The following is a 110,650-nucleotide window of genomic DNA, read 5'->3' as shown; positions in this document are numbered from 1 at the left end:
TTCTTCTGCGCGACGGCGAGCCCCTGCTCGTGCGCGTACCGGACGAACGCCTTCATGAACTCCTTGGTGGCGTTGAGGTCGAACGCCCCCTCGGACCGCGTGTAGGAGTCGAGGTTGTCGGGCTCGACGCCCTTGTAGAACGCCGTCTTGCAGTCCTTGATCCACTTCTTCTGGATCTCCAGGATGCGGGTGCGCTTGTCGTCCGTGGAGATGTCCAGGATTCCCTCGGCCCACTCCGGGTCGATCGCGACCTCGCCGTTGGGCTTCTTGACGAGCAGGTCCTCGTGGTTCGCGCGCCACCAGTCGAGCCCGCCGTCCATCTTGCCCGGCTGCGTCTGCAACGCGTTGAGGTAGCAGATGTTGTAGCGCCGCCCGTCAATGATCTTGCTGCGGTCGCGCACGACGATCTTGACCGGCACGTCTGGCTGGTAGGCGCCGCCGAGCTGGTAGTCGAGCTGCCCGCCGGCGGGCGGTAACTCGCGCGGCGGCATCTCGGGCTCGCTCGAGCACCCCGCGAGCAGGAGCACGGCGACAGCCGCGATGGACTTCATCATGGTGCGCAGATCCACGTGTCGACGACCTCTTCGAGTAGGGCGGGTGTCACCCCCAGGTGACCGTCGAGCAGCGGCACAGCTTGCCGCACCCCGTGTCGTACCGGCGTGAGGCCGTCCGCGAACCCGTTGCGGGGCCGCGTGATCATCGTGCCGAAGCACCTGCGGAGCCCGTTGAGGCGTTCAAGATAGTCCTGTCGGCGTGACGGCGGGAGAGGCGAATTACGCCGTTGGGCCGCCATCACGGCCTGTGCAGCGGGTATCTCCCACTCATGCGCTGGTTGCTGCTGATCGTCCTGCTGACCGGCTGTTCCGCGATACCCCTCACCACCACCCCCGCGGCACAGGTGGACCGGGTACCGACGGGCACCCTCGACGCCGCGGCCGCACGTACCTCTCTCGCGGCGCTACCCGTTGCCACACCAGGCCGTCTGAGCGGCTACGAGCGCGACTGCTCAGACGGCAAGGCCTGCGTCTTCGGCCAGCCCTGGTACGACACCGACGGCGACGGCTGCGACCAGCGGAGCCAGGTCCTGGCCAGGGACCTGACGGCCGTGGAACGCAAACCGGGCCGCTGCGGCGTCCAGTCGGGAACCCTGGACGACCCCTACACCGCCACGCAGGTGACCAGCGTGTCGAAGATCCAGATCGACCACGTGGTCCCGCTCGCCGAGATGTGGCGCAGCGGCGCGGCTTCGTGGGCACCCGAACAGCGCCTCGCCGCGGCCAACGACCTGCGCAACCTCGTGGCGGTGTCGGGGAAGGTCAACCAGTCGAAGAGCGACAAGACGCCCGACGAGTGGATGCCGCCCAACGCCGGGTACGCGTGTTCGTACGGGCGGATCTACGTGACGGTGAAGACGGCCTACAAGCTGTCGGTGGCGCCGGCGGAACGTTCGGCGTTGGAGAAGGCACTCACGACGTGCGGTTGAGCTCCGCCTCCGCAGCGGCCCGGCGCTCTCCCCACTTCCGGTCGATCTCCGGGGGACGCTTGTGCCCGCACTCGACGTGGTTGCCCTCTTCATCGGTGACGTCGATGTCGTACGAACAGTTCTCGACGTAGATGGTCACGTTCTCGATCCCGTCGGCACGCTCTTCGTCATTCGCGTGGTACTCGACGTCGAATGCGAGCTTCTCGCCGTTGTTGTCCGTGCGGATGCACAACCTCTCGCCGCGCTCCAGCCAGCGGTCCTCACCCCACGGTTCGAGCCAGACGACGAGCCATCTGGAAGAGCCGTTCCTCATGTGCATCACAGCCATGGCACCAGCGTAAGCACGCACAGGACCGCGCACCGAAGGTAACGACGAGCGTCACTGTCGCGACTACGTGACGCGTGCGGCCGGGACGCGAACCGGCTCGGTGACAAGAAGGTGAGCAGGAGTGGGCGAGGGCGAGAGCAGCATCAAGGCGAAGGTCAGCATCGGAATCGTCAGCGTCGAGGGCACCAGAACGTTCCGCAGCTTCTCAAGACGCAAACTCGGACCATTCGTCATCATCAACCGCAGCAACGGACTCGCGTTGGACACCGGCCTGCACGAGCACAACGGGGCAGAGCCGATCATGTGGCATCCCCACGGGTACCCGCACCAGCAATGGCACTTCCTGCGCACACAGCACTGGGGCGAGTACGTCATCGTCTCCGCGGCCAACAAGCTCGCTCTCGACGCGCGCACGTACGACGATTTGTCCCGCACGCCATGCATGTGGGGACGCCACGCCGAACGTCACCAGCGATGGCGGTTCGGGCGGAGCGATGACGGACTGGGTTACGTGATCCAGTCGGTGGCGACCGGGCACGCGCTCGACTTTCCGGACGGGACGACGGTGCACGACATCCCGCACCTCTACACCCGCCACGGCGATCCTCGCCAGCAGTTCCTCATCGCCAGTCTGACGAGCGGCGGGTTCGCGGAAACCGGATGACTCGACCGCGACAAAGCAGAAGGGCCAGGTCACGAGTGACCTGGCCCTTCCGTCTCACCGAGCCGCCTATCGGAATCGAACCGATGACCTGCTCATTACGAGTGAGCCGCTCTGGCCGACTGAGCTAAGGCGGCGAGACGCGATAACTATAACCGACCCGCAACCGCGTTACTCACGGGGGTCGGCATCGTTGTACGGACCGTGACCGACGTCACCACCTCCTAACCGCCGGGGAGAGGTTCATGCGCCGCTCGTTGTCCGTGCCGCTGGCCGGGTTGCTGCTCGCGCTCGTCGCGACGCCCGCGCTCGCGCAGCCCCCGACCACTCCGGTGCCGGGGCCGCGTGACCCGAACCAGCCGCCGGCGTCGGCGCCGAACGGGCCCCAGCCGCTCGCGCACGCCGTGGGTGACGCCGGGACCGGGTTGAGCGTCGTGCGGCTCGGGCCGCAGGGGGTGCCCACGAGCACGATCCTGCCGGGGCTCGGTGAGCAGTTGCCGAAGCAGTCGGTGACGGAGTTCGGGCTCGGGCTCGCCAGCGCTCAGGTCAACACCGAGGCGTTCCTCAGCACCGAGCGGGTCGTGACGCAGGCCAACCCGTTCGGGTTCGCGGTGGCGGGGCGGTCTCCGCAGTCGCCGGGAACGCTGGTGCAGACGGCGATTCCGGACAACCCGCAGCCCGCGAACGGTGGGCTGCCGATCCCGGAGACGCCGCTCGCGAAGCTCAAGCTGCTCAACGGCAGCGTGCACGCACGGTGGGACGAGAAGGTCGGGCCGTGTGTGAGTCCGCTGGCCTCGGCGAAGACGTCGCTGGCGGGGCTCGAGGTGCTCAGCGCGTTGCCGGCCGAGGTGCCGTTGCCGGTGAAGACCAGCCTGATCAGCGTCCCGGACGCGTTCGAGGCGAGCTCGGTCGTGAAGCTCGTCGACCTGCCGGGCAGCAAGAACAAGGCGGTCGAGTCGACGTCGACGATGCGCGCGGTCAGCGTCGAGCTGGCGGGTGGCATCAAGATCGACGTCGCGACGCCTCCGACGCTCACGGCTACCGCGACCGGTGACGAGAAGACCTCGAAGATCACGTACACCGCGCCGGTGCTGAAGGTCAGCCAGAACGGCAAGGACCTCGGCACGCTCGACGCCGCGCACCCGACGCTCGACATCCCGCTGCTGCTGGACCTGGTCGTGGTCAAGCTGCAGATCGCGGGACTCAACGAGAAGAAGGCGGCCTTCACGGGCAACGGGTTCAGCGGGTTCCAGCTCGGCGCCACGGCCCGGATGCTCGACGTGCAGGTGCTGCCGACGGACAAGCTGAAGCTGCCGAGCCTGCCCTCGGCGCTCGCGCAGATCTCGCTGGGCGAGCAGATCGTGCGGGCCGCGGCACCGCAGGGTGGCGTGATCTGCGGGACGTCGCAGCCGCCCACGACCGTGCCCGCGCAGCCCGGCGCGCCGGCGGCGCCACCCAAGGGCGCACCGCCGCTGGCCTACACGAACGCCGCGTACAACTCGATCCCGCTGTTCTGGACCGGCACGGCTCTGCTGCTCGCGGGCGTGGTGATCTTCGCGGCGCTGCCGGCCAGGCGCAGGGCGCGCGGCTAGCGAACCTTCCGGTCAGGGCTTGTTCCGTCTCGCGGAACGTAGTTCCATGGGCGGCGGACACGGTGTCCTCCGCCGCCAGACCGGAAGGCATCCACCGATGCAGATCAGGCACTCGACCCATCCGGCCCAGCTGCCGGGCTTCGACACGGACGGGTTGCGGCAGCACTACCTCGTGGACGACCTCTTCGCACCGGGTGAGGTCCGGACCGTCTACACGCACGAGGACCGCATCGTGCTGGGTGGTGCGACGCCGTCACCGGGCAAGTCGCTGAAACTCGAGAGCGCTCCCCCGTTGCGGTCGACGTTCTTCTGCGAACGGCGCGAGCTCGCCGTGCTCGCGGTCCGCGGGACCGGGACGATCACCGTGGACGGAACCGAACACGAACTCGGTACTCGCGACTGCCTCTACATCGGCCGGGGAGCGGTCGACGTCGAGTTCCACGCGTCCGGCGAGGACACCCGCTTCTACCTCTTCTCCACGCCCGCGCACGCCTCGTTCCCCACGGCCGTGGCCCGCTACGACGAGGTCGACGTGATGAACGCGGGCGACCAGAGCACCTCGAACCGCCGTGAGATCCGCAAGTTCGTGCACGCCGACGGCATCCGCTCGTCGCAGCTGGTGCTCGGCGTGACGTCACTGGCGCCCGGCAGCGTCTGGAACACCATGCCGCCGCACACCCACGACCGCCGCACCGAGTGCTACCTCTACTTCGACCTGCCCGAGGAGCACCGCGTGATCCACCTGTGCGGCGAACCGCAGAACACGCGGAACATCGTGGTGCGCAACGAGGAAGCCGTCATCTCCCCGTCATGGTCTGTCCACAGTGGAGCGGGAACGCACTCGTACACGTTCGTCTGGGCCATGGGCGGCGAGAACCAGGCCTACGACGACATGGACCAGGTCGCCGTGACGGAGCTGCGATGAGCTTCTCCCTGGAAGGCAAGACGGCTCTGGTGACGGGCGCCCGCACTGGCATCGGCAGGGCCATCGCCCGCGGTCTGCACGACGTGGGCGCCTCGCTGGTCCTCGTGGGCCGCGGTGACCTGTCGGACGTGGCACCCGCCGTCGCCACGGTCTCGGTGGACCTCTCGGACCCGGCGTCCGTCGAGCCCGCGCTGGCACCGGTCCTGGCCGAGCACCGCGTCGACGTCCTGGTCAACAACGCCGGCACCATCCACCGGGGCGCCGCCGTCGACGTCTCGCTGTCCGACTGGCAGCGGATCATGGCGGTCAACCTCGACTCGGCGTTCGAGATCTCGAAGCTCTGCGGCCGTCAGATGATCGCCAACGGCGGCGGCAAGGTCGTGAACATCGCGTCCCTGCTGTCGTTCCAGGGCGGCATCCTCGTCTCGGCCTACACCGCCTCGAAGCACGCCCTGGTCGGTATGACCAAGCTGCTCGCGAACGAGTGGGCGGAGTCGAACGTGCAGGTCAACGCCATCGCTCCGGGCTACATCGAAACGAACAACACCGCTCCCCTGCGCGCCGACGCGGACCGCGAGCCCGCGATCCGCGGGCGGATCCCGGCGGGCCGCTGGGGCACGCCGGAGGACCTGGTGGGCCCAGCGGTGTTCCTCTCGTCCGCCGCGTCCGATTATGTGACCGGACACGTTCTGGTCGTGGACGGAGGCTGGCTGGCGAGATGACCGATACCGCCGTCGAAAAAACGCTCGCCGTGCTGGAGGCGCTCGCCGACCACACGCGCATCACGGACATCGCGCGGGTGACCGGCCTGCCGAAGTCGACGGTCCACCGCCTGCTGCAGACGATGGTGGACCGCGGCTTCGCGACCCCGGGATCGGACGGGTACCTGACGGGCCCGCGCGTCCTCGCCCTCGCGGGCAAGGTCCTGCGGCCCCTGGACACGGTGGAGCGGGCGCGGCCGTCCCTGCGCGCACTGCAGGAGTCGACGGACTGCACAGTGCACCTGGCCGTGCTCTTCGGCGACGAGCTGGTCTACGTCGACAAGTTCGAGGCCGACCGGCCGTACCGGATGGCGTCGCGCATGGGCATGTCCCTGCCGGCCCACGGCACCGCCATCGGCAAGGCCGTGCTGGCCTCGCTCAGCGCGTCCGAGCTGGAGGCCTACGTCACCCGCACCGGCCTGCCGGGCCGGACCCCGCGCACCATCACCTCGCCCGCCCGGCTGATGTCGCAGCTGACGAGGGTACGGCGCTCGCGGTTCGCCCTCGACGACGAGGAGAACGAGGTGGGCGTGCGCTGCGTGGGGTCCGCGATCCGGGACCACTCCGGCGCGGTGATCGGCGGGCTGTCGGCGTCCTCACTGGCCCTGGAGCACTCGCTGTCCGAGCTGATCGCGCTCGGGCCGCGGGTGCTGCGAGCGGCGGACGAGGTGTCAGCCGCGCTCGGGTGGCCCTGAACGCGCGGCGACCGCGTCGAACAGGTCCCAGCCGTCGAGGTCGGCCACTCGCCACCCCGCCTCGTCGAGCAACGCGCGGATCACCCCGGGACGGTTGAGGTTCAGGCTCCGGCCACCGCGCCGCACCTCGCCCGCGTGCATGAAGCCGTCCGCGACGAGGCGGCCGTCGCCGGCGCGGAACACGATCACGAGGTGGCCAGGTCCCCCCTCCCGGCGCACCCTCACGACCTCACGGCAGCCGTCGTCGCAGGAGTGGCGCACCGTCCAGACGAACCGGTCCGCGCCGATGACCAGCGAACGCGCGCCACGCCTCGCCAAGGCTCAGCCCCGGTGCAGCGTCGTCACCATCGCCTCGATGGCGATCCGCGGCTTCACGTTGACCTCGATCGCCTCCCGGCAGGCCAGCACGGCCTCGATCCGCCGCAGGATCGACTCGGCGGACCACTGCGCCGCGGCCGTGCGGGAGTCCTGGGCCCGGTCCGGGTGCATCAGCGCGGCCTCCGACCCGGTCTTGGTCACCAGCGCGTCCCGGTAGAAACCGGCGAGGTCGACCAGCGCCATGTCCAGCGAGTCGCGCTGCGTGCGGGTGGCGCGGGACTTCTGCCGCTTCTCCAGGTCCTTCAACGCGCCCTTGGCCCCCCGCGTGGCGGCGGCGGTGCCCTTGCCGGTGCCACCGGCGCCCATCGCGGTCTCCAGGGCCTCGCGCTCGGCCTCGTTGCGCGACTCGTTGGCGGTGGAGGCGTCGTCCTCGGCGGCCTTGATCAGCTCGTCCGCGCAGGTGAAGACATCGGCGGGCTTGCGCAGCGCCAGCGGGACCCTCAGCACGGCCTCGCGCCGGGAACGCGACTGCTCGTCCGCGGCCAGCCGGCGAGCGCGGCCGACGTGCCCGCCGCACACCGAGGCCGCCCACTGCGCCATCTCGGGTGACACCCCGTCGACGGCCTCCAGCGCCGAGGCGATGGCGGCGGGCCGGGGCGAGCCCAGCGACACCAGGCGGCAGCGGGAGCGGATGGTCACCGACACGTCGTCCGGGTGGTCGGAGGGTGCGCAGAGCAGGAAGACCGTGCGCTCCGGCGGTTCCTCGACGGCCTTGAGCAGCGCGTTGGCCGCGCCCTCGGTGAGGCGGTCCGCGTCCTCGATGATCACGACCTGCCAGCGGCCCGAGGTGGGGCGGCGGGCGGAGATCTGGACCAGCGACCGCATCTCGGCTACGGAGATCGACAGGCCCTCGGGCGCCACCACGCGCACGTCGGCGTGCGTGCCGTGCAACGTCGTGCGGCAGCCGCTGCACTCACCGCAGCCGGGGCGGTCGTCCGTCACGACGCACTGCAGCGCGCCGGCGAAGGCGCGGGCGGTCGACGAACGGCCGGAGCCGGGCGGGCCGGTGAAGAGCCAGGCGTGGGTCATCACGCCGGGCGCGGGGGTGCCGCCCGCGACGATCGTGGCCGCGGCCTCCGCGGACGCCGACAGGGTCGCCACCGCGTCGGGCTGGCCGACCACCTCGTCCCACACGCTCATGGGTCCAGTCTTCCAGCGGGGTGTCAGACCGCGGCTTCGGGGACCCGGCGGGGGCGGGCGGCGAGCAGGGGGATCACGGCGGAACGGACCCGGTCAGCCACCACGTCGACGTCGCCCTCCGCCTCGACCACGACGTACCGGTCGGGGTCCGCGGCGGCCATCTCGCTGAGCAGCCTCTGCACGCGCCAGTGGTGTTCGGGGCCGATGCTCTTGCCGTCCGGTGTCGGGCGGTCCAGCAGGATCGTCAGGTCCGGGCGCAACCGGCCGGTGGCCCAGTCGACCAGGCCTTCGAGCTCCTGGTGTTCCAGCGAACTGGTGGCGCTGAAGTGCGCGAGCGGCGAGTCGACGTAGCGCTCCATCACCACGATGTTGCCGCTGTCCAGAGCGGGGCGCACCTGCCGTTCGACGACATCGGCACGGACGGCGGCGGCTACGAGAGCTTGCGCGCGCACGCCTGCCAGCTCGACGGACGACAACATCGTGCGCAGGCGGCGTTCGTCGTGTTCCGGGTCGGCGGCCAGCAGCACCTCGAGGCCCTCGGCTCGCAACGCGGCGGCCAGGCGGCGGGCCTGCACCGACGTGTCCTCACGGGTGTCGCCCTCGACCGCGATCAGCATGCCCTTGGTGTGCCTGCGGCCGCGGATCGCCGCGAACAGCGACGACAGCACCGGCTCCTCGCGGCGGTCGTCCATCTGCCGGTACGCGACGAGGCCCAGCACGATCGCGATCACGGCGCCACCGACCATCACCGGACGGCTCGCGTCGACCTCCATCGGGTGGCCGAACACACTGATCTGCCGCTTCTGCAGCAACGTGAGCAGCAGCGGCGCGCCGGCCGAGGCACCGAACAGCACGACCTTCAGCAACGTCTGGATCAGCGCGACCGTGCGGCCGCGCATGTCGTCCTCGACCTGCGAACCCACGATCGTGAGGCCCGTCAGGAACGCCACGCCCGCGCACGCGCCGACCAGCGCCACCGTCAGCAGCGCGATCCACAGGTGCGGAGCGAACGCGACGAGCGCGAGCGAGATGCCGGCGAGCACGATCGTGACGCCGAACAGGCGGTTGTAGGCGAGGCGCTGGGCCAGCCGCGGTGCCGTCGCCATGCCGACCGCGAGCCCGATGAACACGGCGACGAACAGCAGGCCGAACGTCGAGGCGCCGCCCAGCAGCGACAACGCGTAGAGCTTGGCCGTGCCGATCACGACACCGGCCGCGGCGAACGCGCCGATCATGCCGATGAGCAGGCCGCGGACCAGCGGCGTCTTGCCGGCGAACCTCAGTCCGTCGCGGAACATCGCGATGAACCCGAGCTTGTCCTCGTCGTCCTTCTTGCGGGTCGAGGAGACGCGGCCGGAGAGCTCCGGCAGGCGGGTCGCGACCAGGATCGCCGAGGTGAAGTACAGCAGGCCGTTGATCACCACCGCGATCGTCGCGATGCTGAACTCCAGGTTCCCGCCCTGCAGGTTCAGGTACGCGGGGATGCCCGAGATCAGCGAGTAGAGGCCGAAGCCGCTGATGGTGGAGATGCCGTAGGTCATCACCAGGCCGAGCTGGTTCGCCGACTCCACCTGGTCCGGGCGGCGCAGCAGGTTCGGGACCGCCGACTCCTTGGCCGGGATCCACAGCATCGCGCAGCAGCCGACCAGGAAGTTCGCGACGAAGAGCCAGATCGGCGAGCCGACCAGCGCGATCGAGATGAACAGCGAGCCGCGCAGGACGTCGCAGATCACCATGACCTTGCGGCGGTCGAACTTGTCCGCGAGCACGCCGCCGATGGGCGCGAAGAGGATGCCGGGCAGCAGCTGGGTGAGCACGACGAGCGGCAGCGCGAACGACTGCCACTCGTAGCTCTTCATCATCGTGGAGACCAGACCGGTCAACGCGAGAAGTGACAGCCAGTCACCAACGCTGCACAGGTAGGTGACGAGCCAGAGCCGCCGGAACGGGCGGATGGCGAGTACCGATCGAAGCCGGTGAACCGTGGACACGCTGGACTGGGCCTGCCCTGCCTGGCCTGCCTCGGTCGCCGGTGTGTCCGCGTCCTGAATTTCAGTCACCCCTAAGTCGCCACTCCCGTGCGGTCAGCGTAACCGGATGTGGTGAGTCAGGTTGGCGGACTCAGAGCACAGCTAGCTGAAGATCGCTCCGAGGATGCCGACGAGGACCAGCACGAAGAACCCGATGACGAGCAGGCAGCCGATGAACGCGGCCACGCCACTCGTCTGCTGGGCGGGTTGCTGGGGTTGCTGTTGTTGTTGCGGCGCAGACATTTGGTACGTCGGAGCGAACTGCTGCGGAGCGTACTGGTGGGGTGCGCGCGGCGCCCGTCCACGCGGCCGCCGCTGTTCCTGCTGCATCTGGGCGTAGATCGCCTGGCGCATCTCCTCGGTGGGCGCGGGCGGTGTCGGCACCGCCACACGTGAGCTGGAAGACGTCCACTGAGGAGCGACGAAGCTGTCGGCGGTCACCAGACCCGACAGGGGGTCCGGGTACAGCCTGGGAGGCGGCGGGGCCTGGGTCCCGTCGGGTCCGAACTCGTTGATCGGCACCGCCACCTCCTCGGCGTCAGCTCTTGGACTTGGCCGGAGCCTTCTTGGCCGCGGGCTTCTTCGCCGCCGCCGGCTTCTTGGCCGGAGCCTTCTTCTTGACCGGCCCCTTGGCGCGCTTCTCGGCCAGCAGCTCGGCCGCGCGCTCGTCGGTGATCGACTCGACGCTGTCGGTCTTGCGCAGCGACGCGTTCGCCTCACCGTCGGTGACGTACGGGCCGAAGCGGCCCTCCTTGATCACCATCGGCTTGCCGGACACCGGGTCGTTGCCCATCTCGCGCAACGGCGGTGCGGCGGCGGCACGGCCGCGCTTCTTCGGCTCGGAGTAGATCTTGAGCGCCTCTTCGAGCGTGACCGTGAAGATCTGGCTCTCGTCGACCAGCGACCGCGAGTCCGTGCCCTTCTTCAGGTACGGGCCGTAGCGGCCGTTCTGCGCGGTGATCTCGGCGCCGGTCTCCGGGTCCTTGCCGACCACGCGCGGCAGCGAGAGCAGCTTCAGCGCGTCCTCCAGCGTGACCGAGGCCAGGTCCATCGACTTGAACAGCGAGCCGGTGCGCGGCTTCGGGGCCTTCGCCTTCGACGTCGACCCGTTCTCGGCGGGCTCGGGCAGGATCTCGGTCACGTACGGGCCGAAGCGGCCCTCCTTGGCCACGATCTCGTTGCCCGAGACCGGGTCGGTGCCGAGCGACCGGCCCTCCTGCGGCGTCGAGAAGAGCTTCTCGGCGATCTCGGCGGACAGCTCGTCCGGCGCCAGGTCGTCCTGCACGTTCGCGCGCTGCGCGGCGCCGTCGACCTCGCGCTCGAGGTACGGGCCGAAGCGGCCGACGCGCACGACGACCGTGCGGCCCTCGGCATCGCTGAACAGCGGGATCGAGTTGATCTCACGCGGGTCGATGTCCTCGACACCCGTGCCGACCAGCTTCTTCAGGCCTCCGGAGCGGCCGATCGAGCCGTCCGGGCCGATGCTGCCGCCGAAGTAGAACCCGGACAGCCAGTTCGTGCGGCCCTGACGACCTGCGGCGATGCCGTCCAGCTCGTCTTCCAGCGCCGCGGTGAAGTCGTAGTCGACCAGCCGGCCGAAGTGCTGCTCCAGCAGCCCGACGACGGCGAACGCGACCCACGACGGCACAAGGGCCGCGCCCTTCTTCCACACGTAGCCGCGGTCCTGGATGGTGCTGATGATCGACGAGTAGGTGGAGGGACGGCCGATGCCGAGCTCCTCCATCGTCTTGATCAGCGACGGCTCGGTGTAGCGCGAGGGCGGCGAGGTGGTGTGGCCGTCCGCGGACAGCTCCGCGATCGTCAGGTCCTGGTCCTTGACCAGCAGCGGCAGGCGCGACTCCGCGTCGTCCGACTCGCCACCGGCCTCGGCGTCGACGGTCTCGACGTAGGCCTTGAGGAAGCCGGCGAACGTGATCGTGCGGCCGGACGCGGCGAACGTGACCTCCTGGCCCGTGCCCGCACGGCCCTGGATGCGGATGCTGGTCGTGTTGCCCCGTGCGTCGGCCATCTGGGACGCGATGGTGCGCTGCCAGATCATCTCGTAGAGCTTGAACTCGTCCGAGTCGAGCTCGGCGGCCACCTGGCCGGGCGTGCGGAAGACCTCTCCGGCCGGCCTGATCGCCTCGTGGGCCTCCTGCGCGTTCTTGACCTTGCGCGTGTACTGGCGGGGCTTGTCCGCGACGTACTGCGCGCCGTAGAGGTCCGTGGCCTGCGTGCGGGCCGCGTTGATCGCCGTCTCCGACAGCGTCGTGCTGTCGGTGCGCATGTAGGTGATGTAGCCGTTCTCGTACAGCTTCTGCGCCGTGCGCATCGTGCGGTCGGCGGAGAACCGCAGCTTGCGGCCCGCCTCCTGCTGCAGCGTCGAGGTCATGAACGGCGCGTACGGCTTGCGCGTGTACGGCTTCTCCTCGACCGAGGAGACCTTGACCGGCGCGTTCTGCAGGCCGGCCGCGATGGCGCGGGCCTGCTGCTCGTCGAGCACGGTGACGTCGGCCTTGCCGGTCAGCTTGCCGTCCGAGCCGAAGTCACGGCCCGTGGCGAGCCTCGTGCCGTCGACGGCCACGAGACGCGCGCCGAACTGACGCGGCGTGGCCTGCTCACCGGCGTCCATCTGCGCGGAGATGTCCCAGTAGCTCGCGGAGACGAACTTCATCCGCTCGCGTTCGCGCTCCACGACCAGGCGGGTCGCCACGGACTGCACGCGGCCGGCCGAGAGCTTCGGCATGACCTTCTTCCACAGGACCGGGCTGACCTCGTAGCCGTAGAGGCGGTCGAGGATGCGGCGGGTCTCCTGCGCGTCGACCAGGTCCTGGTCGAGGTCGCGGGGGTTGGCCGCGGCGGCCTGGATCGCGGACTCGGTGATCTCGTGGAACACCATCCGGCGGACCGGGACCTTGGGCTTGAGCGTCTCGAGGAGGTGCCACGCGATGGCCTCACCCTCGCGGTCACCGTCTGTCGCGAGGTAGAGCTCGTCGACGTCCTTCAGGGCTTCCTTGAGCTCCGTGACCAGCGACTTCTTGTCCGCGGAGATCACGTAGAGGGGCTCGAAGTCGTGGTCGACGTCCACGCCGAGCCTGGCCCAGGCCTGGCCCTTGAACTTCGCGGGAACGTCGGCGGCACCGCGCGGCAGGTCCCGGATGTGTCCCCTGGAGGACTCGACGACGAAGTTGGCGCCGAGGTATGAGGCGATCTTGCGCGCCTTCGTGGGCGACTCGACGATCACCAGTCGTCGGGTGCTGCCCCCGCCTCCGCTGCTCTTCTTCGCCCGTGTCGATCCAGCCACTCGCCGTCCCGCTCTCTTCCAAACCCGGTTCCCAGGCCCGCCAGTGTTGCCCAGCGTCGGCCGAAAAGCACACCATCCGTCGTGTGTCTGCGACGCCTGTACGACGAGACAGAGTGACACAACCTTGCCGGACCGCCCGCTCAGGCCGCCGGCCAGGTGCTCATCGCCACTCCCTGCGGAGGGCTTCCGACCAGCTCAGCGAGCCGCGCCAGCCGTCGCCGGCCGGTCACCCGCAACGCCGGTGCCCCTACCAGGGTGCACGGAAGTCCGGATGCGAGCAGGGCATTTTGCAACGGCAGGTGTGTCTGCGGTGCGTTGGGGTCCAAACCGAGCAGGTAGGCGGACTCCATCCAGCTGCCCGCGGCGAGCGCCCAGACGCGCAGCACTGCTCCGTTCAGCTCGAAGTCCGCGGGCACCTTCTTGACGGATCCGTCCAGCCAGCGGGCGGCCAGAGGGGTGAGATCCGTGCGGAACGGCGTGCGGACGAAGTGCGTGCCCGCCTCGTTGACGCACAGCTCGGTGGTGACGCCGCGCTCGGCGCAGGCCTGCTTGAGGGGACGCAGCCGCCAGTCGTCGCGCAGCTCGGTGTACACGCGGGCGGCCGTGCCGCGCGCGAAGCTGACGGCCTGACCCGGCCCGCAGAGGAAGCCGGCGAGGTCCGCCTTGGCCGGGCTGCGCGCCTCGGCCGAGAAGAAGGACAGCTGCCCAACCACGGCCAACAGGGTAGAACACACGTTCGACTGTGACCAGTGGTGCGTGTGTGACCACGCCGGTCGAACTACTGGGGCTGGCCGAGCTCCTGGCCCTTGGACCTGATCTCCAGGCAGGGCTTCGACCGGCCCAGCGCGTCGGAGTACTTCGGCCGCTTCTGCAGCTCCTGGAACGTGGCGCGGAGGTCTTCCGGGCTGGTCACGACGTTCGTGTCGGTCAACGCCTTCTCGGCGCCTTCCAGGAACCGGGCATCAGGTTCCAGCTTCTGGACGGGGGCCTGCGCGTTCCCGTACGACCTCGCGGACTCGTCGACGAACTTCAGCAGCCGCTCGTGGACGGCCTTCAGGTCGTCCTCGGGTGCGCCGAGCTCCTTCAGCTTCTTCCCGGCCGCGGTGAACGCGGTGGTGTTGGCCTCGACGAGCCTCAGGTACGCCGCCTTGACCTCGGGGACGTTCGCCGGGTCCAGTGCGCGCAGCTCCAGGCCCGCTTCCAGGCCCGGCAGGACACCGCCGCAGAAGGCGTCGACCCACTGGCTCTGCGCGTCGGTGATCGGCTTGTCGGCGTCCGTTCCGCAGGCGGTGAGCACAGCGGCGGCGGTCAGCACGGCGGCGAGCAGGGGTGGCCTCACGAGGACCAGTCTCCAACAGCGGACCGGGCCGCCCGAACAGTACCCGTTCGAGCGACCCGGTCGGCCTATAGCAGCTGGTCAGGAGCTGGGCGGTGACGCCTGCAGGCCCTTGCAGTTCGACGCCTTCTGCGCCGCTCCCGCGAGGCCCGTCTCGTCGAACTTCTTCTGCACGTCGGCGCCCGCCTTCTCCAGTTCGCTCGCCTTTCCGACCATCTCGGTGAAGGCGGTGACGACCTGGGTCGAGTCGGTCGACGAGTCCAGCTTCGACCTGGTGTCCGCGAGCAGGGTCCTGATCTGGCCCATGCCGTCCTGCGCGGCGGTGGCGAGCTCCTTCGACTTCGGGTGGGGACCGTCCTCGAGCCCCTTGAGGTCCGCGATCGACTTGTCGACCGCGGAGACCTTCGAACCGAGCCAGTCCGACAGGCCCGTCTTGAGCTTCGACGGGTCCGTCATGTCGATCGGCGGCTCGTCCGACATGGCCTTCACGGTGCCGTCGACGGCGCCGCAGACCTTGTCCATCCACGCCACCACGTCCGCCTCGCTGGCGGCGGGTGCGGGTGAACCTCCGCTGCTGCACGCGGTGACCGCGAGCAGGCAGCTCGTCATGACTGCGATGAGAGTGCGGCGCATGGGCCGGAAGTTACTCCGGACGGCCTCGGTCAGCTCGTCGGCGTGACGTTGAGGCGCTGCATCTCCTGGCACTTCTGCGCGGACTGCGTGGCCTTCTGCAGCTCCGGGACGTCCTTGAGGTCGCGCAACGGGTCCGCGAGCTCGGAGAGCTTGGCGATGGCCTCTCCGGCGGCCTGGAGGCCCCCGGTGGCGTTGTTCGCGTCCGCCTGCTCGACCTTGACCTTGGCGTCGGCGAAGACGGTGCTGAGCGAGGTGAACGTCTCGCCCATCTTGGTGACGGCCTGCTCACCACCCGCGACGGGCGACGGGCCGACGTTCTTCAGGCCCTCGGCCGACTTCGCGAAGGCGTCGGCGAGCTGGCCCATGTACGCGGCCATCTCGGCCTTGAGCTTGCCGGGGTCGCCGGGGTCGACCTTGGGAGCGGTCTTCTCGATCTTGGCGAACTCGGAGGCGGCGCCGCACACCTTGTCCATGTAGGCGACGGCGGCGGCGTCGGCCGCGCCGCTGGTGGGCGTCGGTGAAGTGCCGGAGTTGCCGCCGTTGGTGCACCCGGCCAGCGCGAGGGCGGCTACAGCGGCGGTGGCGACGAGGCTGCGCCTCATGTCGGAACTCCTCGGTCGGGGTACGTCGGGGGAAGACCCGAACGTACCCCGACCAGAGGTGCCGGAACTACGCGGCGCCGTTGCTCACGACCTCCGCGGGGGTGTCCGTGATCGACGTTCCGCGACGCTTCGACACGACCACCGCGGCGACGATGATCAGTGCCGCGACGACCGCGATCGCGATGCGGATCGGGTCGGACGCGCTGTCACCGATGGAGAAGGTGACGATGGCGGGCGCGATCAGCACCGAGACCAGGTTCATGACCTTGATCAGCGGGTTGATGGCCGGACCGGCGGTGTCCTTGAACGGGTCGCCGACGGTGTCACCGATGACCGTGGCGGCGTGGGCGTCGGAGCCCTTGCCACCGTGGTTGCCGTCCTCGACCAGCTTCTTGGCGTTGTCCCAGGCACCACCGGAGTTGGCCAGGAAGACCGCCATGAGCGTGCCGGTCGCGATCGCACCCGCGAGGTAACCGGCCAGCGGGCCGACGCCGAGACCGAAGCCGACGGCGACCGGGGCGAGCACGGCCATCAGGCCGGGGGTCGCGAGCTCGCGCAGCGAGTCCCTGGTGCAGATGTCGACGACACGGCCGTACTCCGGCTTCACCGAGTAGTCCATGATGCCCGGGTTCTCGCGGAACTGACGGCGCACCTCGAACACGATGGCACCGGCGGCGCGCGTCACGGCGTTGACCGCGAGGCCCGAGAACATGAACACGACGGCCGCGCCGATGGCGACACCGACGAGCACGTTCGGGCTGAACACGACGTTCGTGAACGAGATCGGCAGGTCGCCGGCGAGGTTGCCGACCTTGGCCACGGCCTGGTCGATCGCGTCCTTGTAGGACCCGAACAGCGCCGTCGCGGCGAGCACTGCCGTCGCGATCGCGATGCCCTTGGTGATGGCCTTGGTGGTGTTGCCGACCGCGTCGAGCTCGGTGAGGATCTGCGCGCCCTCGCCGTGCACGTCACCGGACATCTCGGCGATGCCCTGCGCGTTGTCCGAGACCGGGCCGAAGGTGTCCATCGCGACGATGACGCCGACGGTCGTGAGCAGACCACAACCGGCGAGCGCGATCGCGAACAGAGCGATGACGACCGAACCGGAGAGCAGGAACGCGCCGTACACGGCGGCACCGATCACGAGCGCGGTGTAGACGGCCGACTCGAAACCGACCGAGATGCCGGACAGGATCACCGTGGCCGCACCGGTCAGCGAGGTCTGGCCGACCTCCTGGACCGGCTTGTGCTCGGTGCCGGTGTAGTAGCCGGTCAGCCAGAGGATGACGCCGGCCAGCACGATGCCGATGATCACCGCGACGGACGCGATCAGCGCCGGGTTGCCGCTGGTGGCCTTCACCGCGTCACTGATGCCCCTGAGGTCGGAGAAGGAGCTCGGCAGGTAGGCGAACGCCGCGATGGTGCACAGCACCGCGGAGATGACCGCGGAGATGTAGAAGGAGCGGTTGATGGCCGCGAGGCCGTTCTCGCCCGCCTTCGCCTTCGTCGTGTACACGCCGATGATCGCGGTCAGCACACCGATCGCGGGAACGATCAGCGGGAACAGCAGGCCCTGCACACCGAACGCGACGGTGCCGAGGATCAGCGACGCCACCAGGGTGACGGCGTAGGACTCGAAGAGGTCCGCGGCCATGCCGGCGCAGTCACCGACGTTGTCACCCACGTTGTCCGCGATCGTGGCGGCGTTGCGGGGGTCGTCCTCGGGGATGCCCTGCTCGACCTTGCCGACCAGGTCGGCGCCGACGTCCGCGGCCTTGGTGAAGATGCCGCCACCGACACGCATGAACATCGCGAGCAGCGCCGCACCGAAACCGAAGCCCTCCAGGACCTTCGGGGCCTGACCCGTGTAGACGAACACGACGAGCGCCGCACCGAAGAGGCCGAGACCGACCGTGGTCATGCCGACCACACCACCAGTGCGGAACGCGATGCGCGTCGCCTTTTCACGACCGCCTTCTTCGTTCGCGGCGGCCGCGACACGCACGTTGGCGCGTGTGGACAACCACATGCCCAGGTAGCCGATGGTCGCCGAGAACGCCGCACCGACGATGAAGAACAAAGATCGACCGATTCGCTCGGCCAAATCATCTGCCGGGAGCGCGAACAGCAGTACGAACACGATCACGACAAAAATGCCGAGCGTGCGGAACTGCCGGTTGAGGTAGGCCGCTGCGCCCTCCTGAACCGCCTTGGCGATGTCCTGCATCTTGTCGGTGCCCTGGCCGGCGGCCAGCACCTCCTTGAGCAGCACGTACCCGACGGCGAGAGCAGCCAGGGCGACCACGGCGACCACGGCTACGACGCCGCGATCACCCCCGGAGAGCTCGAGGCCCTCCGCGAGGAATTGCCGGGACATCCGTCCTCCTGGTGAGTTGCCATGTGCAGCGCCAAGGCAGACCAGCCGCCCAGCGCGACGTGACGCATCCCTCATTGGATGCGATGAGCGGGGAGTCTAGGGGTTGGTTGCAACGAGGCAACGAAACGTCCCGATCCGTGCACACACCGTTATCTGCGCAGGAAGTCGAGCATGGCCCGGCCGGGACTGTCGGTGGTGTATGCGAAGCTCGGCCTCGTGGTGGATCAGGGACGGCGGCTGCTGGACCGCGTGCTGGCGGGAGTGCCCGCCGGGGAGTCACCCCTCACGCACGCACGTGATCTGCCGTTGCGGCAGGCAGATCACGTGGAGTGGCCTGCGTGGACGGCTCCCGCGGTCGTCGAGGCGTTCGTCGAGACGGGGGTGCGCGAGCCGTGGCGGCACCAGGTCGAGGCGGCGTCGCTGGCGTTCTCCGGGCAGCACGTGGTCCTCGCGACGGGCACGGCGTCGGGCAAGTCACTTGCCTACCAGTTGCCGGTGCTTTCCACTCTTTTGGCGGACACGAAGGCCACCGCGCTCTACCTGTCCCCGACCAAAGCCCTTGGGGCGGACCAGCTCCGGTCGCTCGAGGAACTGGGGATCAAGGGCGTGCGCGCGTCGGCCTACGACGGTGACACCCCGATGGCCGAACGCGACTGGGTCAAGGCCCACGCGAACTGGGTCTTCACCAACCCGGACATGCTGCACCGCGGAATCCTTCCGCAGCACCCGAAATGGCTGCGGTTCTTCCGGCGGCTGAAGTACGTGGTGATCGACGAGTGCCATTCCTACCGCGGCGTTTTCGGTTCGCACGTGGCGTTGTTGATGCGCAGGCTGCGAAGGGTCGCGCGGAAATACGGCGCGGATCCGATCTTCGTTTTGGCATCGGCCACAGTGGCTGATCCTTCTGGGTCCGCCGAACGATTGCTCGGCGTCCCCGTTTCCGCTGTCGTGGACGACTTTTCGCCGCGTGCGTCGCGCACGGTCGCGTTGTGGGAACCCCCGCTGACCTCTCTGGAGGGTGAGAACGGCGCGCCGGTCCGGCGGTCGGCGGGCGCGGAGACGTCGCGGATCCTCGCCGACCTGGTCATCGAGGGCGCGCGCTCGCTGGCCTTCGTGCGGTCACGCCGGGGTGCCGAGCTCACGGCGCTGGGCACCCAGCGCATTCTGTCCGAAGTAGACGGTGAGCTGCCGCCCCGCGTGGCCGCGTACCGGGGCGGGTTCCTGCCGGAGGAGCGGCGCGCGCTCGAGAAGGCGCTGTCCACGGGCGACCTGCTCGGGGTGGCGACCACGAACGCGCTGGAGCTCGGTGTCGACATCGCCGGCCTGGATGCGGTGGTGGTGGCCGGTTTCCCCGGGACTCTGGCGTCGTTCTGGCAGCAGGCGGGCCGTGCGGGCCGGTCGGGCGACAGCGCGCTGGTCGTCTTCGTGGCGCGCGACGACCCGTTGGACACGTACCTGGTGCACAACCCGGCCGCGGTGCTGGACCGCCCGGTCGAGGCGACGGTGCTCGACCCGCTGAACCCGTACGTGCTGGGCCCGCAGCTGGCGTGCGCGGCGTCCGAGATGCCGCTGACCCCGGCCTGCCTCCCCGACTTCGGCGGCCCGCTGGCGGAGGCCGTCCTGGCCGAGCTGGTGGCGGAGAAACTGCTGCGCAAGCGCCCTGCCGGCTGGTACTGGGCGTCGCACGACAGGCCGCACGCCGGTGTGGACATCCGCGGTTCCGGCGGCGACCAGGTGGCCGTCGTGGAGGCGGACTCGGGCCGCATGCTCGGCACGGTCGACCCCGGCTCGGCGTGCTGGCAGGTGCACCCCGGTGCCGTGTACCTGCACCAGGGCCGCGCGTACGTCGTCGACGAGCTCGACCTGGACAGCGGCCTCGCGATGGTGCACCGCGAAGACCCGGAGTGGACGACACAGCCGCGCGACTGCGTCGACATCACCGTGGTGCGCGAGGTGGAACGCACCGACTTCGGCGGCGTGTCCGTGTCGCTCGGTGAGGTGGAGGTGACGACCCAGGTCGTCGGCTACCTGCGCCGCCTGCCGTCCGGCGTGGTGCTCGACCAGATCCCGCTCGACCTGCCCGAGCAGACGCTGCGGACCCGAGCCGTCTGGTACACGGTCGACGAGTCACTGCTGCTCGCCGCGGGTGTCGAGGCCCAACGCGTCCCCGGCGCCCTGCACGCCGCCGAACACGCGGCGATCGGTCTGCTGCCGCTGTTCGCGACGTGTGACAGGTGGGACATCGGCGGGGTGTCGACGGCCGCGCACCCGGACACGGGGATGCCGACGGTGTTCGTGCACGACGGCCACCCCGGCGGGGCGGGCTTCGCCGACCGGGGCCACTCGGCGTTGAGGGCGTGGCTCTCGGCGACGCGGGCGGCGATCAGCGCCTGTTCGTGCCCGATGGGCTGCCCGTCGTGCGTGCAGTCGCCCAAGTGCGGCAACGGCAACGACCCGCTGGACAAGGCCGGTGCGGTGCTGGTGCTGGACGTGGTGCTCGGCAAAATCGCCTGACCGGGTGGCCCGCGCCCGGCTACTTTGGTGGTGTGACCGCAAGCAGCTGCTACGCCGCTGACCGGACCCGTCGCTCCTAGGCGCGACGAGCCGGATGCCCGTCGTGCCCTTGCGCACGGCGAGCTGGATGCCGTCGTGCCCGTGTGCACGGCGGGCCGGATCTCCGTCGCGCCTTCGTGCGCGACGAGCCCGATGCCCGTCGTGCGTTCCGCGCGGCCTGCCCCTCGACCTGACGCGCGCTCGCGCGGTCGAGGCTCCGCCGCGCCCTCGTCCACCTCGGCCACGGGTTCTTCAGGAGTTGCCTTGTTCACGCCCTTTTCCGACCTGAACGCACTGCTCGCCGACCTCGTCGCGTCCCAGCGCGAGATCCTCGGCCCCACCTACGTCGGCACGTACCTCCAGGGTTCGTTCGCCCTGGGCGCCGGCGACGTCCACAGCGACTGCGACTTCATCGTCGCCTGCACCGAACTCCCGTCCGGCGATCGCGAAGCCGGGTTGCGCGCCCTGCACGACGAGCTCCCGACCCGTCCCGGCCGCTGGTCGACCGAGATCGAGGGCTCCTACGCGGACGTGGAGTCGCTGCGTTCGGTGGCGGGCCTCGGGGTTCCGTGGCTGTTCAACGACCACGGCACGCGCACCCTGGTGTGGGACCTGCACTGCAACAGCCCGCACGCCCGCTGGATCCTGCGCCACCACGGCATCGTGCTGGACGGTCCGCCGATCACGTCGCTCGTCGACGAGGTGCCCGCGTCCGTGCTGCGCTCGTCGATGCGGGCCGAGCTGCCGCACGTGCTCGACGGCATCCGCGAGTGGGCGCCGATGGGCAACGCCTGGTCGCAGCGCTACATCGTCTCGGCCTACTGCCGCACGCTCTACACCATCCACACGGGAGAAGTGGAGTCCAAGCGCGGCGCCCTGGTGTGGGCGAAGAAAATGCTCGATCAGCGGTGGCACCCGCTGATCGAGCAGGTCTTGCAGGACCGGGACCTCGGCTGGGACGCCGATGCGGTACCGCGGCCCGGATCCATGGAGGAGACCCTGGCTTTCTCCGTCTACGCGGAGGGACTCCGGTTCTAGCTTTCGTGGGCGCGGCGGGGGCTCACGGGTACCCCCGCCGCGCTCTCCACGTGCCGAACACTGTGTTCCCGCCTGCTACCGCTTCGTGACCGGATCCCTTGGAACATCGGTGGAATCTGGTTCGTTCGTCTCGACAGGACACGCGGGAGGCGACGGTGTCGACTGTCTTCTGACGAACTCCGGGGAGGAGCCGGCTTCACCGACCGCGGCAGAGCTGGTGCTCTGCCACTAACGTCCTCGGTCCGGTCACTGGTGCGGGAGGCTGTCCTTCGGGGTGCGTGTTCGGCTTTTCGCCCGATCCTCTGCCGGCCCCCGACGTGCGGGGTGCGGAGGCCGGTCATCGGACCGGGCTTGGTGGAACGGCCGTGCAGGGCATCGCCTTCGGGGTTGTCGGGGAGAGTCCACGACGACACCCAACACGGCCGGGCTTTTAGTTGTGTGTCAGACGGTTTCGAGCTGGTAGCTCGCCGGGGCGTGCACGGCCGCGACGAGTGCGTCCTGCACGACGTGCGCGTCCGGCAGGTTCCAGCCGCAGACCTGCGGCTTGACCCGCCAGTGCACGACACCGTGCGTCATGGTGGTGGGAGGCAGCGGGATGTACTCGCCCTTGCCGTAGAGGTGCACGTCCGCGTTGTTGGCCAGCTCGGTGTTGAGGGTCGAGCCGGACTTGACGAGGAACATCCAGCGGCCGGACGGGGTCGCGGCGATCGGCACGGGAACACCGATCTGCCGCAGTGCGACGGCCGCGCGACGGCCGAGGTCGGTGCCGACCTCGATCGCGTCCACCACGTGGCCGGTGGCGACGAGAAGGCTGTACGAACGGCCCGCCCACCACGTGGCGACCTGGTCGGGGCTGGTCCCGATGCGGTCCACCCAGTCGCGGTGCACGGGGATGGGGCCGTGGAGCTCGAGGCCGCTGCGGCCCGCCCACTTCGTGACGCCGTTCTCAGAACCGGCCGGGTAGGTGCCGGGCAGGACAGGCCAACCGCGGTACGCGAGGCTCACGGCCTCGGCACGCAGTTCGATGCGGAAGGCCCCGCGCCAGCTGTCCGACCAATCCATCTTCCGTCGCCTTCTTCCCAGGCTCTGACTCGACATCAACGTGGTGCCGGTGTTCGTAGGGACACCGCGTCGGTGCCGCCACTACAACTAACGACACCGGCACCAGCCTCCGTAACCCCCGCTCGACAACTGGTAGCTACGGAACGGCGAACGTCCTTTGCGTGACCGAGCAACTGAACTCCGCGCGTTTGGTTCGATCACCGTTCAGCATGTCCAGGCAGGAGTGTGAGTCCGCTCACCGCTGTGAGCCGACCGCTCGTCGTGCTCCAAACGGCCCGATCTTCAGCCGGACCTGCCCTGGCACGGGCGTTCGCCGGGCCGAACGGCGTAACCGCCGACACCTCCACAACCACCTCCCATCCGTTCACCGCGCAGCCCGTCAGCTCGGCCCGGTTTTCCGATGCGACGAGTTTTGCCTGCTCACAAGCACTTTCTTCGCCGTCGACGAGACGAGCGGCCGCGGCCAGCGCCGCCAAATCGGCCGCACCGGTCACCCGATGCCTCGCGACGACCGCGGAACCGACCCGCGCACCGGCCACCACGACGATGATCAGCGACAACATCACCACCACGCCGCTCACCGCAGCCGAACCCCGGTCGCAACCGGACCGTTCGCCGTTCATCGCGGCTCCGGCACGGCGAACGCCCGCGCGGTGAGCGGTAAGCCCAGCGGCCCGCGTTTGCTGACCACGACCTCGACCGCATCGCCTTGTTCGTCGATCACAACGTTGGCAGCACCCACGATTCGGCTGACGGCCTCTTCTCCGCGCTGCCGTTCACCGCGTGCCGTGAGCCGCGCTGCCTCTCTCGCGGCGTCGGTGCACCGCATCTGCTCGGTGACCGCCGTCAGCCCGTTCGCCCCCAACCACATGACCACCAACAACGCGGACACGGCGATCGCCGCCTCGACCGTGACCATGCCCCGGTCGTCAGACCGAAGAGAGCGCACGCTGTATCAGCTCTTCCATCTGTTTCACCATGAAGTCGCTGGTGACGAGCACGTACAGCAGGCCGGCAAGCGCGGCCGCCGCCAACGTCCCGATCGCGTACTCCACGGTGCTCATACCGCTGTCGTCCTGCAGCAGTTCCATTTGCTTCTCCTATCGAAGGAATTGGTCGGCCAGCCCCAGCACCACCGGCGCGACGCCGAGGCACAGGAAGGCGGGCAGGAAACACAGTGCGAGCGGCGCGGCCACCGCGACCGCGGCCCTCTGCGCCCTGGCCTCGGCGTCGTCACCCGCCGCGGCCCTGGTCCGCTCGGCGAGCTCGGCGGTCTGCCGGGCCAGCGCCGCCCCTGACCGCGCCGTCCGCCGAGCGGCCCTGGCGAGCAGTGCCGTCTCCGGGCGATCGAGCGCGGAGGCCCACGCCGTGACCGGGTCGGCGCCGAGCCTGAGCAGCTCCGCGACCTGGGCGAGTTCTCTCATCCCGACGGCCTGGATCGCCGTGGGCACCGGCAACCCTGCTTTCAGGCAGGCGGCCAGCAGGTCCCAGGCCGCGGCCCGTTCGAACGGACCGTCCGGCTCTTCTTCGTGGCGCGGCGAGTCGTGGGCCCTGGGCTTGAAGCGATCAATCGATCGTCGTGGCGGCGGCGCCACCAGCACCGCCAACGCGAGCAGCAGGAACGTCACGGCTCGACCTCCGTTATCCGCTGCGTCCACCACACCCCTGCCGCGACGAGCACCGCGCCCAGTGCCAGCAGGAACTGTCCGGCTCCGGTGCCGGTGAGGACGTGGAACGGCCTGGCACCGCTCAACTCCCCCAGCAACACGCCGAGAACCGGCATCACCGCCAGCACCATCGCGCTGGCCCTCGGCCCGGCCATCCGCGCGTGCACCTGCCGCTCGAACGCCGCCCGTTGGTCGAGATCGCGCTTGGTGGCGTCCAGAACGTCCGCCAACGCCACCCCGTGCTTCGCCGACACGTGCCACGCTTTGGCCAACTGGTCGGTCGCCTTGCCGAGCAACGGCGGCTTCATCTCCCGCAACGTCCGCTCCACGTCACCACCCAGCCTCGACGCGGCCGCCGCGGCTCTCAGCATCTCCTTGGCCGGCGCCGGGGTGTCCGCCGCGGCTCCTTCCGCCGCCTGGGCCGGGTGCGCACCCGCTCGGAGCTCGTCGATCACGCCGCCCAGCCCGCTGCTCAACGCTTCGGTCGCCTGGCTGATCGCCTTGCTTCGCCGGTGCCGCTCGAGGATCCTCCGGACGGTCACCGTCAGCACCGCTCCGGCGATCAGTCCGCCGATCCCCGCCACGAGGTAGGTCAGCGTCGCCGCCGCTGCCAGCCAGAGGTACTGCGGTACAACGATTTCTCTCCTGGCCTGCGGCCTGAGCCTTCGGATCGACCTGAGTTGTGGCCAGACGAGCAGGGCCGTCGCCAGCAGCAGAAGGCTCAGCACAGCAACTCCTTCGCCAGCCATCCGGCCTCTCTCGTCCAGACAGGACGAACCTTGAGCTCCTGCTCGAACACCCCGATTTCGGTGAGATACCTGCGGTTCTCGTGCCGGCGCATGTGCAATACGACCCGCAGGGCCGCCGAAACCTGACTGCTCAAGGCTTGCGGCGAAAGCCCGCCCAACGCGCCCAACGCCTCAAGCCGTGCGGGCACCTCCGCCGGCGAGTTGGCGTGCAACGTCCCGGCGCCACCTTCGTGCCCGGTGTTCAACGAGGTGAGCAACTCCCGCACCTCGGCTCCGCGCACCTCGCCGACCACGATCCGGTCGGGCCGCATCCGCAACGCCTCCCGCACCAACTGCCGGGTGGTGACCTCGCCGGCCCCCTCGACGTTCGCCGGCCGCGCGGTGAGCCGCACGAACTGCGGATGGTCGGGGTTCAGCTCACTCGCGTCCTCGACGCACACGATGCGTTCCGCCGGCGAGACACACCCCAGCAAGGCCGACAACAACGACGTCTTGCCCGACCCCGTCCCGCCGGTCACCAAGAACGCCAAGCGCTTCCCGACGATCTGCCGCAACGTCTCCGCGATCTCGGCGTCGAACGTGCCGAGTTCCTGCAGCGCCCGCAGATCGTGGGTCGCGGGCCTCAGGACGCGCAGCGACAGACACGTGCTGTCCGCTACGGGCCGCAACACCGCGTGCAACCGCACTCCGCTCCCCGGAAGCCACCCGTCGACGCAGGGCGAGGCGTCGTCGAGCCGCCGGCCCGCCGCCACCGCCAGGCGTTGCGCGAGGCGCCGGACCGCGTCCTCGTCGGGAAAGGTGATGCCGGTGCGGTGCAGGCCCGTCGTGCCGTCGACCCACACCTGGTCGGGCGCGGTGACGAGGACGTCGGTGGTGCCCGGGTCGTCCAGCAGCGGGTCCAGCGGACCGGCGCCGCTGAACTCCTGGCGGAGCACCTGGAGGGCTTCGAGGACGTCGGAGTCGGCCAGGACGCCGCCTGCTTCGGAGCGGACCGCGTGGGCCACCACGGCTGCGGTCATCTCCATGTCGGTGCCGGCCAGGCGATGGCGTACTCGGTCGATCAGGGCGGAGGTCATGTCACGCACCTCGCGGACTGGGTGCGGGGAGATGCGGGAGGTCGGGTGATCACGGCGGATTCCTCCTGGGACAGGGCATCGGTGTGGGCGGCGGTCACTTCGAGAGCACGGGAAGGGCCGCGGGACGATCACGCGACCCGTCGACGGGGTCAGGTCGCTGCCTCCGGGCGGCGGGCGTGGCGGGCGTGCGTGACCTCGCGGACCGGGTGCGGGGAGACGCGGGAGGTCGAGTGGCCACGGCGGATTCCTCCTGGAACAAGGCATCGGTGGGGCGGCTGTCACCCCGGGAGCACGGGAAGGGCCGCGAGGCGATCACGTGAACGCACCGACGGAGTCAGGTCGCTGTCTCAGGGCGGAGGTCATGTCACGCACCTCGCGGACTGGGTGCGGGGAGATGCGGGAGGTCGGATGGTCACGGCGGGTTCCTCCTAGGACAAGGCATCGGTGGGGCGGCTGTCACCCCGGGGAGCACGGAAAGGGCCGCGAGGCGATCACGCGACCCCGCCGGCGAGGTCAGGTCGCTGCCTCCGGGCGGCGGGCGTGGCGGCCGTAAGTGACCTCGCGGCCCATGAAGCGAAGCCAGGTTTCCTGGCACCAGATGAGGAAGCGGTTCACTTCGGTTCCTTCTTGAAGACGTAGCGGGGTGGGTAGAGGCGGCCGTAGACGACGAGGTTGCGCAGCATCCGGCCGAGGATGCGAAGGAGGATCACGACTGGCTCTCCTTCCGTGCGAACGGATCTCGTGGCGCGCGGGCTGGGACCGGAAGCCCTTCAGCGCAACGAGGTTCGGACGCCGGGCGGGGAGGAGGGACCGGGTCATCGCGGAACACCGGCACGCAGCCGCAGCCGACTTCGTCTGCCGGCTCGGGTTCGGGGTCTGTCGGGCAGTGCGCCAGGTACTCGGCCTCGTCGAGAACAACGGGCGCGGCCGTCATGGGCGGAGCTCCTTCAGCACCACCCTGGCCGCGGTGGCCAGGGGGCCCTTCGGGTTGCGCGGGAAGCGGCCCCGTTCCAGGACCTCGGCCAGGCCCGGTTCCGGGCGCATCGAGGTGAGCAGGGGGACGCCGATCACCTCGGCCATCTCGGACGGCTGGAGGTTGCCCGGAGACGGGCCTCGGACCAGCAGGCGGAGGTTGCGGCCGTTCGTCAGGAGGTGGGTGGCCACCCTGCTGGCTGCCGCTGTGGCCCTCACCTCTGCGGGGACCACCAGGACCGTCAGGTCTGTGCGGTCCAGGGCCGCCGAGGCCGAGGGTGTGGGGAAGCGGGGGAGGTCGCAGATCACCGTGCAGCCCGCCCGGCGGCCTGCGTCCAGGACTGCCGCCACCGCCGCCGGTTCTGGGTCCGGGGCTGCTCGGTCGCAGGCCAGGACGCTCAGGTTGCCCGAGGTCGGGAGGGCTGCTCGGAGGGCCGACATCGGGACTCTGCCGCCGGTGGCGTGCACGCCCGGCCAGCGGGCTCCCTGGTCCGACTCGGTGCCCAGGGCCAGGTCTATGCCTCCGCCCAGCGGGTCGCAGTCGACCAGCATCGCCTCGCCGCCCAGGGCCACCGCTTCCCGGCCGCAGGCGATGGCCAGGGTCGAGGCTCCCGCGCCTCCCCTGCCTCCGATGAACGACACGACCCTGCCCCGGTCCGATGGTGGGCCCTCGCCCAGGTCGGTCAGTGCCGTCACCAGGGAGCGGCCCTCCACCGGGAGTTCCAGGACGCCGTCCGCTCCCAGGGCCACGGCCGGGGCCCAGGGCGGATCGCCTCCGTGCACCACCAGGACGCCTGTGCGGCGGGGGAAGCCCGCGTCCAGGCAGGCGGAGACCGCTGCCGGGTCCAGGAGGACCAACGGGGCCGTGTGCCACTGCGAGCGCAGGGAGGTGACGTCGGGGGCGCAGGAGAGCGGGCAGTCGGCCGCGGCGGCCACTCGGAGGACCTCGTCGAGGAGGTCCTGGTCCGTGAGCAGGGCGATGGGGTGGGTCATGGATCGACCGTGGCCGCTCGTGATGAACGACACAACGGGGTGAAGATCCACATGTGGACAAACCAGCGGCTGTGGACAAGTCGCGATCTTGGAAGCCTTGGGAGACCGGAACTATCGGGCCCTCGTGCGACTCTGGAGGGTTGGGCGCACGCCGCGGAGACGAGGCCGCGAAGAGAGGCAGAGGTCCAGTCACACCCACGAGGAAACGGGGTCTGGATATGGGACGACCCCCGCCAGGGGGGAGGGACGGGGGTCGTCAATGGTTCAGTCCCGGGGGGTCGGACTGAACCCGTCCGTCGAACCGGACTCTCCTACTGTATCCCCATGCGCCAGTGCCGCGCGCAACTTCCGCAACAGCCGAGGGCCAAGTTTCGGTAACCGTGGCGCACAAGGGTTTCGTACACGAACGAAATGCCGCCCGAACGGCCTACTGACGAGTACACCTAAGCTGATGTACATGAGCCGGATCGCCGCCTTCTTCGACCTCGACAAGACCGTGATCGCGAAGTCGAGCACGCTGGCGTTCAGCCGACCCTTCTTCCAGGAGGGGCTGATCAACCGCCGCGCGGTCCTGAAGAGCGCGTATGCGCAGTTCGTGTTCATGCTCGCCGGCGCGGACGCGGACCAGATGGACCGCATGCGCGCGCACATCACGGCGCTGGCGGCCGGCTGGGACGTCGAGCAGATCCGCAGCATCGTCAGCGAGACGCTGCACGACATCGTCGACCCGCTCGTCTACAAAGAGGCGACGCAGTTGATCGCCGACCACAAGGCCGAGGGCCACGACGTCGTCATCATCAGCGCTTCCGGCGCGGAGCTGGTCGCCCCCATCGCCCAGATGATCGGGGCGGACTACAGCGTCGGCACGAAGATGGTGATCCTGGACGGCCGCTACACCGGCGACGTCGACTTCTACTGCGCCGCCGACAACAAGGCGGTCATGATCAAGCAGCTCGCCGCCGAGCACGGCTACGACCTCGCGAAGAGCTATGCCTACTCGGACAGCGTCACGGACCTGCCGATGCTCGAGGTCGTCGGACACCCGACGGTCGTGAACCCGGACCGGGGCCTGCGCCGCATCGCGGTCGAGAAGGACTGGCCGATCCAGCAGTTCGTCGACCCGGTGAGCCTGCGCGGCCGCATCCCCACCCCGTCGGGCAAGGCGGTCGCGGTCACGGCGATCAGCCTCGGTGCCGTCGCGGCGGCCGGAGCGGCCTGGTACGGCCTGCGCCGCAAGCGCGGCAACGGCTGAAGTCAAGCCCCCGCGGGCACAGAGCACCGAGAAGTGATGGGTACCGGCGAGTAGCGGCAACACCCCGCGCACGTGGTGCCCCGGTGAGTGCACGGCACCGCCCGCCCGGCGGTACCCGAACGCGAACACGAGCTCACAAATCCAGAAACGCCAGTACTTTCACTACTGAACGTGGCTTGAACGGTGCACCCGTCCGAGCCCTTGCTGTGACCGGGCCCACCCACTTAAATGGGTGGTGCGGACCTCGGGTCGGCCAGGGACCAGACGAAGAGAAGTCAGGATCCACCCCGGCCAAGCTCCGTGCGCGGACTTCGAGTACCCACGCGCAGCACGCCGCGGGAGGCTTGTCGTCTAGGGCCTGCGTACCGGGACGCCGGACGCCGAGGCCAGGGTTGTACGACTGGAGTTGCACGCTTGGTAACTCGCAAGCCCGCGCTGAAGACGGGGCACCCTCTCGAGGGTGCCCCGTCTGCTTGTTTCGAGGAAAACCCTCCGAACGGCACAATGGCCACCCGTTGACCCACCTCGCAGCCGTGAGTAACTTGCGAAATACGCCAGTTATCTGTGGGAACATCACCGGGAGGCACTTCCAAGTGCGGAAAATCGCCGCGTTGACGCTGGTCACAGCCATGGTCGCCCTCACGCCGGTGGCGAGAGCGGACGCCTCGGTGACCACGCTCCGCGGGATGTCGCTGGAACAGAAGGTCGGCCAGCTCTTCGTCACGTACGTCAACGGCCAGGCCGCCGACGTCCCGCACCCCAAGAACCAGCCCGACTTCGGAGTGGCGACGGCCGCGGACATGGTGCGCAAGTACCAGCCCGGCGGCGTCATCTACTTCAACAACTCGAGCCGCGACAACATCGACACCCCCAGGCAGATCGCGGAGCTCTCCAACGGCCTGCAGAAGGCCAGCAAGATCCCGCTGCTCATCTCGATCGACCAGGAGATGGGCGTCGTCACGCGGATCGGCCCGCCGGCCACCCAGCTGCCGGGCAACATGGCCCTCGGCGCGGGCCGGAGCACGAAGGACGCCGAGGAGGCCGCCCGCATCACGGGCTCGGAGCTCCGAGCGATGGGCATCAACCAGAACTTCGCGCCGGACGCGGACGTCAACTCCAACCCGGCCAACCCGATCATCGGCGTGCGCAGCTTCTCGAGCGACCCGAAGCTCGCCGCCGACATGGTCGCCGCCCAGGTCAAGGGCTACGAGGGCCGCCGCTGGTTCGACATGACCTCGGTGACCTCGACGGCCAAGCACTTCCCCGGCCACGGCGACACGTCCGAGGACAGCCATACCGCCCTGCCGGTCTCGAACCGCAGCCTCGACCAGTGGCGCCAGATCGACGCGCCGCCGTTCAAGGCCGCCATCGCCGCCAAGATCGACTCGATCATGACCGCGCACATCCAGGTGCCGCAGATCGACCCGTCGGGCAACCCGGCCACACTCAGCCCGAAGATCATCACCGGCCTGTTGCGCGACGAGCTGAAGTACGACGGCGTGGTCGTCACCGACTCGCTGGAGATGGCGGGCGTCCGCAAGCTGCACTCCGACGCGGAGATCCCGGTGCTGGCCATCAAGGCGGGCGTCGACCAGCTGCTGATGCCGCCGAACCTCGGCGTCGCGATCGACAGCGTCGTCAAGGCCGTCCGCAGCGGTGAGATCACCGAGCAGCGCATCGACCAGAGCGTCCTGCGCATCCTCAAGATGAAGCTCCTGCGCGGCGTCATGCTCACCGCCGAGGTCGACGTGAACAAGGTCGACCAGGTCGTCGGCTCCAACACGCAGGCGGCGCAGCAGATCGCCGACCGCACCATCACGGTCGTCCGCAACGACGGCCAGGCGCTCCCGCTCAACGCCACCGCTCCCCTGGTCGTCGGCACCAGCGAAGCGACCACGAGCGCTCTCGCCACCAGGCTCAAGGGCACCAAGGTCGTCACCTCGACCAGCCCCACGGCCGCCCAGGTCCAGCAGGCGGTGGCCGCCGCGGCGAACGCGGACAAGATCGTCGTGCTGACGAACAACGCGAGCACCAGGCCCGCCCAGGTCGACCTGATCAACAAGCTGGTCGCCACCGGCAAGCCCGTCGTCGCGGCCGCCACCGCCAACCCGTACGACGTCGCCCACAGCAACGCCACGACGTGGCTCGCCACCTACTCGACGACCACGGTCTCGATGGAGGCGCTGGCCAGGGTCCTGCTCGGCGAGGTCAAGCCGGTCGGCAAGCTCCCGGTCGACGTGCCGGGCCCGACCCCCTACCCGTTCGGACACGGGGTGACCTGGTGAGAAGGCGGAGCTTTCTCGCGGCAGGCGCCCTGTCCGTTCCCCTCGCCGCGACAAGCGCCGGCACGGCCGACGCGGCCCCGCAGCTCGCCACCGCCTCCGAGCAGCTCGCGAAGGACGGCTGGCGCAAGCTCAAGGGCCGCAAGGTCGGCGTGCTCACGAACCCGACGGGCATCCTCAAGGACCAGACGCACGTCGTCGACTCGATGGTCGCGCACGGCGCCAAGCCCACCGCCGTCTTCGGACCGGAACACGGCTTCCGCGGCACAGCACAGGCCGGCGGCTCCGAGGGCGACTACGCGGACCCGCGCACCGGCATCCCGGTCTACGACACGTACCAGGCCAGTCCCGCGAAGATCAGGCAGATGTTCGTGAAGGCGGGCATCGACACGGTCGTGTTCGACATCGCGGACGTGGGCGCGCGCTTCTACACCTACATCTGGTCGCTGTACCAGGCGATGGAGGCGGCCGAGGGCCTGGACTTCATCGTCCTCGACCGCCCGAACCCCATCGGTGGCTCCGCGAACGGCCCGCAGCTCGACCCGGCCTACGCGACGTTCGTGGGCCTGAAACCGATCGTGCAGCAGCACGGCATGACGGTCGGCGAACTGGCCCGCTACTTCCAGGGCGAGTTCGAGCTCAAGACCGAGCTCGAAGTGGTCAACATCCGGAACTGGCGCCGAAACCAGCTCGACACCGGTCTGCCGTGGGTCCCGCCGAGCCCGAACATGCCCACGCAGGACACCGCGCTGGTCTACCCCGGCACGTGCCTGTTCGAGGGCACGGTCCTGTCCGAGGGCCGCGGCACGACCCGCCCGTTCGAGACCGTGGGCGCGCCGGGCATCGACTGGCGCTGGGCCGAGGCGCTGAACGCCCTGCGCCTGCAGGGCGTTCAGTTCCGCGAGACCTACTTCTCGCCCACGTTCAACAAGTTCCAGGGCAAGGCCTGCGGCGGCGTCACCCTGCACGTCACCGACCCGCGCAGGTTCGACGCCATCCAGGCCGCCGTCGCAATGCTGATCACCGCGAAGTCGTTGTACCCCGGCGTGTTCGCGTGGCGCCCCGACAACTGGATCGACAAGCTCAGCGGCTCCGACCGGCTGCGGACGATGATCGACGCCCAGGCTCCCCTGGCCGAGATCACCGGCGCGTGGCACCACGAGCTCCAGCAGTTCCGCCGCACCCGCCTGCCCTACCTGCGCTACCGGTGAGGACGCCATGCTCATCCCTGCCCTGGCCGTCGCACTCGTGACGACGGCGGTACCCGGCCACTTCGACCAGCCCCAGGACGGCTTCGCGCACCAGTGGACGACGCTGCGCCAGTCGAACCCGTTCTGGGCCGGTCTCGATCCGGAGCCGGTCAGCGCGGCCCTGCGCCAGCTCCGCGACTTCACGAAACCCCAGGCCAACGGCAAACCGCTCTACGCCGGCGCCGTCACCATGTACGTGCACGACGGCAAGATCGTCACGCACGACCGCACGGGCTACGCGGTGCTCTACGAGGACCAGCAAACCCAGCTGCCAGAAGAAGAACGCGTCCCGATGCAGAAGGACACGATCTTCGACTTCGCGTCCATCTCCAAGCTCTTCACGTCGATCGCGGTGATCCAGCAGGTCGAGCAGGGCCGGGTGAGCATCGACGAACACGTCGCCACCTACCTGCCCGAGTTCGGCGTGAACGGCAAAGAGAACATCACCGTCAAGCAGCTGCTCACACACACGAGCGGCCTCGAACCGTTCATCCCGTTGTGGCAGAAGTACCCGGACGCCCCGTCGCGCATCAAGGCCGTCATGGACGTGAAGCCGAAGTCCACGCCCGGCACCACGTACCTCTACTCCGACCTGAACCTGATCACGCTGGGAGAGCTGGTCTTCAAGGTCAGCGGCAAGAAGCTCGACCAGGCGGTCAGGGAAGGCATCACCAGGCCGCTCAACATGAAGGACACCGGCTACAACCCGACGGCGAAGGACCGCACGGCCGCCACGGAGTTCCAAACGGCACCACCGCGCGGCATCGTCCGTGGCGAGGTGCACGACGAGAACGCGTGGTCCCTCGGAGGAGTAGCAGGCCACGCCGGTGTGTTCGGCACGGCCAAAGACCTCGCCGTCCTAGGCCAGACGATCCTCAACGGCGGCACGTACGCAGGCCGCCGGATCCTCACCGAGCACTCCGTCGAGCTGATGCTCACGAACTTCAACCAGCAGTTCCCGGACAACGCCCACGGCCTCGGCTTCGAGCTCGACCAGCGCTGGTACATGGGTGCGCTGAGCGGACCGGGAACCGCGGGTCACACCGGGTACACGGGCACGTCGTTCGTGATCGACAAGGCCTCGCGCTCGATCGCGATCCTGCTGACCAACCGGGTGCACCCGAGCCGTGACTGGGGCAGCGTCAACCCGGCCCGTCGCGCGGCGGCGGACGGCCTGGCCAACGCACTCGCCGTGAAGGCAGGCGGAAAGCAGTGGCGGGCAACGACTTCCGGCGGAACGCTCACCGCGGAACGCCCCGTCGAGGTCTTCGTCGACGTCGACAAGGGCGACAAGCTCACGATCCAGCACTGGAACGGCACGGACTGGCAGGACGCCCGCACCATCACGACGACCGGACGTCGTTGGGTGGCAACGGAACCCGTGAAGAGCAGGTTCGTCTACACCAAGGCCGGCCAGTACAACGGCCGCGGCGTCTACGTGCACGCACGGGGCGACGTCACGGCCGAGGGCTGGTCAGTGGCACGCCGCTAGCACCTCGGTGAACAGCGGGAGCGCCCGTGGGAACGCGGGCGCTCCGAAGCTCACCACGATCCCCGTGCGGTCGTCGTCGCTCAGCTCGTGCCGGAACCACGAGAGAGCGCTGACCTCGATCCCCCGTTCGCGCGCGGTCTCGACGATCGCGTTCTCATGCGGTGTGTCGAGCACAGCGTGCATCCCGGCGGCGATGCCGGACACGGACGCGTAGGGCGAAACAGCCTCCACGAGCCGGTCACGCCGCCGTTGGTACTTGAGCCGCATCCGCCGCACATGGCTGTCGTAGGACCCGGCTTCCAGGAAGTCCGCCAACGTCAACTGGTCGAGCATGCTGACGTGCTGTTCGCGATCGGTCTTCAGCTCCAGGATCGGGTCCACGAACCGGTCCGGCAGCACCATCCACGCGATCCGCAACGCCGGCGACAACGCCTTGCTGGACGTGCCCAGGTAGACGACGTGCTCCGGGTCCAGCCCCTGCACCGCACCGACGGGCTGCCGGTCGTAGCGGAACTCACCGTCGTAGTCGTCCTCCAGCACAAGACCGCCCACGCGCCGTGCCCACTCCACGGCCGATGCACGCCGTCGAGGGTGCAAGGGACCGCCCAACGGGAACTGGTGCGCGGGAGTCAGCACGCAGGCACGCAGGTCGTCGGGCAGCTGTTCGGTGTTCGCACCGTGGTCGTCCACCGCCAACGGCACCGTCGACGTCCACAGCGACCGGTGGAAGTCGAGCCCGTACTCCTCGACGACCACGGGCGGCTTCAGCAGCCGGTTGAACATCTGGACGGCACCGCCGTACCCCGAGGACACGACGATCCGTCCGGGATCGGCCCGCACGCCTCGTGCCCGCGCCAGGTACTCGGCCAGCGCCGTCCGCAACTCGATCCGTCCCTGCGGATCGCCCGGCCCGAACGCCTCCGAGGGCGCCGCCATCACCGCGCGCCGCGTCGACCGGATCCACTCGGCGCGCGGGAACTCGCTGACGTCCGGTGTGCTCACCCGCAGGTCGAACCGCACGTCCGCGCCGGGAGGCGAGCGCTTCACCGGCTGCGGCGGCGCGACCCGTTGGGCCACCACGGTTCCGGACCCCTGGCGCGCGGTCAGCCACCCCTCCGCCACCAGCTCCGCGTACGCCTCGGCGACGGTGTTCCGCGCGATCCCCAGGTCGAGGGCGAGCGACCGCGAGGCGGGCAGCCTGGTCCCGGGCGGAAGCCGGGCCGACCGGACCGCCTCCCGCAGCGACGCCGTCAACCGGTGCCGGAGGCCGCCCGGACCGGACAGATCCAGGTGGAAGTCGAGATTGGCCCAGGTTTCCACGTGAGGATTGCACCATGCCCAGGGCCAATCCGGGTCATAGATTTCTCCTCATGACGAACCGCATCACCTTCCCGAAGAAGGCCCCGAAGGTCTACCGCGCCATGATCGCGCTGGACGCCGCGGCACGGGAGGGCCTCGACGAGCAGCTCGCCGAGCTGGTCCGCATCCGCGCGTCGCAGCTCAACCACTGCGCCCACTGCATCGCCATGCACACCGCCGACGCCCGCAAGCTCGGCGAGTCCGAAGCCCGCATCTACCTCCTCAACGCGTGGGAGGAGGCCGGCGACATCTACACCGAGAAGGAGCAGGCCGCGCTGCGCCTCACCGAAGCCATCACGGTCCTGAGCAGCCACGAGTACGTCAGCGACGACGTCTACGCCCACGCCGCGAAGCACTTCGAGGAAGAGGAGCTCGCGCAGCTCATCGCCCTGATCTTCACCATCAACGCGTGGAACCGGATCGCCGTGTCCACCCGGATGAAGCCGGACGTCCACTGAGCCGAGCCGAGAGAGTGACTTTCGGACACACTCCGTTGACCGTCGGTGTGGCGGTTAGTAAGTTTCCCACGTGTCCACTGAAAGCAGTGCCGAGTCCAGTCCGCTGGTGAAGATCCGGTCGTTGCTGCCGGGTCTCGCGCGCGCCGAGCAGCGCGTCGCGAAGGTGGTCCTGGAGAACCCGGCGACGGTCGCGCACCGCAGCATCACCGAGGTCGCCGAGCAGGCGGGCACCAGCGAGACCACGGTGACGCGGTTCTGCAAGGCGATCGGCGTCGGCGGGTACCCGGAGCTGCGCATCGCGCTCGCCGCCGACACGGCCCGCAGCCAGGCCAGGGCGAACCACGACATGGGCGGGGACATCGGACCGGGCGACGACCTCAAGCAGGTCGTCGGCAAGGTCGCCTTCGCCGACGCCCGCGCCGTCGAGGAGACCGCCGAGCAGCTCGACGTCGAGTCGCTCGACAAGGTCGTCCAAGCGGTCGCGGGCGCCCGCCGGGTGGACGTCTACGGCTTCGGCGCTTCGGCGTTCGTGGCGTTCGACCTGCAGCAGAAGCTGCACCGCATAGGGCTCACCTGCTTCGCGTGGAACGACACGCACATCGCGCTCACGTCGGCCGCCGTGCTGACCGAGGCGGACGTCGCCGTGGGCATCTCGCACACCGGCTCGACCGCGGAGACCGTCGAGGCCCTCCGCGTCGCCCGCGAGACCGGCGCCACCACCGTCGCGCTGACGAACTTCCCGCGCTCGCCCATCACCGAGATCGCCGACCACGTGCTGACCACGGCCGCGCGCGAGACCACGTTCCGCTCCGGCGCGATGGCGAGCCGCATCGCCCAGCTCACCGTCATCGACTGTCTGTTCATCGGGGTCGCCCAGCACCACGTCGACACGGCGAAGACGGCGCTGGAGGCGACCTACGAAGCGGTGTCCGGACACCGGCTCGGTGCCAGACCAGACGGCCGGAGGCGGCCGCGGGAGACGACTAAATGATCTCCCCCCGGAACGGTGTGGTGGTGCGCGTGGAATCTCCGACCGAGCAACGGAACCCGCGCACCACGGACATCGACCGGGTTCCCACGATCGACGTGCTGCGCATGATCAACGAAGAGGACCGCACGGTCCCGGCGGCGGTCGCGGAGGCACTGCCCGAGCTGGCCCGCGCCGTCGACCTCGGCGTCGCGGCGATCATGTCCGGCGGCCGAGTGCACTACGTCGGCGCCGGCACGTCGGGGCGCCTCGCGACGCTGGACGCCGCCGAGCTCGTGCCCACGTTCAACGCGCCGTCCGACTGGTTCGTCGCCCACCACGCGGGCGGTCCGGAAGCCCTCGTCCGTGCCGTCGAAGAGGTGGAGGACCACTCCGGCGCCGCCCAGATCCGCCGTCACGCCACGTCGAAGGACCTGGTGGTGGGCATCGCGGCGTCCGGGCGCACGCCGTTCGTGATCGGCGCACTGGAAGAGGCGCAAGCGCTTGGCGCCCACACCGTGCTGGTCTCGAACAACGCGTCGGTGCCGTTCACGCCCGACGTCCTCGTCGCGCTGAACACCGGCCCCGAGGCGATCGCCGGCTCCACGCGGATGAAGGCGGGATCAGCCCAGAAGCTGGTCCTGACCTCGTTCTCCACGGCCGTGATGGTCAAGCTCGGCCGCACCTACTCGAACCTGATGGTCAGCATGCGCGCGACGAACGCGAAGCTGCGCGGCCGGACGATCCGGATCCTGCACGAGGCCACCGGCCAGCCCGAGAACGCCTGCGAGCAGGCGCTGGTGGACGCGTCCGGCGACCTCAAGGTGGCGCTCGTGCACCTGCTGTCGGGCGAACCGACCGAACGTGCGGCCGCCGCCCTGGAGGACACCAAGGGCCACGTCCGCAACGCCCTGGACCGGCTGGCCGGCTAGGTCCGGCCCAGCTCCAGGGTCAGCAGCAAGGGACCGGTGGGAGCGGCGACGAGGTCCTCGACGCTGATCGGGTCGAGTGAGGCGTAGAAGGCCTCCTGGGCCTGGCGCAGCGCCCGTCGCAACCGGCAGGCCGCGGCCAGCGGGCACGGCACGTCGCCCTCGCAGTCGACGACGTCGCCGGCGCCCTCCAGTTCGCGGACGAGCCACCCCACCGAGACGAGACGTCCCTTCTCGGCGAGCGCCAGACCGCCACCCCGGCCGCGGCGCGCCACCACGACGCCGAGGTGCTGCAGCTGGGCGACGACCTTCGCGGCGTGGGTGTACTGCACGCCCATGACCTCGGCGACCTCCCGGGTGGTCGGGCTCGACGAGACGAGACTGTTCGTCTCCGCAACGGCCAGCCGCATCACGATCCGCAGCGCGATGTCGGTGCTCTTGGTCAGCCTCACCAGGCAGAGGCTAGCTAATTGGAGTCTCAGATGCGTTTTAGCCGGGCAGCACCGGGCGCCACGGGATCGGCGTCGACAGCACCATCGCGCTGGACGTCTCCCCGTGCGCGGCCAGCCGGACCAGCAGCCGCTCCAGCTCCACGATGCTCGTGGTGACGACCTTCACGACCGAGCAGATGTCGCCGGTGAGCCGAACGACCTCGACCACCTCGGGGAGGTCGTCGAGCAGTTCGGGGTGCACGGTGATGCAACGGGGGCCGTAGCACTTCATGCGCACCAACGCGACGACCGGACGTCCGACGACGGTGGGGTCGACCACGGCCCGATAGCCGGTGATCGCGCCCATGTTCTCGAGCCGCCGGACCCGTTGGGCGACCGTCGGCGGGGAGACGTGGACCCGGCGCGCCAGCTCGTTGTACGACAGGCGCGCATCCTCTTGGAGCGCCTCCAACAGGGCCTTGTCCACCTCGTCCAACATGAACGCAAAGCTACTCGGCGATCTGTTTTGCGTTCGGAAGAAGTTCGGCGCGAACGCCTTTCGTCGCCCATTCAGGTGACGGGCCGCACGAGCGACGATTTACGGCATGAGCTGCCCCGTGTCCCCCAAGCTGGATTTCGGCGGCACCACGCCGTACGAGGACTACGTGCACGCGTCGGTGTTGCACACCCTTCAACAGCAGTGGTCCAAAGATCCCCGCGAGATGTCGTTCCTGGTCATCACGCAGGTGATGGAGCTGTACTTCGGCCTGCTCTGCTTCGAGTGGCGGCAGGCCCAGACCGAGCTGCGCGCGGACGACCTCAGGGCCGCGGTGCGCACGCTGCGGCGCTCCGACCTGCACCTCCAGGCGCTGTCCGCGGCGTGGCGGCCGATCGCGCGGATGACGCCGACCGAGTTCAACTCGTTCCGCGACGCGCTCGGCGAGGGCTCGGGCTTCCAGTCGGGCATGTACCGCGAGATGGAGTTCCTGCTCGGCGAGAAGTCCGCGTCGATGCTCGTGCCGCACCGGGCCGTGCCCGCGATGCACGACCAGCTGGAGCGGTCGCTGGGCCTGCCCTCGCTCTACGACGACGTGCTGGCGGCGTTGCAGCGCAAGGGTTTCGACATCCCCCAGGCCGTGCTGGACCGCGACCTGACCAAGGCCTACGAGCCGTCGGCCGAGATCGAGCAGGTGTGGGCGGCGATCTACCGCGGCACCGACCGCGACCTGCTGGAGCTGGGCGAGGCGCTGACCGACATCGCCGAGGAGTTCGCGCGCTGGCGCTACGACCACCTGCTGGCGACCCGCCGTTCGATGGGCTCCAAGGTCGGCACCGGTGGCTCCGCTGGTGTTGCATGGCTGGAGAAGCGCACCCAACGAGCGGTGTTCCCCGAGCTGTGGACCGCGAGGAGTTACGTGTGAGGCGTGAGCTGTTCGACCTCCCCGAAGGGGTCATCTACCTCGACGGCAACTCCCTCGGCGCGGCACCGAAGCACGTCGCCGACCGCATGCGGGAGGTCGTGAAGCACCAGTGGGGCACGCGGCTGATCCGGTCGTGGAGCGAGGGCTGGTGGGAGGCGCCGCAACGGGTCGGCGACCGCGTCGGCCGGCTCGTCGGGGCCGCTCCCGGACAGGTCGTCGTCGGCGACTCGACGTCGGTCAACGTCTTCAAGGCGCTGATGGGCGCGGTGAAGGGCACCAGCCGCCGCGAGATCGTGTGCGACGAGTCGACGTTCCCGACCGACGGCTACATCGCGCAGTCGGTGGCCTCGCTGACCGGGCTGGAGATCCGCGCCGCGCATCCGTCCTCTTTGGACCTGACCGAGGACACCGCCGTGGTGCTGCTCAACCAGGTCGACTACCGGACCGGCCGGCTGCACGACATGAAGGCGCTCACCGAGCAGGCCCATGCCGTTGGCGCGCAGGTGGTCTGGGACCTCTGCCACAGCGCGGGTGTACTGCCCATCGAACTGGACGCCCTGCAGGTCGACTACGCGATCGGCTGCACCTACAAGTTCCTCAACGGTGGACCGGGCTCGCCGGCGTACATCTACGTGCCGAAGCACAAGCAGTCGACGTTCGAGAACCCGTTGTCGGGCTGGAACGGCCACCGCGAACCGTTCGGCATGAAGCCCTCGTACGAACCGGATCCCGGCATCGTGCGGGCCCGCGTCGGCACGCCGGACATCCTGTCGATGCTGGCGCTCGACGCCGCTCTGGACGTCTGGGACGACGTCGACCTGGCCGAACTGCGCGAGCGCGGGCTCCAGCTGACCGCGTTGTTCCGCGATCACGTCGAGAAGCTCACGAACCTCGAGGTGATCACGCCGGAGCAGCGCGGCAACCAGATCTCCGTGCGCTGTCAGGACGCCAAGGCCGTCATGGACGAACTGATCGCCCGCGGCGTCATCGGCGACCACCGGCCGCCGGACATCCTGCGGTTCGGCTTCGCCCCGCTCTACGTGACGGACGAGGACGCGGTCAAGGCCGCCGAGGTCCTGGCCGACGTCACCCGGTGAGTGCGGCGTCCGCGATGCTCTTGGCCTCGCGGGCGCCCGCCTCCAGCGACGAGCACACGAACAGGATCCACTGAGCGAGGCCTTCGAGCGTCCCCGACGCGAACGCCACAGACGCGGCCTCGTACTCGGCCGAACGCCGCAGGCACGCCACCTCGGGCACGCCGAGGCCCTTGGGGTCGAGGCCCGTGGAGATCGACGTCATCCGCGCGGCGGCCCGCGCGACCACCCCGTTCGCGACGCCGAACGGCGCCAGCCCGAGCAGTTCGCCGTGCACCACCGCGACGACGACGGGCGCCGGCACGGACGTTCCTCCGGTGACCAACGAGCCGAGCATGTCGAGCCGCTGCGACACGTCCTCGGAGACGCGCGGCCGTCCGACGTCGGTCGTGAGGTCCGCGGCGGCGAGGACGTGCAGCCGCGCGAGAGCCTGCAACGGCGCGCGCTGCCACGTGGCGACGAGCCCGCCCAGCGCCTCCGCGACCCGCAACGACCCGGCCAGCACCGGATCGGAGACCTCGCCGGACTCGGGGATCTCGGTCGGACCGCCCTCCAGCGCCGCCGACGCGCGGGCCGCGCGGACGGACGCCTCCGCCGCCGTCGTGGCCCAGCCACGCAGGTTCACCCGATGGCGGTGCACCTGGAAGACGGCGTCCTTGGCGGCGTTCGCGGCGTCGGCCACACCAGGCAAGGAAAGCAGCGGAGCGAGAGGATCGGTCACGGTCGCGCAGAGTACCTGACCAGGTGAAACCCGTGACCCAGCTCACTGGACGGACCGTTGAGCGCGCAACTGCGCCCGTTCAACGCGCCACACGTGCCCGGACCAGACAAAACGGGTTACACAATGACAGCCGTGTAACCGACCTCCCCAGATTGGTCTGAACCTTTTTGGGGAGGAACCTGTCGGAAGTGAACTGGCTCGCACTACGGTCAGTACCCGCATCCCCGACAGGTCTGGACTTTCCAGGAGGTCTCGCACCATGACGCAGTCGCCAGGCCAGGGCAACGCTCTGGACAACCTGCTCACGGAGAGCAGGACGTTCCCGCCTTCCGACGAGTTCGCGGCACAGGCGAACGCACAGCCCGCGCTGTACGAGGAGGCGAAGGCCGACCGCGAGGCGTTCTGGGCGAAGCAGGCGGAGAGGCTGCACTGGGAAACCAAGTGGGACCAGGTCCTCGACTGGTCGAACGCGCCCTTCGCCAAGTGGTTCGTCGGCGGCAAGCTCAACGTGGCCTACAACTGCGTGGACCGCCACGTCGAGTCCGGCCACGGCGACCAGGTCGCCATCCACTGGGAGGGCGAGCCCGGCGACAGCCGCGCCATCACCTACGCCGAGCTGCAGCGCGAGGTCTCCAAGGCCGCGAACGCGTTGACCTCGCTGGGAATCGGCGCCGAGGACCGCGTCGCGATCTACATGCCGATGGTCCCCGAGGCGATCTTCTCGATGTTGGCCTGCGCCCGCGTCGGCGCGTTGCACAACGTCGTGTTCGGCGGCTTCTCCGCCGAGGCGCTGCGCACCCGCATCCAGGACTCCGAGGCCCGCCTCGTGATCACGACCGACGGCCAGTACCGCCGCGGCAACCCGGCTCCGCTGAAGCCCGCCGTGGACGAGGCCGTCGCCGGCGCGCCGTCCGTCGAGAAGGTCATCGTCGTCAAGCGCACCGACACCGAGGTCGCGTGGACGGACAAGGACGTGTGGTGGCACGAGCTGGTGGACTCGCAGTCCGACCAGCACACCCCCGAGGCGTTCGACGCGGAGCACCCGCTCTTCATCCTCTACACCTCGGGCACCACGGGGAAGCCGAAGGGCATCCTGCACACGTCCGGTGGCTACCTCACGCAGGCGTCGTACACGCACAACTACGTGTTCGACCTCAAGCCGGACACCGACGTGTACTGGTGCACCGCGGACATCGGCTGGGTCACCGGCCACAGCTACATCGTCTACGGCCCGCTGTCGAACCGCGTGACGCAGGTCGTCTACGAAGGCACGCCGAACACCCCGAACGAGGGCCGGCACTGGGACATCGTGCAGAAGTACGGCGTCTCGATCTACTACACGGCGCCGACGCTGATCCGCACCTTCATGAAGTGGGGCGCGGACATCCCGGCCAAGTACGACCTGTCGTCGCTGCGCGTGCTGGGGTCGGTCGGCGAGCCGATCAACCCCGAGGCGTGGATCTGGTACCGCGAGAACGTCGGTGGCGGCAAGGCCCCGATCGTCGACACGTGGTGGCAGACCGAGACCGGCGCGATCATGATCTCGCCGCTGCCCGGCGTGATCTCGACCAAGCCCGGTTCGGCGCAGCGCCCGCTGCCCGGCATCGGCGCGAAGGTCGTGAACGACGAGGGCGTCGAGGTCCCGGCCGGTGGCGGTGGCTACCTGGTGCTGGACGAGCCGTGGCCGTCGATGCTGCGCGGCATCTGGGGCGACGAGGAGCGCTACCGCGACACGTACTGGTCGCGTTTCGGCGAGCAGGGCTTCTACTTCGCCGGTGACGGCGCGAAGTACGACGCGGACGGCGACATCTGGCTGCTCGGCCGCGTCGACGACGTGATGAACGTGTCCGGTCACCGCATCTCGACCACCGAGGTCGAGTCGGCGCTCGTCTCGCACCCGACCGTCGCCGAGGCCGCCGTCGTCGGCGCGTCCGACGAGACGACCGGCCAGGGCATCGTGGCGTTCGTGATCCTGCGCGGTGGCGCGGGTGCGGACGCCGGTGGCGCGGAGGCGATCAAGGCGCTGCGCGACCACGTGGCCAAGGAGATCGGCCCGATCGCGAAGCCGCGGCAGATCATGGTCGTGCCGGAGCTGCCGAAGACGCGCTCGGGCAAGATCATGCGCCGCCTGCTGCGCGACGTCGCGGAGAACCGCACGGTCGGCGACGTGACGACGCTGGCCGACTCGTCGGTCATGGACCTGATCTCCGCGGGTCTGCAGTCGGGCAAGGCAGAAGACTGATCCTGCTTCAAACGTGACGGGCGTCCTCACTCGAGGGCGCCCGTTCGCGTTAAGATCGCATCTAGGTGAGCCGGGAAGTCTGGTCGGCACGAGTATTCGTGTACCTGTCGACCGCCCTGGGAGCCCTGTGCCTCGCAAGATCGCTGACTTCGCCCGTTACCTGCGCACGGAGACCGTGGGCGGCACCGTGTTGCTCGCGGCCACGGCGGTCGCGCTGGTGTGGGCCAACTCGCCGCTCTCCCCCGCCTACTTCGGACTGCGCGACCTCCACCTCGGACCGTTGTCGGTCGGCGACTGGGCCAAGGACGGTCTGCTGGCGGTCTTCTTCTTCGTGGCGGGGCTGGAGCTGAAGCGCGAGCTCGTCGTCGGCGAACTGTCCAATGTGAAGGCGGCGATCCTGCCGATCATCGCGGCCGTCGGCGGCATGGTCGTGCCCGCGCTGATCGCGTTGACGATCGGCTGGGGGCAGCCGGGGATCGAACGGGCGTGGGCGATTCCCGTTGCGACGGACATCGCGTTCGCGCTCGGGGTGCTGGCGCTGACGGCGTCCGGGCTGCCGTCGAGCCTTCGGGTGTTCCTGCTGTCGCTGGCCGTCGTGGACGACCTGGGCGCGATCGTGCTGATCGCGATCCTGTTCACCGCCAAGTTCAACCTGCTCGCGGCGGGCGCGGTCGTGCTGCTGCTGGCGCTGTACTGGTTCCTGCAGCACAAGAGGATCACCAGCGCCTGGGTCTACGTGCCGATCGCGCTCGCGACCTGGTGGTTCATGCACGAGTCGGGCGTCCACGCCACGATCGCGGGCGTCGCGCTGGCGTTGCTGACGCGGGTGCGGCGCGACCCGTACGAGCAGGAGGCGCCGGCGGTCCGGCTGGAGCACCGGCTGCAGCCGTTCTCGGCCGGGGTGGCCGTGCCGGTGTTCGCGCTGTTCGCGGCAGGTGTGCCGGTGGGCGCGGAGGCGTTGGGCAAGCTCTTCTCGGACAAGATCGCTATCGGCGTGATGGCCGGGCTCATCGTCGGCAAGGTGATCGGGATCGTGGGGGCTTCGGCGCTCGCGGTGTGGTTCAAGATGGCGGTCTGGCCGTCCGGTGCGGGGCCGCGCGACATCGTGGCCGTGGCGACGCTGGGCGGGGTCGGGTTCACCGTCAGCCTGCTGATCGCGGAGCTGTCGCTGGCGGAACCCGAGACCGCGAAGGCCGCTGTGTTGCTCGCCTCGATGATCGCGTCGCTGCTCGCCGCGGTGTTGCTCATTCGTCGCAGCCGGGCTCATGGCACCATGTCCGGGTGACCACCAGGGAGCACATCGCGTCGATTCCGCTGACCGCAGACGACCCGACGGCCGAGGCGTCGATCGGCGGTCTTGTCCGTGATGCGACGGCCCACGTGTCGACCTTGGTCAGAGCAGAGGTCGAGCTCGCCAAGGGCGAGATCACTGCCGAGATCAAGAAGGGCGTGAAGGGCAGCGTCTTCTTCATCGTCGCGCTGACGATCCTCTGCTTCAGCCTGTTCTTCTTCTTCATGTTCCTCGGGTACGGGTTCTCCTCGTGGTTCGGCTGGTCCACGTGGCTGGGCTTCCTGCTCGTGTTCGCACTGATGATCGTGACGGCCGTCACCTTCGCGTTCCTCGGCTACCGCAAGGTCCGCAAGATCAGGGCGCCCGAGAAGTCGATCGCCGCCGCGAAGGACACCGTCGCGGCACTGACGCGCAGGGGCGACGACAACTGAGCCGCAAACCCGACCCGTCCGTCGTGCGGGTCGCGGGTCCGTGGACGCACCGCGACGTGTCGGCCAACGGCATCCGCCTGCACGTCGCCGAGCTCGGTGAGGGCCCGCTCGTGCTGCTGCTGCACGGGTTCCCCGAGTTCTGGTGGTCGTGGCGGCACCAGCTGACCGCACTGGCCGAGGCGGGCTATCGCGCCGTGGCCGTCGACCTGCGCGGCTACGGCGACTCGGACAAGCCTCCGCGCGGCTACGACGGCTTCACCCTCGCGGGTGATGTCGCGGGCCTGATCAAGGCACTCGGCGCCCAGCGCGCGCACCTCGTGGGTCACGCGTGGGGCGGCGCCACGGCGTGGACGGTCGGCGCCCTGCACCCGCGCGTGGTCTCGTCGATCTCCGTGCTGTCCGCACCGCACCCGCTGGTGACGCGCCGGACGTTCCGCAGGCATCCGCGGACGAACTCGCACGTGCTGCGCTTCCAGCTGCCGATCTACCCGGAGCGCTGGCTGACCGGCGAGAACGGCCTGCAGGTCGCCAAGCTGATCTCGGCGTGGTCCGGCCCGAAGTGGCGCTCGGCGCCCGAGTTCGACGAGGTCATCCGCCGCTGCCGGCAGGCCATGACGGTGCCGGGCGTGGCCCACAGCGCGCTGGAGTACTACCGCTGGGCCGTGCGCTCGCAGGTGCGCAGCGACGGCCGCCGGTTCGCCGAGGCCGTCGACAAGCCGATGCAGGTGCCGGTGCTGCAGATCCACGGCTCGCTGGACCCGATCGTGCTGGAGTCCGCGGCGCGCGACTCGCTGCCGTGGCTCGGGCCCGAGTCGGACTTCCGCTACCTGCCCGAGGTGGGGCACTTCCCGAACCAGGAAGCGCCGCACACCACGAGCAGGCTGATCACGGAGTTCCTGCAGAAACTGAGCTGAACGCCGCCCTCAGGGTTTCGGCGGGGTCGTCGGGCAGGTCGGCCGAACGCCAGGCGACGTAGCCGTCGGGCCTGACCAGCGATGCGCCCTTCGCGGACAGGCCGAAGATCTCCAGCCGCTCGACCCGTTCGTACCGCACGGCCAGACCTGCCGTCGCCTCCTCCCACTGCGGGTGGTCGGCGACGAGCACCCAGCCGCGCTGGAACAGGTCCAGAGTGGACTTCCCGGGCTCGGTCCACGCGTGCGGGGCGCGCGTGCCCGGCTGACCGTTCCACTGCTCGGGCAGCTGCGCGGGCGGCAGTTCCGGACCCGCGCCGAGCACCGCCGCCGAGCGGTACAGCACGCCGTAGTGCATCGCGTTGTTGTCGATCAGCGGCACGTCCTCCGGCTCGCCGTCGCGGTTGTGGCCGTCGTTGCGGGCGAAGATCTGCTGGTGGCAGAGGATGGCGACCGGGCGCCGTTCGGCGTCGTAGGTGTCCAGGAGGGACGGACGCGACTCGGCGCCGAGCACGGCCGCGAGCTTCCACGCGAGGTTGTGCGCGTCCTCGATGCCGACGTTCGCCCCGAACCCGCCGCGGCTCGGCGGCAGCGTGTGCGCGGCGTCGCCGGCGAGGAGGACCCGGCCCTTCGAGAACCGGTCGGCGACGGCGGCGGAGATCGTCCAGCGTCCGGTCGTGATGATCTCGATCTCCAGGTCGTCGCGGCCGATGGCCTGGACGATCTTCTCCCGCAGCTCGGGCTCGGTGTACTCGCGGTCGTCGAGCATCAGGACCCAGCGGCCGTCGCCGTAGGTGGTCAGGAAGCCGACGCCGTCGACGACGAACTGGCCGATGCCGTCCTTCAGGTACTCGTCGAGCGGCGCGCGGAACAGCACGCTGCGGGAGGTGTGCATGTAGCCGCGGCCGCTGCGGGTGATGCCGAGCGCCTCCCGAACCGGGCTGCGGTGGCCGTCGGCCGCGACCAGGTAGTCGGCGCGGATCTCGTACGGCTCGCCGTCGCCCTGCACGAGCGCCGTGACGCCCTCTTCGTCTTGCGTGAACTTCAGCATCCGGGTGCTCATGCGGATGTCCGCGCCGAGCTCGCGGGCCTTGTCGCGCAGCAGCGGTTCCATCCTGTCCTGGGCCACGCCGACGCCGGTCGACGGCGAGTACTCCGTGGCCGAGACCTCGGAGGGCGGCGTCCAGAAGGTCTCCTCGAACCGTTCACCGACGAGGCTCGCCACCCGGACCCGCCGGACGCCGAACCCCTTCGCCATCCGGCTCGGCGGCAGCTCGCCCTCCAGCCCGACGGCACGCAGCATCTCGCCCGTCCGCGCCGTGAAGCCGACCGCCCGCGGGTGTGGTGAGCTGCCCGGATGCTTCTCGACCAGCACCACGTCCACCCCGCGCCACGCCAGGAACAACGCGGCCGACGTTCCCGCCAGCCCTCCCCCGACCACCAACACCGAAGTCCTCATCGCATCCCCTCAATACGCCGTATCGTTCAATACACTGTATCTCGATGAGACGCTGTATTGTCCAGTCCGATGCCGAACGAAGCCGTGTGGGACCGCCCAGAGCCGCCCAGCAAGCCGTCCCCGACCCCGCTGAGCAGGGACCTGATCGTGGGCGCCGCGATCAGGCTCGCCGACGAGGGCGGGCTCGACGAGGTGTCGTTCCGCAAGGTCGCCGCCGCCCTGAACGCCGGTCCGATGCGCCTGTACGGCTACGTCGAGACCAAGGACGAGCTGCTCGACCTCATGGTCGACGAGGTCTACGGCGAGATCACGCCACCGGGGAAGTCAGCGGACTGGCGCGAGGGGCTGAGGCACGTCGCCCACGGCATCCGGGACGCGGCGAAGCGGCACGAGTGGTTCATCGACCTGCTCAGCAACCGCCCGCACCAGGGCCCGCACGCGCTCACGCACATGGAGACCACGCTCGCCGCGGTCCGGTTCGACGACATCGACCAGGTGCTCGACGTGGTCGGCGCGGTGATGGCGTACGTCTTCGGGGCCGTGCGCGGCGAGATCACCGAACTGCGTGCGGAACGCTCGTCCGGCCTGACCGAGGAGCAGTGGCAGCGGGCGTCCGGGCCGTACATGCAGCGGATGCTCGCCACCGGCCGGTTCCCGACGCTCGCCAGGGTCATGCACGAGTCCGTCGACCGCGACCCCGCGGTGAGGTTCGAGACCGGCCTCGGCTACGTCCTCGACGGCGTCGCGGCCCGCCACGGGCTCTAGCTGGCACACCCCTGGGTGGAGGCCCGGCGGGTCAGCGTCGGCGCCTTCTGCACCATCGCCTGCACCTGCTGGGCCGTGAGCACGAAGCCCGTCTCCGGGTCGTCGACCGCGGCACCGAAGACCACGCCCATCACCCTGCCGTTCGGGTCGACCAGCGGGCCACCCGAGTTGCCGGAGCGGACCTCGGCGCGGACGGTGTAGACGTCGCGGGTGACCGTCTGGGCGTCGTAGATGTCCGGGCCGCGCAGCAGCGGGATGCGCTCGCGCACGCGGGCCGGCGATGCCTTGTACGGGCCGTCGAGCGGGTAGCCGAGCACGATGCCGTCCTCGCCCGGCTGCACCTCGTCGCTGCGGAACTGCAGCGGCGTGGCCTCCAGGTCCGGCACCGCGAGCACGGCGATGTCGGTGCGCGGGTCGTAGGAGACGACCGTCGCGTCGAACTGGCCGCGGCCGACCTCGACCGTCACCTCGTTCGTGCCGGCGACGACGTGCGCGTTCGTCATGACCCGCTCGGGCGCGATGACGAACCCGGTGCCCTCGAGGGCTCGCGAGCACGACGGCGCACGGCCGCGGACCTTCAGCACCGACGCCTGCAGCCGCTTCGAGACCGGCGAGTCGGCGAGCTGGTTGTCCGGTGGTGCGGTGTCCTTCAGCGGCGTGCGGTTGAACGGGTCCATCGCCTGCGGGAAACCCGAGACGTCGAAGAGCTTCTGCAGGTCGCCGGACAGCACGCGGGCGGCCTGCGGCATGGTCTGGTCGACCTTGCCGAGGATCACCGACTGCTTGAGCGACGAGGTGAGGTCGGGAAGACCGACGACCGAGGTCAGCGGCAACGCGATCATCCACGCGACGATGAAGACGACGAAGCCCTGCACGATCGCGCCCAGCGCGTTGTCCGCGCCGCGCAACGGTGACGCGTTGACCCTCGCCTTGATCGTCCGGCCGATGTAGACGCCGATCGTCTCGCCCAGCGCCACGAGCAGCACGACGATGCCGACCGCGAACACGACCTTGGTGACGACGTTCTCGAACTGGGAGACGAGCAGCGGTGCGATCTGCGTGCCCAGGATCAGGCCGACGAGCACGCCGACGAACGCGGGCAGCGCGACGACCATGCCCTGCCTGGCCCCGGAGACCGCGGCGATCGCGGCAAGGCCCAGCACCAGCAGGTCAACCCAGTTCAACCCGAAACCTCCGCCTCACTGTGTAGCGCGCAACGCTAGTTCAAGGTCACGCACATCGGTCGCGTCCCACGGCTGTTCCCAGCCGCCGAGTGCGATCAGGCCGTTGATCAACCCCGCGGTGAAGCCCCACACCAGCATGCCCGGCGCGGAGAAGGCCGCTCCGACGTAACCCGCGGGGTGACGCACCCGGAACCTGTTGGCAGGATCGGCGAGATGCGCGACCGGCACCCGCGCGACCGCGGCGGTCTCCGCCAGGTCGACAGGTGCGACGGGGCTCGGCTGTTCCCAGTAGGCGAGCACGGGCGTGACCACGAACCCCGACACCGGCACGTACAGCTCCGGCAGCGTCGCAAGTGGTCTCACTCCTGACTCAAGTACACCGGTCTCCTCGTAAGCCTCGCGTAATGCCGTGCCCACCGGCCCGTCGTCCGTTTCGTCCTGTGCGCCGCCGGGGAACGCGACCTGGCCCGGATGTGAGCCCAGCGTGTCCGAGCGGCGCAGCAGCAGGACGTCCGGCCCGTGCTCCTCGGACTCGCCGAACAGCATGAGCACGGCCGCCTTGCGCACGCCGTCCTCCGGCGCCCGCGGGACCCGCATGAACGTGGTCGCGTCGATCTCCTCGGTGGCCTTGGCCAGGCGCAGCATCCAGTCGGGTGGCTCCACCGCCTCCGTCATCGAACCGCCTTCTCCACCTGTTCCGGTGCCGTGAAGTACGGCGGATCGGTGATCTGCCGGACCTGACCGTCCGCTGCTACGTAATACGTGGCGGGGAGCGTCATCGGCGCCTTGACTTGCTTGCGCAGCTCGTCGGCCGCGTCGTGAACGGACGGCAGCCGCACGCCGAGCCGGGCGAGCAGCTCCAGGCCGTCCGCCTCCCTGCTGTCCACGAGAACTGGGACGACCGGCACGGCACCTGGTTGCTTCGCGTAGGAATCCAGCACGGGCAGCTCCTCCTGGCACGGCTGGCACCAGGTCGCCCAGAAGTTGATCAGGACCGGGCCCTTCAGCGCGACGGCCGTCCGGGTGCCGTCACCGAGGCACGTCACCCCGATGCCGTCTTGTGCCCCCGGCACGCACGGCCGGAGCTGGGCCTGCGCGCGCAATGCGGCCATGTCCTGCGTCGGGCGGGTGGACGTGGGCGGCGGCCCCGGCGACTCGTCACGGGGCCACAGCGCCACGACACCCGCCACGCCGAGGACGAGCACGACGGCGAGCCAGCGCGTGCGGTTGTTCACCCCACCAGTTTGTCACCGGCTCGAACCCGCTCGGCGAGCTCGATCAGGTGGGGCTTCTCGTCACCCTTCACGAGCTTGGCCGCCTTGTCCGGATCTTCCGGGCCGAGACCGTACGACGGGCAGTCCTTCATCAGCAGACAGGCGCCACAAGCAGGGGTTTTGGCGTGGCAGACCCGGCGGCCGTGGAAGACGATCCAGTGCGAGGCCATGGTCCAGTCGCGCTTCTCGATCAGCTCGCCGACGGCGTGCTCGACCTTCACGGCGTCGTCGAGATCGGTCCAGCCCCATCGGCGCACGAGGCGACCGAAGTGGGTGTCGACTGTGAGCCCGGGCACATCGAACGCGTTGCCGAGAACCACGTTGGCCGTCTTGCGTCCTACACCGGGGAGCTTGACCAGCTCCTCCATCGTGTCCGGCACCACCCCGTCGTGCTGCTCCACAAGAGCGGCACCGAGACCGAGCAGAGACGTTGCCTTGTTCCGGAAGAAACCGGTGGGGCGGAGCATCTCTTCGAGTTCCGTCCGGTCGGCGCCGGCGTAGTCGGCGGCCGTCGGGTACTTCGCGAAGAGCGCGGGGGTGACCTCGTTGACCTTCTTGTCGGTGCACTGCGCGGACAGGATGACCGCCACGACGAGCTCGAGCGGAGTGGTGAAGTCCAGCTCGCAGTGCGCGTCGGGGTATCCCTCGGCCAGCACGCGGACCATGCGCCGGGCCCTTCGGGTCAGGCCGAGCTTGGTTTCCGGTTTCTTGGTTGCGGGCACTGATCCAGAGTAGTCAACACGCCGGAACCGACCCCTAGATCCGCACTCGAATCCCTCATGCGCCACACTTCGGAGCATCATGACTGCCTGGCTTGTGATCGTCGTTCCGATCGTGATCATGTTCTTCGCGCTCTTCATGGAGCGCGTTGAAGCGAAGCTCCGGCACGTTGCCGTGCAGGAGAACGAGGTCGAGGAGTTCCTGGAGTCCGCCAGGCCCGAAGAGGTCAAGGCGCTCTACGGACACGGCATCGGTCGCGCACTCGACATGTTCCGCCTCCGTCGCCGGGGCCGCGGTGGCGCGCGCAAGCGCGTCCGCTGACGGCCTGGTGCTGACGGCCACCCAAATGGCGTAGGCTGGCTCGTTGGGCTCTGGATCGAGCCAGTCGGGTTGTTCCTAGTAAGACGGCGAGCCGAGCGGCGATCCACAAGAGAGCCCTTAGACTGCAACGCAGTGATCGGCGGCACGGCGCTGACTCCACCAAAGATGGTGGTAGGCGTGCCGTCGCGTCGATTAGGAGGGACGAGGTGGACGAGACCCTGGCGCGAGCGGGCATCTTCCAAGGGGTGGACCCAGCAGCTGCAGAGGCGCTGGCGACGACCCTTGAGACGGTGGAGTTCCCGCGTGGCCATGTCATCTTCGCGGAGGGTGAGCCGGGCGATCGCCTGTACATCATCCAGTCCGGCAAGGTGAAGATCGGCCGCAAGTCGCCGGACGGCCGCGAGAACCTGTTGGGGATCTTCGGACCTTCCGACATGTTCGGCGAACTGTCCATTTTCGATCCCGGCCCCCGCACGTCGACAGCGACGACGGTGACCGAGGTGCGCGCGGTGTCCATGGACCGCCCCGCGCTCCGTCAGTGGATCACCAACAGGCCGGAGATCGCCGAGCAGCTGCTGAGGGCCCTGGCCCGCAGGCTGCGCCGGACGAACTCGATGCTGGCCGACCTGATCTTCACGGACGTGCCTGGCCGCGTCGCCAAGGCGTTGCTGCAGCTCGCGCAGCGCTTCGGCTCGCAGGAGGCCGGCCTGCTCCGCGTCACGCACGACCTGACGCAGGAGGAGATCGCCCAGTTCGTCGGCGCGTCCCGCGAGACCGTGAACAAGGCTCTCGCCGACTTCGCGCACCGCGGCTGGCTGCGGCTCGAAGGCAAGAGCGTGCTGATCCTGGACCCGGAGCGCCTCGCGCGCCGCGCCCGCTAGCACAGCAAGACCCGCACACCGCGACAGAGCTTTCGCGAGTTCGCGCTGGTCGTCCGTTCGCCTCTTCGTCGTGATTCGGCGAAGCCCAATCAGGGCGAAGCGGCGGGCGGATGACCAGCTACTCGGCGAACTCGCGCGGAGTCTGCGGAGCAGCGACCACGAACAAAGGACCGGGCGCCACCCCCGACGTGGCGCACCGGTCCTTTGTGGTGCACGGCCCATCCCCCGACGAACCGTGCTTTCCCTCCCTCTGGCGCGCAGGCCCCGACCCTCAGGCCAGAGGTTGGTCTCTCGGTCGATGAGTCAACTTTCGCACGTCAGCACCCCGACTGCTCAAGCCCTTTCACCCTCAAGGACCTCGGGTGTGGCTGATTCGTTGCATGTTTCACCCGGTCATCCCATTCCTGTGACCCAATCGCAACCATCGTGACCCTGCGCACCCGATCTGGTACATCCGTACCAACTTTGGCATACTGGTACACATGTCCCACTCCGCTCGTCTGTCCGACTACCGTGCTGCCCTGACGACCCCCGGCATGCGCGGCCCCGTGGTCGCGTCTCTGCTCGCCCGCCTGCCCATCGCGATGGTCGGGCTCTCGCTGCTGCTCTACGTCGAGCGCGCGACGGGGTCGTTCGCCGTGGCCGGCATGGTCTCGGCGGCGGCGCTGGTGGGCGTGGCGCTCGGGTCCGTCGTCCAGGGCCGGCTGATGGACCGCTTCGGTCCCACCCGCCCCCTGCTCTGGGTGGTCGGGCTGTTCGCCTTCTTCGTCACCGTCTCCGTGCTCGCCGTCGAGGCGGGCGCGTCGGTGTTCGTGCTGGTCCCGCTGGCCCTCGGCGTCGGCGCGACCGAGCCGATGGTGGGCTCGGCGTCGCGTGCGCTGTGGGAGCGGATGGTCCCGGCCGGCCCGACGCGGATGGCGGGCTACGCCTACGAGGCGATCAGCATGGAGGTCTTCTTCATCCTCGGACCGGGTCTCGCCGGTCTGCTGCTGGCCGCGCCGTGGGCGGGCACCGGTGTCGTCGTCGGCTCCGTGCTGATGGTCGTCGGCGCGCTGTGGTTCGCGTTCAACCCCGTCGTCCGCGCGTGGGGCCCGGTCGTGCAGGCGCCACGTCCGTTGCTCGGCGCGTTCGCCTACCCCGGCATGCGGACCGTGGCACTGGCCGCGCTCGGCTTCGGTGTGACGATCGGTTTCGTCGAGGTGGCCGTGCCGGCGTTCGCGAAGGCCGCGGGTCACGCCTCGATGGGTGGCCTGATGCTGTCGCTGTGGTCGATCAGCTCGGTGATCTTCGGTGTCCTCTACGGCATGCGCCCGTGGCCGCGCCCGATGCACCTGCGCCTGCCGGTGCTGCTGGGCGGCTTCGCTCTGCTGGCGTTCCTGCTCGCGATCCCGGCCACGCTGATCGGTCTCGCGGTGGCGCTGTTCCTCGTCGGCACGCTGATCACGCCGCAGTCGACCGCGCACTCCGCGGCGATCGAGCAGGTCACGCCGAACGGCATGGCCGCGGAGGCGTTCGGCTGGGTGATCACCTCGGTGACCGTCGGGCTCGCCATCGGCCAGGGCCTGTCCGGTCAGCTGATCGAGCACTTCGGCACGCGGCCGGCGTTCATCGCTTCAGGCGTCGCGGGCCTGCTGATCGCGCTGGCGGTCTGGCTGCTGCGCGGCACCGTGCAGCGCGGTGTGCCCGCTGAGGTGCCGGCGCGGTCCGAAATGGAGCTCGCCTCGCGCTGAGAGACGTGGAAGCGGAAGGCCGGCCTGGAGTGGGCCGGCCTTTCGCGTTGTCGGGCTGATGAGGGTGGAGGTGTGGGGCCGCACGAGATGCGTGCCCCCGCTAGGCCACCGAACGCATCGGCACCACGAGGTACGTGAGCTCGACGCCGTCTTCGAGCGGCGGCGACGTCAGCACCGTCGAGCGCAGGCCGTCCTGGATCTTCAGCTCGATCCGCCGGCCGGCGAACGCCTTCAGCGCGTCCGCGAGGTAGCGGGCCTGGAACGTCTTGGTCAGCCGGTCCCCCTCGACCGTGGCCTTGACGAACTCCTCCGACTCGCCCTGCTGCGGGTCGCTGCCCTTGACCCTGAGCTCCGAGTCCTCGACCTGAAGGGTCACGGCCTGGTGCGGGCCGCCGTAGGGCGTGGCTCTGCGGACGGCGCGCGCCAACGCGTCGGCGTCCACGAGCACCGTGCTGTCGATGACTGCCTCCAGGAGTCGGCGCGCCCGGTCGTCCGGGAACGGAGCGGCCAGAAGTGCGGTGGAGATCGAGTTGGTGCCCCAGGCGAGGCCGATCCGGTCCTCGTTCGCGTGCAGGGCGACACGGCCTTCGGCCTGCCGGGCTGCCTCGACGAGCGCCTTCGCAGGTACCAACAGGTCGAGGTGACCTCGTTGTTCCCACGGAAGTGTGGCGTAGGCCATGCGGTAGCGGTCCGTGGCCATGACGTGCAGCTTCTGCTCGTCCGACTGGATCCTGATGCCGGTGAAGATGGGCAGCGCGTCGTCCTTGCTCGCGGCCCCCGCCACCGCCGCGACCAGCCTGAGCGTCGCCGCGTCGACGTGCCCCCGCAGCGGCGGCAGCTCCGGAACGCCGGGGTGGTGGTCGAGGTCGAGCAGCGGGATCGCGAACCGCGAGTTCGGCGTGCGGATCGCGAGCCGCTGGCCCTCGACCTTGAGCCGCACCTGCGGGTCGTCGAGCGCCTGGAGGGTCGCGGCCAGCGGCTTCGCCGGCACGAGCACCTCGCCCTCGGTGTGCACCGTCGCGTGCACCGTCAGCCGCACGCCGTGTTCCTGGTCGCTGCCCGCGATCTCGACGTCCGTGCCCGCGCGGAGCCGGACGCCGGCCAGCACCGGGTCGAACACCCTCGTCGGCAGCAGCCGCGCCACCTCGGCGGCGGCACCGGCGAGCTCGGCTGTCGTGGCGGTGAGGTCCATGTCCTGGACGCTAGCGGGCACCCCTGACAATTTCGGACGGGAGCTCAGCCGCCGAGACGCGCCTGGGCCGCCCTGAGTGCGACCCGCGTCGACTCGGCCAGCGCCGGGTCCCCGCCCTCACGCAGGTCCAGCGCCCGCTGGAAGTGAGCACGGGCCTCCTCGAACCGGCCCTCGTCGAAGTAGCACTTCCCCCAGTGCTGGTGCACGAAGTCGGCGATCTCGCCGCTGTCCGCGCACCGGGCGAACTCCGCGTGCGCCTCGGCGAACCTGCCCTGCCACTGGTGCACGTGCGCGAGCCTCAGCCGTGAGGCGGTCGAGGGACGCAGCTCCAACGCCGTGGTGAGTGCCTGCTCGGCCAGGTCGAGCCGGCCGAGCATGCGCGCGGCCACCCCGATCTGCGTCCACGCCTCGTACTCGTCCGGGACCTCACGCAGCGTCTCGGGGTCGATCGTGAACCTCACGCACCCGCCTTGCTCCGGGCCAGGTCGATGATCCGCTGCAGGTGCAGCCCCCGCCGCACGTCGCACTCGTGCGAGGTGGTCCCGCTGTGCACCATCGCCACGAAGTCGTCGAGCAGGTTCGTGAAGCACTCCGACGCCGGGGTGTCCCGGTTCGTCAGGGTGCGGTGGCCCTCGGTGCCGAAGACGGTGAAGTCCGCGAACGGCGGCTGCACCGGCAGCGAGAGGCAGAGCGAGACGGTGCTGGTGGCGCCGCCCTCGTGCTGCAGGATCAGCTGCCACAGGCCGGTGTCGGTGACGTTCGCGGCCAGCACGTCGGTGATCTCGCCCAGGGCCGCGTCGAGCAGGTCGAACGCATGCGGGCCCACGTCGTCCAGCGCGCCCTTGTCGTGGCGCCACGGGGAGTTCGAGAACGGGCCGTCGAGCAGGGCGCCGGAGATCCAGCGGCTGTCCGCGCCCGTCCAGCCGCCGGTGCGGCGCAGCTGGGCCAGCATCTCCTTGGTCTCCGGGGCGTAGCGGCGGGTCAGGACCACCAGGGACGCGACGCCCGCCTCCGCGACGGCGTCGGCCAGTTCCGACGCCACCTCGGCGGACTCCGCGATCGGCTTCTCCAGGACGACGTGCTTGCCCGCCCTGGCCGCCTCGATCGCCATCGGCCCCTGCACGCCCGGCGGCACGCAGAACGCCACGGCGTCCACAGTGGACAGCATCGCGGCGTAGTCCTCGAACGGCTCCGCGCCGAACGAACCGGCGAGCTCGGCGGCCGCTTCGGGGCGGCGCGCCCACACGCCGGTCAGCCTGGTGCCGGGGTGGTTCGCGACTCCGGGAGCGTGGATCATCCGGGCCCACGGGCCGGCACCGACCAGTCCTACGCGCAGCTGTTCTTCCACTGGTCCATCCTGCCTCAGGAGTAACTGGCCTTGGGCACGAAGATCTCGCCGCCCTTGTCGAACTTCAGGCGCACGCCGGCGTCGGAGGTCTCCCGCTGCGGCTCGTGACCCCACCCGCCGGGCACCGTCACGACGTAGCCGCGGTCCGGTGTCGGACCGAGCCAGACCTCGTAGTGGGTGCCGCCCACGAGCCGGTCGACCTTCTTCACGTACATGCCCGGCGCCTCGGTGGTCGGAGCGACGCTGCTCACCGTCGTGGTGTCGGGCACGAACATCACCACGCCCGCCACCGCGGTGAGGCCTGTGCCCATGACGGCACCGAGCAGGAACAGCAGGATCTTCACCAAGCAGCCGGAGACGTTCGTCGCCATCACACCATCCTCGGGTAAGCGCGGTCGTACGCTCGGAGAATGCCCGACGACATGACCTTGCCGGGGAACCTGGTACCCGCGAAGCCGGTCTCCCAACCCGCGCAGGCACGGGACGCCGTCACCGTGGTCCTGCTCCGCGACGGCGCCGAGGGTCTCGAGGCCTTCCTGCTGCGCCGCGTGAAGGGCATGGCGTTCGCGGGTGGCATGAGCGTCTTCCCCGGTGGGGGCGTCGACCGGCGCGACGCCGACACGTCCGTCGCGTGGACCGGTCCGCCGCCGGAGTGGTGGGCGGAGATCTTCTGCGTCGACGCGGGCACGGCCCGTGCGTTCGTGTGCGCCGCCGTGCGCGAGACGTTCGAGGAGTCCGGCGTCCTGCTCGCGGGGCCCGACCCCACGTCGGTCGTCGCGGACACGGCGAAGTACTCCCGGGCCCGGCAGCAGCTCGTCGACCGCGAGCTCTCGCTGGCCCAGTTCCTCGCGGCCAACGACCTCGTCCTGCGCGCGGACCTCCTGCGACCGTGGGCGAACTGGGTGACGCCGTACGAGGAGCCCCGCCGCTACGACACCCGCTTCTTCGTCGCCGCGCTCCCGCACGGCCAGAACGCGGACGGCGAGACGACCGAGGCGTCCGACGCGGCCTGGCAGAGGCCTTCGGACGCCATCGCGGACGCGCAGGAGGGCCGCCGCATGCTCATGCCGCCCACCTGGCGCACCCTCGACGAGGTGGGCGCGCTGGGCAGCGTCGAGAAGGTCATGGCCGAGGAGCGCAGCGTCGAGAAGATCATCCCCAAGCTGGTCCGCGACGGCGACGTCATCCGGGTGGTGTTCCAGTGAGCGGCTCCCCGCTGATCGGCGCCCGCGCGGAGCACCCGCGCTACGGCGAGCTCCGCCAGGTCACGCCGCACGCCGCCGTGCTGCTCGCGGACAACCCGTCCCCGATGACGCTCGACGGCACCAACACGTGGCTGCTCAAGGCCCCGGACGCGACGTCGTACGTCGTCGTCGACCCCGGCCCGCTCGACGAGGCCCACCTGAAGCGCGTCGCGGCGATCGGCCCGGTCTCGGAGATCCTGCTGACCCACGGCCATCCCGACCACTCCGAGGGCGCCAGGGAGTTCGCGGAACTCGTGAAGGCCCCGGTGCGCGCGCTCGACCCGACGTTCACGCACGGCTCGGAAGGCCTCACGGACGGCGCCGTCATCACCAGCTCCGGCCTGGAGCTCCGCGTCCTGGGCACGCCCGGTCACACCAGCGACTCGCTGTGCTTCGTGATCGACGGTGAGGCCGTGCTGACCGGCGACACCGTTCTGGGCCGCGGCACGACGATCGTCGCCCACCCGGACGGAAGGCTCGGCGACTACTTCGAGTCGCTGAAGCTGCTGGCCGAGCTGCCGGAGGGCACCGCGGTGCTGCCCGGCCACGGCCCTGAGCTCACCGACGCCGGCGAAGCCGCGCGGAGGTACCTCGCGCACCGCACGCAACGGCTGGACCAGGTGCGCGAGGCCGTCGACCGGCTCGGCGGCGCACCTACCCCGCGCCAGGTCGTCGAGGTCGTCTACAAGGACGTCGACAGGGTGCTGTGGCCCGCCGCCGAGTGGTCGGTGCGGGCCCAGCTGGAGTACCTGCGGACCGGTTACTGAGGCTGGTGGCCGTTGTTCGAGGCCCCGAACGCCGACTGACGCGACGACGAGCGGTCGATCTGCCAGCGGCCGCTGTCGGCCCCCGGTGACCCGGTCTGTTCCCGCTGCGCCAGCTCCTCGTGCAGCTGCTGCAGCAGGGCCCGCTCGCGCTCGCTGAGGTTCGCGTCCACGGAGGACGGTTCACCGGCCGGCTCGGCGAGAGCGGCCTGCAGGGCCGCCAGCTCGTCGGGCTTGAGCTCGGTGGTGATCTCGGCGCGGTTGATCGGCACGGGCTCGGGCAGCGTCTCGATCTCGGGCTCCGCCGAGGCCATCGGGATGCGCTTGACGGGCTTGGGCGGGAAGGGCTGCGAGCCCTCCAGCGCCGTCGGTGTGGAACGTGTGCGTCGTGAGCCGGTCTCTTCCAGTTGCTCCGGCGCCGGTGTCGGCTCGGCCACCGGCGCCGGAGCCGGAAGCTCCTCGGCAGGCTGGTCGAACCAGGCTTGCTGCTGCGCCACGTGGTCGGCCATCGACGGCGAGGCCGGGGCACCGGAGATCGGCACCGCGCGCGACGACGTCACGGCGGAGGCGTGGTAGTCGCTGAGCTGCACGCCGGTCGTCATGACCTCGACGGCGGCACGGACGCCCGCCTTGCGCAGCACGGAGTCGACCCGGTAGGCGGTCGCGGGCGCGAAGCCCTGCGGACCGATGTCCACGAGCACGACCCGCTGCGGCAGCGGACCCGGCGTGGAGCCCGTCGGCGACGAACGCCAGACGCACCGCACCGAGCGGATGTCCGGCAGCACCGACACCGCGCGGGACAGGTCCGCGGCGATGTCCGAGGCCGGGTCGGTCTCGGAGGTGAAGCGGTGCCGGATGAACGGCAGCATCTCGACCACCGGCAGGCGGTCGGTCAGCGACGCGTCCGAGCGGACCTCGTGGAGGATCCACGTGATGGCGGCGCGCTCGTCCGGCAGCACCGGGATGCTGCCGGCGAGGAGCGTGCCGACGAGCAGTTCGATCGAGCGGTCCAGTTCTCCGACCGCGAGGAACTCGCGGGCCTGCGACAGAGCGGCGTCGTCCACGCGCCCGGCCATCGACAGCAGGAGATCGTGGAGACGGACCGGCAGGCCGACACCGTCGTTCGTCACGTCAGTTCTCCTTAGCTCAGCACCAGGTGCTGATCGGACTCGGCGCCGGCGCACACCAGCTCCGATGCCGCCAGCGCCGCCCGGTGGTAGGGCGGCAGGTCCATGCCGGACGACACGACCTCGACACACGGGTCGTGCTCGCCCAACGCCCGCAGAACGCGCTGCAGCTCGCCGGTCAGCCGGGCGTGGCCGGTGCTGGCCGCCACCAGCAGGGCGCGGTTGATCCCCTCGGGACCGATGCGCCAGCAGGAGCGAACTTCACCGACCCCGTGCCGGCCTCGCAGCGTGGCACCGAGGACGACGGTCGCGGAATCTCCCATCGGCACCCGATCGGGTGATTCCGGGGAAAAGGTGTAGTCGGTGGCAGGCAGTTCGTCCAGTCCTTTGACCGAACTGAGGTAACCGGGTTCCGCCCCGTAGGGCACCAGCGCGTCCTGCAAAAGACGGATCTCGTGATCCGTCAGTGGGATGCGTCCGTGCAGAAGGGTGCGCGGCAACGAGCGCGCGAGCACCGCGTACGCGTCCGAGGCGGCCCAGTCCCGATACCGCCACAGCAGGTCGTCCGGAAGGCGTCCGGCGAGCCGCAGCAGCAGTTCGTGGCACGTGTCCGACATGTCACACCCTTCAGCAGAACCCGGGACGACGACCGGGAACTCAGACCTCGACGATCAGTTCGATCTCCACCGGAGCGCCGATCGGCAGCTCGGCCACGCCCACGGCGGACCGGGCGTGCTTGCCCTCGTCACCGAAGATCTCGCCGAGCAGCTCCGAGGCGCCGTTGATGACGCCCGGCTGACCGGTGAAGCCCTCGGCGGAGGCCACGAACCCGACAACTTTCACGACTCGCTTGATCGAGTCAATCCCCACGAGCGCATGCACGGCCGCGAGAGCGTTGAGGATGCACGTCGCGGCGTACTGCTTGGCCTCCTCGGGGGAGACGTCGGCGCCGACCTTGCCGGTGGCGGGCAGCTTGCCCTCCACGAACGGCAGCTGGCCGGACGTGAACACCCACGGGCCGCTCTGCGTGGCGGGCACGTAGGCGGCGAGCGGGGCGGCGACGCCGGGCAGCTCGATGCCGAGCTCCTTCAGGCGCTCGCTCCAGGTGCTCATGCCTTCACTCGCTTCAGATACGCGACGTGCTGCTCACCGGTCGGGTTCGTCAGCACCGTGACCAGCTCCCAGCCGTCCTCGCCCCACTGGTCGAGGATCTGCTTCGTGGCGTGGATCAACAACGGCACGGTCGCGTACTCCCACTTCGTCATGCGCGGAGCCTAACTTGCCACCCGAGCGGAGCCTGCGCGGTTCCGCGGGTTGGAGCTACCTTGATCACATGGAGACCTGGCGGATCGTCGCCACCGGCCTGTTCGCGGTGGGCGGGCTGGTCATGGTGCTCGTCGCCATGGCTCAGGTACGTGATCGCAAGCACAGCCGGCGCACCCAGGTCCTGCAGGCCGGGTTGATCGGACTGGTGGTCGTGGTCATCCTCACGGCGAGCATCGCGCTGTGGCTCCCGTCGGTCGTGGCCTGGGCGCTGGTCGCCGCAACCGCCATGGCCGTTCTCTTCCTCACCATGGTGGATTGACCGACCGATCCACGTTCGACCGATTTCACACATAGTCTGGACGTGTGACGTCGTGGACCGAGGAGCTGACCCGAGCCCGTCTGCACGTGGTCTCCGGCAAGGGCGGCACGGGCAAGACGACAGTCGCGGCCGCGCTGGCGCTGGCCCTGGCCACCGGTGGCCGCCGGGTGCTGCTGGTCGAGGTCGAGGGCAGGCAGGGCATCGCCCAGCTCTTCGACCGGGCCCCGCTGCCGTACTCGGAGGAACGGATCGCGTCCGCGCCGGGCGGCGGTGAGGTGCACGCGCTCGCGGTCGACGCGGAGGCCGCGCTCCTCGAGTACCTGGCGATGTTCTACAACCTGGGCTTCGCGGGCCGCACGCTGCGCAAGATGGGCGCGATCGAGTTCGCGACCACGCTCGCGCCCGGCCTGCGCGACGTCCTGCTGACCGGCAAGGTCAAGGAGTGCGTGAACCGCACCGGGCCGGACGGCCGCCACCTCTACGACGCCGTCGTGCTGGACGCGCCGCCCACCGGGCGCGTGGTCAAGTTCCTCGACGTCACCAAGGCCATGGCCGACCTCGCGAAGGTCGGGCCGATCAAGGGGCAGAGCGAGGGCGTCGTGCGGCTGCTGCACTCCGGCGACACGGCGGTGCACCTGGTCGCGCTGCTGGAGGAGATGCCGGTGCGCGAGACCCTGGACGCCGTCGTCGACCTGGACGGCGCCGACCTGCGTCCGGGCGCGGTGCTGGTGAACCGGGTCCAGCCGGCGCGGCTGCCCGCCCGGTCGCTGCCGGTCGCCGCCGAGGGCAGGCTCGACGAGTCGCGGGTGCGCGCGGGGCTGAAGACCGCCGGGCTCGACCTCGACGAGTTCACGCTCGAGGGTTTGGTCGACGAGACGGTGGAGCACGCCATCAGGGTGCGGTCACAACAAGAGGCCAAGGAACTGCTCGGCGAGTCGGACCTGCCGACGCTGGAACTGCCCGACCTGACGGACGGGGTGGACGTGGCCGCGCTGTACGAGCTGGCCGAGGCGCTGGTCGCGGCGGGGGTCCGATGAACAAGCTCGAGTTCGACCCGCTTCTCGACGACCTGGAGACGCGCGTCCTGGTGTGCTGCGGCTCCGGCGGCGTGGGCAAGACGACGACGGCGGCGGCGCTGGCGTTGCGCGCGGCCGAGCGCGGCAGGCGCGTGGTCGTGCTGACGATCGACCCGGCCCGGCGCCTCGCCCAGTCGCTGGGCCTGCGGGAGCTGGACAACCACCCGCGCGAGGTGGTCGTGGACGGCTTCGAGCCCAAGGGCGAGCTGTTCGCGATGATGCTGGACATGCGCCGCACGTTCGACGACATGGTGCTGACCCACGCGGGCCGCGACCGGGCCGACCAGATCCTGTCGAACCCCTTCTACCAGACCATTTCCTCGTCGTTCTCCGGCACGCAGGAGTACATGGCGATGGAGAAGCTGGGCCAGCTGGTGGCGCAGGACGAGTGGGACCTGATCATCGTCGACACCCCGCCGTCGCGGTCGGCGCTCGACTTCCTGGACGCGCCGCAGCGGCTCTCGACGGTGCTCGACGGGCGGTTCATCAGGATGCTGTCGGCACCCGCGCGTGCTTCCGGCCGAGGGCTCCTCAAGATCGTTGGAACCGGTTTCAGCCTTTTCACGCGCGCCGTCTCGACGATCGTCGGCGGCCAGCTGTTGCAGGACGCGTCGACTTTTGTCCAGGCTTTCGACAGCATGTTCGGTGGATTCCGCGAGCGCGCCCAGCGCACGTACGAACTGCTCCGCTCGCCCGGGACCGGTTTCGTGGTGGTCGCGGCGGCGGAACCGGACGCGTTGCGCGAGGCGAGCTATTTCGTGGAGCGGCTCAGCGCCGAGAAGATGCCGTTGTGCGGGCTCGTCGCGAACAGGACGCACCCCGTGCTGGCGGCGGACCTGCCCGCGGCGAAGGCGCTGGCCGCAGCGGACGACCTCGACCGCTCCGGTGACGCGCCGCTCGCCGCGGCAGTGCTCCGGCTGCACGCGGACCGGGTGGCAGTCGCCGATCGTGAGAAGCGGCTGCTGGCCCGGTTCACGCGTGCCCACCCCGGCGTCTCGCTGGTCGGCGTGCCCGCATTGCCTGCTGACGTGCACGACCTCGACGGCCTACGGGAGATAGGTCGCCGCCTCGCCGGCGAGTAGACGCTTTGAGCGCCTAGCTGACCCTCGTGTCCTCGACGTGCTCTTGACGTGCGTTGTCGAGCAGTTCGAGCCATGAGTCGACGTCCGGACGGCGGCGCAGCAGAGCACGGCGTTCGCGCTCGGTCATGCCTCCCCAGACCCCGAACTCGATCTTGTTGTCGAGCGCTTCGGCCAGGCATTCCATGCGCACCGGGCAACCCAGGCACACGAGCTTCGCCTTGCGCTGCTCCGCACCTCGGACGAAGAGCTGATCCGGCTCTTCGTCACGGCACGAAGCGTTGATACGCCAATCCCCCTGGTTCATATCCCCCACTCCTCAGTGCTGTCCAAATGTGGAAATCCGCCACACCCCTGCCACGGATGCCGTAGCGTTCGAGCTACGGCTGCATTCCTTGGACGTTGACGGACTGTAGTGCCGTTCGGTTCCCTGTCCAAGCCTGGGTCACCCGACTGTTACCTGTCGTGCGTATGTCTACTCATGCTGAGTAACGACACTTACTGATCACCTTCACCCGTTCGTGTACGGCGTACGCTGAGCCGCGTGCGAGTCAGGAATGGCGTGCTCAAGATGCTCGGCCTGTGCCTGCTGGCTGGGGTTCTCCTCGCCGGCATGCTGTTCCCAGTCGTGGGCGCGACAGGTCTCGTCTCGAACAGAGCCAGCGACACTGTGGACAGCATCTCGGCCGACCTCGTGACGACGGATCCTCCGTTGATCACCACGGTCACGGACAAGGAAGGCGCCCCGATCGCCTACCTGTTCGACCAGTACAGAGTGCTGACACCTCCCGAGAAGATCTCGCCGACCATGAAGGCGGCGCTGATCTCGGTCGAGGACCGCCGGTTCTACGAGCACCAGGGCGTGGACTGGAAGGGCACGATCCGTGCCGGCCTGACGAACCAGGTCAGCGGCTCGGTGTCGCAGGGCGCGTCGACGCTGACCCAGCAGTACGTCAAGAACTACCTGGTCCACGTGGTCGCGCGGAACAACAAGCTCGAGCAGGCCAAGGCCCAGGAGCAGACGATCGCGCGCAAGATGCGCGAGGCGCGGATCTCGTTGCAGCTCGAGCGCAAGCTCGGCAAGGAGGAGATCCTCGCCCGGTACCTGAACGTCGTTCCTTTTGGTTCGACCATTTACGGCATCGCGGCGGCGGCCCAGGCTTACTTCAACACGACTCCGGACAAGTTGACGGTTCCGCAGGCCGCGATGCTCGCGGGAATGGTGAACAGTCCGTCAGCGCTCGACCCCGAAGCGTATCCGGACAAAGCTTTGGACCGGCGCAACAAAGTGATCGACAGGATGGTCGAGAACGACAAGCTGTCGCGCGACGCGGGTGAGGCGGCGAAGAAGGAAGGGCTGGGTCTCGCGACTCCGGTCCGCACTCCGCCGAACGGTTGTGTGGGCGCCGGCCCGGAAAACGGTTTCTTCTGCTCGTACGTCGTGAACTACCTGCAGCGCGCGGGTTTCAGCGAGGAACAGCTGCGCACCGGTGGCTACACCATTCAGACCACATTGGACAGAGCAGCCACCCAGCAGGCGAAGCAGGCGGCCGAGGCGGGCGTCGGCAAGAACACCGACGGCATCGCGAACACCATGGCGATCGTCAAGCCCGGCAAGGAGCGCCACGACGTGCTGGCGCTGGTCGCGAACCGCGACTACGGCCTGAAGTCCGACCTGCGCCAGACGACGTACGACCTGCCCAGCGGCGTGGAGAACAAGTTCGGCGCGGGCTCGGTCTACAAGGTCTTCACGGCCGCGGCGGCGCTGGAGAAGGGCCTCGGCATCGAGAACGTCATCCCGACGCCGACCTCGCACACGTCCAGGGTCTTCAAGGGTGGCGCCCAGCGCTGCCCGAGCACCGGTGAGCCCGGCACCCGCTGGTACTGCCTGTCGAACTTCGACTCGAGCTACCCGTCGTCGATGACGCTGCAGCAGGCCCTCGCGACGTCGCCGAACACCGGCTTCGTGATCCTCGAGGAACAGACCGGCATGGACGCCGTGGTCGACATGGCCTCGCGCCTCGGCATGCGCGAGACGATGGCGACGAACCTGCAGGGCACGCGGCCCGACCCGAAGGCCAAGGACAAGCAGAACCGCATCTCGCAGACGGAGTTCTACAAGCAGAACGGCGGCAACGCGTCGTTCACGCTCTCCCCGGCGCCGGTGTCCACTCTGGAGCTGGCGAACGTCGCGGCGACCATCGTGAGCGGCGGCAAGTGGTGCCCGCCCACGCCGATCGCGAAGGTGCTCGACCGCAACGGCAAGGGCGTCCCGGTGAACGAGGCGCCGTGCGAGCAGGTCGTCGCCGAGGGCCTCGCGAACGGCCTCGCCGTCGGCATGAGCAAGGACGACGTCGGCAACGGCACCGCCGCGGCCGCCGCCCGCGCCGCCAAGTGGACCCGCCCGATGATCGCCAAGACGGGCACCACCGAGGAGTACAAGTCGGCGGCGTTCATCGGCGCGACCCCGGACTTCGCGGGCGCGGTGCAGACGTTCAACGACGGCACCTCGCCCCGCCCGATCTGCGTGACCGGCACACCGAGGCTGTGCCCCGGCGGCAACATCTTCGGCGGCACGATCCCGGCCAAGACGTGGTTCGAGACGATGACGAAGATGCACGGCGGCATGCCCGTGTCCGCGCTGCCGCAGGTGGAGCAGCGCTACCTCAAGGGCGGCCGCGAGATCCAGGTGCCGGACGTCGTCGGCAAGCAGGTCAACGACGCCACGCGGATCCTGGACCAGGCCGGCTACAAGGTGAGCCAGCAGACGGTGAACTCGGAGCAGCCGAAGGGCACCGTCGTGAGCCAGTCGCCGCGCGGGAACGCGTTGCGCGGCACGGTGATCACGCTGTCGGTGAGCTCGGGGTACGTGCCGCCGCCGGTCGCGTCGGAGCCCCCGGCCCAGCCGCCGCCCAGCCCCGGCGACCCGAACCAGCCCCCGCCGGTGACGCTGCCGACCGAACCGAACCGCTAGCCCAGCATCGCTTTGAGTCGCTCGACGCTCACGTCGACGTGAGCACGGATCTCGGCGACCGCCCTGTCGCGGTCGCCGAGACGGACGGCGTCGAGGATGGCCCGGTGCTCGGCGATCACCTCGTCCGGTGTCTCCTGCTTCGAGAGCACCGTGAGGTAGAAGCGCAGCTCCTTGGTCAGCGAGGCGAAGAACTCGTCGAGCCGGGTGCTGTCGAGCAGCGCGACGATCGCCTGGTGGAAGGCGAGGTCGCGGTCGACGATCTCGCGCGGGTCGTTCCGGGCGGCGTCGACGAGCGCGTCGAACGCCTCGGTGATCTTCTCCAGCTGCTCCGGGCGCGGGGTGCGGGCCAGCGCGGCGGTCTCCAGGCGTTCGCGGGCGGTGTAGAGCGCCTCGATCTTCTCGGGTGTGGGCGCGATGACGACGGCGCCGCGGTTGACCTCGTAGCGCACGAGGCCGGTCAGCTCCAGGATGCGGACGGCCTCGCGGATGGTGTTGCGCGCGACGCCCAACTCGGCCGCGATCGCGCTCTCCCTGAGCCTGTCACCAGGGCCGAAGGCACCCGCCATGATCCGTTCGGAGAGGCCGTCGGCGAGCTGCTGGGCCGTGGTGGTGCGGCGCACTTCGAGACCGTCGAGGGCTGACATGAGGCCAGTTTACTCAGTTGCCCTACAGTTGAACTGTACTACAGTTTGCTGTCATGGACCTGACGACGTTCAAGGCGCTCAGCTTCGACTGCTACGGCACGCTCATCGACTGGGAGACCGGGATCGCCGCGGTGCTCTCGCCGTGGGCACGGGACGCGGGGCTGTCGCTGTCCGACGAAGAGCTGCTGCTCGCGTACGGCAAGCAGGAGGCGGCCGCACAGGCCGCGACGCCGTCCGCGCTGTACCCGGACCTGCTGGCTGCCGCGTTCCGGCTCATGGGATCCGCACTCGGGCGCGAAGTGAGCGACGAGTGGGCGCACCGGCTGGGCGACTCGGTGCCGGACTGGCCGGCGTTCCCCGACTCCGCGGACGCGTTGGCGCGCCTGGCTTCTCGTTACAAGCTGATCATCCTGTCCAACGTGCACCGGGCCGGGTTCGCGGGCAGCAACCGGCAGCTGCGCGGGGACTTCGCGGCGATCATCACCGCGGAGGACGTCGGCGCGTACAAGCCGGCCGAGAACCACTTCCGGGCACTGGATCGCGAGTTGGACTCTCTGGGCGTGGAGCGGTCGGAACTGCTGCACGTGGCGCAGAGCCTGTTCCACGACCACGTTCCGGCGAAGCGGGAGGGCCTGCCGTCCGTGTGGATCAACCGGCGGCACGACCGGCCGGGCTGGGGCGCGACGCCGGAGCCGTCCGGCGACTACAGCTACGACCTGGAGTTCGGGTCGATGGGCGAGTTCGCGGACGCGGTCGACAAGGCGTTCTGAGCTGGGGTGCCGCAGCGGTTGCTCCGCCGCTGCGGCACGGTCGTTCAGCCGGCCAGCTTGGCCTTCACCGCGGCGGCCACCCGGCCACCCTCGGCGCGCCCGGCGACCTCGGCGTTGACGGCCTTCATGACCTGGCCCATCTGCTTCTGCCCCGGCGCCTCGCCGAGCTGAACGGCGACGGCGTCGTACGCCTTGTCCACAATGGACGCCAGCTCCGCGTCGTCGAGCTGCTTGGGCAGGTAGGTCTCCAGCACCGCGAGCTCCTGGCGCTCCAGCTCGGCCTTCTCGGCCCGCCCGGCACCGTCGAAGGCCTCCGCGGCCTCCTTGCGCTTCTTCGCCTCGCGCGAGAGGACCTTCACGACCTCGTCGTCGGTGAGCTCGCGGGCCTGCTTGCCCGAGACCTCCTCGTTCGTGACGGCCGTCAGCGCCATCCTCAGCGCGCCGGCCGTGACGGTCTCCCGTGCCTTCATCGCGACAGTCAGGTCGTTCTTCAGCCGCGTCTTCAAGTCCGCCATGGCGCAGAACGGTACCGCCCGCCGGATGCCGCGCCGATCGAGTTAACGCCCTTCCGTACCCTTGACGCGTGAACAAGCTGGGCCGCGCCCTCCTCGCCACGACCGCTCTCGGCGCCGCGACCGTCGCGTACGCGGCGGGAATCGAGAGAAGGCACTGGACCCTGCGCACCGCGACGGTGCCGGTCCTGTCCCCCGGAGCCAAGCCGATCCGGGTGTTGCACATCTCAGACCTGCACATGACGCCGAACCAGGTGTCGAAGCAGCGCTGGGTCGCCGCCCTGGCCGACCTGAACCCGGACTTCGTGGTCAACACGGGCGACAACCTCGCGCACAAGGACGCCGTGCCCGGCACGTTGCGCGCGCTCGGCCCGTTGCTCGACAAGCCGGGCGTCTTCGTCTTCGGCAGCAACGACTACTACGCGCCCAAGCTCAAGAACCCGGTGCGCTACCTGCTGCCGTCGTCCAAGACCAAGCGCATCCACGGCGTGACGCTCCCGTGGCGCGACCTGCGCGCCGGCATGATCGAGCGCGGCTGGGAAGACCTCACGCACCTGCGCAAGACCATCATGGTCAACGGCCAGGCCATCTTCTGCGCGGGCCTCGACGACCCGCACCTGAAGCGCGACCGCTACGCCGACATCGCGGGCACCCCCGACCCCAGCGCCGTCTTGAGGCTCGGCGTCACGCACTCCCCCGAGCCGCGCGTCCTCGACCCGTTCGCGGCCGACGGCTACGACTTCGTGATGGCCGGCCACACCCACGGCGGCCAGTTGCGCATCCCGTTCTACGGCGCCGTTGTGACGAACTGCGAATTGGACCGGGGCCGAGCCCGCGGCGTTTCCCGCTGGGGTTCGCACATGTGGATGAACGTGTCCGCCGGCATGGGCACTTCGCCGTACGCGCCAGTGCGCTTCTGCTGCCCTCCGGAGGCTTCCCTGCTGACCCTCGTTCCCCGGCCCGTTACGCCTGGTCAGGGGCGAAATGAGGGGGTCCGATTCGGAGCTGGAGCGGACATGATGTAGAGTTCTACATGTTCCCAGCCGGGGTGTGGCGCAGCTTGGTAGCGCGCTTCGTTCGGGACGAAGAGGTCGCAGGTTCAAATCCTGTCACCCCGACTGAATAAAACAAATCAGCTCCTGCTCGCAGCAATGCGGACGGGAGCTGATTTGTTTTTCGGCGCTTTCGGTTCACACGCGCCACTCGGCGGCGAAGTCTCCTTCCAGCCACTCCGCGGTCGCGTCGAGCATCGCGGTGACGCTCTCCCAGTACGGCCCCTCGTCGGCGCCCTCGACCTTGTCGAACAGCATCACGCAGCCGCGCAGAGGTCCCTCGCGGAGATCGGCGAACAGGTAGCTGCCGTCCGCGCTGACGGCGACCGGGACGAAGAGCGGCAGCCACAGATCGCCGATGAGGGACCCGGCGGGCTCAGCCAGCTTGCGCGCCTCGTGGCCGTTGACGTCCTCGATCCGCAGATCGACCGCGACCTCGCGGCGGATCTGCATCATCATCTCGCGGACCTCCAGCGCCGCGCCGAGGCCGCACGGGCTGTAGTACTCGGGGACGACCGGGGCGTAGTCCGCCAGCTCCAGACCACCGCAGGCCGTCCACCACTCCGCCAGGTCCGGCGGCAGCGGTGCGCCGATCGTCTTCTCGGCCGCGGCGAGCTCGGCGGCGGTCGCCGGAGGCCGGAACGTGGCGTGCAGATCGGGCGCTTGGGAGCGGAGCCACGCGTCGGCTCGGGACCAGTGCATGCGTCAGATCATGACCGGTGGCCGGAACCGAGAGGAATCCTTCAGTTGTGAATTCGTCTCAGCTTTTGTTTGCTGAGATCACCTGAGAAGGCCCTCGCACCCCAGAGTCGAAGGTCCTTTCTGGTCACGGAAAAGGACATCAAGGTTCCCGATAAGCCACCCGATCGTGTGACGCGACTCGACACGCGCGGCCGTAGACGGGACCGTGCTTACATGACACAGCGCCATCGTTCTGCACCAAACTTTACGAAACGACCACGTAGCGTTAACCCTTAAGAGTGAAGGTTGACGGTTCAACTCACGTTGCGTAACGGCAGTCTTGATCCAAACGACGAAGGCAGTGGTTCAGCCAACGTTGAATATCTCGGGAGATGCTTGTGATGGACTCCGCCTCCACCGCCAATTCGTCTCACAGGTCGTGGATCGTCATTGCGGCCAAGGCAATTGTGGTGCTGCAGTCCCTGGGGATCGTTTACATGCTCACATCGGCTTGGGTGACCGCCGTGGTCGCCGTCGCTTTCATCGTGGTCTTCGTCGCGGTCAGGGCGCTGTCCCGGGCCTCGCGGCAGGTCGACCGGATCTTCGAGGAGGAGCTCCGCCGGCAATAGGCTCGCGTGCATGCTGACGCGGGTGTCCGAGGCCCTGGTGAAGCCGGGGCGAGAGCAGGAGTTCGTCGCACGGGTGCGGGACCTCGTCGCAGGGTTCCCCGAGATGTACGACGGACTCGAAGGTCACGAGGTGCTGGTCGACCTCGACGACCCGTCGCGCGTGCGGTACGTGAGCCGGTGGCGGGACGAGCAGGCGCTCGAGAACTACGCGGGTCCCCGGTGGCGCACCGATCCGGTGACGTTCCCCGATGAGGACGAGTACCTGCGGCAGCCGTTGGCGCTGACGCACTTCCAGCACGTCAGCTGAGGAAGCCCCGCGCGGGCAGGCCCTCCGGGAAGCGTTCCAGGGCTTCGCCGGCCTCGCGGGCCAGTGACTCCAGCGTCTCGGTCTCGGCCGGGGTCGCGGTGTGCGGCACGGCCCAGTAGCAGCCGATGGCGCCGAGCGGTTCCGGGCGCAGGATCGGGGCCATCAGAAGGCTTCGCACAAAGGTCGGCCGATACGCTTCTTGAGGAATCCTCGAATCGACTCGGACGTCCCTGATCGCCACGGTCTGACGATTCCTCATCGCCCATCCGCTGATGCAGTTCACGGCCGGGAAGCGCTGCCCCTTCCACAGCGGACTCATCGAGTCCTCGTCCGCGTAATAGCAGAGGTCGCCGTCGAGAAGCACCAACGTCGCACCGTGCGCGACCAGCGAAGACCTGGCCGTCGTGCGGACGATCCGTTGGACCTCCTCCAACGTCGCGGCCCCGGTGAGGCGCTCCATCGTTTCGGACATGCCTCCACGTTAACTCTCACCGGACCGCACACCTAGATTTTCTGACTCGATTCAACTAATCAGCGGCGGTTGCGCGGCACGTGACCATGTGACAAAGACTGCTGATGCTTGGCGACAATCCACCGCTTCACTGCCGGACGCGTCGCCAGGACAAGACTCAGCACGCACACCGCGAGCAGGACGGCCGACGCCGTCGCGGGCACCAGTTCGGCGACGCCGCGGCGCACCGACCGGATCAGCGCCACCAGCAGCACGATGCCCGTGAACCCGCCCGCGAGCTGCGAGGCGACGGTGTTCGGGAAGTGCGGGTGGTTGATCGACAGGGCTCCCAGCGCGTTCAGCACGCCGAAGCCCGCGACCACGGCGGCGAGCAGGACGCCGACCACCAGCGTGCCGCCGGAGACCAGGAAGCTCATGATCACGAACGCCGCGATCGCCAGCATGCCGGCGGCGAGGACCCAGTTCAGGACGGCGAGCAGGCCGAGCTGTGACGGTCTGGGCGGCAGCCAGCCGGGTGGCGGGCCCTGCTGCTGGGGCCAGTGCTGCGGGTGCGGGTGGCCTGGTGGCGGGCGGTGAGGTGGCCCACCCCACTGCGGTGGTTGTGTCATGTGCAATCCCCCTAGACGCAGCCTCTGACTCTAGTGTTGAAGCGTGACCACGCACCCTTCTCCCGACATTCCGGAACAGCTCTTCGAGGACCCGGCCGCCGAAGCCCGGTGGCGTGAACGGTTCACCGCTCCGCGGATGAGCCTGCCCGGCTGGGCCGACGACGCGCCGGACCGCACCCTGTACGTCTCCAACGCCAGCGGCGTGTGGGAGATCTACTCCTGGGACCGCGCGACGGACGAGCACCGCAAGGTCACCGACCGCCCGAACGGCACGTCGCACGCCACGCTGAACCCGGACGGCACCGAGATCTGGTGGTTCGACGACCACGACGGCGACGAGTTCGGCGTCTGGGTGCGCGAGCCGTTCAAGGCCGACGGCAGCAAGGCCGAGCCCGCGGTCGCCGACGTGACGCCCGGCTACCCGGCGGGTCTGGAGATCGGCCGCACCGTCACGGCCGTGGCCGCGTCGACCGACGACGGCACCACGGTCTGGCTGACCCGGGGTGGCAAGAGCGAGGTGCTCTACCAGCACGTCAACGACGCCGGCGTCTCCGCGCTGGCCAAGGACGAGTCGCTCGTCGTGATCGCGCACTCCGAGCACGGCGACAACCGGCACATGGCCCTGCGCGCGTTGAACGCGGAGACCGGCGAGACCGTCGCCGAGAAGTGGGACGGCAAGGGCAAGGGCCTCGACGCCATCTCGTTCAGCCCGGTCAGCGGCGACCAGCGGCTGCTGGTGCTGCACGAGCGCCGCGGCCGCGAGGAACTGCTGATCTGGGACGTCGCCGCCGACACCGAGCGGGAGATCGTCCTCGACCTGCCGGGCGAGGTCGCCGCCGACTGGTACCCGGACGCGTCCGCGCTGCTGGTCGTGCACACCCACCACGCCCGCAACACCGTGCACCGCTACGACCTCACGACCGGCGAACTGTCCACTCTGGACACCGCTCCCGGCGTGGTCGGTTCCGCGGGCGTCCGCCCGGACGGCACGGTCGAGTACTCCTGGTCGTCCGCCGAGCGCTCGACGGTCATCCGCGCGCTGGCCACCGACGGCACCGAGCGCGTGCTGGTCGAGCCCGCCGGCGCCAAGCCCGCGACGTCGTTCAAGCTGGAGGACGTGTTCGTCGGCGACGTGCACGCACTCGTCTCGAAGCCCGACGGCGAGGGCCCGTTCCCGACGGTCTTCCTGATCCACGGCGGCCCGCACTCCTCCGACGAGGACCGCTTCTCCGCCTACCGCGCGGTGTGGCTCGACGCAGGCTTCGCCACCGTGCACGTGAACTACCGCGGCTCGAGCGGCTACGGCTCGAAGTGGCGTGACGCCATCGAGGGCAGGCCGGGCATCACCGAGCTAGAGGACATCGCGGCCGTGCACGACTGGGCGGTCGAGTCGGGCCTGACCGACCCCGAGCGCTCCGTGCTGAACGGCGCGTCGTGGGGCGGCTACCTGACCCTGCTCGGCATCGGCACCCAGCCGGGCCGCTGGGCCGTGGGCGTCGCGGGCGTCCCCGTCGCGGACTACTTCGCCGCGTACGAGGACGAGATGGAACCGCTGCGCGCCTTCGACCGCGCGCTGTTCGGCGGCTCCCCGGAGGAACTGCCGGAACTCTACAAGGAGTGCTCGCCGCTCACGTACGTCGACGAGGTCGTCGCGCCGGTACTGATCCTCGCGGGCGAGAACGACCCGCGCTGCCCGATCCGGCAGATCGACAACTACCTCGACGCGCTCGCGGCCCGCGGACACTCCTACGAGATGTACCGCTACGACGCCGGGCACGGGTCGCTGGTGGTCGCCGAGACGCTCCGGCAGACGGCGGCCGAGGTGGACTTCGCCCGGCGGCACCTGGCGAAGTGAGCGGCCGGGTGTCTCGCGGCTGACTTCCATGATCGCGAGTTGTCCACAGGCTTCTGGGTCGTTGGCCTGCGGGTTTCCGGATCCGGATAGCCTGTGGACAACTCGGGAACTGAATTCGGGGTTCGCGCGTTGCGTCAGGAGGAATCGCGCGGGGAGCGGTGTGCACGCGACGTTGCCGCGGTCTGTCGGACACGGTCTGCTGGGCACGTCTCTCGGGCACGTCTCTCGGGCACGGCCTGCCGGACACGGCAGAGACACGGGGACGTGAGCACGGCGGCGTCACGGGTACGGCAGCGGCACAAGTACGGCAGCACGGGCACGGCAGCACGGGCACGGCAGCAGCGCAGCGATGCTCCGCGATGGTTGTCCGGCGGCACTCGTTCTGGCCGCCTCGCGACGGTGTTCGCGGCTGGCACGTTCGCGGCTGGCGCGACCTGGCTGGCACGACCCTGCTGCCCACCTCGGTAGGTCCACCTCGGCTGACTCGTCCAGGCGAACTCCTCATCGCTGGCACGGCCGGCTGGCCCACCTCGGCCGGCACGGCCCGGTCGGCCCACTTCGGTCGGCCCACCTCGGCAAGCACAATCCGGGGCCAGCACAATCCGGTGAGCACAACCCGGCCAGCGTGGTGCGGCCAGCACGACCCGGCGAGTCACCTCGGCCAGCACAGTCCGGTCAGCTCAGGTCACCTCCGGAATCCGCGCCGAACGCAGCCGCCCGAACGCAACCGCCCGAACGCAGCGACCTCGAAGGCAGCGGCGCCCGAAGGCAACCTCCCGAACGCGGCGGCCCCAAAGGCAGCGGCACCCCGAACGCAGCGGCCCCGGCTCGCCCACGGCCCGCCCGCGGCTCCCTTCCGATCACCCCGCACCGGAAGTAGGCTGGTGACGGCGCTGCCGAGCGCCTCACCTCCTGATCGGTCACCCACGCTGGCCGGCGTCGCGGAGGCAAAGGGGACTGCTGTCCTCCCGGCGCCGGTCAGTCGTGTGCGAGAACGCAGCCCGGACGAGCAGAGCGAGGCGTGGGGAACGGCTCGTGCGCGTCCGCGAGAGGCACGTCATGACCGAGCAGAAGTCGTTCAAGCGTCTGGTTCGCGCCCGGATGGAGCGCACGGGCGAGTCGTACAGCACCGCGCGCAGGCACGTTCTCGGGGACGCGCGGCCTGTCGGGCAGATGCATGACTCGTGGTTGTTGCGGGAGTTGCTCGACGACGAGTGGTCCGAGGCGATGCTGGCCGGGCTCGCGGGCGGTATCGGGTTCATGTACTTCGTGTTCGAGTACGAGGGGCACGCGCCGATGATGACCATCGTCGCGCGGCACCACCCGGCGCCGTTCATTCCTACCGCGTTGATGCACGCCGGTATTGCGCACGAGGTCACGTCCACGACGTCCGCGCGCAAGGCCGAGCAGCAGTTGCGAGCTGCTGATGGGCCGGTGATCTGCTTGCTGGGCAAGGAGAAGCACCCGGTCGGGGTGCTCGGAGTGGACGATGACTCGGTCACCGTGCACGACCGCGGCACGCGCGTTCAGCCGGTCAGCGAGTTCGTGAGGAGCTGGGGGCTCGGCCGGCACGAGATGATCAGCATCGGTGAGCGTCGCGGTTACCCGGACGTCGCCGGAGCGGTCAGGATGACCTGCGAGCACCTCACTGGGCCCGTGCTGGGCAACAAATTCGACGTGAACTTCGGGTTCTCCGGCATGCGCAAGCTCGCGGAACAGTTGCGCGACACGGGGAAGAAGGGCTGGGGTCAGCGTTGGGCCGACGACCCCGCGGTGGTGCTGAAGCGGCTGCACGACTGCCTGGAGGTCGAGTACACGGCGCCGGGGGCGACGCGGCCCCTGTACGCCGCGTTCCTCGACGAGGCCGGGCTGCCCGGGGGGCGGGAGTTCCGGGAGTCGGGCGCGCTCTGGTCGGAGGTCGCGAACGGGGGCGACTTCGACGAGCTGGCCCGGAAGGTCGACGAGGCCCGTTCCGTCGAGGAACGGGCCATCCGCCGGTTGATGTCGAGCTGACGGGCTAGGCCGCCTGGGCCTGCCACATCCAGTGCGCCTGCTCCAGGTCCTGCGTGATGCCGATCAGCAGGTCCTGGGTGACGAGGTCGGGCTTGTCCGTCTCGTCGATGCGGGCACGCATGCGGGAGATCAGCGACGCCAGTGAGTCCGTGATCGCGGTGACGACCTGGTCCTCCTTCAGCCAGCCGGACGCGATCTCGGGCACGCCGGACGACGCGGCGATGGTCTTCGCCGTGCCGTTCGGCGTGACGCCGATGGCTGCTGCGCGCTCGGCCACCTGGTCGGCGGCGTTGCGGGCCAGCACGACCAGTTCGTCCAGCTGGAGGTGGACGCTGCGGAAGTTCTTGCCGATCACGTTCCAGTGCGCCTGCTTCCCGATCAGGGAGAGGTCGACGAGGTCGACGAGGGTCGCCTGGAGGATGGCACCGACGGCATCGCGGTCGGCGTCAGCCAGGGGGCTGGTGATCGGGTTCTTGGCCATGTGAAACGCGCCTCCTCAGACGGTGACGGTGAGCGCCACCTCGATGTTGCCGCGCGTCGCGTTGGAGTACGGGCAGACCTGGTGGGCCTGCTCGACGAGCTTCTCCGCGACCGCCTGGTCGAGTCCGGGGATCTTCACCGCGAGTTCGACGGCGAGCTGGAAGCCGCCGGCGCCGTTGGATCCGATGCCCACCTTGGCGGTTACCTCGGAAGACGCAACTTGAATCTTCCCGGCGCGCGCCACGGCGGCGATGGCGGAGTTGAAGCACGCTGAGTAGCCGGCCGCGAAGAGCTGCTCGGGGTTGGTCGCGTCACCGCCGGGGCCGCCCATCTCCTTGGGGACCGACAGCACCTCGTCGATCACACCATCGGATGAACGCACCTCGCCGTTGCGGCCTTCGCCGTAAGCAGTCGCCTCAGCCGTGTACAGCGCTTCCATTCCGCTCTCCCTCGAGTCAGTGGGCAAAATTGCCTTTCACTGAGGGAGAACGCATCGTGCACGACTTAAATGCCCGATGGTGACTCAGTTCACGTCCGAGAGGGGACGGCGCAGCGCGAATTCAGCGACCTGACGGCCGATCACCCGCAGGTTCCGGTCCACGTCGGCGTCCGAGCAGGCGCCGTCGCCGTCGAACTTGACCTGCGCGGAGTTGATCGCGGCACCGAGCGGCGTCGGCCAGCCGCGCAGGGCGTGCACGATCGAGCGGACGGCGGAGAGCGTGTTCACGGCGGCCTGCCAGCCGTACGCGGCGGTGATGGTGCCGACCGCGCGGCCGTCGAGGTACGGGCGTTCGTCGTCGCGGAGGTCCTCGATGTAGTCGAGGGCGTTCTTGACCAGACCGGACACGGTGCCGTGGTAGCCGGGCGACACGACGATCACGCCGTCGCACCGGCGCAGGTCCTCGACCATGCGCAGCGCGACGTCCGTGCGGTCGGGCACGGAGGGGTCGTAGAACGGGAGCACCAGGTCGGGGCCGCTGTACTGGATCGTCTCCGCACCGAGTTCGCGAGCACCCTCCAGAGCCACTCGCAACGCCCGTTCGGACTGCGAGTCGGACCTGATCGAGCCCCCGATGCCCACCACCGTCACCGTCATGACGTCGATCCTTCCACCTCCAGATAACTGGAGATCCAGGGCTACTCGCTAGTAACCTGAAACACATGTCGAACTTCCGGGCCGGCGTACTGGCCGGTGCACTGCGCTTCGCGTTCGGTCTCCCCGGCCCGGTGCGCCGGCTCATCGCCGGTACCCCGATCTACCTGGACGGCCAGTACCTGCACCCGGAGGCCCAGCTGCTGCTCAAGCTCCAGCAGCTGTCGGGGACGGACTGGCGCACGAGGACAGCTTCCGAGAGCCGGCTAGACCTGGAGTTGAGTTCGAAGCTCGTCTCCGGCCCGAAGATCACCGGAGTGGGTGCGCGGGACCTCACGATCGGCGAGTTCGCGGGCCGGCTCTACATACCGCGGCTGCTGCCGGCCGGCTCCCCGTTGTTGATCTTCTACCACGGTGGCGGCTGGGTCACCGGAAGCCTCGACAGCCACGACCAGCTGTGCCGGTTCCTCGCGAAGGAGGCGGGCGTGCGGGTGCTGGCGGCCGACTACCGGCTCGCTCCCGAGGCGCCGTTCCCCGCCGCGGCCGACGACGCCGCCGAGGTGCTGCGCTACGCCGTCGCGAAGGCCGAGGACCTGGGCATCGACCCGAAGCGGATCGCGCTCGGCGGCGACAGCGCGGGCGGCAACCTGGCCGCGGTGACCGCGCACGCCTCCGAGGTCGATCTCGCGTTCCTGCTGCTCTTCTACCCCGGTGTGGACGCGTCGGTGCGCCGCCGGTCGCGGGACGTCTTCGGCAACGGGTTCTTCCTGACCGACGAGAAGATGGACTGGTTCCTCGACCAGTACACCGAGGGCGGCAAGGACCGGCACGACCCGCGGCTGTCGATCATGCTGGCCGAGGACCTGTCGAACCTTCCCCCGACCTACATCGCGACGGCGGGCTACGACCCGTTGCGCGACGAGGGCGAGGCGTTCGCGGAACGGCTGGCCGCCGAGGGCGTGCCGGTCGTGCTGCGCAGGCACGAGGGCCTGTTCCACGGCTTCGCGAACGTGCTCGGCATCGGCGGGATCTTCCGCGAGGCCGTGTCCGAGGCCGTCGGCGCGCTGCGGACCGGCTTCGCGCTGGCGAACTCCGATCAGGACGTGGCCGAGACCGCCTGACGCTGCCGCGACAGCACCCAGCCGACGCCGGCGACGAGCAGTCCGGCGACTCCGGCGACGACGAAGCCGAGCGGGGGTCCGCTGTGGTCCACAGCGACTCCCGCGAGCGGCTGACCCGCGGCGACGCCGAACGTGAACGCGGAGCCCTGCAGTCCCAGCGCCAGCCCGCGTGCCGTGGGCGGCGCGCTCTTGGCGATCAGCTCGGACGACGCCGTGATCGTCGGCGCGCAGGCGAGGTTCATCGGGATGAGGGCCAGCGCCAGCAGCCACACGTGGCCGTCGCCGAGGCCGACCGGTATCTCCAGCAACGCCATGCACGCGAGCAGGAACACTCCGGTCGGCACGCGTTTGAGAGTCCCGTAGAAGAGTCCGCCGAGGGCCGAGGCCGCGCACATCACGAAGAAGATCAGCCCGAGCCAGCTCTGCTGACCGGTGCGCTCCAGTGAGGCGATCGCCGAGATCTCCATGCCCGACAACACCATCGTGGCGCCGAACGGGATGATCAACGCGGCGATCATCGGCCCGCGCAGCCACTCCTTCAGCCGCGGCGGCGGCCCTTCGACGACGTCGTCCTCGTGCAGCAGCACCGGGTTCACGAGGAACAGCACGGCGCTCGCGGTCAGGATCGACAGGCCGATCACGACCAGGGCCGTGCCGGTCGAGAACTTCGTCGCGATCAGCACGCCCGCCGCGGGCCCGACCATGAACGACAGCTCGACCGAGATCGAGTCCAGCGAGAACGCCGGCCTGCGTTGAGGTTCGGGCACGATCGCGGTGAGCGCCTGCCGTCCGATCGACATCACCGGCACCGCGACGAGCCCGTTGGCGAACGCGAGCACGAGCAGCACGTAGTAGTCCATCAGCGGTGCCGTCACCCAGAACGCGCCTTCGAGCAGGCTCAGCGCGAGCACGAACCGCAGGCCTTTGCTGTCGACGAGCTTGCCCATCAACGGCGACCCGAGGCCGAGGCCGACCATGGTCGCGAAGCCCACCGTGCCGGCGGCCGCGTAGCCCTTGTCGAGCGTGGTGACGACGTGCAGCGTCACCGTGACGCCCGCCGCCGTCGGAGGGATCCTGGCGAAGAGCATCAGCAGCATCAGGGGACGGACCCCCGGCAGCGCCAGGACCGACTTGAACGGGGCGAGGTTCACGAGGACATCGTCACCCTGGTGGCAACAGGTTTGCTCTGCCGGGCGAGCAGCCAGGCGACGCCCGCGACCAGCAGCCCGATCACGCCGACGATCGCGAACCCGGCCGCCGCACCGCCGCTGTCGATCGCGACGCCCGCGACGGGTGCGCCGATCGCGTTGCCGACGGTGAACGCCGACCCCTGCAGGCCGAGGGCCAGGCCACGGGCGGTGGGCGGCGCGAGCCGGCTGATGTGCTCACCGGAGGCCGCGATCAACGGCGCGCACATGAGGTTCATCGGCACGAGGAGCAGGCACAGCAGCAGCACGTTGCCATCGCCCAGGCCGACCGGGATCTCCAACGCGGCCATGAGGACCAGCAGCACCAGCACGCTCGGCACCCGCTTCACGCCGCCGTAGACCAGGCCGCCCACGATGGACGCCGCGCACATCGCGAAGAACACCGCGCCGAGCCAGCTCTGCTTGCCGATGTGCTCGAGCGACGCGATCGCGGAGACCTCCATGCCCGCGAGGCACACCGTCGCTCCGACGCACACGACCAGCACGCCGACGATCCGCCCGCGCATCCACTCGAACAGCCGGGGCTGCGGCCCGTCGACGACCTCGTCCTCGTGCACCATCGGCGGGTTCGCCCAGTACAGCAGCGCCCCGGCGACCAGGATCGAGACGCCGATGAACACCAGCGCGGCGTTCGTGGAGAACTTCGTCGCGACGAACACGCCGAGCGCGGGCCCGCCCATGAACGACAGCTCGACCGAGATCGAGTCGACCGACAACGCGACCCGTCGCTGGCTCTCGGGCACGAGCGCGGTGATGACCTGCCGGCCGATCGACATCATCGGCACGCCCAGCAGCCCGACGCCGAACGACGTCACGAGCAGCGTCCAGTAGCCCATCAGCGGCGCCGCGAGCCAGAACGCCGCCGAGGCCGTCACGCTCACGGCCAGCATCGACCGCAGACCTCGCGCGTCGATCAGCCTGCCCATCAGCGGGGCGCCGAGCCCCATGCCGATGGTGCCCGCCGCCCCGACGAGCCCCGCCGCCCCGTAACCCCTGTCCAGCGTGACCGCGACGTGCAGCGTCAGGATCACGCCGGTCGCCGCCGGAGGCATCCTCGCGAAGAACATCAACAGCGCCAGGGGCCGCACTCTGGGCAGCAGCAGAACGTGTTTGAAGGGGGCGAGGTCCACCTCGTCATCCTCGCCCGGATGGCAAAAGGTTTTCTTTGCTAACGATGTGATTCGTCGTACAGGTCTTCCAGCGCCCGGTAGGCCTTCACGACGAACGGTCGTGCGTTCACGTACCTCTCGACCAGCTTCTCGTCCGGCGTGATCGTCTGGGCGGGCTGCACGAGGTCGACGGTCAGCGACTCGATCTCGCCCAACGCCCGCCACGCCAGCAGCGCGGCTCCCACGGCCGAACCACCGCTGTCCTCGGTGAGGTGCAACGGCATGCCGAGCGTGTTCGCCAGCGTCTGGGCCCAGATCGGCGCGCGGAACGCACCGCCGGTGATCCGCAACGAGTCGACGTTCGGCACGGCGTCCAGCACGAGCGCCAGCTGCTGACACACACCCTCGACCAGTGCCTTGGTGATCTGCTGAGGGGTGTGTTCGCGCCTGAGGCCGAGCAACGCGGCGTGCGCCGTCGGGTCCCACCATGGTGCCCGTTCGCCCAGCAGGTACGGCAGCGCGACGAGCCCGTCGGAGTCCACGTCTGCGGCCTGGCCCAAAAGCTCGCCGACCGGGACGTTGAACGTCTCCGCGGCCCACTGGGCGACCACGCCACCGTTGCTGATCGCGCCACCGCGCACCCACAGGCCCTCGCCGATGGCGTAGCTGAACGTGCGGCCCTCGGCGTCGACACCGGGCCCCTGCTGGGCCACGCGGAGTGCGCCCGAGGTGCCGAGCGACACCGCGCCCGCGCCGGGCGTGGCGGCGCCGACACCGAGGTTGCCCAACGGTCCGTCGCCACCGCCGACGATCACGGGGATGCCGGGCCGCAGTCCGGGGATCACGGCGGTGAGAGGCGTCGAGTGCGTCGGTTCGACCAGCGGCGGGAGCTGGTCCGCGGTGACGCCCGCGAACTCCAGCGACGGCTCGTGCCACTGCAGGGTGTGGATGTTCATCAGGCCCGTGCCGGAGCCCGACGAGTGCTCGTTGACCAGCACGCCGGTCAGGTGCAGGTGCACGAAGTCCTTGATCTCGCACCACTTCGCGGCGCGGACGCCGTTCTCGTGGAACCAGGCGAGCTTCATCAGCGGCGTGAACGAGTGGATCGGCGCACCGGTCTGCTGGTGCAGCTCACGCCCCTCGGCCGTGCCCCGCAGGCGTTCGGTCTGCTCGACCGCGCGGTTGTCGGCCCAGCTCAGGGCGTCCGTGACGGGAGTCAGCGACGCGTCCAGACCCATGATCGAGTGCATGGCGCCGGTCAACGCGATCGCGCGCACGTCGTCAGAGGCCAGCTCGCGCACCGCGTCGAGTGCGGCGTCGAGCACCTGCCGCGGGTCGTGCGTGGCTTCGAGACCGCTGGTGCGCATGGGATAGGCGCGTTCGGTCGAGGCGACGACACGGGCCTGCGCGTCGACCGCGACGACCTTGGTCGCCGTGGTGCCGAGGTCCACCGCGAGAACGATCACGCGGCACCCCGCACGGCCGTGAAGACGCCGAAGCTCGGGGACTGCCGCAGCGGGCCCCAGAACTCGTCGCCGCGTTCGTCGTCCGGCGTCACGGCGGGCTGGCGGGTGACCTCGGTGAGGCCGGCCCTGCTCAGCGCCGCGTCGAACACGCCGCGCTCCCAGTAGAAGGAGTCGAAGTCGAACGGCGGGTCGCCCAGCACCTGCACCGTGACCGGCTGCTTCACGTTCATCGGACCCGTGCGGGTGACCTCGTAGCCGTAGCGGCCGTACTGCGCGAGCAGATCCCAGTCGGCGTCCGGGTTCGGCACCAGCGCGACGAGCCGGCCGCCGGGCGCGAGGTTGGCCTTCAGGTTGCCGATCATGGCGTCGAGCGCGGGCTCGTCGTCCGCGTAGCCGAGCAGCCACACGGCCGTCACGACGTCGAACTCGCCGAGCACGGGCAACGCCGTCGCGTCGTGCTGCTCGTAGGTGATGCCGCGCTGCTCGCGTCGTTCGACGTGGCGCGCGTAGCCGATCATCTCCCCGGCCGAGTCGACGCCGACCACGCGCGTCGCGCCCAGGTCGTGGAAGAGCCGGGCGTAGAACCCGGTGCCGCAGGCCACGTCGAGCACCGAGCGGCCCAGCAGGTCACCGACCGCGGACAGCAGCGTCGCGCGCTCGGCCAGGCCTGTCGGGATGTGTTTGGCACGCTCGTAGATCGCGCCCAACGCGTCGTACTGATCGTCGCTCTCCGCCATGCGATTCACCCTAGAGCCACTAGGTCGGTGGATAGCGGACGAACCACTCCTGTCCCACCGGCGCGGCCGGACTCCTCTCCAGGTCCCAGTCCGCGATCATCCGGTCGATGACCTGCCGGAACTGGACGCACTCCACCCAGTCCGGGCGGATCTCCTCGATGCCGTACAGCGCGCCGGCGAGGTTGCCCGCCATGGACGCCGTCGAGTCGTTGTCGCCGCCGTGGTTGACCGAGAGCAGCAACGCCTCGTTCGGGTCGTCGGTGGCGAGCACCGAGTACAACGCGATCGCCAGCGCCGTGTCGCCGACACCGCCACGGCCGAGCTCCTCGACGCGGTCGACGCTCGGGTTGCCCAGCGCGGCGAGCTCCAGAGCGTGCTCGATGCCCGCGACGACCTCCTCGTGGCCAACGCGGCGGACCAGCGAGTCGACGGCGACGTCGAGCGCGTCCAGCACCTCCTTGCCGCGCAACAGCTGGTGCACCAGGACGGCGAACACGCCCGCCGACAGGTAGCCGCTGGGGTGGCCGTGCGTCAGCGCCGCGTTGTCCGCCGCGAGTGCGAACACCGCGGCCGGATCGTCGTCGGCGAGGGCGACCGGCGCGACCCGCATGGCGCCGCCGCAGCCCTTGGAGTTGTTGACGGGCTTGGAGATCGTGGCCTGTTCGCCGGTGCGGGCGTACTCCTGCAACGCGCTCGTGCACGTGAGGCCGGGCGCCCTCATGCGGAAGAGGTCGCGGTGCGCGACGAGCCAGCCGTCCGGTTCGTCCACAGTGGAGTGGGGACCGCGTGCCTCGTGCCACGGCGTTTTCTGCGTGTGCAGCCAACGCTGGTACGCGTTCTGCGTGACGGCGGTGAGCTCGCGTTCGCCGGTGATCCGTTCCCGCACGTGCGACCGGATGACCGCCTCGAACGTGAACAGCGTCATCTGGGTGTCGTCGGTGATGTCCGGCTTCTCTGGCAGGTCGGTGATGCCGTCCGGGCCGTGGCGTTCGCGGACGACCTCCATCGGCAGGTTCTCGGTGTCGGCGCCCAGCGCGTCACCGATCGCGCCGCCGATCAGGCAGCCGCGCAGCCGTGAGCTCTGGTGCGGCACCACGAAGAACCGGCGACCGCCGCCGTCGACCCACCGGCTGGCCTCCCGCGTGGCGGAGGGCCGTTCGCCGCACCCGCAGATCCGCATGTGCTCCGCGGCGGCGCCGGCCAGCTCCACGAAGTCGAACTCGGCCTCGAACGGCAGGCCCGGGTTGACGTGCAGCCGCGGCTTCGACGCCACCAGCCTGCTCAGGATCGTGTGCACCGGCACCCGGATCCACTGCTCGACGCCCGCCGGCAGCCGCGACTCGTCGGTGTAGACGTGCAGGACGTCGGCCTCGGTCATCAGAGCTTCGCCGGGGATGAGCAGCTCGCCGTGCACGGCGTGGTGCCCGAAACCCTCCACGTCGCCCTCGTGGTCGTGCAGCAGCTGTTCCATCGGCGTCAACGGGCTCACCACGACCTCCGGTACAGCTCTTCGGCCACGAGCCGGACGTCGTGCTCGGGTCCGCCCTCGAGCGCACCGGCGATGGCCCGCGCGACACCACGGCCTTCACCGCGAACGGCCTGCGCCAGCGCACCCGCGGCGGTGCAGGGGTCGGCCTCGGGCGGGTCGAGCGCGGAAGGCGTGAAGAGGTGCGTGGCCAGCAGGATCACGGCGTCTGCGGCCGGCGAGTCCGGGCCGTGGGTGAGCGCGACGAGCTCACGGATCCGGTCCGCGTCGAGCCGTTGGACGGCGGCGGGCAGCGCCCAGACCAACGCTCCGGGGCCCTGCGACCTCACCGTGCCGCGGAAGGAGTTCTTGACCAGGTCACGGGCACCCTGCCGGGACACCAGATCGGCCTGCACGCCGGGCTTCGAGGCCCACTGCGCCAGAGCTTCCGCCGGGTCCTCCGCCGAACACGCGACCAGCTGGCCGACGAGTCCTGTTCGGACACCCGCACCGAAAGCGAAACCCTGATAGGCGGCCACGACTTCTGCGAGCCGAGGCGGCCTCACCCACTCAATGTCCCCCATCGCCGCCAGACCCTACCGGGGGCCTGGCGGCGACACGGGACTCGATCGGCTAGAGGCGCTTCGCGAGCTCTTCCGCGACCTCGTAGGTGTTGAGCGCGGCACCCTTGCGCAGGTTGTCACCGCACACGAAGAAGTCCAGCGTGTTCGGGAAGTCCAGCGCCTGGCGCACGCGGCCCACGTACGTCGGGTCCTCGCCCACGGTGTCCGCGGGCGTCGGGAACTTCTGCGCGGCCGGGTCGTCGACCAGCACGATCGTCGGCTGCGACTCGAAGATCTTGTGCGCGGCCTCGACCGTGATCTCGCGGGCGAACGTCGCGTGGACGGACAGCGAGTGGGTCGTGACGACCGGGACGCGGACGCAGGTCGCGGAGACCTTCAGGTCCGGGATGCCGAGGATCTTGCGGGCCTCGTTGCGGACCTTCAGCTCCTCGGACGACCAGCCGCCGTCCTTGAGCGAACCGGCCCACGGCACCACGTTCAGCGCGAGCGGGGCCGGGAACGGCGAGTCCTCGGCGGACAGACCGGCGGCGGCGAGCGCCTCGGCCACGTCACCCCTGGACACACCGGACTCCTTGCCCGCCAGCGCCGCGATCTCGGCGTACAGGCGGTCGATGCCGGACTGACCGGCACCGGAAGCGGCCTGGTAGGAGGCCACGACGAGTTCCTTGAGCTCGAACTCGCGGTGCAGTGCGCCCAGCGACGCCATCATCGACAGCGTCGTGCAGTTCGGGTTCGAGATGATCCCGCGCGGACGGGAGTTGATCTGGTCCGCGTTCACCTCGGGCACGACCAGCGGCACGTCGGCGTCCATCCGGAACGCGCCGGAGTTGTCGATCGCGACCGCGCCGCGCTCGACGGCGATCGGCGCCCACTCGGCGCTGACCTCGTCCGGCACGTCGAACATCGCGATGTCGACACCGTCGAACGCCTCGGGCGAGAGCGCGACGACCGCGACGTCCTGGCCGCGCACGTTGATCTTCTTGCCGGCCGAGCGCGGGGACGCGATCAGCCTGATCTCGCCCCACGGCACGGACGAACGGGTGTTGATGATGTCGATCATCACGGTGCCGACGGCACCGGTCGCGCCGACCAGCGCGAGAACGGGGGCGGTCATCGTCCAGTCCCTGCGTAAACGACGGCCTCTTCGTCGCCACCGAGGTCGAACGCGTCGTGCAGGGCACGGACGGCGTCGTCGAGCTGGGTGTCGCGGCAGATGACCGAGATGCGGATCTCCGAGGTGGAGATGATGTCGATGTTGACGCCGGCCGTGGCCAGCGCCTCGCAGAACGTCGCCGTGACGCCGGGGTGCGAGCGCATGCCCGCGCCGATCAGCGACACCTTGCCGACGTGCTCGTCGTAGAGGACCTGGTCGAAGCCGATCTCGCCACGGGACTTCTCCAGGGCCGCCACCGCGCGCGGGCCGTCGACCTTGGCCAGCGTGAACGTGATGTCGGTGCGACCGGACGCCGCCTGCGACACGTTCTGCACGACCATGTCGATGTCGAGCTCCGACTGCGCGACGACGCGGAAGATCTTGGCCGCGATGCCGGGGTGGTCGGGGACGGCGGTCACGGTGATCTTGGCTTCAGACCGGTCGTGCGCGACGCCGGTGATCATCGCCTGTTCCACGGGAAGGTCCTCCACTGAACCGGACACGATGGTCCCGGTCTTGTTGCTGAACGAAGAACGGACATGCACGGGCACGTTGTAGCGGCGGGCGTACTCCACACAGCGGAGCATCAGCACCTTGGCGCCACACGCGGCCATCTCGAGCATTTCCTCGTAGGTGATCGTGTCGAGCTTCTTCGCGTTCGGCACGATGCGCGGGTCGGCCGTGTAGACGCCGTCCACGTCGGTGTAGATCTCGCACACGTCGGCCTTCGTCGCCGCCGCGAGCGCCACCGCGGTGGTGTCGCTGCCGCCGCGGCCGAGCGTGGTGATCTCCTTGGAGTCCTGGGAGACGCCCTGGAAGCCCGCGACGATCACGATGGCTCCCTCGGACATCGCGTCCTGGATCCGGCTCGGCGTCACGTCGATGATCCGGGCTTTGCCGTGCGCCGAGGTCGTGATCACGCCGGCCTGCGAACCCGTGTACGAGCGCGCTTCGGCGCCGAGCGAGTTGATCGCCATCGCGAGCAGCGACATCGAGATCCGCTCACCGGAGGTGAGGAGCATGTCGAGCTCACGTGCGGGCGGCACCGGCGAGACCTGGCGGGCGAGGTCGAGCAGCTCATCAGTCGTGTCACCCATGGCGGACACGACGACCACGACGTCGTTGCCCGCTTTTTTGGTCGCGACGATGCGCTCGGCCACGCGTTTGATCCGCTCGGCACTCCCAACCGATGAACCGCCGTACTTCTGGACGACGAGCGCCACCGACCTGACCTCCTTCGCGCGACTAAAACCCCACGTCGAAGGCAGCCTACCCGGACCACCTGGTGAGACTCTGGAGCCGTGATGCGCGTGACTACTCTGTCCGGGTGTCGTCGAGTGCCGATGTCGTGGAGGCCCCAGCAGCCGTGCCTGAGAGCAGTGCGCGCTCGCGGATGGCCGATGCGCTCAGACATCCGGCCGCGCTCTGGACCGCTCCGGCACTCCTCTACCTGATCGTCCGCCAGGTCGGTCTGTTCGTGCTGCAGCTCGTCGTCGAGTACCAGAACGGGCTCACCGGCAAGACCGACACCTCGATCGACAACCTGAGGTCGTGGGACGGCGACTGGTTCCTCGGCATCGCGTCGGGCGGCTACAACGGCGTCCCGGCACCTCCGTACGACGCGTTCGGCCGCCGCACCGCCGAGACCCCGCTGGCGTTCTTCCCCGGCTACCCCGCGCTCATCCGCTGGGTCGACGGACTGCCGGGGGTGGACGTCGTCGGCGCGGCCTTCGCGGTCAGCCTGATCAGCGGCATCTTCTGCGCGTACGGACTGTTCGTCCTCGGCCGGGTGGTCCGCGACGGCTCGACGCGCGCGGGCCTGATCTTCGTGACGCTCTTCGCCGCGTCCCCGATGGCCGTCGTGCTGTCGATGACCTACTCCGAGGCCACGTTCTGCGCGTTCGCCGTCTGGGCGCTGGTCGGCGTCGTGAAGAAGCGGTGGATCCTCGCCGGCGTCTGCTGCGCCGCGGCAGGTCTCGTCCGGCCGACCGCCGCGGCCCTGATCGTCGCGGTCGGCCTGGCCGCACTGGTCGCGGTGCTCGCGGACCGGCAGGACTGGCGTGCGTGGGTGGGCGGTGCACTGGCCCCGCTCGGCCTGCTCGGGTACCTCGGCTGGGTGGCCGTCCGCACCGGCGACGTCATGGGCTGGTTCGGCGTGCAGCAACGCGGCTGGGGCTCGAAGTTCGACGGCGGCGCCGCCACCTGGGACTTCGCCCTGGGCCACCTCGGCAACCCGCGCTCGCTCCTCGAGACCGGCACGGTCTGGCTCCTGGCGTTCGCGATCGTCCTGGTCTTCTACGCCTTCCAGCGCCGGATGGAGTGGCCGCTGGTCGTCTACGGCATCGGCGTGCTGGTCATGGACCTCGGCTCGAACGGCCTGATGAACTCGAAGGCCCGCCTGCTGCTCCCGGCCTTCACCCTGCTGCTCCCGCTGGCCCTGGTCCTGGCGCGCCGCCGTCCGTCGACGGTCTTCACGATCCTGGGCCTGGCGACGCTGTTCAGCGCGTGGTTCGGCGCCTACTCCCTGGCCGTTTGGCAGTATGCGATCTGATGAACGAACTCATCTCCCAGCGCCGCAGCCCGAGGGCTTTCGACGCTGACGCGACGGTGTCCGACGCCGAGCTCCGCACGCTGCTGGAGGCGGCCCGCTGGGCCCCGTCCCACGGCAACACCCAGCCGGCCCGCTTCATCGCGGGCCACCGGGGCAGCGAGACGTTCGACGCGATCTTCGAAACCCTGACGCGCGGCAACAGGACCTGGGCCTTCCGCGCCTCGGTCCTGCTGATCGGCTGCGTCGTCACCACCGACGACCGGGGCGACATCCCGAACGTCGAGTTCGGACTGGGCCTCGCGATGGAGAACATCGCCCTCCAGGCCGTCGACCTCGGCCTGATCGCGCACATGATGGGCGGCTTCGACGCTCAGGCCGCCCACACGAGGTTCGCGATGCCGGGCAACGCCCGCCCGCTGGTGGCCATGGCGCTGGGACGGCAGGGCACGCTGTCCGACCTCCCCGAGGACCTCCAGGCCCGCGAGCAGCGCGAACGCACACGACTCCCCCTCAGCGAGACGGTCTTCACCGGCATCTGGGGAGAGTCACAGTTCAGTTGAGAAGTACTTCGTCGCGACCTCGTTGTGCAGCGGGAACGCCAGCGGGACGCAGTCGAAGATGATCGTGCGCTCGGACGCCTCGTCGTTGGGGACGAACGGCGGCATGTCCTCGGCGTTGATCGCGGGCGCCGTGGCGAACATCAGCACCGTTCCACCGTCCGGCGTGGAGACGAAGTGCAACGGCCGCAGGTCCTCCGGCGCGAGCCGCACGTTCGCTTCCTCTTCAAGCTCCCGGACGGCGCTCTGCTGCCAAGACTCCCCGCGGTCCATGAACCCGCTGACGAACGCCAGCTCGCCCACGGGAGGAATCGCCCGGCGCACCGTCAGCAACCCGGTGCGGGGCCCGTCCTTCACCGGCACCAGCAACACCACGACAGGCGAGGGGTTGGCCCACACCATGTGCCCACAGCTACCGCACCCACGCGGGTAAGCAGCCGTGTCGGCGTACTGAGTGCCACAGCTGTTGCAAAAGTCGTCGCGCGCCATGTTCACGAACCTAGTTCAGGCGCCTAACGAGCTTAAGGACGATCGCTCGAACGCCGAGCCAGAACAACGCGGCCAGCCCGAAGTTGACGATCACCCGGAGCTTGGCGTCAGAGGGACTGAACAGGTCCTTGAACGCCAACGCGGTCGGCTCCGCGACGGAGGCGACCGTGCTGGTGATGACGTTGCCGGGATTGGCCCCGCCGACGGTCAGCACGACGTGAACGACGAGCACGACCGCCAGCGCAAGGCCGACCCAGCTGATGACTCCGGCGGCGATACCGACCACACGCGTCCGCATACCGCCGGAATCTACTACTCAGTAGCGCGACACCGCACGCGCAAGCAAACCAGTCACGACCAGCCAGAACACGGCGGCGAGACCGTAGTTGAGGAAGACGTCGAGGTTGTAGTTGCCCGTTGCGAAGAGACCGGGGAAGAAGAGCGCAAGAGGCTCGGCTAGGGACTGGACGAACTTGAAGAACGCGTTCCCTTGGTTCGCGCCCAACACGATCATCAGGATGTACAGCACCTCGATGAGGGCGAAGAGAGCGCCGATGCCGCTGATCACGCGCGAAGCCGTGCCGCGGCCACTGGAAGTACGTAATCTGGCCATACGTGAACTTTTCCCAGGTACGGGCAGGCCAAAACTTGCAAGTTGACCTGCTTCCCGTACCCGTGCGCGAACGAGCACGTCAACCCACCTGCGAAGCCGAAAACAAGCTGTCTTCGCCAGGCGCTGCGAGCGGTGGGGCTCCCTCTCAGATGGGCGGAGAACGGGACAGAGGCCGACCGAGGCGTCCCACGATCCGGTCTACAAGTTCCATCCGACCCAGATCTGTGACTAGTCTGTCCGACGTGTGGCGTTCCCTCCTGCTTCGCTGCCGTGACGGGGTCTGATCAGACCGGCCCCCCGTCGCGGGACTCAGCGTTGCCGCCGGTCGTTCCCGTAAACGACCCGCAGGAGCACAACCCCCATGACCTCCAACGAGGCATTCACCACCACTCCGGCCGAATCGGCAGACGCCTACTCCTCGGGCACCAGCCGGATCCGCAAGCCCTCCCGCCCTGCCCCGGACACGCAGCAGTCGTGGAACCGCCAGCTGGGCAGCAGCATGCCGTTCCACCGCTACCGCCCGTTCCACGAGCTGGTGGAGGTCATCGACGTACCGGACCGCACCTGGCCGACCAAGAAGACCACCACCGCCCCTCTCTGGTGTGCGGTGGACCTGCGGGACGGCAACCAGGCCCTGATCGACCCGATGTCCCCGGCCCGCAAGCGCAAGATGTTCGACCTGCTGGTCCGCATGGGCTTCAAGGAGATCGAGGTCGGTTTCCCGGCCGCGAGCCAGACCGACTTCGACTTCGTCCGCGAGATCATCGAGGACGGCGCCGTCCCGGACGACGTCACGATCCAGGTCCTGACCCAGTGCCGCGAAGAGCTGATCGCGAGGACGTTCGAGTCCCTGCGCGGAGCGAACAAGGCGATCGTCCACTTCTACAACTCGACGTCGATCCTGCAGCGCCGCGTGGTGTTCCGCAGCGACCGGGACGGCATCAAGAAGATCGCGGTGGACGCGGCGAAGTTCGCCAAGCAGCAGGAGCAGGACTACCCCGAGACCGACTTCCGGTACGAGTACTCCCCCGAGTCCTACACGGGCACCGAGCTCAGCTACGCCCTGGAGGTCTGCAACGCGGTCCAGGAGGTCATCCAGCCGACGCCCGAGAAGCCGCTGATCATCAACCTGCCGGCCACCGTCGAGATGGCCACCCCGAACGTCTACGCGGACAGCATCGAATGGATGTCCAGGAACCTCGCCAACCGCGAGGCCATCATCCTGAGCCTGCACCCGCACAACGACCGCGGCACCGGCGTCGCGGCGGCCGAGCTCGGCTACCTGGCCGGGGCCGACCGCATCGAGGGCTGCCTGTTCGGCAACGGTGAGCGCACCGGCAACGTCTGCCTGGTCACGCTGGCCATGAACATGTTCAGCCAGGGCATCGACCCGCAGATCGACTTCAGCGACATCGACGAGGTCCGCCGCACCGTCGAGTACTGCAACCAGCTGCCGGTCCCCGAACGCCACCCGTACGGCGGCGACCTGGTCTTCACCGCGTTCTCCGGGTCCCACCAGGACGCGATCAAGAAGGGCTTCGAGGCCCTGGAGGCCGACGCCAAGGACGCGGGCCAGCACGTCGACGACTTCGAGTGGGAGGTCCCGTACCTGCCGATCGACCCGAAGGACGTCGGCCGCAACTACGAGGCCGTCATCCGGGTCAACTCGCAGTCCGGCAAGGGCGGCGTGGCGTACCTGATGAAGCAGGAGCACCACCTGGACCTGCCGCGGCGCCTGCAGATCGAGTTCTCGAAGGTGATCCAGGAGGTCACCGACTCACAGGGCGGCGAGATCAACCCGAAGGAGATGTGGGACGCCTTCGCGGAGGAGTACCTGCACGGCCGGGTGCCGCTGTACCTGCTGAAGCACCGCGCGAGCTCGGACGGCAGCGGCCGCGAGGAGATCACCGCGACGCTCATGATCGACGGCGACCAGCAGGAGATCACGGGCTCGGGCAACGGTCCGATCGCCGCGTTCGTCGACGCGCTCGCCTCGGTGGGCTACGACGTGCGGGTGCTGGACTACGCCGAGCACGCGCTGTCCGCCGGTGACGACGCCCGCGCGGCCGCCTACGTCGAATGCGCGGTAGGCGACCGCGTGCTGTGGGGCGTCGGCATCGACTCGTCCACGGTCGCGGCGAGCTTCCGCGCGATCGTGAGCGCGATCAACCGCGCCAACCGCTAACCGAGGGCAACGGACGGGGAGGACGCGTGCGGCACCAGTTGCCGCGGCGCGCCCTCCCCGTTCGCCTGCACGGCCCAGATGCCCTCGCCCGGCAGGCCGTAGGCGATGGTGTCGTTGTCGAGCCACACGACCTGGTCGTCGATCCCCCGTGTCTCGGCCAGGGGTGTCTCCACCATCGTGGTCAGGTCCAGCACGTGCTGCCGCCACGGCCGCGCGCCGTCGCCGGGCACGCGCTTCTTGAACGCCACGCGCTTGCCGTCCGGTGACAGGGACGGGCATTCGGCGTTCTCCCGCAACGACTTCGCCGACTCGTCGACCGCGTCGCCCTGGATCAGGTACGTCTTCCCGGCGGTGCTCATCGTCGCGAAGTAAGTGCGGTCGTCCGCCGCGAACGTCACGCCCCAGAAGTTCATGTCGTTGACCGTCTTCATGCCGGCGATCCGGGTGCCCTCGATGTTGCTGGCGTAGACCTCGGTCTCGGTGTCCAGGATCGCGGTCCGCGTCGAGAACGTCCCCGCCTGCGAGTACGAGTCACCGGTGACGAACGTCGTCCACGACGCCATCCGCCCGTCCGCCGACAGCTTGGCGCGGTTCGGCACGCCGTCCACCTCGACGCGCCGCTGCTCCGCCAGCCCGCGGTCGACGAACACGGCAGCCGCCCCCGGCAGCGGACCGGACGCGTCCGCCAGACACAGCCCCCGCCCGGCAGAGGTGTAGAAACGCTTGCAGGACAACGAGCTCACCCGGCGCGCGGCAGAAGGATCGCTCAACGGCACCGAGGCGACACGACCGCTCACCTCGTCCACGAACAGCAGCCGCCCGGACGACAGCTCGACCGGCCCCTCCTCCACCGCGACGGACACGGCGCCGGGAGTGCGCAGGGCGTAGGCGGTGGCACCGGCGCCCAGCGCGATCACGGCGACGACGACGATCAGGATCCTCACCAAGCGAACCACGTCCAAAGAGCACCGAAGAGAACGGAAGAGCTCGCACGGGCCAGCACCTGTCCGGTCTGGAGCAGGGCCAGGCCGGACGTGCGCAGCTCGTCGGGGATCATCGGCCCGGCCACGGCCATCAGCACGCCGTCCGTGCACGCGTAGAACAGCCCGTGCAGCACGAGAACGCCGACCAGCAGAGAGATCCCGGAGACACCGGCCAGCAGCACGTACGCGCCGAGCAGGGCGAGATGCCCGACGAGGAAGATCTTCCACCGGCCCACGCGATCGGCCAGTGACCCCAGCGGCACGGCGGCGAGCAGGTACACGCCGGCCGTACCGAGAGGCAGCAGTGCGATGTACGCGACCTCGACGTCGAGCTTCTTCTGCAGCAGCAGGTAGATGAACCCGTCGCCGAGTGTCAGGAACCCGAGACCGCACGCGACCAGGCAGACCCGCCGGAACGGCCTGGACCGCAACAACCCGAACGCCGATCGCAGCGACACCGCGACGCGTGGCAGCACGTCCCGGTGATCCCGCACGAACAGCACCAGAACCAGAAAACCCACCGCGGCGAAGCAGAAGCTCACCACGAACACCACGTCGTAGCGGGCCGGGAGCGTCCACAGCAGACAGAACGCCAGCAGTGGACCGAGGAACGCGCCGACGGTGTCCATGGCGCGATGGACACCGAAGGCCCGTCCGAGCGCCGAGGGTTCGCTGCTCAATGTGATCAGCGCGTCCCTCGGCGCGGTGCGCAAGCCCTTGCCGGTCCGGTCCCCGGCCAGCACGAGCCCCATCGCGGTGGCCGAGGTCCCGGCGGCGAGCAGGCCGAGCTTGCCCAGCGCCGAGATCCCGTACCCGAGTCCGGCGACGAACTTGCGCCGTTGCCAGCGGTCCGCAGCGTGACCGCCGACAACGCGAACGAGCGCTGTCACACCGGTGTAGATGCCGTCGAGCACACCGAACTGCAGCGGGGAGAACCCCAGTCCCAGCACGAGGTACAGCGGCAGGATGGCGGTGACCATCTCGGACGAGACGTCCGTGAGCAGGGACACCGCGCCCAGCGCGAGGACGTTCCCCGCGATCCTGCCGGTGCCACCCGAAGCCGGGGCTTGTCTTGCGGTTGCGATGTACACGACGGCCTCCGATCAACAGCCAGAGCGGATCAACGACAGTTGTAGGGACCGGCCTTGTCGCGCACCTTGCCCGCCGTGTCGATGACCTCCCACGAGTAGGAGGTGCCGGACAGGGTGAACTTCACGACTCCGTGCGAGTCCGCGAACCAGTTCTCCACGCCGGTGCGCGGCTTGACGTTGGAGTAGAGGTAGTCACCGCCGATGCCGATGATCGCGGAGCGCATGCCGTTGGTCGTGTCCACCGAGCCGGTCTTGCTCAGCGGCTTCAACCGCTCGTAGTGGTGGTCGTGACCGCTCAGCACGAGATCGGCCTTGGCGTCCGCGAACGCGTTCCACAGCGGGGCCATCACGGACTTGTCGCCGTACTCGCCCGAGTTGAACCGCGGGTGGTGCCAGTAGCCGACGACGCACTTCTTGGTGTTCGCGGCGAGGTCGGCCTTCAGCCAGTTGAGCTGCGTCGAGTCGCTCCCGGTGTCGTAGAGCTTCTGGGAGTCGAACGACACGAAGTGGAAGTCGCCCGCTTCCCAGCTGTAGTACGGCTTTCCATTCGGGTAGGCCTGGGCGCCGAAGTACGACTTGTAGCCGTTGAGGTTGTCTTCCCACTCGTGGTTGCCCGTCGCGGGACGGGTGATGCTCTTGTACCGGCCCCACGACTTGTCGTAGTGGGCCTTGAACTCCGTGAGCGTGCCGCTGTCGTACTGGTTGTCGCCCACCGTGAGGATGTGGTTCGGCTTGATCTGGTCGATCAGCTTCGCCGTCTCGTAGTGCTCGGTGTTGGTCAGCGACGCGATGTCGCCGGCGGCGACGACCGTGATGGTGTCGCCGGGAGCGGGAGGCAGGGTGGTCGCCTGCACCGAGTTGCTCGCCGGGCCGAGGTTGCCGGCCGCGTCACGGGCCTTGACGGTGTAGGTGAACGCCGTGCCGGACGCGAGCCCGGAGTCGGTGAACGTGGTGCCGGTCGGGGTGCCCACGACACTGCCGTTGCGCAGGACGTCGTAGCCGGTCACACCGATGTTGTCGGTCGCGGCCGTCCACTGCAGGCTGACCGAGTTGGACGTCGTGCCGGTCGCGGTGAGACCGCTGGGCGCGGTCGGCGGCGTCGGGTCGACGACACCGGAGCCACTGCCCCAGACCTCCAGGTCGAAGATCGAGTAGCCGTAGCTCGTGCCGCGCTTGGTGCCGTAGATCCGCACGTAGCGGCCGGACGCGCTCAGGGTCGTCTCGTCGATGCCACCGTTCTGACCGGTGAGGGTCTTCTTGGTGCTCCACGTCGAGCCGTCCGCGGACGTCTGGATCTTGTACTCGGAGGCGTACGCGGCCTCCCAGTTGATCTTGACCTTGGAGACGGTGGCGGTGCTGCCGAGGTCGACGGCGATCCACTGAGGATCGACGCCCTCGAGGCTCGCCCAGCGCGTGGACGAGTCCCCGTCGACGGCGTTGGCGCCGCCGAAGGTCTCGGCCTCGACGGACGAGACGGTGGTGGGCTTGTTGGCGGACAGCAGGGAATCAGCCGCGTTGGCCGTGCCGGAACCGGCGATCTGAGGGACCACCAGTGCGAACAGGGCTATGGCGACACCAGCTCTGGTGTGCTTTTTGATCACTTCGTTCCTCCTGGGCGAAGGGCGGCGGCTCGAAGGATTGGTAAAGAAGCTTCCCAATTGAACCGGGACGCTAACGACGGCCAAAGAGGCACGTCAACGACGTGCGCCGCCGAGGTGCCACAGAGCGGCGTGCACGACAACCGCCACGGACATGCCCTGGATCACACCCAGCAGGAGGCGCCGGACCCAGTCGTAGAGGCTGACTTGGCTGACCGGATCGGCCAACGACCACACCGCACCGGCCACCGCGCAGGCTCCGGCGAGGGCCCAGGCCCAGTACCGCGAGCGCCCTGTCCACGCCGGCCAGTTGTGCCCTTTCGGACAGCGGGCGGCCATCCAGACCAGCACGGCCATGCCGCCGAGCGACGACACGTACCCGATCACGTTGTAGAGCCGATGAGGCCCGGCGACGGACAGGTCCAGCCAGCCCCACCGCTGCACGAACCACCCGCCGGTCTGCGTGAAGGCGTCCCACAGCAGATGCGTGAGCACTCCCACCACAACGGACACCGCGCGCACGAACGGCCGACGGAAGACTCCGGGACTCGGCACCCGTGCCCGCACGAACGCGGGCGCCAACGCCATCAGCGAGGGCAGCAGCAGGCGTCCGGCGAGCAGCAGCACCACGGCGGCAACGGATCCGCCGAGCACCCCGTGGGTCGGCAGGAGCGGCAGGTAGTAGCCGAGGTCGGGCGCGACCGAGCCCGCCACGAGTCCGGGGAACCAGAGGTACCGGCGCAGCGGGAGCACGGCGGCCGGGTGCGCCGGGGTGAAGGGCACACGACCAGCCTAGATCGACTTGGTTCCTGTGGGCGCGCTGAAGAAACACCCAGGTCGGGATTGTTCACCTGGGTCACGTACGTTCACCGATCATGAGCACCGCCGCCAGCCTCGTAGTGCTGTTCCTGGTCGCCGTCGTGCCCTTGGCACCGACGGAGGCCGTGCTCATCGGCGCCGGCGTCCTGGCCGCGACCGGTGAGGTGCCTCTCTACCTGGTGGTGCTCGTCGCCGCGGTCGGTTGCCTGGTCAGCGACTTGATCAACTTTACTGCAGGGCGCCGGATGGGGATGCGCGCCCTCGACAAGGTCAACAAGAACGCGAAGGCGCGGGCGATGGTCGTGTGGACGGCCGACCAGCTCGCGACCAAGGGCGAGACGATCCTCATCGCGGCCCGGTTCCTGCCGGCGGGCGGCATCGTCGGGGCGCTGCTGACGGGGGCGCTGAAGTGGCCGCTGAGGCGGTTCGTGCCGGTCGCGGCGGTCGGGTCGGCCCTGTGGAGCCTCTACCCCGCCACCGTCGGGTACATCGGCGGTCAGCTCGTCGACGAGGCGTGGCTCGCGATGCTGTTGTCGTTCGGCGTCGCCACGCTCCTCTCCGTCCCGGTCGGCATGGCGATCCGTGCGCGCAACGCCAGCCGCACTCTCTCGTACGCCGAGGCGTCGTCGTAGAGCACCGCGAACCGGTCCGCGGCCGCCAGCAGGGCGTCCACCTCGAACGCCATCTGGGCGTCGCCGCAGAGCCGTTCCAGCAGTGAGATCCAGCGCAGGTTGAAGAGCATCAGCGCGTCACGCACGCGGCCGGGCCTGGCGGCGAACTCCGAGCGCGTGACGACGAAGAAGCAGCCGCCGGGGAACACGCGGCGCTTCGAGTAGTCGAGCCAGCGCTCGGCTAGGTCCAGCAGCGCGCCACCCGGCATCACGACCTCGCGCGCGAAGATCTCCGCGGCGGTGTGCACGGCCGAGATCTGCAGTTCCTCCTTGGCACCGAAGTGCGAGAACACCCCGCTCTTGCTCATGCCGAGCTCGACCGCGAGCCGCCCGATCGTGACGCCCTCGAGGCCGTCGACCGAGGCGATCTCCGCCGCGCGAAGGAGGATCGAGCCACGACTGTCCATCGCACGAGGACAGCGGAAGGCCCTGGAGAAACGAACGGGGCCACCTCGAAAGGCGGCCCCGGACGGAGAAAACGGGAACTACGGGTTGAGCGCCTCGGTGACGGACGCCGGCCCCACGAGCGGGACGTCGGGCGACAGGCCGTCGCCCTCCTCCACCAGGATGGGCTTCACCTCGTGCGGCTGGATCTCGCCGGACTGGATCTGCTCGGCGTAGTGGCACGCCACCTTGTGCCCCGGCCTGAGCTCGCGCAGCACGGGCCGTTCGGTGTCGCACTTCGTCGCCTGCCGCCACGGGCACCGGGTGTGGAACCGGCAGCCGCTGGGCGGGTTCGCCGGCGACGGGAGGTCGCCCGCGAGCAGGATCCGCTCACGCCGGTCCTCGACGACGGGGTCCGGCACCGGGATCGCCGACAGCAGCGCCCGCGTGTACGGGTGCAGCGGCTCGGCGTAGAGGTCCTCGGAGCTGGCCTCCTCGACCAGGCCACCGAGGTACATCACGCCCACGCGGTCGGAGATGTGCTTCACGACCGCGAGGTCGTGCGCGATCACCAGGTAGGTCAGGCCGAACTGCTCCTGCAGCTCCTCCATCAGGTTCACGACCTGGGCCTGCACCGACACGTCCAGCGCGGACACCGGCTCGTCGGCGACGATCAGGTCCGGCTCCAGCGCCAGGGCCCGCGCGATGCCGATGCGCTGCCGCTGACCGCCGGAGAACTCGTGCGGGTACTTGCGCAGCGCCGTGGTCGGCAGGCCGACGGCCGTGAGCAGCTCGCGAAGCCGCTTGTTGGTCGACTCCCTGCCCTTGTCCAGGCCGTGCGCCCGCAGGCCCTCGATGAGGATCGACTCCACGGACTGCCGCGGGTCCAAAGAGGACAGCGGGTCCTGGAACACCATCTGGATCCGGCGCCGCATCTTGCGCAGCTCTTCACCCTTGAGGGCGGAGAAGTCCTGGCCGTCGAAGATCATCTTGCCTTCGGTCGGCTCGTTGAGCCGCAGCATCGCCCGCCCGAGGGTGGACTTGCCGCAACCCGACTCTCCGACCAGGCCGTACGTCTCGCCGCGCTTGATCTCCAGGTCGACGCCGTCGACCGCGTAGACGTAGCCGACGGTGCGGTCCATGAACACGCCCCGCTTGATCGGGAAGTGCACCTTCATGTCCTGGACGGAAACCAGGGTCTCGCTCATACCGGCACCTCCTCGGCGGCGGGAGTTCCCGGCACGACCGGGTTGTGGCAGCGGAGCAGGCGGCCCAGCTGGTCCTCTTCCGCGGGCGTCTCCGTGCGGCACACGTCCAGCGCGTTCGGGCACCGGGGCGCGAACGCACAGGCGCTCGCCCACGGGATGTTGTCCGCGACGGACCCCTTGATCGGCGTCAGCTTCGAGTGCCGTGCCGCGTCGAGCCGCGGGATCGAGGCCAGCAGGCCGTGCGTGTACGGGTGGCGCGGCTCGGCGAAGAGCTTGTGCCGCATGGCCTTCTCGACCACCTTGCCGCCGTACAGCACGTTGACCTCGTCGCACAGGCCGGCGACGACACCCAGGTCGTGGGTGATCATCACGAGCGCGGTGCCGAGGTCCTGCACCAGTTCCTTCATCAGCGACAGGATCTGGGCCTGGATGGTCACGTCCAGCGCCGTCGTCGGCTCGTCCGCGATCAGCAGCTTCGGCCGGCACGCCAGCGCGATCGCGATGAGCGCGCGCTGCCGCATGCCGCCGGAGAGCTGGTGCGGGTACTCCTTGAGCCGGCGGTTCGGGTCCGGGATGCCGACCTTGTCGAGCAGGTCCTTCGCCTCGATCATCGCTTCCTTGCGGGCCAGGCCGCGGTGCCGTTCGAGCACCTCGGTGACCTGCAGGCCGATCGGGATGACCGGGTTCAGCGACGACAGCGGGTCCTGGAAGACCATGCCGAGCTCGCTGCCGCGCTTGTCGCGCATCTGCTTGTCCGACAGCTTCAGCAGGTCCGTGCCGTCGTACTTCACGGTGCCGGTGACCGTGGCGCCGCGCTTGGGCAGCAGACCCATGATCGCGAGCGACGTCACGGACTTGCCGCAGCCCGACTCGCCGACGAGACCGACCGTCTGGCCGGGTTCGACGTCGAAGCTGACGCCGTCGACCGCGCGGAACGGTTCCTCGCCCTTGCGCTGGAACACGACGGTGAGGTCACGAACTTCGAGCAGTGCCACGACGACTCACCGCCTGTTCTTCGGGTCGAGGGCTTCGCGCAGGGTCTCGCCCATGAGCGTGAAGCCGAGCGCGACGATGATGATGCAGATCGCGGGGTACGCGGCCAGCTGCGGATGCGTGTCGAAGACGTTCTGCACGTCGCCGAGCATCTGCCCCCACTCCGGGATCCGGTCGTCCGGATTGCCGAGGCCGAGGAACGACAGCGCGGCCGCCTCGATGATGGCGGTGGCCAGCACGAGCGTGGACTGCACGATCACCGGGCTGAGCGAGTTCGGCAGCATGTGCCGGAACACGATCGCGCCCTTCTTCACACCCAGAGCGGTCGCCGCCAGCACGTGGTCGCTGTGCCGTTGGGCGAGCATCGAGCCTCTGAGCAATCGTGCGAACACCGGGATCTGCACGATCGAGACCGCGAGGATCAGGGTGAACTGGCTGGGCCGCGCGAACATCGCGGCGATCGAGAACGCCAGCAGCAGCGACGGCAGCGAGAGCATGACGTCGACCAGGCGCATGACGGCCGAGTCGACCCAGCCGCCGAGCGCGCCCGCGAGCGTGCCCAGGATCAGGCCGCCGGTGAGGCCGATCAGCGTCGCGCCGACACCGACGACCAACGTCTGCTGCGAGCCGACCAGCAGGCGCGAGAAGAAGTCGCGGCCCTGCAGGTCACCACCGAGGATGTGGCCGGGCTGAGCGGGCGGGATCTCGTTGCGCGCCTTGACGACCTGCTCGATCAGCATCTTCTCGGCGGGGTCGTGCGGGGCGAGCCACGGCGCGAGCACCGACAACACGACGAAGATGCCGATGATCGTCGCGCCGATGAGGAACACCGGGCTGCGGCGAAGCCGCTTCCACGCGCTGGCCGCGAGCGAGACGCCCGCGGTGTCGGCGAGGCCGTCGATCTTTTCCTTCTTGGAGACTCCGAGTGCCACTGCGCTCACCTCGTCCTGATGCGCGGGTCGATGAGCGCGTACGACAGGTCGACCAGGAGGTTGACCACGACGTAGACGATGGTCGCCATGATGATCAGCAACAGCAGCACCGGGTAGTCACGCCGTTCGAACCCGATGGCGAGTGCCTGACCGACGCCGGGGATCGCGAACACCTTCTCGGTGAGCACGGCGCCGGAGAGCAGCGCACCGGTCTGCAGACCGATCGTCGTGACGACCGGGAGCATCGCGTTGCGCAGCACGTGCCGGCGGCGGATCACCGGTGCGGTGAGGCCCTTCGACTCGGCGGTGCGCACGAAGTCCTCGTCGAGCACGTCGAGCACGGCCGCCCTGGTGATCCGGAAGATCACCGCGAACGGGATCGTGGCGAGCGCGATGGACGGCAGGATCAGGTGTTCCAGCGCGTCGAACGTCGCGTCCCACTCGCCGGTGAGGATGCCGTCGAGGGTGAAGAACCCGGTGACGCGGGTGGCGTCGATGTCACCCTGCCGGCCCTGTGAGGGCAGTCCGAGGCCGACCGAGGCCGCGTCCTTGAGCACGTAGGCCAGGAAGAACACCGGCACGGCCACGCCGACGAGCGAGCCGATGACGCTGAAGTTGTCGAACAGACCGCCGCGGCGCTTCGCCGCGAGGTAACCGAGCGGGACGCCGACCGCGATCGCGAGCAGGATCGCGAAGAAGCTGAGCTCGATCGTCGCGGGGAACCGCTGGAGGAAGATCTCGAGCGCCGAGTCACCGGGCTGGACACCGGTGGAGACGCCGAAGTCACCGGTCGCCGCGCGACCGAGGAACTTGAAGTACTGGACGAAGATCGGCTGATCGAGGCCGAGCTGGGTGGTGAGGGCCGCGCGCGACTCCGGCGTAGCGCGTTCTCCCAGGAGGGCCGAAACCGGCCCTCCTGGGAGAAGTCGCATCCACGCGAAGAGCAGCAGCGAGAGCACCAGCACCACGCCGACCAGCTGAACCAGCCGTCGAATGGTGTAGCGGAGCACTTGAGCTACCCCGTTGTTCTCTTGTGGTGGGAGCTAGTCAGCTCAGCCCTTGGAGGCCGGGCCGAACTTCTCGTCGGTCAACGGGCTCGGGACGACACCCTTGATGTCCGACTTCAACACCAGAGCGGGCGGGGAGTGCGAGATCGGGATCGCGGGCAGGTACTCGTCCATGATCTTCTTGTTGATCTCTTCGTACAGCTTCGTGCGGTTGGCCTCGTTCGGCTCGGAGTTCGCCTTGGCCAGGTCCGCCGCGAGGGTGGCGCCCCACGGGGACACACCGGTGTTGAAGCGGTTGTCGGTGCGGCCGAAGAACGTGCCGACCCAGTTGTGCGCCGTGCCGTTGTCGCCGGTCCAGCCCAGGAGGAACAGGTCCGGGGTGCCGTTGTCGACGTCGGTGAGGTAGCCACCGTTCCACGGCTTCGTGGTGACCTCGATCTTGATGCCCGCGGCCTGCAGGTCAGCCGAGATCGCGCCGAACAGGTCCTTCGGGGACGGCATGTACGGACGCGTGACCTCGGACGGCCAGTAGAACTTGAGCGTCAGGTCGGAGGCACCGGCCTCGGCCAGCAGCGACTTGGCCTTCGCGGCGTCGTAACCGACGGCCTTGAGGTCCTTGTTGTAGCCGTTGACGGTGTCCGGCATGAACTGCGTCGCGACCTTCGCGCCCTCGGGCAGCTGCGACTTGACGAGCTGCTCGCGGTTGATCGCGTACTGGAGGGCCTGGCGGACCTTGAGGTCGGCGAGCTTCGGGTTGTTCTTCTGGTTGATGCCCAGGTAGAACACGTTGAACGCCGGACGGATCGCGACGTTGAAGCCGTCGGTCTTCAGACCGGCCCAGTCCGCCGCGTTCGGCAGGTCGTAGCCGTCGATGTCGCCGGCCTTGAGCGCCTGCTTGCGGGCGGTCTCGTCCGGGATGATCTTGAAGATGATCTTGTCCAGCTTGGCCTTCGTGCCGTGGTAGGCGTCGTTCTTCACGAGCTCCACGGTGTTGTTGGCCTTGTCGTACTTGCCGAACTTGAACGGGCCCGTGCCGGTCGGGTGCTCGTTCGCGTAGGCCGGGTAGGTGAACGCGTCACCGGCGGCCTGGACGTTGTCCGCGTCGTACTTCTTCAGCGCGTCGGGGCTGGAGATGGAGAACGACGTGAAGCCGAGGACCGACGGGAACTGCGAGGTGACCTCGTTCAGCTCGATGACCGCGGTCTTGGCGTCCTTGGCCGTGCAGGCCTTGTACAGCGAGGGCTTGTCCGGCGTGCTCGCGAAGCCGCCGAAGTTGTCCAGCCAGTACTGGGAGACGGCGTCGCTCGTGCCGGCGCCCTTCTGGTTGTACCAGCGGTTGAAGTTGAAGCAGACCGCCTCGGCGTTGAAGTCCGTGCCGTCGTGGAACTTCACGCCCTCCTTGAGGGTGAAGGTCCACGTCTTGCCGTCCGCGGAGGGCTCGTACTTCGTGGCGAGCGCGGGCTCGACCTCGGCGGTACCCGGCTTGAAGCCGACCAGGCCCTCGAACATCTGGCGTGAGACCCGGAAGGTCTCGCCGTCAGTCGCGTAGAACGGGTCGAAGAGCTTCGGCGCGCCGGCGGCGCCGAAGGTCAGCGTCCCGCCTTCCTTGCCGCCGCCGCCTGAGTCGCGCTGGGATTGCGCGCAACCGGACAGGGCGAGCGCGCTGACGCTGAGGAAGCCGATCGCGGCAACCCAACGGCGGCGAGCCGTTACTGAGTGGACCATCAAACACCCCTTGGACAATCCGCACATCTCACGGTGTGGTCGCCGACCATAACCGTTGTAGATACCCCGTCCGGGGTTACTCAGGTCACGATCCGGCCACTAGACCAGGCATTCTGATACGTCCGGCGCACGACCGCTGACCCAACGTGAGCACGGCAGATGCGTCAGAAGCTCTCCTAGGCTGTAGAAACAACAACGACACGCGGAGGAGGTCGCATGAGCAGGCTGGTCGAGTTCCGCGTGCTCGGCCCCCTCCAGGTCCTCCTCGACGCCGAACCTCTGCTGGTCAGAGCGGGTAGGCAGCGTGCGCTGCTGGTGTCGCTGCTGCTGCGCGCGGGCACGTCGGTGTCCGTGGACGAGCTCGCCGGCAACGTCTGGGGCGAAGATCCGCCCGCACGTGCGCGCGCGACGCTGCAGACCTATGTCATGCGTCTCAGACAGCTGCTCGGACCGTCTGTTCCGATCAAGACCGTGCCCGACGGGTACCTGATCGACGTCGACGAGAAGACCATCGACCTGATGCGCTTCGAACCCCTGATCGACCAGGGCGAGCAGGAGCGCGCCGCCGGGAACCTCCAGGCCAGCTCGGCCGCGTTCGCCGCCGCCCTCGGCCTGTGGCGGGGTCCGGCCCTGGTCGACGTGCCGTCCGAGATCCTGCACCGCGACGAGGTGCCGCGGCTCAACGAACGCCGCCTGCACGTGCTGGAACGCCGGGTCGAGGTCGATCTCGAGCTGGGCCGGCACGGCGAGCTCGTCGCGGAGCTGTCGCGGCTCACGAGCGACCACCCGTTGCGCGAGCGGTTCTGGGCTCAGCTGATGGTGGCCCTGTACCGCTCCGGGCGTCAGAGCGAGGCGCTGGCCGCCTACCAGCGGGTTTCGCGGCTGCTGGGCGACGAGCTGGGCATCGACCCCGGTGACGAGCTGCGGCGCGTGCACAGCCAGGTGCTGTCCGGCTCGATCAACGCGGTGACGGCGGCGGTCGGCGCCCCAGCCGTGGTCTCGAAGCCCGAACGGGTCGTGCCGTCACAGCTGCCCGCGGACATCCCCGACTTCGTGGGCCGGGACGAGGCCGTGTCGCTGATCGTGGCCCTGCTGCGGACCGCGCAGGGCGTGCCGGTCGTGACGCTGGCCGGACCGCCGGGCGTGGGCAAGACGGCGCTGGCCGTGCACGCGGCTCACCGGATGCGGGCGGACTTCGCGGACGGCCAGCTGTACGTCAACCTGCGCGGATACGCCCCCGGCCCGCCGTTGAGCGCGGTGGACGTGCTGCCGCGGTTCCTGCGCGCCCTGGGCACCGAGCCCGACCAGGTGCCGTTGGACCAGGACGAGCAGGAGGCGATGTTCCGGTCCACTTTGACCGGTCAGCGCGTTCTGCTGCTGCTGGACAACGCCTCGTCCGCCGAGCAGATCCGGCCGCTGCTGCCCGGTTCGCCGGGGTGCGCGGTGCTGGTGACCTCGCGCGACACGTTGCGCGGCCTGGCCGTCTCGCACGCGGCGTCGAACGTCCGGCTCGACGTGCTCGACTGGCACGAGACGAAGTCACTCCTCGCAGGCATCCTGGGTGCGGACGAGGTGGCGTCCCAAGAGGACGCGGCACACGAGCTGGCGGCCCTCTGCGCACATCTGCCATTGGCTTTGCGTATCGCAGCGGCGAACCTCGTGTCGCGTCCGGAGCTGTCCATCGCGGACTACGTGGAGGAGCTGCGGGCGGGCAACAGGCTCGCCGCGCTGGCCGTCGAGGGCGACGAACGGGTCGCCGTGCACGCGGCGTTCGACCTGTCCTACACGGCGTTGAAGCCCGAGCTCGCGCTGATGTTCCGCCTGCTGTCGCTGGTTCCCGGCACGGACTTCACGCCCGAGATGGCAGCGGCGCTGTCGGGGCTGACCACACAGGACGCCCGCCGGCGGCTCGACCGCCTGGCCACCGCGAACCTGATCTCGAACCACGCGCCGTCCCGCTACCAGTTCCACGACCTGCTGCGCGACTACGCGGCCGAGCGCCTGGCGTTCGAGGAGGGCCGCGCGGACTCGCGGCTCGCGTTGCGACGGCTGCTGGACTGGGCGGTGCGCTCGGTCGACAACGCCACCTCGGCGATGAAGTCGACGCTGTTCCGCTTCCCGCGCCCGGCCCCGTTGGACGGCGTGGTGCCCCGGACGTTCAGCACCTCCACCGAAGCCCTGACCTGGCTCGACGTCGAACGGGCGAACCTGGTCGCGCTGGTGGCGCACGCCGTGGAGCGCGACCCGGAGAACTCGCCGTGGCAGCTGGCCGACGCCCTGCGCGGCTACTTCTACACGCAGTCGTTGACGGCGGAGTGGCGTGAGACGGCGAAGGCGGGCCTGCAGGGCGCACGCGCACCACGCGACGAGCTCGGCCAGCTCGCCATGCTGTCCTCCCTGGGCACGCTGTACTGGGTGACCGGCCAGCACCGCAACGCGCTCGGCTACTACCAGCAGGCCATCGTCCTGCAGGAGCACATCGACCTGCCCGGCGCCGAGGCCGCCGTGCTGTCCAACGCGGGCAGCGTCTACATCGACCTCGGCGAGCTCGAACACGCGGCCGACCACCTGGAACGCGCCCTGGTGATCGCCCGCCGGGTGGGGGCGCCCCAGCTCCTGGCGAACGCCCTGTTCAACCTCGGCGGCGTCTACATGCAGCTCGGCCAGCTCGACCAGGCCGCGTCGACGTTCGAGGAAGCGCTGAAGGACGGCGAGCGCCTCGACTCGTGGATCCTGCAGGCGAACTCGATGCGTGCTCTCGGCGAGGTGCAGGCGTGGCGCGGCAAGCCGGACCTCGGCGAGGACTACTTCGTGCGCGCACGTGAGCTCTACGAACGTGCGGCCGCCCGCAACTTCGGCCACACCATGCACGAGGGCATGGCCATCACGCTGATCATGCGCGGCCGGTACGAGGAAGCGGCTCTGGAAGCCGCCGCGGCCATGCAGATCGCGCAGGACCTGGAGAACGTCAAGAGCGTCTGCGACGCCCAGAACCTGCTCGGCCGCGCCCTGGAGGGCGGTGGCCGGTACGAGGAGGCGCTGGAGCAGTTCTCGTCCGCGCTGGCGATCGGGGTGGAGACGGGCTACTCGTGGGGCATCTGCTCGGCCCGCCGCGGCCTCGCCTCGTCCTACCGCGCGGTCGGTCGTTACGAGGAGGCCCTGGCGACGGCCACCGCGGCGCTGGTCGAGGCCGGCAAGTCGCAGTTCCGGCTCGCCGAGATGGAGGCGTTGCTCGTTCTCGGGCGCACCCACCTCGACACCTCGGATGCCGCCGGTGCGCTGGACTGCGCTCTGCGGGCGGCCTCGGTCGGTTCCGACTCCGGGCATCGGTGGGTGTTCGGGCGGTCTCTGCAGCTGGCAGGCGATGCGTCGTTCGTGCTGGGTGACGCTGGTTCCGCCCGGTCCTACTGGGCCACGTCACTCGAGGTGTTCAGCGCTATCGGGACGCCTGAGGCCTCGGTGGTCGAGGCTCAACTGCTTGACGTGACAACGTAGTCAGCTCTGGCCCTGGTCTCGTCGACCGCGAACCAGCCTCGTTCGTACTGCTGCCAACGGATGAAGTGCTCACGTTGGTGTTCGCCGTCCCGGCTGACCGCGCGTTCCAGTCTGCTCTGTTCGTCTCCGTGGTCCACGAAGATCTTCAGGCTGGCGCGGGTGTTCGCTTTCCTGGCCGAGGAGAAGCCCTCCAGGATTATGGTCCTTTGTGGAGTGAGGACGACCTCGTCGCCTTCCCCGATGCACGGAAACCCTGGGGACCAGTCGGTTTTCCGGTATCTGCCCTCGTTGCCCTGGGCGATTTCGTCGAGTGCGTGTTGCAGCCTGGGCCACCATTTCGTCGTGGGGTCGTCCCACGTTGCGAAGTGGTCGGTGCTGATGAGCTGGGCGTCGAGTTCTGTTGCGAGCTCCCGTGCGAACGTCGACTTTCCCGCGCCCGACGGGCCGTCCACCGCGACCAGGCGAGTCGCGCCCAGCCGCGGTGGAGCCGTCGCTACATGCTGCGGCGACCAGATAGCGCACGCCCCAGCGTCAGCTCGTCCGCGAACTCCAGGTCGCCGCCCATCGGCAGCCCGCTGGCGAGCCGCGTGACGGAGAGGCCCGGGAAGTCCCTGAGCATCCTGACGAGGTAGGTGGCCGTGGCCTCGCCCTCGGTGTTCGGGTCCGTGGCGATGATGACCTCGGAGATGTCGACACCGTTGGTGGCCGTGCCGATCCGGTTCAGCAGCTGCCGAATCCGGAGCTGGTCCGGCCCGACGCCGCTGAGCGGATCGAGCGCGCCACCCAGGACGTGGTAGCGCCCCTTGAACTCCCTGGTGCGCTCGATCGCCTGGACGTCCTTCGGCTCCTCGACCACGCAGACCAGAGCCAGGTCCCGCTTCGGGTCCCGGCAGATCCGGCAGGTGGTCTCGGCACTCACGTTGCCGCAGACGTCGCAGAAGACCACGCCCTCCTTGACCTTCTGGAGTGCGTGCTGGAGCCGCTCGATGTCGGCCGACTCCGTCGCCAGGAGGTGGAAGGCGATCCGCTGCGCGCTCTTCGGACCTACGCCCGGGAGCCTGCCCAGCTCGTCGATCAGGTCCTGTACCGGGCCCTCGTACATCTGGTTAGCCGATCTCTTGGCTGATCAGGGTGCTGATCACTGGGCTGGCGATCACTGGGCTGGCGATCAGCCCAGCAGTCCGCCGAGGCCGCCCTGGGCCAGCGGGCCGAGCTTCTGCTCCACGAGCTCCTGCGCCTTGGTGTTCGCGTCCTTGATCGCCGCGATCACCAGGTCCTGGAGGGTCTCGACGTCCTCCGGGTCCACGATCTTCGGGTCGATCGCCAGGTCGACCAACTCGCCGCCGCCGGTGACCGTGGCAGTGACCAGGCCGTTGCCCGCGTTGCCGGTGATCTGCGTTTCGGCCAGCTGCTGCTGGGCTTCTGCCATCTGCTGCTGCATGGACTGGGCCTGCTGGAGCAGGGCCTGCATGTCGAACTGACCGGGTTGCACCGCTGGTCCTCTCGGTGGGCTGGCATTCGTGGGGTGTTGTCCAGGGTACGGGGGGTTGGGGTGCGTTCTGTTGCCGCCTGGTCCGTAGGTGGGGACCGGTGTGTGGGGTGACCGTTGGCGTGGGGCTGACCTTCGTGTGGGGCGAGCTTCGTGTGGGGCGAGCTTCGTGTGGGGCGAGCTTCGTGTGGGGCGAGCTTCGTGTGGGGCGAGCTTCGTGTGGGGCGAGCTTCGTGTGGGGCGAGCTTCGTGTGGGGCGAGCTTCGTGTGGGGCGAGCTTCGTGTGGGGCGA

Annotated in this window: 113 protein-coding genes, 2 tRNA genes and 1 pseudogene (1 of these 116 cut by a window edge); 44 read left to right on the top strand and 72 right to left on the bottom strand. The window is 69.4% G+C overall.

Going from position 1 to position 110,650, the window contains the following annotated elements:
- Both ACWF7A_RS38480 and ACWF7A_RS38475 read right to left on the bottom strand, forming a co-directional pair.
- Positions 1–569, bottom strand: the 5' portion of a protein-coding gene (locus tag ACWF7A_RS38480) for an endo alpha-1,4 polygalactosaminidase (protein ID WP_452255421.1). It extends 262 nt beyond the left edge of the window; only the first 569 of its 831 coding nucleotides appear in the window; it begins with the start codon at positions 567–569; its stop codon lies off the left edge, out of view.
- Entirely contained in the window at positions 551–700 is a 150-nt protein-coding gene (locus ACWF7A_RS38475) for a hypothetical protein (RefSeq protein ID WP_452255420.1), read from the bottom strand. Before ACWF7A_RS38475 ends, ACWF7A_RS38480 begins: the two co-directional genes overlap by 19 nt.
- Before the next feature lie 123 nt (positions 701–823).
- On the opposite strand from ACWF7A_RS38475, the gene ACWF7A_RS38470 reads away from it, so the two are divergent.
- A complete protein-coding gene (locus ACWF7A_RS38470) occupies positions 824–1,483 on the top strand; it encodes an HNH endonuclease family protein (protein WP_452255419.1) in 660 nt (219 codons plus the stop codon).
- On the opposite strand, the gene ACWF7A_RS38465 is transcribed toward ACWF7A_RS38470, so the two are convergent.
- Positions 1,467–1,811 (bottom strand): hypothetical protein, encoded by a 345-nt coding sequence (locus ACWF7A_RS38465; RefSeq protein ID WP_452255418.1) that lies wholly within the window; start codon positions 1,809–1,811, stop codon positions 1,467–1,469. The genes ACWF7A_RS38470 and ACWF7A_RS38465 overlap by 17 nt on opposite strands.
- A 121-nt stretch (positions 1,812–1,932) precedes the next feature.
- Between ACWF7A_RS38465 and ACWF7A_RS38460 the strand changes: the two genes are divergently transcribed.
- Positions 1,933–2,475 carry an RICIN domain-containing protein gene (locus ACWF7A_RS38460; protein WP_452255417.1) on the top strand — a complete coding sequence of 181 codons (543 nt, stop codon included), beginning with the start codon at positions 1,933–1,935 and terminating at the stop codon, positions 2,473–2,475.
- A 60-nt stretch (positions 2,476–2,535) separates the two neighbouring features.
- Here ACWF7A_RS38460 and ACWF7A_RS38455 read toward each other — a convergent pair.
- Positions 2,536–2,609, bottom strand: a tRNA-Thr gene (locus ACWF7A_RS38455).
- A gap of 108 nt (positions 2,610–2,717) precedes the next feature.
- Between ACWF7A_RS38455 and ACWF7A_RS38450 the strand changes: the two genes are divergently transcribed.
- The 4 genes from ACWF7A_RS38450 to ACWF7A_RS38435 all read left to right on the top strand — a co-directional run bounded on the left by ACWF7A_RS38450 (position 2,718) and on the right by ACWF7A_RS38435 (position 6,445).
- Entirely contained in the window at positions 2,718–4,064 is a 1,347-nt protein-coding gene (locus ACWF7A_RS38450; RefSeq protein WP_452255416.1) for a hypothetical protein, read from the top strand.
- A 97-nt stretch (positions 4,065–4,161) separates the two neighbouring features.
- Entirely contained in the window at positions 4,162–4,989 is an 828-nt protein-coding gene (gene kduI / locus ACWF7A_RS38445) for a 5-dehydro-4-deoxy-D-glucuronate isomerase (protein ID WP_452255415.1), read from the top strand.
- Positions 4,986–5,711: an SDR family oxidoreductase gene (locus ACWF7A_RS38440; protein ID WP_452255414.1), complete on the top strand. Its 726-nt coding sequence runs from the start codon at positions 4,986–4,988 to the stop codon at positions 5,709–5,711. The genes kduI and ACWF7A_RS38440 overlap by 4 nt, the downstream gene beginning before the upstream one ends.
- Positions 5,708–6,445 carry an IclR family transcriptional regulator gene (locus ACWF7A_RS38435; protein WP_452255413.1) on the top strand — a complete coding sequence of 246 codons (738 nt, stop codon included), beginning with the start codon at positions 5,708–5,710 and terminating at the stop codon, positions 6,443–6,445. Before ACWF7A_RS38440 ends, ACWF7A_RS38435 begins: the two co-directional genes overlap by 4 nt.
- Here the strand turns inward: ACWF7A_RS38435 and ACWF7A_RS38430 are convergent.
- The 10 genes from ACWF7A_RS38430 to ACWF7A_RS38385 all read right to left on the bottom strand — a co-directional run bounded on the left by ACWF7A_RS38430 (position 6,422) and on the right by ACWF7A_RS38385 (position 18,245).
- Positions 6,422–6,763, bottom strand: a complete 342-nt coding sequence (locus tag ACWF7A_RS38430) for a hypothetical protein (protein ID WP_452255412.1) — start codon at positions 6,761–6,763, stop codon at positions 6,422–6,424. The two genes, ACWF7A_RS38435 and ACWF7A_RS38430, sit on opposite strands and share 24 nt — an antisense overlap.
- A gap of 3 nt (positions 6,764–6,766) precedes the next feature.
- Complete coding sequence (locus tag ACWF7A_RS38425) at positions 6,767–7,963, bottom strand: DNA polymerase III subunit delta' (RefSeq protein ID WP_452255411.1); 1,197 nt, start codon at positions 7,961–7,963, stop codon at positions 6,767–6,769.
- 23 nt (positions 7,964–7,986) lie between these two features.
- Positions 7,987–10,023 (bottom strand): bifunctional MFS transporter/dTMP kinase, encoded by a 2,037-nt coding sequence (locus ACWF7A_RS38420; protein ID WP_452255410.1) that lies wholly within the window; start codon positions 10,021–10,023, stop codon positions 7,987–7,989.
- A 72-nt stretch (positions 10,024–10,095) separates the two neighbouring features.
- Entirely contained in the window at positions 10,096–10,515 is a 420-nt protein-coding gene (locus tag ACWF7A_RS38415) for a hypothetical protein (RefSeq protein WP_452255409.1), read from the bottom strand.
- A 16-nt stretch (positions 10,516–10,531) separates the two neighbouring features.
- On the bottom strand, positions 10,532–13,297 hold the full coding sequence (gene topA / locus ACWF7A_RS38410) for a type I DNA topoisomerase (RefSeq protein WP_452255408.1): 2,766 nt from the start codon (positions 13,295–13,297) through the stop codon (positions 10,532–10,534).
- Between the two features lie 140 nt (positions 13,298–13,437).
- Complete coding sequence (locus ACWF7A_RS38405) at positions 13,438–14,010, bottom strand: hypothetical protein (RefSeq protein WP_452255407.1); 573 nt, start codon at positions 14,008–14,010, stop codon at positions 13,438–13,440.
- 65 nt (positions 14,011–14,075) lie between these two features.
- Positions 14,076–14,636, bottom strand: a complete 561-nt coding sequence (locus tag ACWF7A_RS38400; protein ID WP_452255406.1) for a hypothetical protein — start codon at positions 14,634–14,636, stop codon at positions 14,076–14,078.
- Positions 14,637–14,714: 78 nt separating this feature from the next.
- On the bottom strand, positions 14,715–15,266 hold the full coding sequence (locus ACWF7A_RS38395) for a hypothetical protein (protein WP_452255405.1): 552 nt from the start codon (positions 15,264–15,266) through the stop codon (positions 14,715–14,717).
- A gap of 29 nt (positions 15,267–15,295) precedes the next feature.
- Complete coding sequence (locus tag ACWF7A_RS38390; RefSeq protein WP_452255404.1) at positions 15,296–15,868, bottom strand: hypothetical protein; 573 nt, start codon at positions 15,866–15,868, stop codon at positions 15,296–15,298.
- A 67-nt stretch (positions 15,869–15,935) separates the two neighbouring features.
- Positions 15,936–18,245 (bottom strand): sodium-translocating pyrophosphatase, encoded by a 2,310-nt coding sequence (locus ACWF7A_RS38385; RefSeq protein ID WP_452255403.1) that lies wholly within the window; start codon positions 18,243–18,245, stop codon positions 15,936–15,938.
- A gap of 171 nt (positions 18,246–18,416) precedes the next feature.
- Between ACWF7A_RS38385 and ACWF7A_RS38380 the strand changes: the two genes are divergently transcribed.
- Together ACWF7A_RS38380 and ACWF7A_RS38375 are read left to right on the top strand one after the other, a co-directional pair.
- Positions 18,417–20,759 carry a DEAD/DEAH box helicase gene (locus ACWF7A_RS38380; RefSeq protein ID WP_452255402.1) on the top strand — a complete coding sequence of 781 codons (2,343 nt, stop codon included), beginning with the start codon at positions 18,417–18,419 and terminating at the stop codon, positions 20,757–20,759.
- Positions 20,760–21,062: 303 nt separating this feature from the next.
- The gene (locus tag ACWF7A_RS38375; RefSeq protein ID WP_452255401.1) at positions 21,063–21,836 is read left to right on the top strand and encodes an aminoglycoside adenylyltransferase domain-containing protein; all 774 of its coding nucleotides are present in this window, start codon (positions 21,063–21,065) and stop codon (positions 21,834–21,836) included.
- Positions 21,837–22,277: 441 nt separating this feature from the next.
- Here the strand turns inward: ACWF7A_RS38375 and ACWF7A_RS38370 are convergent, their stop codons facing one another.
- The 8 genes from ACWF7A_RS38370 to ssd all read right to left on the bottom strand — a co-directional run bounded on the left by ACWF7A_RS38370 (position 22,278) and on the right by ssd (position 28,355).
- Positions 22,278–22,898, bottom strand: coding sequence for a bifunctional DNA primase/polymerase (locus ACWF7A_RS38370; protein WP_452255400.1), 621 nt, complete (start codon positions 22,896–22,898; stop codon positions 22,278–22,280).
- A gap of 197 nt (positions 22,899–23,095) precedes the next feature.
- Positions 23,096–23,521 (bottom strand): Rv3654c family TadE-like protein, encoded by a 426-nt coding sequence (locus tag ACWF7A_RS38365; RefSeq protein WP_452255399.1) that lies wholly within the window; start codon positions 23,519–23,521, stop codon positions 23,096–23,098.
- Positions 23,518–23,817 (bottom strand): TadE family type IV pilus minor pilin, encoded by a 300-nt coding sequence (locus tag ACWF7A_RS38360; protein ID WP_452255398.1) that lies wholly within the window; start codon positions 23,815–23,817, stop codon positions 23,518–23,520. Before ACWF7A_RS38360 ends, ACWF7A_RS38365 begins: the two co-directional genes overlap by 4 nt.
- Before the next feature lie 10 nt (positions 23,818–23,827).
- Positions 23,828–23,989, bottom strand: coding sequence for a DUF4244 domain-containing protein (locus tag ACWF7A_RS38355; protein WP_452255397.1), 162 nt, complete (start codon positions 23,987–23,989; stop codon positions 23,828–23,830).
- A 9-nt stretch (positions 23,990–23,998) separates the two neighbouring features.
- Positions 23,999–24,526, bottom strand: a complete 528-nt coding sequence (locus ACWF7A_RS38350; protein ID WP_452255396.1) for a type II secretion system F family protein — start codon at positions 24,524–24,526, stop codon at positions 23,999–24,001.
- Complete coding sequence (locus ACWF7A_RS38345) at positions 24,523–25,293, bottom strand: type II secretion system F family protein (RefSeq protein WP_452255395.1); 771 nt, start codon at positions 25,291–25,293, stop codon at positions 24,523–24,525. The genes ACWF7A_RS38350 and ACWF7A_RS38345 overlap by 4 nt, the downstream gene beginning before the upstream one ends.
- Positions 25,287–26,390 carry a TadA family conjugal transfer-associated ATPase gene (locus ACWF7A_RS38340; protein WP_452255394.1) on the bottom strand — a complete coding sequence of 368 codons (1,104 nt, stop codon included), beginning with the start codon at positions 26,388–26,390 and terminating at the stop codon, positions 25,287–25,289. The genes ACWF7A_RS38345 and ACWF7A_RS38340 overlap by 7 nt, the downstream gene beginning before the upstream one ends.
- A gap of 930 nt (positions 26,391–27,320) precedes the next feature.
- Entirely contained in the window at positions 27,321–28,355 is a 1,035-nt protein-coding gene (gene ssd, locus ACWF7A_RS38335; RefSeq protein WP_452255393.1) for a septum site-determining protein Ssd, read from the bottom strand.
- 457 nt (positions 28,356–28,812) lie between these two features.
- Between ssd and ACWF7A_RS38330 the strand changes: the two genes are divergently transcribed.
- The 4 genes from ACWF7A_RS38330 (at position 28,813) to ACWF7A_RS38315 (ending at position 34,631) form a co-directional block, all read left to right on the top strand.
- Positions 28,813–29,607 carry an HAD-IB family hydrolase gene (locus tag ACWF7A_RS38330; protein ID WP_452255392.1) on the top strand — a complete coding sequence of 265 codons (795 nt, stop codon included), beginning with the start codon at positions 28,813–28,815 and terminating at the stop codon, positions 29,605–29,607.
- A gap of 629 nt (positions 29,608–30,236) precedes the next feature.
- Entirely contained in the window at positions 30,237–31,892 is a 1,656-nt protein-coding gene (locus ACWF7A_RS38325) for a glycoside hydrolase family 3 protein (protein WP_452255456.1), read from the top strand.
- Positions 31,889–33,100 (top strand): exo-beta-N-acetylmuramidase NamZ family protein, encoded by a 1,212-nt coding sequence (locus ACWF7A_RS38320; protein ID WP_452255391.1) that lies wholly within the window; start codon positions 31,889–31,891, stop codon positions 33,098–33,100. The genes ACWF7A_RS38325 and ACWF7A_RS38320 overlap by 4 nt, the downstream gene beginning before the upstream one ends.
- A gap of 7 nt (positions 33,101–33,107) precedes the next feature.
- The gene (locus ACWF7A_RS38315) at positions 33,108–34,631 is read left to right on the top strand and encodes a serine hydrolase domain-containing protein (RefSeq protein WP_452255390.1); all 1,524 of its coding nucleotides are present in this window, start codon (positions 33,108–33,110) and stop codon (positions 34,629–34,631) included.
- On the opposite strand, the gene pdxR is transcribed toward ACWF7A_RS38315, so the two are convergent.
- The gene (gene pdxR, locus ACWF7A_RS38310) at positions 34,614–35,951 is read right to left on the bottom strand and encodes a MocR-like pyridoxine biosynthesis transcription factor PdxR (protein WP_452255389.1); all 1,338 of its coding nucleotides are present in this window, start codon (positions 35,949–35,951) and stop codon (positions 34,614–34,616) included. The genes ACWF7A_RS38315 and pdxR overlap by 18 nt on opposite strands.
- A 50-nt stretch (positions 35,952–36,001) precedes the next feature.
- On the opposite strand from pdxR, the gene ACWF7A_RS38305 reads away from it, so the two are divergent.
- The 3 genes from ACWF7A_RS38305 (at position 36,002) to ACWF7A_RS38295 (ending at position 38,347) form a co-directional block, all read left to right on the top strand.
- Positions 36,002–36,448, top strand: a complete 447-nt coding sequence (locus ACWF7A_RS38305; RefSeq protein WP_452255388.1) for a carboxymuconolactone decarboxylase family protein — start codon at positions 36,002–36,004, stop codon at positions 36,446–36,448.
- A gap of 70 nt (positions 36,449–36,518) precedes the next feature.
- Positions 36,519–37,439 carry a MurR/RpiR family transcriptional regulator gene (locus ACWF7A_RS38300; protein ID WP_452255387.1) on the top strand — a complete coding sequence of 307 codons (921 nt, stop codon included), beginning with the start codon at positions 36,519–36,521 and terminating at the stop codon, positions 37,437–37,439.
- Positions 37,436–38,347 carry an N-acetylmuramic acid 6-phosphate etherase gene (locus ACWF7A_RS38295; protein WP_452255386.1) on the top strand — a complete coding sequence of 304 codons (912 nt, stop codon included), beginning with the start codon at positions 37,436–37,438 and terminating at the stop codon, positions 38,345–38,347. Before ACWF7A_RS38300 ends, ACWF7A_RS38295 begins: the two co-directional genes overlap by 4 nt.
- Here ACWF7A_RS38295 and ACWF7A_RS38290 read toward each other — a convergent pair.
- Both ACWF7A_RS38290 and ACWF7A_RS38285 read right to left on the bottom strand, forming a co-directional pair.
- Complete coding sequence (locus tag ACWF7A_RS38290) at positions 38,344–38,796, bottom strand: RrF2 family transcriptional regulator (RefSeq protein WP_452255385.1); 453 nt, start codon at positions 38,794–38,796, stop codon at positions 38,344–38,346. The genes ACWF7A_RS38295 and ACWF7A_RS38290 overlap by 4 nt on opposite strands.
- 37 nt (positions 38,797–38,833) lie before the next feature.
- Positions 38,834–39,274 carry an Lrp/AsnC family transcriptional regulator gene (locus tag ACWF7A_RS38285; RefSeq protein WP_211257779.1) on the bottom strand — a complete coding sequence of 147 codons (441 nt, stop codon included), beginning with the start codon at positions 39,272–39,274 and terminating at the stop codon, positions 38,834–38,836.
- A gap of 106 nt (positions 39,275–39,380) precedes the next feature.
- Between ACWF7A_RS38285 and ACWF7A_RS38280 the strand changes: the two genes are divergently transcribed.
- Together ACWF7A_RS38280 and kynU are read left to right on the top strand one after the other, a co-directional pair.
- Positions 39,381–40,196 (top strand): tryptophan 2,3-dioxygenase, encoded by an 816-nt coding sequence (locus ACWF7A_RS38280; protein WP_452255384.1) that lies wholly within the window; start codon positions 39,381–39,383, stop codon positions 40,194–40,196.
- Positions 40,193–41,293, top strand: coding sequence for a kynureninase (kynU, locus tag ACWF7A_RS38275; RefSeq protein ID WP_452255383.1), 1,101 nt, complete (start codon positions 40,193–40,195; stop codon positions 41,291–41,293). The genes ACWF7A_RS38280 and kynU overlap by 4 nt, the downstream gene beginning before the upstream one ends.
- On the opposite strand, the gene ACWF7A_RS38270 is transcribed toward kynU, so the two are convergent.
- A complete protein-coding gene (locus ACWF7A_RS38270) occupies positions 41,283–42,011 on the bottom strand; it encodes an oxidoreductase (protein ID WP_452255382.1) in 729 nt (242 codons plus the stop codon). The genes kynU and ACWF7A_RS38270 overlap by 11 nt on opposite strands.
- A 259-nt stretch (positions 42,012–42,270) precedes the next feature.
- Here ACWF7A_RS38270 and acs point away from each other — a divergent pair, with 259 nt between their 5' ends.
- The 4 genes from acs to ACWF7A_RS38250 all read left to right on the top strand — a co-directional run bounded on the left by acs (position 42,271) and on the right by ACWF7A_RS38250 (position 46,889).
- Positions 42,271–44,253 carry an acetate--CoA ligase gene (acs, locus tag ACWF7A_RS38265; RefSeq protein WP_452255381.1) on the top strand — a complete coding sequence of 661 codons (1,983 nt, stop codon included), beginning with the start codon at positions 42,271–42,273 and terminating at the stop codon, positions 44,251–44,253.
- A 127-nt stretch (positions 44,254–44,380) separates the two neighbouring features.
- Positions 44,381–45,538 carry a Na+/H+ antiporter NhaA gene (nhaA, locus tag ACWF7A_RS38260; protein WP_439662711.1) on the top strand — a complete coding sequence of 386 codons (1,158 nt, stop codon included), beginning with the start codon at positions 44,381–44,383 and terminating at the stop codon, positions 45,536–45,538.
- A complete protein-coding gene (locus tag ACWF7A_RS38255) occupies positions 45,535–45,975 on the top strand; it encodes a phage holin family protein (protein ID WP_439662710.1) in 441 nt (146 codons plus the stop codon). The genes nhaA and ACWF7A_RS38255 overlap by 4 nt, the downstream gene beginning before the upstream one ends.
- On the top strand, positions 45,972–46,889 hold the full coding sequence (locus ACWF7A_RS38250) for an alpha/beta fold hydrolase (protein ID WP_452255455.1): 918 nt from the start codon (positions 45,972–45,974) through the stop codon (positions 46,887–46,889). Before ACWF7A_RS38255 ends, ACWF7A_RS38250 begins: the two co-directional genes overlap by 4 nt.
- On the opposite strand, the gene ACWF7A_RS38245 is transcribed toward ACWF7A_RS38250, so the two are convergent.
- Positions 46,861–48,345, bottom strand: coding sequence for an FAD-dependent oxidoreductase (locus ACWF7A_RS38245; RefSeq protein ID WP_452255380.1), 1,485 nt, complete (start codon positions 48,343–48,345; stop codon positions 46,861–46,863). The two genes, ACWF7A_RS38250 and ACWF7A_RS38245, sit on opposite strands and share 29 nt — an antisense overlap.
- Before the next feature lie 69 nt (positions 48,346–48,414).
- Here ACWF7A_RS38245 and ACWF7A_RS38240 point away from each other — a divergent pair, with 69 nt between their 5' ends.
- Positions 48,415–49,110, top strand: a complete 696-nt coding sequence (locus tag ACWF7A_RS38240; RefSeq protein WP_452255379.1) for a TetR/AcrR family transcriptional regulator — start codon at positions 48,415–48,417, stop codon at positions 49,108–49,110.
- Here the strand turns inward: ACWF7A_RS38240 and ACWF7A_RS38235 are convergent.
- The 4 genes from ACWF7A_RS38235 to nth are packed head-to-tail and all read right to left on the bottom strand — an operon-like array spanning position 49,107 to position 52,233.
- Positions 49,107–50,294: a MarP family serine protease gene (locus tag ACWF7A_RS38235; RefSeq protein ID WP_452255378.1), complete on the bottom strand. Its 1,188-nt coding sequence runs from the start codon at positions 50,292–50,294 to the stop codon at positions 49,107–49,109. The genes ACWF7A_RS38240 and ACWF7A_RS38235 overlap by 4 nt on opposite strands.
- Positions 50,295–50,309: 15 nt before the next feature.
- Positions 50,310–50,969, bottom strand: coding sequence for an NUDIX hydrolase (locus tag ACWF7A_RS38230; RefSeq protein ID WP_452255377.1), 660 nt, complete (start codon positions 50,967–50,969; stop codon positions 50,310–50,312).
- On the bottom strand, positions 50,966–51,529 hold the full coding sequence (locus ACWF7A_RS38225) for a TlpA family protein disulfide reductase (RefSeq protein WP_452255376.1): 564 nt from the start codon (positions 51,527–51,529) through the stop codon (positions 50,966–50,968). The genes ACWF7A_RS38230 and ACWF7A_RS38225 overlap by 4 nt, the downstream gene beginning before the upstream one ends.
- The gene (nth, locus tag ACWF7A_RS38220) at positions 51,526–52,233 is read right to left on the bottom strand and encodes an endonuclease III (protein ID WP_452255454.1); all 708 of its coding nucleotides are present in this window, start codon (positions 52,231–52,233) and stop codon (positions 51,526–51,528) included. The genes ACWF7A_RS38225 and nth overlap by 4 nt, the downstream gene beginning before the upstream one ends.
- A gap of 136 nt (positions 52,234–52,369) precedes the next feature.
- On the opposite strand from nth, the gene ACWF7A_RS38215 reads away from it, so the two are divergent.
- The 3 genes from ACWF7A_RS38215 to ACWF7A_RS38205 all read left to right on the top strand — a co-directional run bounded on the left by ACWF7A_RS38215 (position 52,370) and on the right by ACWF7A_RS38205 (position 55,220).
- Positions 52,370–52,609 (top strand): hypothetical protein, encoded by a 240-nt coding sequence (locus tag ACWF7A_RS38215; RefSeq protein WP_030477588.1) that lies wholly within the window; start codon positions 52,370–52,372, stop codon positions 52,607–52,609.
- Positions 52,610–52,815: 206 nt separating this feature from the next.
- Positions 52,816–53,490, top strand: a complete 675-nt coding sequence (locus tag ACWF7A_RS38210; RefSeq protein WP_030477589.1) for a Crp/Fnr family transcriptional regulator — start codon at positions 52,816–52,818, stop codon at positions 53,488–53,490.
- A 482-nt stretch (positions 53,491–53,972) separates the two neighbouring features.
- Positions 53,973–55,220, top strand: a complete 1,248-nt coding sequence (locus ACWF7A_RS38205; protein ID WP_452255375.1) for an MFS transporter — start codon at positions 53,973–53,975, stop codon at positions 55,218–55,220.
- A 100-nt stretch (positions 55,221–55,320) separates the two neighbouring features.
- Here the strand turns inward: ACWF7A_RS38205 and dnaN are convergent, their stop codons facing one another.
- The 4 genes from dnaN to ACWF7A_RS38185 are packed head-to-tail and all read right to left on the bottom strand — an operon-like array spanning position 55,321 to position 58,131.
- A complete protein-coding gene (gene dnaN / locus ACWF7A_RS38200) occupies positions 55,321–56,412 on the bottom strand; it encodes a DNA polymerase III subunit beta (protein WP_452255374.1) in 1,092 nt (363 codons plus the stop codon).
- Positions 56,413–56,456: 44 nt separating this feature from the next.
- Positions 56,457–56,873, bottom strand: a complete 417-nt coding sequence (locus ACWF7A_RS38195) for a tetratricopeptide repeat protein (protein ID WP_452255373.1) — start codon at positions 56,871–56,873, stop codon at positions 56,457–56,459.
- A complete protein-coding gene (locus tag ACWF7A_RS38190) occupies positions 56,870–57,760 on the bottom strand; it encodes a Gfo/Idh/MocA family protein (protein ID WP_452255372.1) in 891 nt (296 codons plus the stop codon). Before ACWF7A_RS38190 ends, ACWF7A_RS38195 begins: the two co-directional genes overlap by 4 nt.
- Before the next feature lie 14 nt (positions 57,761–57,774).
- Positions 57,775–58,131: a hypothetical protein gene (locus ACWF7A_RS38185; protein WP_452255371.1), complete on the bottom strand. Its 357-nt coding sequence runs from the start codon at positions 58,129–58,131 to the stop codon at positions 57,775–57,777.
- A 39-nt stretch (positions 58,132–58,170) separates the two neighbouring features.
- On the opposite strand from ACWF7A_RS38185, the gene ACWF7A_RS38180 reads away from it, so the two are divergent.
- Positions 58,171–58,965, top strand: a complete 795-nt coding sequence (locus ACWF7A_RS38180) for an NUDIX hydrolase (protein WP_452255370.1) — start codon at positions 58,171–58,173, stop codon at positions 58,963–58,965.
- Positions 58,962–59,771 carry an MBL fold metallo-hydrolase gene (locus ACWF7A_RS38175; protein ID WP_452255369.1) on the top strand — a complete coding sequence of 270 codons (810 nt, stop codon included), beginning with the start codon at positions 58,962–58,964 and terminating at the stop codon, positions 59,769–59,771. The genes ACWF7A_RS38180 and ACWF7A_RS38175 overlap by 4 nt, the downstream gene beginning before the upstream one ends.
- Here the strand turns inward: ACWF7A_RS38175 and ACWF7A_RS38170 are convergent.
- The 4 genes from ACWF7A_RS38170 to ACWF7A_RS38155 are packed head-to-tail and all read right to left on the bottom strand — an operon-like array spanning position 59,765 to position 62,160.
- Complete coding sequence (locus ACWF7A_RS38170; RefSeq protein WP_452255368.1) at positions 59,765–60,898, bottom strand: hypothetical protein; 1,134 nt, start codon at positions 60,896–60,898, stop codon at positions 59,765–59,767. The genes ACWF7A_RS38175 and ACWF7A_RS38170 overlap by 7 nt on opposite strands.
- Before the next feature lie 11 nt (positions 60,899–60,909).
- Positions 60,910–61,512 (bottom strand): hypothetical protein, encoded by a 603-nt coding sequence (locus tag ACWF7A_RS38165; protein WP_452255367.1) that lies wholly within the window; start codon positions 61,510–61,512, stop codon positions 60,910–60,912.
- 40 nt (positions 61,513–61,552) lie between these two features.
- Positions 61,553–62,008 (bottom strand): RidA family protein, encoded by a 456-nt coding sequence (locus ACWF7A_RS38160; RefSeq protein WP_452255366.1) that lies wholly within the window; start codon positions 62,006–62,008, stop codon positions 61,553–61,555.
- Positions 62,005–62,160 (bottom strand): DUF4177 domain-containing protein, encoded by a 156-nt coding sequence (locus tag ACWF7A_RS38155; RefSeq protein WP_086668176.1) that lies wholly within the window; start codon positions 62,158–62,160, stop codon positions 62,005–62,007. The genes ACWF7A_RS38160 and ACWF7A_RS38155 overlap by 4 nt, the downstream gene beginning before the upstream one ends.
- 68 nt (positions 62,161–62,228) lie before the next feature.
- Between ACWF7A_RS38155 and ACWF7A_RS38150 the strand changes: the two genes are divergently transcribed.
- From ACWF7A_RS38150 to ACWF7A_RS38140, 3 genes are read left to right on the top strand one after another with little or no spacing between them, the layout of a single operon-like run.
- Complete coding sequence (locus ACWF7A_RS38150) at positions 62,229–62,480, top strand: hypothetical protein (protein ID WP_452255365.1); 252 nt, start codon at positions 62,229–62,231, stop codon at positions 62,478–62,480.
- Positions 62,481–62,524: 44 nt separating this feature from the next.
- On the top strand, positions 62,525–63,517 hold the full coding sequence (locus tag ACWF7A_RS38145; protein ID WP_452255364.1) for an ArsA-related P-loop ATPase: 993 nt from the start codon (positions 62,525–62,527) through the stop codon (positions 63,515–63,517).
- Positions 63,514–64,638, top strand: coding sequence for an ArsA family ATPase (locus ACWF7A_RS38140; protein ID WP_452255363.1), 1,125 nt, complete (start codon positions 63,514–63,516; stop codon positions 64,636–64,638). The genes ACWF7A_RS38145 and ACWF7A_RS38140 overlap by 4 nt, the downstream gene beginning before the upstream one ends.
- 13 nt (positions 64,639–64,651) lie before the next feature.
- On the opposite strand, the gene ACWF7A_RS38135 is transcribed toward ACWF7A_RS38140, so the two are convergent.
- On the bottom strand, positions 64,652–64,942 hold the full coding sequence (locus ACWF7A_RS38135; RefSeq protein WP_452255362.1) for a WhiB family transcriptional regulator: 291 nt from the start codon (positions 64,940–64,942) through the stop codon (positions 64,652–64,654).
- 237 nt (positions 64,943–65,179) lie between these two features.
- Here ACWF7A_RS38135 and ACWF7A_RS38130 point away from each other — a divergent pair, with 237 nt between their 5' ends.
- A complete protein-coding gene (locus ACWF7A_RS38130) occupies positions 65,180–67,609 on the top strand; it encodes a transglycosylase domain-containing protein (RefSeq protein ID WP_452255361.1) in 2,430 nt (809 codons plus the stop codon).
- Here the strand turns inward: ACWF7A_RS38130 and ACWF7A_RS38125 are convergent.
- Positions 67,606–68,253, bottom strand: coding sequence for a GntR family transcriptional regulator (locus tag ACWF7A_RS38125; RefSeq protein WP_452255360.1), 648 nt, complete (start codon positions 68,251–68,253; stop codon positions 67,606–67,608). The genes ACWF7A_RS38130 and ACWF7A_RS38125 overlap by 4 nt on opposite strands.
- 53 nt (positions 68,254–68,306) lie before the next feature.
- Between ACWF7A_RS38125 and ACWF7A_RS38120 the strand changes: the two genes are divergently transcribed.
- Positions 68,307–69,023 (top strand): haloacid dehalogenase type II, encoded by a 717-nt coding sequence (locus ACWF7A_RS38120; RefSeq protein ID WP_452255359.1) that lies wholly within the window; start codon positions 68,307–68,309, stop codon positions 69,021–69,023.
- Between the two features lie 44 nt (positions 69,024–69,067).
- Here ACWF7A_RS38120 and ACWF7A_RS38115 read toward each other — a convergent pair whose 3' ends face one another.
- Complete coding sequence (locus ACWF7A_RS38115; protein WP_452255358.1) at positions 69,068–69,538, bottom strand: GatB/YqeY domain-containing protein; 471 nt, start codon at positions 69,536–69,538, stop codon at positions 69,068–69,070.
- A gap of 68 nt (positions 69,539–69,606) precedes the next feature.
- Here ACWF7A_RS38115 and ACWF7A_RS38110 point away from each other — a divergent pair, with 68 nt between their 5' ends.
- Positions 69,607–70,560, top strand: a complete 954-nt coding sequence (locus ACWF7A_RS38110) for a metallophosphoesterase (protein ID WP_452255357.1) — start codon at positions 69,607–69,609, stop codon at positions 70,558–70,560.
- Between the two features lie 19 nt (positions 70,561–70,579).
- A tRNA-Pro gene (locus ACWF7A_RS38105) sits at positions 70,580–70,653 on the top strand.
- A 72-nt stretch (positions 70,654–70,725) separates the two neighbouring features.
- Here ACWF7A_RS38105 and ACWF7A_RS38100 read toward each other — a convergent pair.
- Complete coding sequence (locus ACWF7A_RS38100; RefSeq protein ID WP_452255356.1) at positions 70,726–71,289, bottom strand: SMI1/KNR4 family protein; 564 nt, start codon at positions 71,287–71,289, stop codon at positions 70,726–70,728.
- Positions 71,290–71,765: 476 nt separating this feature from the next.
- On the opposite strand from ACWF7A_RS38100, the gene ACWF7A_RS38095 reads away from it, so the two are divergent.
- Both ACWF7A_RS38095 and ACWF7A_RS38090 read left to right on the top strand, forming a co-directional pair.
- Positions 71,766–71,897 carry a hypothetical protein gene (locus tag ACWF7A_RS38095; protein ID WP_452255355.1) on the top strand — a complete coding sequence of 44 codons (132 nt, stop codon included), beginning with the start codon at positions 71,766–71,768 and terminating at the stop codon, positions 71,895–71,897.
- Positions 71,898–71,907: 10 nt separating this feature from the next.
- Positions 71,908–72,204, top strand: a complete 297-nt coding sequence (locus ACWF7A_RS38090) for an antibiotic biosynthesis monooxygenase family protein (protein ID WP_452255354.1) — start codon at positions 71,908–71,910, stop codon at positions 72,202–72,204.
- Here the strand turns inward: ACWF7A_RS38090 and ACWF7A_RS38085 are convergent.
- The gene (locus ACWF7A_RS38085) at positions 72,197–72,676 is read right to left on the bottom strand and encodes a GAF domain-containing protein (protein ID WP_452255353.1); all 480 of its coding nucleotides are present in this window, start codon (positions 72,674–72,676) and stop codon (positions 72,197–72,199) included. The two genes, ACWF7A_RS38090 and ACWF7A_RS38085, sit on opposite strands and share 8 nt — an antisense overlap.
- 59 nt (positions 72,677–72,735) lie before the next feature.
- Complete coding sequence (locus ACWF7A_RS38080; RefSeq protein ID WP_452255352.1) at positions 72,736–73,284, bottom strand: hypothetical protein; 549 nt, start codon at positions 73,282–73,284, stop codon at positions 72,736–72,738.
- A 43-nt stretch (positions 73,285–73,327) separates the two neighbouring features.
- On the opposite strand from ACWF7A_RS38080, the gene ACWF7A_RS38075 reads away from it, so the two are divergent.
- Positions 73,328–75,139, top strand: a complete 1,812-nt coding sequence (locus ACWF7A_RS38075) for a prolyl oligopeptidase family serine peptidase (RefSeq protein WP_452255351.1) — start codon at positions 73,328–73,330, stop codon at positions 75,137–75,139.
- Positions 75,140–76,174: 1,035 nt separating this feature from the next.
- Positions 76,175–77,152 (top strand): DUF4872 domain-containing protein, encoded by a 978-nt coding sequence (locus ACWF7A_RS38070; RefSeq protein ID WP_452255350.1) that lies wholly within the window; start codon positions 76,175–76,177, stop codon positions 77,150–77,152.
- A gap of 4 nt (positions 77,153–77,156) precedes the next feature.
- On the opposite strand, the gene ACWF7A_RS38065 is transcribed toward ACWF7A_RS38070, so the two are convergent.
- From ACWF7A_RS38065 to ACWF7A_RS38055, 3 genes are all read right to left on the bottom strand, one after another.
- Positions 77,157–77,633: a Dps family protein gene (locus tag ACWF7A_RS38065; protein ID WP_452255349.1), complete on the bottom strand. Its 477-nt coding sequence runs from the start codon at positions 77,631–77,633 to the stop codon at positions 77,157–77,159.
- A 15-nt stretch (positions 77,634–77,648) separates the two neighbouring features.
- On the bottom strand, positions 77,649–78,071 hold the full coding sequence (locus tag ACWF7A_RS38060) for an organic hydroperoxide resistance protein (RefSeq protein WP_065915251.1): 423 nt from the start codon (positions 78,069–78,071) through the stop codon (positions 77,649–77,651).
- Between the two features lie 84 nt (positions 78,072–78,155).
- On the bottom strand, positions 78,156–78,728 hold the full coding sequence (locus ACWF7A_RS38055) for an NADPH-dependent FMN reductase (protein ID WP_452255348.1): 573 nt from the start codon (positions 78,726–78,728) through the stop codon (positions 78,156–78,158).
- Positions 78,729–78,793: 65 nt separating this feature from the next.
- Between ACWF7A_RS38055 and ACWF7A_RS38050 the strand changes: the two genes are divergently transcribed.
- Positions 78,794–79,846 (top strand): alpha/beta hydrolase, encoded by a 1,053-nt coding sequence (locus tag ACWF7A_RS38050; protein ID WP_452255347.1) that lies wholly within the window; start codon positions 78,794–78,796, stop codon positions 79,844–79,846.
- Here ACWF7A_RS38050 and ACWF7A_RS38045 read toward each other — a convergent pair.
- The 8 genes from ACWF7A_RS38045 to ACWF7A_RS38010 are packed head-to-tail and all read right to left on the bottom strand — an operon-like array spanning position 79,822 to position 88,791.
- Positions 79,822–80,997, bottom strand: a complete 1,176-nt coding sequence (locus ACWF7A_RS38045; protein ID WP_452255346.1) for an MFS transporter — start codon at positions 80,995–80,997, stop codon at positions 79,822–79,824. The genes ACWF7A_RS38050 and ACWF7A_RS38045 overlap by 25 nt on opposite strands.
- On the bottom strand, positions 80,994–82,184 hold the full coding sequence (locus ACWF7A_RS38040; RefSeq protein ID WP_452255345.1) for an MFS transporter: 1,191 nt from the start codon (positions 82,182–82,184) through the stop codon (positions 80,994–80,996). The genes ACWF7A_RS38045 and ACWF7A_RS38040 overlap by 4 nt, the downstream gene beginning before the upstream one ends.
- 38 nt (positions 82,185–82,222) lie before the next feature.
- Positions 82,223–83,629, bottom strand: coding sequence for a gluconokinase (locus ACWF7A_RS38035; protein ID WP_452255344.1), 1,407 nt, complete (start codon positions 83,627–83,629; stop codon positions 82,223–82,225).
- Entirely contained in the window at positions 83,626–84,366 is a 741-nt protein-coding gene (locus ACWF7A_RS38030; RefSeq protein WP_452255343.1) for a class I SAM-dependent methyltransferase, read from the bottom strand. Before ACWF7A_RS38030 ends, ACWF7A_RS38035 begins: the two co-directional genes overlap by 4 nt.
- Positions 84,367–84,385: 19 nt before the next feature.
- The gene (locus ACWF7A_RS38025; RefSeq protein ID WP_452255342.1) at positions 84,386–85,855 is read right to left on the bottom strand and encodes an ADP-ribosylglycohydrolase family protein; all 1,470 of its coding nucleotides are present in this window, start codon (positions 85,853–85,855) and stop codon (positions 84,386–84,388) included.
- The gene (locus ACWF7A_RS38020; protein ID WP_452255341.1) at positions 85,852–86,415 is read right to left on the bottom strand and encodes a hypothetical protein; all 564 of its coding nucleotides are present in this window, start codon (positions 86,413–86,415) and stop codon (positions 85,852–85,854) included. The genes ACWF7A_RS38025 and ACWF7A_RS38020 overlap by 4 nt, the downstream gene beginning before the upstream one ends.
- A 49-nt stretch (positions 86,416–86,464) precedes the next feature.
- Positions 86,465–87,529 (bottom strand): aspartate-semialdehyde dehydrogenase, encoded by a 1,065-nt coding sequence (locus tag ACWF7A_RS38015; RefSeq protein ID WP_452255340.1) that lies wholly within the window; start codon positions 87,527–87,529, stop codon positions 86,465–86,467.
- A complete protein-coding gene (locus tag ACWF7A_RS38010; protein WP_452255339.1) occupies positions 87,526–88,791 on the bottom strand; it encodes an aspartate kinase in 1,266 nt (421 codons plus the stop codon). Before ACWF7A_RS38010 ends, ACWF7A_RS38015 begins: the two co-directional genes overlap by 4 nt.
- A 143-nt stretch (positions 88,792–88,934) precedes the next feature.
- Between ACWF7A_RS38010 and ACWF7A_RS38005 the strand changes: the two genes are divergently transcribed.
- The gene (locus tag ACWF7A_RS38005; protein WP_452255338.1) at positions 88,935–90,119 is read left to right on the top strand and encodes a hypothetical protein; all 1,185 of its coding nucleotides are present in this window, start codon (positions 88,935–88,937) and stop codon (positions 90,117–90,119) included.
- Positions 90,119–90,679, top strand: coding sequence for a nitroreductase family protein (locus ACWF7A_RS38000; RefSeq protein ID WP_452255337.1), 561 nt, complete (start codon positions 90,119–90,121; stop codon positions 90,677–90,679). Before ACWF7A_RS38005 ends, ACWF7A_RS38000 begins: the two co-directional genes overlap by 1 nt.
- Here ACWF7A_RS38000 and ACWF7A_RS37995 read toward each other — a convergent pair.
- The 3 genes from ACWF7A_RS37995 to ACWF7A_RS37985 form a co-directional block, all read right to left on the bottom strand.
- Positions 90,665–91,078 (bottom strand): NUDIX domain-containing protein, encoded by a 414-nt coding sequence (locus ACWF7A_RS37995; protein ID WP_189156411.1) that lies wholly within the window; start codon positions 91,076–91,078, stop codon positions 90,665–90,667. The two genes, ACWF7A_RS38000 and ACWF7A_RS37995, sit on opposite strands and share 15 nt — an antisense overlap.
- Positions 91,079–91,175: 97 nt before the next feature.
- Positions 91,176–91,463 (bottom strand): hypothetical protein, encoded by a 288-nt coding sequence (locus ACWF7A_RS37990; protein ID WP_452255336.1) that lies wholly within the window; start codon positions 91,461–91,463, stop codon positions 91,176–91,178.
- Positions 91,464–91,481: 18 nt separating this feature from the next.
- On the bottom strand, positions 91,482–91,778 hold the full coding sequence (locus ACWF7A_RS37985) for a hypothetical protein (protein ID WP_452255335.1): 297 nt from the start codon (positions 91,776–91,778) through the stop codon (positions 91,482–91,484).
- A 361-nt stretch (positions 91,779–92,139) separates the two neighbouring features.
- Here ACWF7A_RS37985 and leuA point away from each other — a divergent pair, with 361 nt between their 5' ends.
- Complete coding sequence (gene leuA / locus ACWF7A_RS37980) at positions 92,140–93,963, top strand: 2-isopropylmalate synthase (protein WP_452255334.1); 1,824 nt, start codon at positions 92,140–92,142, stop codon at positions 93,961–93,963.
- Here the strand turns inward: leuA and ACWF7A_RS37975 are convergent.
- The 4 genes from ACWF7A_RS37975 to ACWF7A_RS37960 all read right to left on the bottom strand — a co-directional run bounded on the left by ACWF7A_RS37975 (position 93,960) and on the right by ACWF7A_RS37960 (position 98,418).
- Positions 93,960–94,907 (bottom strand): hypothetical protein, encoded by a 948-nt coding sequence (locus ACWF7A_RS37975; RefSeq protein WP_452255333.1) that lies wholly within the window; start codon positions 94,905–94,907, stop codon positions 93,960–93,962. The two genes, leuA and ACWF7A_RS37975, sit on opposite strands and share 4 nt — an antisense overlap.
- Entirely contained in the window at positions 94,904–96,037 is a 1,134-nt protein-coding gene (locus ACWF7A_RS37970; protein ID WP_452255332.1) for an MFS transporter, read from the bottom strand. The genes ACWF7A_RS37975 and ACWF7A_RS37970 overlap by 4 nt, the downstream gene beginning before the upstream one ends.
- Before the next feature lie 29 nt (positions 96,038–96,066).
- A complete protein-coding gene (locus ACWF7A_RS37965) occupies positions 96,067–97,638 on the bottom strand; it encodes a discoidin domain-containing protein (protein ID WP_452255331.1) in 1,572 nt (523 codons plus the stop codon).
- A 93-nt stretch (positions 97,639–97,731) separates the two neighbouring features.
- Complete coding sequence (locus tag ACWF7A_RS37960) at positions 97,732–98,418, bottom strand: DUF4184 family protein (RefSeq protein ID WP_452255330.1); 687 nt, start codon at positions 98,416–98,418, stop codon at positions 97,732–97,734.
- Positions 98,419–98,510: 92 nt separating this feature from the next.
- Between ACWF7A_RS37960 and ACWF7A_RS37955 the strand changes: the two are divergent.
- Positions 98,511–98,930 (top strand): annotated as a pseudogene (locus ACWF7A_RS37955) (DedA family protein); the annotation flags it as partial.
- A gap of 20 nt (positions 98,931–98,950) precedes the next feature.
- On the opposite strand, the gene ACWF7A_RS37950 reads toward ACWF7A_RS37955, so the two are convergent.
- From ACWF7A_RS37950 to ACWF7A_RS37925, 6 genes are all read right to left on the bottom strand, one after another.
- Positions 98,951–99,532 (bottom strand): TetR/AcrR family transcriptional regulator, encoded by a 582-nt coding sequence (locus tag ACWF7A_RS37950; protein ID WP_452255329.1) that lies wholly within the window; start codon positions 99,530–99,532, stop codon positions 98,951–98,953.
- A 78-nt stretch (positions 99,533–99,610) separates the two neighbouring features.
- The gene (locus ACWF7A_RS37945) at positions 99,611–100,717 is read right to left on the bottom strand and encodes an ABC transporter ATP-binding protein (RefSeq protein WP_452255328.1); all 1,107 of its coding nucleotides are present in this window, start codon (positions 100,715–100,717) and stop codon (positions 99,611–99,613) included.
- A complete protein-coding gene (locus ACWF7A_RS37940; protein WP_452255327.1) occupies positions 100,714–101,712 on the bottom strand; it encodes an ABC transporter ATP-binding protein in 999 nt (332 codons plus the stop codon). The genes ACWF7A_RS37945 and ACWF7A_RS37940 overlap by 4 nt, the downstream gene beginning before the upstream one ends.
- Before the next feature lie 6 nt (positions 101,713–101,718).
- Positions 101,719–102,642: an ABC transporter permease gene (locus ACWF7A_RS37935; RefSeq protein ID WP_452255326.1), complete on the bottom strand. Its 924-nt coding sequence runs from the start codon at positions 102,640–102,642 to the stop codon at positions 101,719–101,721.
- Positions 102,643–102,647: 5 nt separating this feature from the next.
- Entirely contained in the window at positions 102,648–103,652 is a 1,005-nt protein-coding gene (locus tag ACWF7A_RS37930) for an ABC transporter permease (RefSeq protein WP_452255325.1), read from the bottom strand.
- Positions 103,653–103,694: 42 nt separating this feature from the next.
- Positions 103,695–105,374 (bottom strand): ABC transporter substrate-binding protein, encoded by a 1,680-nt coding sequence (locus tag ACWF7A_RS37925; RefSeq protein ID WP_452255324.1) that lies wholly within the window; start codon positions 105,372–105,374, stop codon positions 103,695–103,697.
- Positions 105,375–105,590: 216 nt separating this feature from the next.
- Between ACWF7A_RS37925 and ACWF7A_RS37920 the strand changes: the two genes are divergently transcribed.
- Positions 105,591–108,869 (top strand): BTAD domain-containing putative transcriptional regulator, encoded by a 3,279-nt coding sequence (locus ACWF7A_RS37920; RefSeq protein WP_452255323.1) that lies wholly within the window; start codon positions 105,591–105,593, stop codon positions 108,867–108,869.
- Here ACWF7A_RS37920 and ACWF7A_RS37915 read toward each other — a convergent pair.
- The 3 genes from ACWF7A_RS37915 to ACWF7A_RS37905 form a co-directional block, all read right to left on the bottom strand.
- Positions 108,845–109,321: a uridine kinase family protein gene (locus ACWF7A_RS37915; RefSeq protein WP_452255322.1), complete on the bottom strand. Its 477-nt coding sequence runs from the start codon at positions 109,319–109,321 to the stop codon at positions 108,845–108,847. The two genes, ACWF7A_RS37920 and ACWF7A_RS37915, sit on opposite strands and share 25 nt — an antisense overlap.
- Before the next feature lie 41 nt (positions 109,322–109,362).
- On the bottom strand, positions 109,363–109,971 hold the full coding sequence (gene recR / locus ACWF7A_RS37910) for a recombination mediator RecR (protein ID WP_452255321.1): 609 nt from the start codon (positions 109,969–109,971) through the stop codon (positions 109,363–109,365).
- A 66-nt stretch (positions 109,972–110,037) separates the two neighbouring features.
- The gene (locus tag ACWF7A_RS37905; RefSeq protein WP_452255453.1) at positions 110,038–110,340 is read right to left on the bottom strand and encodes a YbaB/EbfC family nucleoid-associated protein; all 303 of its coding nucleotides are present in this window, start codon (positions 110,338–110,340) and stop codon (positions 110,038–110,040) included.
- Positions 110,341–110,650: the final 310 nt, after the last annotated feature.

The sequence above is a fragment of the Lentzea sp. NPDC055074 genome, assembly GCF_053608005.1.
The sequence above is the reverse complement of the archived record's forward strand: the minus strand, read 5'-3'. Positions and strand labels throughout refer to the sequence as shown.

What these genes read in the sequence shown, in the direction of transcription:
- ACWF7A_RS38395 (WP_452255405.1), bottom strand. Translation starts at nt 15,266, where the DNA reads ATGCGCCGCACTCTCATCGCAGTCATGACGAGCTGCCTGCTCGCGGTC.
- ACWF7A_RS38160 (WP_452255366.1), bottom strand. Translation starts at nt 62,008, where the DNA reads ATGAGCACCTGGAGCGAGCGCCTGAAGGAGCTCGGCATCGAGCTGCCC.
- ACWF7A_RS38425 (WP_452255411.1), bottom strand. Translation starts at nt 7,963, where the DNA reads ATGAGCGTGTGGGACGAGGTGGTCGGCCAGCCCGACGCGGTGGCGACC.
- ACWF7A_RS38085 (WP_452255353.1), bottom strand. Translation starts at nt 72,676, where the DNA reads ATGTCCGAAACGATGGAGCGCCTCACCGGGGCCGCGACGTTGGAGGAG.
- ACWF7A_RS38360 (WP_452255398.1), bottom strand. Translation starts at nt 23,817, where the DNA reads ATGGTCACGGTCGAGGCGGCGATCGCCGTGTCCGCGTTGTTGGTGGTC.
- ACWF7A_RS37985 (WP_452255335.1), bottom strand. Translation starts at nt 91,778, where the DNA reads ATGGCCAGATTACGTACTTCCAGTGGCCGCGGCACGGCTTCGCGCGTG.
- ACWF7A_RS38370 (WP_452255400.1), bottom strand. Translation starts at nt 22,898, where the DNA reads ATGGATTGGTCGGACAGCTGGCGCGGGGCCTTCCGCATCGAACTGCGT.
- ACWF7A_RS38215 (WP_030477588.1), top strand. Translation starts at nt 52,370, where the DNA reads ATGACTGCCTGGCTTGTGATCGTCGTTCCGATCGTGATCATGTTCTTC.
- ACWF7A_RS38020 (WP_452255341.1), bottom strand. Translation starts at nt 86,415, where the DNA reads ATGGGGGACATTGAGTGGGTGAGGCCGCCTCGGCTCGCAGAAGTCGTG.
- ACWF7A_RS37990 (WP_452255336.1), bottom strand. Translation starts at nt 91,463, where the DNA reads ATGCGGACGCGTGTGGTCGGTATCGCCGCCGGAGTCATCAGCTGGGTC.
- acs (WP_452255381.1), top strand. Translation starts at nt 42,271, where the DNA reads ATGACGCAGTCGCCAGGCCAGGGCAACGCTCTGGACAACCTGCTCACG.
- ACWF7A_RS38115 (WP_452255358.1), bottom strand. Translation starts at nt 69,538, where the DNA reads ATGGCGGACTTGAAGACGCGGCTGAAGAACGACCTGACTGTCGCGATG.
- ACWF7A_RS38475 (WP_452255420.1), bottom strand. Translation starts at nt 700, where the DNA reads ATGATCACGCGGCCCCGCAACGGGTTCGCGGACGGCCTCACGCCGGTA.
- ACWF7A_RS38150 (WP_452255365.1), top strand. Translation starts at nt 62,229, where the DNA reads ATGGAGACCTGGCGGATCGTCGCCACCGGCCTGTTCGCGGTGGGCGGG.
- ACWF7A_RS38065 (WP_452255349.1), bottom strand. Translation starts at nt 77,633, where the DNA reads ATGGCCAAGAACCCGATCACCAGCCCCCTGGCTGACGCCGACCGCGAT.
- ACWF7A_RS37920 (WP_452255323.1), top strand. Translation starts at nt 105,591, where the DNA reads ATGAGCAGGCTGGTCGAGTTCCGCGTGCTCGGCCCCCTCCAGGTCCTC.
- ACWF7A_RS38315 (WP_452255390.1), top strand. Translation starts at nt 33,108, where the DNA reads ATGCTCATCCCTGCCCTGGCCGTCGCACTCGTGACGACGGCGGTACCC.
- ACWF7A_RS38325 (WP_452255456.1), top strand. Translation starts at nt 30,237, where the DNA reads ATGGTCGCCCTCACGCCGGTGGCGAGAGCGGACGCCTCGGTGACCACG.
- kduI (WP_452255415.1), top strand. Translation starts at nt 4,162, where the DNA reads ATGCAGATCAGGCACTCGACCCATCCGGCCCAGCTGCCGGGCTTCGAC.
- ACWF7A_RS38465 (WP_452255418.1), bottom strand. Translation starts at nt 1,811, where the DNA reads ATGGCTGTGATGCACATGAGGAACGGCTCTTCCAGATGGCTCGTCGTC.
- ACWF7A_RS38185 (WP_452255371.1), bottom strand. Translation starts at nt 58,131, where the DNA reads ATGGCGACGAACGTCTCCGGCTGCTTGGTGAAGATCCTGCTGTTCCTG.
- ACWF7A_RS38390 (WP_452255404.1), bottom strand. Translation starts at nt 15,868, where the DNA reads ATGAGGCGCAGCCTCGTCGCCACCGCCGCTGTAGCCGCCCTCGCGCTG.
- ACWF7A_RS37995 (WP_189156411.1), bottom strand. Translation starts at nt 91,078, where the DNA reads ATGGTGTGGGCCAACCCCTCGCCTGTCGTGGTGTTGCTGGTGCCGGTG.
- ACWF7A_RS38095 (WP_452255355.1), top strand. Translation starts at nt 71,766, where the DNA reads ATGCTCACATCGGCTTGGGTGACCGCCGTGGTCGCCGTCGCTTTCATC.
- ACWF7A_RS38230 (WP_452255377.1), bottom strand. Translation starts at nt 50,969, where the DNA reads ATGACGGAGGCGGTGGAGCCACCCGACTGGATGCTGCGCCTGGCCAAG.
- ACWF7A_RS38180 (WP_452255370.1), top strand. Translation starts at nt 58,171, where the DNA reads ATGCCCGACGACATGACCTTGCCGGGGAACCTGGTACCCGCGAAGCCG.
- ACWF7A_RS38340 (WP_452255394.1), bottom strand. Translation starts at nt 26,390, where the DNA reads ATGACCTCCGCCCTGATCGACCGAGTACGCCATCGCCTGGCCGGCACC.
- ACWF7A_RS38435 (WP_452255413.1), top strand. Translation starts at nt 5,708, where the DNA reads ATGACCGATACCGCCGTCGAAAAAACGCTCGCCGTGCTGGAGGCGCTC.
- ACWF7A_RS38205 (WP_452255375.1), top strand. Translation starts at nt 53,973, where the DNA reads ATGTCCCACTCCGCTCGTCTGTCCGACTACCGTGCTGCCCTGACGACC.
- ACWF7A_RS38055 (WP_452255348.1), bottom strand. Translation starts at nt 78,728, where the DNA reads ATGACGGTGACGGTGGTGGGCATCGGGGGCTCGATCAGGTCCGACTCG.
- ACWF7A_RS37905 (WP_452255453.1), bottom strand. Translation starts at nt 110,340, where the DNA reads ATGCAGGCCCTGCTCCAGCAGGCCCAGTCCATGCAGCAGCAGATGGCA.
- ACWF7A_RS38135 (WP_452255362.1), bottom strand. Translation starts at nt 64,942, where the DNA reads ATGAACCAGGGGGATTGGCGTATCAACGCTTCGTGCCGTGACGAAGAG.
- ACWF7A_RS37950 (WP_452255329.1), bottom strand. Translation starts at nt 99,532, where the DNA reads ATGGACAGTCGTGGCTCGATCCTCCTTCGCGCGGCGGAGATCGCCTCG.
- ACWF7A_RS38140 (WP_452255363.1), top strand. Translation starts at nt 63,514, where the DNA reads ATGAACAAGCTCGAGTTCGACCCGCTTCTCGACGACCTGGAGACGCGC.
- ACWF7A_RS38050 (WP_452255347.1), top strand. Translation starts at nt 78,794, where the DNA reads ATGTCGAACTTCCGGGCCGGCGTACTGGCCGGTGCACTGCGCTTCGCG.
- ACWF7A_RS38100 (WP_452255356.1), bottom strand. Translation starts at nt 71,289, where the DNA reads ATGCACTGGTCCCGAGCCGACGCGTGGCTCCGCTCCCAAGCGCCCGAT.
- ACWF7A_RS38155 (WP_086668176.1), bottom strand. Translation starts at nt 62,160, where the DNA reads ATGACGAAGTGGGAGTACGCGACCGTGCCGTTGTTGATCCACGCCACG.
- ACWF7A_RS38380 (WP_452255402.1), top strand. Translation starts at nt 18,417, where the DNA reads ATGGCCCGGCCGGGACTGTCGGTGGTGTATGCGAAGCTCGGCCTCGTG.
- ACWF7A_RS37945 (WP_452255328.1), bottom strand. Translation starts at nt 100,717, where the DNA reads ATGAGCGAGACCCTGGTTTCCGTCCAGGACATGAAGGTGCACTTCCCG.
- ACWF7A_RS38365 (WP_452255399.1), bottom strand. Translation starts at nt 23,521, where the DNA reads ATGAACGGCGAACGGTCCGGTTGCGACCGGGGTTCGGCTGCGGTGAGC.
- ACWF7A_RS38125 (WP_452255360.1), bottom strand. Translation starts at nt 68,253, where the DNA reads ATGTCAGCCCTCGACGGTCTCGAAGTGCGCCGCACCACCACGGCCCAG.
- ACWF7A_RS38090 (WP_452255354.1), top strand. Translation starts at nt 71,908, where the DNA reads ATGCTGACGCGGGTGTCCGAGGCCCTGGTGAAGCCGGGGCGAGAGCAG.
- ACWF7A_RS38240 (WP_452255379.1), top strand. Translation starts at nt 48,415, where the DNA reads ATGCCGAACGAAGCCGTGTGGGACCGCCCAGAGCCGCCCAGCAAGCCG.
- ACWF7A_RS38285 (WP_211257779.1), bottom strand. Translation starts at nt 39,274, where the DNA reads ATGTTGGACGAGGTGGACAAGGCCCTGTTGGAGGCGCTCCAAGAGGAT.
- ACWF7A_RS38030 (WP_452255343.1), bottom strand. Translation starts at nt 84,366, where the DNA reads ATGGCGGAGAGCGACGATCAGTACGACGCGTTGGGCGCGATCTACGAG.
- ACWF7A_RS38385 (WP_452255403.1), bottom strand. Translation starts at nt 18,245, where the DNA reads ATGTCCCGGCAATTCCTCGCGGAGGGCCTCGAGCTCTCCGGGGGTGAT.
- ACWF7A_RS38080 (WP_452255352.1), bottom strand. Translation starts at nt 73,284, where the DNA reads ATGACACAACCACCGCAGTGGGGTGGGCCACCTCACCGCCCGCCACCA.
- ACWF7A_RS38165 (WP_452255367.1), bottom strand. Translation starts at nt 61,512, where the DNA reads ATGTCGGACACGTGCCACGAACTGCTGCTGCGGCTCGCCGGACGCCTT.
- ACWF7A_RS38060 (WP_065915251.1), bottom strand. Translation starts at nt 78,071, where the DNA reads ATGGAAGCGCTGTACACGGCTGAGGCGACTGCTTACGGCGAAGGCCGC.
- ACWF7A_RS38295 (WP_452255386.1), top strand. Translation starts at nt 37,436, where the DNA reads ATGATCTCCCCCCGGAACGGTGTGGTGGTGCGCGTGGAATCTCCGACC.
- recR (WP_452255321.1), bottom strand. Translation starts at nt 109,971, where the DNA reads ATGTACGAGGGCCCGGTACAGGACCTGATCGACGAGCTGGGCAGGCTC.
- ACWF7A_RS38280 (WP_452255384.1), top strand. Translation starts at nt 39,381, where the DNA reads ATGAGCTGCCCCGTGTCCCCCAAGCTGGATTTCGGCGGCACCACGCCG.
- ACWF7A_RS38330 (WP_452255392.1), top strand. Translation starts at nt 28,813, where the DNA reads ATGAGCCGGATCGCCGCCTTCTTCGACCTCGACAAGACCGTGATCGCG.
- ACWF7A_RS38450 (WP_452255416.1), top strand. Translation starts at nt 2,718, where the DNA reads ATGCGCCGCTCGTTGTCCGTGCCGCTGGCCGGGTTGCTGCTCGCGCTC.
- ACWF7A_RS38305 (WP_452255388.1), top strand. Translation starts at nt 36,002, where the DNA reads ATGACGAACCGCATCACCTTCCCGAAGAAGGCCCCGAAGGTCTACCGC.
- ACWF7A_RS38355 (WP_452255397.1), bottom strand. Translation starts at nt 23,989, where the DNA reads ATGGAACTGCTGCAGGACGACAGCGGTATGAGCACCGTGGAGTACGCG.
- leuA (WP_452255334.1), top strand. Translation starts at nt 92,140, where the DNA reads ATGACCTCCAACGAGGCATTCACCACCACTCCGGCCGAATCGGCAGAC.
- ACWF7A_RS38000 (WP_452255337.1), top strand. Translation starts at nt 90,119, where the DNA reads ATGAACGAACTCATCTCCCAGCGCCGCAGCCCGAGGGCTTTCGACGCT.
- ACWF7A_RS37925 (WP_452255324.1), bottom strand. Translation starts at nt 105,374, where the DNA reads ATGGTCCACTCAGTAACGGCTCGCCGCCGTTGGGTTGCCGCGATCGGC.
- nth (WP_452255454.1), bottom strand. Translation starts at nt 52,233, where the DNA reads ATGGTCCGCGTGCTGGCCGAGGGATACCCCGACGCGCACTGCGAGCTG.
- ACWF7A_RS38120 (WP_452255359.1), top strand. Translation starts at nt 68,307, where the DNA reads ATGGACCTGACGACGTTCAAGGCGCTCAGCTTCGACTGCTACGGCACG.
- ACWF7A_RS38440 (WP_452255414.1), top strand. Translation starts at nt 4,986, where the DNA reads ATGAGCTTCTCCCTGGAAGGCAAGACGGCTCTGGTGACGGGCGCCCGC.
- dnaN (WP_452255374.1), bottom strand. Translation starts at nt 56,412, where the DNA reads ATGGACCTCACCGCCACGACAGCCGAGCTCGCCGGTGCCGCCGCCGAG.
- ACWF7A_RS38015 (WP_452255340.1), bottom strand. Translation starts at nt 87,529, where the DNA reads ATGACCGCCCCCGTTCTCGCGCTGGTCGGCGCGACCGGTGCCGTCGGC.
- ssd (WP_452255393.1), bottom strand. Translation starts at nt 28,355, where the DNA reads ATGACCCACCCCATCGCCCTGCTCACGGACCAGGACCTCCTCGACGAG.
- ACWF7A_RS38470 (WP_452255419.1), top strand. Translation starts at nt 824, where the DNA reads ATGCGCTGGTTGCTGCTGATCGTCCTGCTGACCGGCTGTTCCGCGATA.
- ACWF7A_RS38245 (WP_452255380.1), bottom strand. Translation starts at nt 48,345, where the DNA reads ATGAGGACTTCGGTGTTGGTGGTCGGGGGAGGGCTGGCGGGAACGTCG.